Genomic DNA, 115,343 nt, shown 5'->3' with positions numbered 1-115,343 from the left:
CCCCCTCCGCGATCCTCGCCACCAGGATTCACGGCGAGTCGCCTTTCCAGGGGTACAGGGTCACGTGCTTCACCGACGAGGAGGAGGAGGGTGTCGGGCTCGCCTCCAGGGCACCGTGGCTGCTGGAGACCGAGTTGAAGGACAAGGTGGGCGTCGACTTCAGCCGCGGTCCGGCCTGGGAGCCGTACATGGTGGAGGACCGCAACCTCATCACCGGTCAGAACCCTCACTCGTCCGCGGTCCTGGCGGATCGGCTGCTTGAGCTCCTCAAGTGAGACGCGTTCCGCGAGCGGGACGTGGCCGGTCACTGGGGGTGGACCCACGGCCGGATGCTCGGCGGTCAGTCCACGGGCCCCGCTTCGTCAGCGTCCAGGAAGGCGCCTGGGCGGCCCTGGACAGGTGCCGGGCTCCGGACGGGGTGGTCCGAGGCCGGCGCGTGGTGCGGGAATCCGACGCGGAGAACCAGGGCGGCGAGCGCCGCGGCCAGGACGACCGCGGAGGCCAGGACCAGGGCCTGGTGGTAGCCGTGGCGCAGCAAGGGCGTGGCGACCAGCGGGCCGAGGATCTGACCGGCCGAGTACCCGGCGGTCAACAGAGCCACCGCGCGAGGGAACCGCAGGTGTGCGCCGGCCGCGAGAGCCAGCGTGCTCACGCCGATGAAGGTCGAGCCGAAGAGCACCGCGGAGATCAGTGCGGCCGCCACCCCGCCGACCAGCGCCGGCAAGGCGATACCCACGGCCTGCACGGCGAGCGCGGCAGACAGCAGGTCCGGGCGGGACCACCGGCGTCCCAGCCCGGCCCACATCGCGGAGGACGGGATGGCCGCCAGGCCCACCAGCACCCAGGCGCCGCCGCCGATCCAGCCGGGCGAGGTCTGCTCGATGGCCGCGACGAGGAACGTACCGGCGATGATGTAACCGATCCCCTCCAGTGTGTAGGAAGCGAACAGGGTGCCGAACCAGCGGTGGGTGCGCGGTCCGGACGCCCTCACCCGCGAGTGCGCCGCGGGGCCCGGCCGGGGCGCCGGCTCGGGCCGCAACCCCCAGGCGGCGAGGGTGAGCGCGGCGGCCAGGGCCGCGGCGGCCCACCACGCGGCCCGCCAGGTGCCGACCGTGCGCAGCACCAGCACGAGCAGGCCCGACAGGGCGATCCCGGCGCCGACTCCGCCGAACGCCCAGCCGGGCAAGTGGGCCGGGTGGTCACGCAGATGGCTGAGCAGTGAGCTGGCGGCGATGACGAAGACCAGTGCGCTGAGGACTCCCGCGCCCAGCCTGAGCAGCAGCCACAGGGTGGTGGACCGGGCCAGTGGCATCGCGGCCAGAGAGGCGATCAGCCCCAGGAGGCAGGCGCGCAGCACGGCCGCGGAACGCACCAGCCGCGGCAGCAGGGTTCCGGCGAGAGCCCCGGCCAGGTATCCCCCGTAGTTGGCGGTGGCCAGGTTCGCCCCTGCCGCGGCCGACAGTCCCGCCTGTGCGTGCATCAGCGGCAGGATCGGGGTGTAGACGAAGCGGCCCACGCCCATGCCGGCCGCCAGCGCGGCAGCGGCCCGCGCGATGTGGACCCAGGCTGTTCGGGTCGCGTCTCCCGCGGCGCGGGCCCTGTCTCGCGGCGGTGTCTCGGTCATGCGGTCTTCCTCGGGGCTGTTCGACGGATCGGTCGGGAACGGCGGAGGCCCGCGCCCCCTCGCCCTGGGGGGCTGTACGGCGGTCACGCGGTGCCGCCGGCCTCCTCTGGGCTGGTGAGCGGCGGCTCCGAAGCGGTGACCGGCCGTTCCCCTCCACGGGGACCGGTTCGGGCCGCGGGGGGCGAGCCGCCCGGCAGACGCGGGCGGCGGCGCCGAACGTGGGGCCGCCCGGCCGTCACGGGCCGGTGCTCCCCGGCGGCGCCGTCGGCCCGTCGGCCGGCAGTGCGGCGACCGGCCCCGGGCTCCTGGCCGGCGGCTTCCGGATGACGTGCCGTCCGATTCCCATGGCCCCAGACTGCGCCCGTCACATGGCCGGACTCCAGGACCGGCTTCCTCCCTGCTGGGAGCCTCAGCCTCCCAGGGGCCGCCCTCGAACGGCTCGTCAGCTCGTGCCGGTGTGGTCCCTGGACGGCGCGTGCGTACGGCAAGGGTCAGTACCGGGCGCCGACGGGGGCCGGGATGGCGTCGAGGCCGGCGAGGTCGGCCGCGGACAGCCGGACGTCCGCGCCGCCCGCGTTCTCGGCCGGGTACGTCGGGGTCTTGGCGCCCGGGATGGGAACGACGTGCTCGCCCTGGGCGACGAGCCAGGCCAGGCGATCTGCGCGGGGGTGGAGCCGACGCGGTCGGCGACTGCGCGGACCTCGGCGGCGACGGCGGGGTTGGCCCGCAGGTTGTCCTGCCGGAACCGGGGCAGACGCCGCCGCTGGTCGTTCTCCGGCAGTTCGTCGGAGGAGCTGAAGCGGCCGAGGAGGAAGCCGCGGCCCAGCGGCGAGTACGGCGGCAGGCCGACGCCTTGGGCCGCGCAGTAGGGCAGGACCTCGGCCTGGACGTCGCGGGTCCACCGGGAGAACTCGGACTGCACGGTGGTGACCGGGTGGACGGCCTGGCTTGATCTGCTCCACGCCCACCTCGGACAGGCCGACGTGCCGTGCCGTGCCCGCGGTGACCGTCTCCGCCAGGACGCCCCAGGTCTCCTAGACGGGCAGGTCCGGATCGACGCGGTGGAGCTGGTAGGTCGATGTGGTCGGCGCCCAGGCGGCGCAGGCCGCCGTCGATGGCGGCACGCACATGCTCGGGCCGGCCGTCGGGCCCGACCAGTGGGGCACCGCCGGGGCCGCCGGTGGGGTCGACGCACTCCATGCCGACGTTGGTGGCGATCAAAGGTCAAGGGGGCTTCATCCGGGAGTTGTCGTCTCACACGTGCGAGGCCACGCTTCCCAGTCCGCGTGGGCGCGGCGGTGACAGTGCCGTCGGCCCGGTGCCCGCGGCGGGCGGGCGGCCGGTAGGCCCTCGGAGGAGCCACGCGTGCGGTTCCGTTCGACCGGCCCGGCATCGGGCGCGCACCCGGGACGCCGGTGTCCACCGGCCGGGCCCGGCATTCCCGCCGTAGGCGGCCCATGCCTCCCGAGTCACCCCCTCGGTTGCGCGTCGGCCGGATGATCGCCTACTGCCGATACGGGTCGTCGGCGGGGAGCCAGGCGTCAGGGTCGTGGATGCCGAAGTCGCCGACGCCGTCCGTGAGGGCGTCGACGGTGTCCAGGACGGCCGTACGTGTCTCGCCGCGCCGCCAGACCAGGGACCAGGTCCAGTAGACCTTGGGCTCGACCACCGGGCACGCGACCAGTTCGGGTGGGAGGGGGGCCGTCTGGGACTTCGGCGAGTTGAGGATCGGCCGGCGCGATCGGCGCACGTGGTCGAAGAAGGCCGGCCCCGTGATGCCGCCGTCGCAGATGCGCACCGTGCGGGCGCCGGTGTCGCGGGCGAACTGCTCGGCGTAGGCGTTCCAGGTAGGCCATGCGGTGGCGTCGTCGTCCAGCAGGACGACGACGTCCCGGGCGCGGACCTCGGCCGCGTCCTTGCCGGCGGAGACCGCGTACAGGCGGTCGGCGCCGATGAGCCGGCAATCGAGCCCGCGCGCGTGCAGGTCGTCCCGGCGGACCCAGCACACCGCGAGGTCGAGGCTGCCGTCCGCGACCCGGGCGGCCTGGGTGTGCGAGGGCGCGACCCAGGCGTCGACGTGCACACGCGCCACGGCCGAGGTCCGCGCGGTGAGGTCCGCGGGCAGCCGGCTGACGTAGCCGATCCGGACCGGCTCCGAGCCGGCGATCCTCGCCGCGTGGTGGCGGAGGTCGTCGGCGCTGTCCAGGAGGGCGCGGGCGCGGGGGAGAAGCGCTGTTCCGGCCGGGGTGAGGGCGACCGAGCGGCGGTCCCGGTCGAACAGGCGCACCCCGAGGTCGCGTTCCAGGGCCTTGATCTGCTGGGACAAGGAAGGACCGGCGATCAGGAGCCTGCCTGCGGCCCGGCCGAAGTTCAGTTCTTCGGCGACCGTGACGAAGTACCGCAACTGGCGCAATTCCACCCGGGCCATGCTAGCGCGCTGAGAGGCTGAACCTACCAGAGCGGGCTCGGGACTCCGTCGGTGCGAACGGGGAGCCCGGATTGCTTGGACCTGCTTCCTCCCGGCTGGAAGGCGCGGCCTCCCACCGCGCGTGGCGGGCCTGACGCGGGGTTCCGTCACGGGGTCGTCGCAGGGCATCGGTGCCGCGCTGGCGGACGCCTGTCGCAAGCTGGGTCACGGGGTGGTGGCGACGTCCCGCGGGATCGCCGCGACGGAGGATCCGGGTGTCGTCACGACGAGTCTGGTCGACCATGCCGGTTCGGCGGTTCCCTCGGTGCCGGCCTCCCTGACCAAGGATGGTCTTCAGTCCGCCACCAAGGCGCCGGCGATCGAGTACGCCGACCGGGGCGTGCGCGGCAACGCCGTCGCGCTCGGCGTCATCAAGACCCCGATGCACCCCGAGTCGTCCCACGAGACGCTCGCGGGTCCGCACCCCCTCGGCCGGATGGGCGAGGTCGGCGACGTCGTCGACGCGGTCGTCCACCTGGAGAAAGCACCCTTCGTCACCGGGGAGATCCTCCACGTCGACGGCGGCCAGAGCGCCGGCCACTGGTCCGCGCGGTCCCCGGGCGCCGTACCGGACGCCCGGAGGCGACGTCGGACGCCGGGGGCCACACCGGCCCCCCGGGGGTGACGTCGGACGCCCGGGGCCACACCGGACCCCCGGGGCCGCCGCACCCCCCTTATAGACGACCGGTCGTACACTTGCGGCATGGGACGCACCAGTGACGCGAGGGAGAAGATCCTGGCCGCCGCGCAGCCGCTCATCGAGCTGCGTGGCTACTCGGCGCTGGGTGTGGCCGAGATCTGCAAGGCCGCCGGGGTGCCGAAAGGCAGTTTCTACTACTTCTTCGAGTCCAAGGAGGCTCTTGCCCTGGCCGTCCTCGACGAGCACTGGGAGGCCCAGCGCGGTGACTGGGCCCGTGTCCTGCGAGGCGGCGGTGCACCGCTGGCGCGGCTTCGCCGGCTGTTCGAGGAGACCGAGGCCGGTCTGCGCGCCGGGCAGCAGAGCTGCGGGACCGTCTCCGGGTGCATGTTCGGCAACCTCACCCTGGAGCTGAGCAACCAGACCGAACCCATCCGCGAACGCCTGCAACAGATCTTCGAGGCCCAGGTGGAGATGGTCGAGAAGGTCGTCGCCGAAGCCAGGGACCGCGGGGAGGCCACCGTCGGCGACGCCCGGGAGGCCGCCCGGTCGATCGTCGCCCAGCTTGAGGGCCAGGTGCTGTTCGCCAAGCTCTACAACGACACCCGGCACCTCGATGCCCTGTGGGAGAACTGCCTGTCACTGCTGTCCGCCCGCCGGACGGACACGGCGTCCGTCAGCTCCTGACGATGTGTGATCTGCGCATGCAAGGTGCGTGCTAGCCTGCCCGCGGTCACGATCGAACGCGTACGGGGGAGGCGGCGGTGGGCTCGGACGGCTACCAGGTCAGGGCGGGCATGACCGGGCAGGCCCAGCAACTCGACGACGCCGGAACGGACATGGACGGCATCGGCTCGGCCGTGAAGTCCCGCACGAGTTACTCGTACGGCGAGGTCGGCGGCGAGGACGCCGCGTCGGCGCTGAACGCGTTCGTCACGGCCTGGGAGGCGGAGGCCAAGACACTGGCGTCGGCGCTGCACGAACTCGGCGGCAAGGTGCAGTTGGCCAAGAAGACGTACCACGGCACCGACAGCCTGGTGAAGACGCACGCGGACGGCGTCCCCGCCGGCGGCACGAGCGGTCTCGCCGGCACATCGACGCGGGGCGGGCGCACCTCGGTCCTGTCGAGCTACTGAGGAACGGGCCGGTGTCGTTCTTCTCCTCTCCTCTCGACTCCCCTTCCCTGCGCCTCACTTGGCTCGCGGGGCTGTCCAAGAAGATGCTCGGCGCCGGGAGCAAGAACGAGCTCCTCGACCTGATCGACGACGCCCTCTCGGTGCCCGAACCGGGCGGCGACCCGGCCGTGCTGGAGGGCCTGGCAAGCCTCTACCGCGGCCAGGTCGACCATGTCGGCAGCGTCTTCGACCAGGTCGACCGGGTGGGCCGCAAGGGCCTTCCGGAGGTGTGGGTCGGCGACACGAGCGTCCTCGCCTCCGACGTCGTGAAGGCCGCCGGGCGGTCCGTGAACCGGATGAGCGAGGCGTTCCAGGGCTGCGCGACGGTGCTGCTGACGCTGGCCGACGCGATCGGCGCCGCGCAGCGCAAGGACGAGCAGGGGCGCGGACAGTTGCTGGAGCAGAAGAAGACGCTCGGCGGCAAGGACGGCTTCTTCGACGACCTGCACGAGAACGACGAGGAGGAGTGGGACCGCAAGAACGCCGCCCACTTCGGCTCCTTCGCGGTCGACCTGATGCACGCCGCCGTGGCCGACGCCCAGGAGGCCACCCGCGTCGCGGCCCGGGACCTGAACAAGTGGGCCGCCGAGGCACGGGCCGGGAAGATGGAGACCAGCGAACTCACCGCCGTCGACAAGGTGATGCTCGCTGACACCGGCGTCGCGGGCGCCGACGCCGAACTGAACGAGATCCTCACGGCCGGCGACCTGGAGCGCGCGTCGGCGCGCATGGACCTGCTGAGCCTCGACGACGAGACGGCCATGGAGCGGATGCTGGCGAAGTCGGACAGCCCGCAGGAGCGGGCCTACCTGATGAAGGCCCTGGCCGCCGGGCACAGCGTCGCCGAGATCGAGACGTTCCAGAACAAGATCCACGGCAAGGACCCGGCCTGGCTGCGCCGGCACCTCACTCCGGTGGTCACCGCCTCGGACAGCATGGACGACGAGGGCCTGGCGCCGGACGGCTCGAACAACAACAAGGACTACGTCACGTTCGACGGCCAGCGCTGGGTCCAGGGCGGCGACGGCTCCGAGGGCACCTGCGTCGCCTCGTCCACCGTCACGTCCCGCGCCATGGTCGACCCCCTCTACGCGCTCGACCTCACCGGCGGCCCCGACGGGCAACAGGACGACCCCGACGCCTTCAGGCAGCGCCTGGTGGCCGAACAGCACCGGCTGCACACCGCGGGCGACGGCGGCGAGAACTGGGGCGGCATGGGGCCCGAGGGGCAGGAACGGATCAACGACACCACCGTCGGCAGCGCCACCGGCACCGACTACGAACGGCAGGACCTGAACAGCGCCGCCGACCGCAGGGCGGTCCTCACCGAGGTCGAGAAGTCGGTGGCGCGGGGACGGCCGGTGCCGGTCGACGTCTCGGGCAAGGAGGGCGCCCACGCGATGACCATCATCGCCCAGGAGGGTGACATGCTTCAGGTGTACAACCCCTGGGGCTCCACCACCTGGGTCAGCGAGGACGACTTCATCAACGGCCACATGGGCAAGGCTTCCAACAGTGATCTCCCCAACGCGTACAGCGTCTATCTCCCGCGGTAGCAGGGGCGGTGCCGCGATCGCGGTGGCCGCGCTCCTCGCTCTCGCCACGGGCTGCGGCTCGGGCACCGGCGAACCGGCCGACGGCTCCACGAGCACCACGGGCCGTCCGACCAGCCACCCGGTGCAGGACACCAGCATCACCGCCCGGCCGGGTGAGCGCTTCACGCTCACCGTCGACCAGAACGCCTCCACCCGCGAGTACTGGTACCTGGTCGACCCCGCGCCCGACAGCTCGGTGCTGGCCAGCCGAGGCCGTCACTACGCGGCCGACTCCGGCGACGAGCCGGCGGCCGGCGCCGGCGGCCGGCTCACCTTCACCTTCGAGGCGAAGGGCAAGGGCACCACCCAATTCACGCTGCTGCACTGCACGTTCACCACCTGCCAGGGCAACACCTCCACCCGGCCCCCCGGGACGACCGGCCCCTCCGCCTCCCCGACCACCCCCTCCCAGACCCCCCGGCGCATCACCTACACCGTCACCGTCCACTGAGGGACGGGACACCCGAGGCCCCGCCATGAACGACGACGCCCCGTACCCGCCGGACCGCACGGACGACGAGCTGGCCCGGCTCGACATCACCGTCCTGGTGCGGTACGGCCTCACCGCCGAGCCCGGCACCCGGCGCACCGCCCTGTTCGGCGACGGCGCCGCGGCTGCGGCCGTCCTCCTCGACCGCCTCGGCACCGAGCCGCGCTCGGTCGCCTTCCTCGCCGACACCGTGCGCGCCGGCGGACTCGCCCGCGCCGCGGAGCTGCCCGAGCCCCTGCCCCGCCCGGAGGCGGCCGTCCTCGTACGGGAGTGGCTGCGGGCCGGCGCCGAACTCGCGGGCGGGATCGCCGCCGACGACACCGCGGCCACCTGGCTGCACGCCGTCGCGACCGTCATCGAAGCGAAGCGGCTGACCCGGGCGCGGGGCCGGAGTGCGTGATCAGGCCGACCCGTCCGCGTCCGCCGGTGGCCGTGCCGATCACGCCTCGGGAATGGTGATCCCGAGGCTGAGGGGGTCCCGCTCGTCGGGGTCCGGTCCGTGGCGTACACCGGTGTCCAGAGCGTCGATGCGGGTGATCTCCCCGGCCGACAGTTCGAAGTCGAACACGTCGAAGTTCTCGGCGATGCGCGCGGGGTTGGTGGATTTCGGGATCGCCGAGCGCCCCTGTTGCAGGTGCCAGCGGAGCATGACCTGCGCCGGCGTCTTCCCGTGCGAGTCGGCGATCTCGCGCAGTACGGGGTCCGCGAGCGTGCTCCTGCGGTGCTCGCCCCAGCCTGGGTAGAACGTGATGCCGCCGATCGGCGACCACGCCTGGGTGAGGATGCCGTGCTCGGCGTCGGCCTCCTGCACCTGGGGCTGGGTGAAGTAGGGGTGCAGCTCGACCTGGTTCACGGCGGGCACGACGTCGGTGCGTTCCAGCAGCGGGGCCAGGTGCCAGGGCATGAAGTTGCTGACTCCGACGGACCGGACCAGCCCGTCGGACAGGAGTTTCTCCAGCGCCCGATAGGCGGCGATGGTCGCGTCGAACACCTTCGGAGCCGGCTGGTGGAGGATCAGCAGGTCGATCTGCTCCACGCCCAGCTTCCCGGCGGCCTTGTCGAAGGCGTGCAGGGTCTGCTCGTACCCGTAGTCGCTCACCCAGACCTTGGTCTCGATGAACACCTCCGAGCGGTCCAGCCCGGAGCGGCGGATGGCCTCGCCCACCTCCCGTTCGTTTCCGTACGCGGCAGCGGTGTCGATGTGCCGGTAGCCGGTCCGCAACGCGGTCTCGACCGCTTCGGCGGTCTCCTCGGGGGGTGACTGGAAGACGCCGAAGCCGAGGGCCGGCATCTCGACGCCGTTGTTCAAGGCGAGAGGAGGAATGGTCATGGCGACCACCGTAGGAAGTCCCGGCCCCGCGAGGGAGAGGAAGCCAGTACCCCCCTCGCGGGGAATAGCCGGGACGCCGAGCCGGCAGGTGGGTCGCGACGGCAGTCGGCTGCGTTGCTCGCCGTGCGGTCAGCGGTGCTTGACGCCGGTCCGGGCGGCGGGAGCGAGGGTGGGTCCGGTGACGGGGGCGTCGCCGAGGGCCCGGTGGACGGTCGCCAGCAGGTCGTCGGACAGGGTGACGCGGTGATCGAGGGGATCCGCAAGGGCTGCGGGCCCTGCCGCTCGGTGACGGGCGGGACCTGCTGCACGGCAGGTGGCTGGGGCACCTGGTGCATCCGCTGATGGTGCAGGTGCCGATCGGCGGCTGGTTGTCGGCGGCGGTACTGGACCTGTACCCCGGCGCTCCCGTGGTCTCAGGGCATGGTGCTCTGGGCGAGGATCAGGTCGGTGACGGCGGGCAGGCCGCCTTCGGCCAGCGCGGCGCGCTGCCGGTCCGCGCCGGTGCCGCTTTGCAGGAGCCGGTGGACCAGGGCCGTCACCTGCCGGTTGTCGCCCGACGCGTCCAGCGCGGAAGCGGCGTGGCGCAGCAGCTCGTACAGCATCTCGCCGGCCCGGCGTTGCCGGCCACCGGGGTCGACCAGGGTGCTGCTCAGTCCGTGGCGGGCCGCGTGCCACATGCTCGCCTGTAGCAGTTCCTGGTCGCAGTCGAGCGCGGGAGCGCCGACGGCGGTCTCCGCCAGCGCGGTCTCCACGAGCGCCCGTACCAGGCCCGTGAGCATCACCGCGTCGTCCGCGCGCAGCTGCACGTCCAGGCACCGCACCTCGATGGTGGGGTACCGGGCTGAGAGCCGGGCCTGCCAGTACAGCTGACCGGTGTCCGAGATCAGACCGCTGTCCAGCAGCTGCTGCACGCGCCGGTCGTGGTCGGCGATGTCGGCGAAGTGCGGGGGCATGCCGCTGACCGGCCAGCGGCTGAAGATCACGGTGCGCCAGCTGGCGAAGCCGGTGTCGTGACCGTCCCACAGCGGGGAGTTCGCGGACAGGGCGGTGAGGGCCGGCAGCCACACCCGGATCCGGTTCAGGACCTGCACGCCCGTCTCCCGGCTGGGCACACCGACGTGCACGTGCATGCCGTTGACCAGCTGCTCCGCCACGAGCTGGGGCGCCTGGGTGAGCATGGCCCGGTACCGGGCCCGGTCGGTGACGGCCACGGGGTGGCCGTGGCGCAGCGGGGGTGTGGCGCAGGCGGCGATCCGGCAGCCGTGCTCCTCGGCGGCGGCCCCGAGGGCGTGCCGCAGCCGCAGCAGGTGCCCGCCGACCTCCTCCAGCGTGCCGCACACCGGCGTGGCCACCTCGACCTGCGCCTGCAACAGCTCGCACTGCACCTCCCGGTCGGCCACGAGGTGCCCCAGGCCCGCGGCTGCTCGCACCTTGTCCCCCAGAGGGACGGGCAGACCCGTGACCGGGTCGAGCAGCAGGTACTCCTCTTCGACACCGATCGTCGTCATCGATCGCCTTCTGTTCCGCCCGACGGTGCTGCCGGGCTGGCTCCCGATGCGCCTGGCCGGTGCATCGCACGGCGAGGACTCGTCGGAGGAGCCACTCGCGTTGCCCGAGTGCCGCACCCACGCCGCGGTAAACCCTCACCCGCCGCCGAGCATCACATGACCCACTGCCGACGCCGGCCTGTCGCAGCCCTGTCCGGAGGCCGGCCGGCTTGGCGGCTCCCGGATCTGTGGGCTCTGCGTGAGTCCTCGAACACCCGGCGACAGCTGATCGAACCCGCGAAACGATGTAACCTCCGGAGAACGCCCTTGACCTGCAATAAGCGGGCAGGGAGCAGACAAACCGGGAGTTTCCTCGTGCTTCGAACCATGTTCAAGTCCAAGATCTAGCATCTGGACGCTTGTGCAGGTCAGGGCCCTGTTGGCTCGCCTCGGGTCAGCAAACGGTCAGCATGTGTCGCAGTCGAGTCTCCGCTTGCTGACCGCCCACCCGCTGCGTAGAAGCGGGTGTCTGATCACTGACTTGCGCTCGGAACGTTCGACACGTGGCCCGGCAGCTTGCCCGCGGCGTGGAGTCCTCCTTCAAGGCTTGCGACTGCGCCAAGCCGACCCGTTGCCCGAACCCGTACACGACTCGGGGCAGGGCGATCTCGGGAGGCAGTGCGAAGATCGACATCTAACCAGGGATTCCTTGGCAGCACATATGGATTTGTGTACACTGTCAACGCACTCTCTTGATTGATAGGGCCATAGGATCCGTGTACGGTGACGCGCATGGCAGACCATCCCGCCCCGCCAGTCGGTGGACCGCTTGTCACCGGCTCCGAGATCGCCCGGCTCGCTGGCGTCACACGTGCCGCAGTCTCCAACTGGAGACGGCGGTACGAGGACTTTCCCGCGCCCGCAGGCGGCGGTGTGAACAGTCCGCTGTTCGACCTGGCTGCGGTGCAGGCGTGGCTGGACAAGCAGCGCAAGGGCCAGGATGTCTCGGAGGAGGTGCAGCTGTGGCAGGCCCTGCGAGCGGCCTACGGCGACGAGATGATCGGTGGGCTCGCCGATGTCGCCCAGGTGTTCGCCGGTGTCGAGGGCGAGGCCCCGGAAGCTCTGCCAACGGATGCCGTTCGACTGGCGCGGAAGCTCGGCGACAGTGGATCACCCGGTGACGTGGTGAGCGCGCTTACCGAGCGCTTCACCGACTCAGTGCGCCGGGCCGGGTCCGACCAGGTCACATCGCCGCGCATCGTCCATGCGGTGCGGCACTTCGCCGGCGAAGTGCCCGCTGATGCCACCCTCTTCGATCCGGCGTGCGGTATCGGAACGCTCCTGCTGACTGTGGGACCCGAGCTCGGGCCGACGCGGTGTGGTCAGGAGGCTGACGCCCGCAGTGCTCGATTCGCGCAGTTGCGAGCCGATCTCACGGGACGCACCGGCGTCGACATCCTCACCGGAGATTCCCTGCGCGACGACCACTGGCCGGACCTCAAGGCCGATCTCGTCGTCTGCGATCCGCCCGTCGGTGCCACCGACTGGGGACGCGAGGATCTGCTCCTGGACCCCCGGTGGGAGCTAGGCACACCCTCGCGTGCCGAAGGCGAACTCGCCTGGCTGCAACACGCCTACGCGCACACCGCGCCGGGTGGCCGCGTCCTCATGGTCATGCCCGCCTCGGTCGCCTACCGCAAGGCCGGCCGCCGTATCCGGGCCGAGCTCGTGCGGCGCGGCATCCTCTCGGAGATCATCGCCCTCCCACCGGGGAGCGCTGCGTCGCACGCGCTTCCCGTACACCTCTGGCATCTGCGCCGCCCGCAATCCCCGGATGATGCCGTCGCCAGGGTGCGCATGGTCGACCTGACGGCGAACGATCCGGACGGTCCGCTGGAGCCAGGGCCCGACCAGACGGCGGAAGTACCCTTGATCGAACTGCTCGACGACGCCGTGGATCTCACTCCCGGCCGTCACGTCGAGGAGTCTCATCGCGACTACGCGACCGAGTACCGGGCTCTTCGGCGGGAGTGGGCCGAGCAGGTGCGGCTGCTGGCCGACCTGCTGCCGACCTTGATGGAGGGCGTTGGCCCCAGCGCCTTGGAGGGGCCCTCCGTCAGTGTCGCCGACCTCGCGCGTGCCGGTCTGGTCGAGTACGGCGATCCAGAGCCGGTCTCGGTGAGCGATCAGCTCGATACCGACTATCTCCAGGGTTTTCTGCGCAGCGCGGCCAACACCCGTCGGTCCACAAGCGCCAGCGGCACTTACCGGCTCGACGGCAAGGGCGTCCGCATCCCGCAGATGGACATCGCCGAACAGCGTCGGTACGGGGCAGCATTCCGCGCACTGCAGGAGTTTGAGGAGCGCGCGCGGAAGGTGGCCGAACTCAGCAAGCAGGCGGCGGCGCTGGCACGGGACGGGCTCGGCAACGGGGCGCTCGCGCCAGCAGATTGACGGGCAGTCACATCATGGGCTGTACGTCACTTCGCCTGCGGAACGAATGGACTGGCCGATCCGCTCCATGACACTGCCAGCGCCTCTCGCGCCCGTGTGCAGGCCACGAACAGCAGACAGCGCTCCCGGAGCAGGTCCGAGTCGTGTTGTAGCGCGTCCACGTACGCCGGAGTCACTTCGCGGGCGAAGGGGAGTGCGCTCGCCGTCGCTCCGAGGACGGCGACGCAGCGGAACTCCAGTCCCTTCATGGCGTGCATGGTCGCCAGGCGTACGCCCTCCGTATCCGGCCCCGGATTGTCTCTGACCCGGACCACCGGCACCCCGGCCGCAGCAAGCTTGTCGTACGCCTTGTCGAGCAGCACGTTGAAGCGGGCGCACACGCCGATCTCCGACGGCCGGATGCCTTGCGCGATCCAGCCCTCGACGCGCTCGACGAGCGCCGCGATCTCCGCCTGCTCCGAGGCGTACCCGTTCACGTGTGGTCTGCGCCCGTGCAGGAGCGACCGGTAACCCGCGAGGGTGTCGCTGCCCTCGCCACCCAGGTCGTCGACCGACACCGGGGTGAGGACGCCCGTCGACCAGGCGAGGATCTCCTCCGTACTGCGGTAGTTGATGCGCAGCCGGTGCGTGCGCCCGGCCACCGAGATGCCGAGCGAACCCAGTGAGACCTTCGAGTCGTAGATCCGCTGGTGCGGGTCGCCGGTGATGAACAGGTCGTCGCTGCCGGGCGCCACCGCGCCGCGCAGGACGCGCCACTGGGCCGGGTGCAGGTCCTGTGCCTCGTCGATCACGACGTGGTCGTGTGTGGGGGCGGAAGCGGCCAGGAGCTCGGCCGCGCGGGCGCACACCTTGAGGTGGGTCGTGGTCTTCTGGTCGCGCAGCATGGACTCGAACAGCTCGACGGCAGGCCACAGTTGCTCCCGCCTGGTCGGCGAGAGCGCGCTGCCGCGACCGCGCCGGGAGGCCGCGCGGTAGTCGTCCAGAGTGCGCAGATCCTGGGCGAGGACGACGTGGCGGTACTCCTGGGTCAGGAACTGCTCCGTCCAGGGTAGGCCGAGCTTCTTGACTACCCGCTGCCACACCTGCCGCTCCTCCCGGTCACCGATCGGGGAGGGCGTCCGGCCGTCGAGACGAGTCACGATGCCGTGCGCGTAGGCGTTGACCGTGGTCACCTCGACGCGGGTGAGCAGCGACTCGTCGTCGTCCAGGAGCACGGCAAGGTTCTCCCGCAATGACCCGGCCAGCGCGTTGGTGAACGTGGTGAGCAGCACGCGGGTGTCCGGGGAGCGGGTGAGCAGGTGCTTGACCCGGTGCAGTGCCGCGACCGTCTTGCCGGTCCCCGGTCCGCCGGTGACCTGAACCGGGCCGCCGTAGGAAGTCCGGTAGGCGACACGCCGCTGGGAGGGGTGCAGGAACACCCGCCAGGCCGTGAACGGCTTCTCCAGGATGTCGGCGAGTTCCTCCGGGCCGGTGACCAGGGTGATGCGGCTCTTGGTGTTGGCGATGACGACGGCCAGGCTCTCGTCCGGGTCGGGTCCCGCGTCGACGGGCCGTCGGACGGCGACCACGTCTCGGTACACCTCTTCGGGGCTGAAGCCCTCGGCGAGGTACTGCAGTACCTCACACTGGTCCTCCGGCAGCAGTGTCTCGAAGGCCCGCAGCTGCGCCTTGTCGACGATGGTCCGCACGGCCCTGAGTACCTGGTCGTCGATGCCGAGTTCGCGCAGGACGGTGTCCGAGTACCTCGCGAAGAGCAGCGCGTCGGCGGCCGCGGCGGCCTTCTCCAGGGCCGGGGTCAGCTGCTCGATCGCCTCGACGTTGCGGACCTCCAGCGCCCGGGTCGCGGAGTTCGTGGACCGCGTGCAGTTCGGGCACGGTGAGCTGCTGGAACTTCTGCATCGCCTTGCGCACACCGGCTTTGACGGGCCGTTCCAGGACGTCGTAGCTCTCCCAGAAGCTGTTGGCGAACGCGAGCTGCGGCATGAGGCGCACTCCCCACCCTGAACGGACACTCCGCAGTCGATCATACGCGCGGGGTGCTCACCAGCCGGTCGGCCACTCTCGCCACTTCCGCGAGCAGCCCTGAGGGTTCCTGGTCGAGGTCGAGGGCGTGCTGGTGGATGACGATGCCCGCGTGCCGGACCACGTGGGCCGCGTGTGGGGCGTTGCCCTTGGCGTACACCAGGTGACCTTCGCGCAGGCCGAGGGCGGTGCAGTAGGCCAGCATCTGGTAGAGGTCGGCGTCCGGAAAGCCGTCCCGCTTCTCGGCCTTGTACTTGGCGTCCATGACGGCGCACGGGGCGCCGTGCGGCCCGTAGAGCACGAAGTCGGGCTTCATGCGGATCGCGGACGCCTCGTCGAGGTGATGAGGATCCTGGAGCCGCGCCGAGTGCCCGAGGCCACGGCACGCCTCGCGCAGTGCCACCGTCACGAAGTCCTCGAAGAGCTTGTTCATGTCGAACAGGAAGCCGTCGACGCGCAGTTCACCGGCCGCGTGCTCGACGGAGGCGTTGTCCAGAACGACCCGGGCGAGGAGCAGGGCGTGCTGGTAGCGCGAGTTGAGCCGGCTCGGCTGCCAGGCAGGCAGCGGCTGACCCCGCACGATCACCGTGACCTCGGCCAGGCGGGCACGTTGGTGGAGCAACCCGCGACGCACGTCGTGGGGTACGCCGGGCAGTCGCAGGAGGCGCTCGACGGCGGCGCGCAGCAGTCGGTTCTCCGCGATGTCGGTGGTGAACTCGTCGTACTCCACCTCCACCGGCAGCGTCGCGCCGAACCGACGCCGTATCTGCTCGGCTTCCCGGATGCGGCCCCGGACGACCAGGGACGTCTCCTCGGTCGTCCGATAGCCCTGGAGGAGCCCCTGCCGCAGGGCACGGTCGATCTGCCGCTCGACGGCATGGGCGAGGGCGGGCAGCAGATCGCGGTGCCCGGTGACATCGACGTCCCCGTCCCGCCAACCGCCCTTCGGGTCGAGGCCGTACCCGAGGAGGAAGAAGAGACGGGCGATGGGGACCTTGGGGGTGACGCGTACGGTGATCGGCTCGTCGTCCCCCGGCACCGCGACCGCCACCGCGCCGACCTTGCTGCCGGCCCGCAGGGACCAGCGCCCAGGGACATACGGATCAGGAGCCGCGTCCACGATGTCCCCGGCCGCCAGTGCCCGCCCGACCGCGTCCGGCAGGGCGACGCCTGAGGCTGCCGCGTGCTCGACGAGTTCGACGACACGGGTCACCTCGACGACTCCCGCAGGGCGGCGAGCCCGTACCGCTTCTCGACGTCTACGCCTTCCCCGTAGTGGTACTCCTCCAGCAGGGGCAGGATCTTGGTCCGCCACGTCCGTTCGAGGCCGCCCTCCCGATAGACGCCCCGCTTCATCAGATACGAGGGCCCGATGCGGAAGTCGGCGTCGTCGATACGGGAGTTGAGCGCTTCGAGCAGGTCGGCCAGCTCGGCGTCGTGTCCCTCGCGGGTGAGCCAGCGGCGCAGCAGTCCGCTGGTCGGCTCGGTGCGCGGGGACAGTTCGACGAAGGCGAAGCGGCGGCGCATCGCCGCGTCGACGAGGGCGATCGACCGGTCGGCGGTGTTCATGGTGCCGATCACGAAGAGGTTGGGCGGTAGCGCGAAGTCGTCGCCGGAGTACGTCAGCCGGACGGACTTGTTGCGGTACTCCAGCAGGAAGTACAACTCGCCGAAGACCTTGGCCAGGTTGGCGCGGTTGATTTCGTCGATGATCAGGAAGTGCGGGATGTGCCGGTTGCCCTCGCGGGAGGCCAGATCGGCGAGTTCGCGCAGCGGGCCGGCGGTGAGCCGGAAGGCGACCTCGCGGGTCTGCGGATCCTCCTGCGGCCGGAAGCCCTCGAAGAAGTCCTCGTACGCGTACGACGGATGGAACTGCACGAGCTTGACCTGCTCGGGCCCGCCACCGAGGAACTCGGCGAGCTTCAGGGCGAGATATGTCTTACCGGTCCCGGGCGGGCCGTACAGCACCAACTGCCGTTCGTCCCACAGCAGATCACGCACTTCACGCAACCAGTCCGTGTCGTGTACGAGGAGCTCCTCGGCCAACTCGTCCGTGGGCTCGGGCAGCTCCAGCTCACGCCGGGCGGTGAGCGCGGGGACCTCCACGCTCGGGTCCCGATCGGCGGCCTCGGCCTCCTCGATCAGGTCCTCGTCGCTTATCCCCAGGCCGTCGATGAGGTCCTTCACCGCGGTCAGGTCGACGACGTCATGCTGCGCGGAAAGCTTCTGCTGGAGTGCCTCGGGCAGGCCCTCGTACGCGTGCCCGTCGTCCGCCCAGTCCACCGGTCGGCGCAGATCCGACCGGCCGTCCTCGGAAGCGAGCTGCTCGGCGTCGCCCGTGATCTTGCCGACGTACAGCCGACCGCCCGAGATGGTGCACATGGTGTCGCCGGGCTTCATCCGGGAGAGGAACATGTGCAGTTCCTCGACCAGCTGCACCTTCTGGTTGTACGTCGCGGTGGAGGCGTAGTCCTCCTCGACGGCGGTGCGCAGCCGGTCCTTGCTGACGCCCTGCTCGACACCTTGCCGCAGGTGGCGTGCGCGTAGGGTCACCAACCCCTCGGGCAGCCACAGGCGCCGGACGAGGTCGAGGCCCGAGACATTGGAGCCGCGTACCAGCCAGGCCCGGTTGGGCCCCCACCACACCTGGTCGAGATAGTCGGAGAGCGGATGGCCGTCGTCCGTCTTCCACTCCAGCCAGCCGTTGGCACTGCGACCGACCAGGATCTCGGCGGCGGCCGACGGCGAGTTGCACTCGACGTCCCGCGTCGTCTCCAGCCAGCCGGGCCACTTGGCCGATTCGGTGAGGACCCCTTCGTCGATCAGCCGCTGCCTCAGCCGGTACGACGACGGCATGCGCACGGGGAACGACGGCACCACCTCGGACCGGCCGGGAGAACCGGCCAGGACGACGAACTTCTGACTCCCGTTCGTCCCCTTCTCGGTCAGCAGCCGTCCCCGGGCCTCGGGGCCGCCGTTGGGCAGCCGGAGCCGGAAATCCGGGTACTGGGGGCCGTCGTCGGCCATGGGTTCCCCCTTGCACAGCTGGTGTGATCTCGATTGCAGCGTACGGGCCGGCACTGACAGCCCCGCAGGAAAGCCCGGGAGATTTTCGGCTCAGCTGCCTGTGGCACGGAGGACCGTCAGGAGGCTGGTGACCTCCCTCAGCCGCCCGTGAATCTCCTCCGGACGTGGCGGCAGCTCGTACGTGCGGTAGTGGCATGCCGCGCTCAGCGCCGACCAGGTGGTGCGGCATCGACGGGCGGTGTCGTGGCCCGCGTACCACTCCAGGCACAGCATGCGGTGCTTGCCGACCCGCGTCATCGACGGAGTGACCCGCTGCCAGTAGGCGTCCAGGGCCTGGTCGAGCGCCATGCGGAGCAGGACCGCGGCGGCACGGGCGCGGAGGCCGGGAGGCAGGGTGGTTACGGTGCCGGGGGCGGGCAGGAGGAGGCGGGCGGCGGCGGTCACCAGGGTCTCCGGGGACGCGCTCATCGGGCGCCCCCGGTGCTCTGGGCCCCAGCACTGCTCCGGATCGCCGCCGCGAGCGCCTTGGTGCGGCGGACGAGATCCTTACGGTCGTCCACGGTCGGCAGGGGCGTGTGGGTACCCGAGTTGAAGGCCTCGATCAGCGCCCAGCCACCGGGACAGATCCGCTCGACGGCTGCACGGGCAGGCTGCTGCTCGTCGCCGAGCAGGGCGAGCGACACGTACGTCTTGGTGCGATCGAGGGACTCCACGCGCTCCTCCACGGCCCGAAGCCCGAGTCCCTTCTCGTCGCGGAGCCTGCGTCGAGCCGTCTCCAGGCAGGCGGCTTCCACCGCCACCCTGCACATGGCGGGGAGCACATGGTCGGCCACGTCCTGCGGCAGGCCGCGGTCCAGAGAGACGGCCCGCGCCTCCGCGAGAGCCTGCTCCACCGGGTCGGTGAGCGTCTCCACGCCCACCACGGAGTCCGTCTGGCGGCTCACGCGCAGGACGGTTGCCTTGATGCCGAGGTGGGCGATGGCCTGCTGGAGCCGGGTGTCATGGGTGAAGACGATCACCTGCCGGTCCTGGGCGTACGCGTCGAGCACCCGGGCCAGACCCTCGACCTTCTCGGGGTCCATGGACTGCACGGGGTCGTCGATGACGAGGAACCCGAACGGACTGTCCGCGTGTGTGGCACGAGGCAGGAAGAGCGAGAGCGCGAGCGAGTGCAGCTCGCCCTGGCTCATCACGCTGTAGGCGGGGGCTGACATGTCGTCCACGGAGACGTCGAGCTCGACCTTGCCACGACCGGGAGTGCCCGCGAGGGTGACGGATCCGAGCGTGACGCTGCTGTGCTCGCACAGCTTCTGCCACACCTCCTGCGACCGCTGGGCGAACGGCCGCAGGCGCTCGTCACGCAGCTCGTCGATGATCGGCCGCAGCCAGGCCCGCGCCTTGCGCGCGTGCTTGCGGCGCTCGCGCGCGGCCTCGGCCGCTTCCTCGGCACCGAGCCACTCCGCCAGCCGTACGGCGAACGGCTGCCAGGCGGCGTCATGCGCGGAGAGCCGCTGAACAGCTTCTTCCCGCACCTGCCGGCAGGCGTCGTCCAGGGTGGCCGCAGCACGCTCGACGCGGTCCGCCAGCTCGCGGGGGTGAGTGATACCCCGGCACTGGACCCACTCCTGCCACACCACCGTGAGCGGGGAGTTCTCGCCGCGCAGCCACACCGGAACCGGCTGCACGAGGTCGTGCACGGCCCGCACGGCCACCGCCACCTCCTGCCGGGCGGCCTCGGCGTCGGCCGCCTCTGTCTGGAGCCGCTCCACCTCCGTCCGCGCCTGCTCGGCCCACGCCCGGTCCAGCCGGTTCTCGGCGCCGCAGACCGGGCAGTCCGCGCTCCTCGAGCGCCGCTGGTGTTCGATCGCCGCCTCCAGCAGCCGGGCCAGGCGGCGCGCCTCCTCGGCACTGCCGTACCGGGCCTCCTCGGCAGCGGCGGCGGCCTCCCTCAGCCGGCCGACAGCCCCGCCGACCTCCGCCAGATCCGGCCCGGCGAGGCTCGCGTGCTGTCGCAGCCGGGCCAGCTCGGCCTCGGCGGCCGGGGTACGGCTCCCCAGCAGCGCACGCACCCGGCCGAGGTCGCGGTTGGCTCCCGACAGCGCCTGGGTGGCCTCGCGGGACCTGGGGTCGTCGAGCGTGCCCAGCGCGTCGAGGAGCTGCGCGGTGAGGGCGTCCGCGTGCTTGATCGCCTGCTCGCACTCGCTCGCCGTGTCCTTGACCCGGCCGTCGAACTCGGCGAGCAGTTCGAGCCCGAGGAGCTTGAAGAAGGCGTCGTGCAGGCCGCCGAGCGTGCCGTTGATCATCGACCCGAGTTCGCTGTACGGCAGGAACGGCCGGGCGAGGTCCAGCGCCTCGGCGTCGACGACCTCCTCCAGCTTCCGCTCCGAGCCGTCCGGTCCCTCGACCTTGGTGCGCGCCTCGTCGACCTTGAGCCCGTGCCAGGCCCGCCGCACGGTGAGTGCCTCGCCCCGCTCGCCGACAGCCAGTTCGACGCACACCTCGGGGGTGACGTCGGGACTGTGCAGGTTGCGCCAGCCCTTCTGCCAGTCGGTGGCGCGCCGTCCGTCCCATCGGGAGTTGCGTCCCGTCAGCGCGGTCTCGGCGGCCTCGGCGAAGCTCGACTTCCCGGAGCCGTTGGGACCCGCGACGACGACCAGCCCGGGCCCGGGCGGCAGTTCGAGCGTGGTCCGCGGACCGACACCGCGCCAGCCGGCCGCGGTGATCGACCGGAGCTGCACGGGTCCAGCGCGACCTCCACTGCTCGTGGCCGGTTCGTCGGGAACCAGCTCGCGCAGCAGCTCCTGCACCTGAGGCGCGAGGTCCGAGTGGCGCAGGCGATCGAGGAGGAGAGCGCGGAGGGAGGCAGGGGGCTGATCGGTCATGGTCGTTCCCGTTGTCGGGGCGTGGGAGAAGGGGCCACGCGGACTGGTGATGCGTCTTGTTGGCGCTCTCAGCATGGCGACACCTTGTTAGCACTGTCAACGCATATTCAAGATTCCCGATATTCGAAATTGTGTACGCGCTGGAGATGTCGGACCGGTCGACCAAGCCAGATAAGGTGACCGCATGCCGTCCGCGCACCTGCTGATCATCGGAGACCGCGCCGCACTGAGCTGGGTGGTCACCGAGCAGCGGATGGCGTTTCCCGCTGGCCGGGCCGAGGCGGCGCGAGCACTGGGGGAGGGTGACGAGGTCTTCGTCTACACCACGCGCGGTTGCTTCCGGAATCCGACGCGTGACCTCGGCCGGGTCATCGGACGGGCGACGATCGTGAGTCCCGTGCGCGTCTTGGACGAGCCGGTCGTCTTCAACGAGCGCTCCTACTCCGAGGGTTGCCGCCTGAAGGTGTCGGGTCTGGCCCCGTTTCGTGAGGGGCTGGTCCTGCGCGATCTGGTGCCGCGGCTGTCGGTCTTCCCTGACCCGGCGACCTGGAGTGTCCGCATGCGTCGAGCGTCGCTGACTCTTCCACCGGCTGACGCCGAAGTCGTGCGCACGGAGTTGGAACCGCTGTTGCGTTCGTACGGCGAAATGCGCGAGAGGTACCCCTGGGAACCGGCGGAGGCTTGAGTGTCACCACGCGCTTCGGTGTACCGGCCACGTTGAACGGCCAGGGGGTGGAACAAGGAGGTCGATCCTCACCGTCCTGTTCCGCCCCCACCCGGCTGTCCCGGGTCAGCGTCGGTCTGTGGCTCGCGGGTGCCCCGTACTTGCGAAGGTGATCCAGCAAGTCTCCCGGACGGTGTCGAGGAGGTACCAGATGCGGCCGCCGCCTGTCACCTCGATCTGCCACTGCTCGCAGGTCTGCCCGCGGTGGGTGCCATGCGCCAGGCCACCCTTGAGGCGGTGGTGCCGGGGTGTCTCGGTGGCCGGTCTGGGGGCGGTGCGCATGGTGATCCAGGCGCGGTAGGTGTTCTCGCGGGCCTGCTGGGCGAGGCTCTCCCAGCCCTTGGCCGAGGCGGCGTCGGCGAAGCGGACTTCCCAGTGGCCGTCCGGTGCCGGAGGTGCGGCGCGGTCGCCGCGGCCGGCGGTCATGTGACGTCCCGCGGGTCCGGTACCGGGCCGTAGTCCTCGCCGTGATCCCTGGTCAGTGCGGCCAGCAACTCGGGGTCGGAGTAGACCTCGGCGGTGTGCTGCCAGGCGATGAGCAGCTGGGCGACGGACGCGCTGTTGCCGAGCGAGTCGGCGGCGCGCATGGTGTCGACCAGTTCGACGGCGAAGGCGTGGAGATCGGGCTCGGGCAGAAAACGGACCCAGGGGAACGCGTCCGGCAGTATGTCGAGGAGCAGTTCCATGCTGCCAGGCTCCCGGCGAGCCATCGCGGCCAGCATCCGGGTGGCTGCCGACACCACGGTCTGGTCCTGCTCGGCCCGGGCGGCAGTAGTGAGGACCAGATCCTCGCCGTCTCTGCGGTGCAGGAGCAGTCTCGGCGATTCCTGGAGCCGGGCAAGCGTCTGCTTGTTCTTGTTCACCAGCTCGGAGAAGTTCACGGCTGCACTCTCGGCACTCATGACTTTGAAACTACTTCGAAACTCACCCTGGCGCCATCACCCAGGAGAGGGACGCGGAGCGGTGGGCCGATCGCCCTGCGCAGTCGGCGGACTGAACGTAGGCCCGGTTGCGGTCGTCGACAAGTTCTCTTCGGCCGATCGGTAACCAGGTGTGATCAGGCTCGTGCCCTTGCGTTGATCCGGCCGTCGATCTGGCGCGGTGCGAGTACGGTCTGGACCGCAGCCAACGCCCACCATCGAACCGGGAGCACGACCGTGACCGCACTGCACGCGCAGCCGCAGCCCGGTGAGCCGCTCATCCCCATGCCGCCCTGACCCCCGACGCCCTGCTGGCCGCCGTCGAAGAGCTCACGCCGAGCCGTATGCCGGCGTTTGTCGGTGATCTCGTCGACGCGACCACCAGCGCTCAGCGGGCCCAGTCCTTTGCTCCGCTGCGCATCTTCGTTCACACGTGGGGTGTGTTCATCGCGATCCAGCGCTACCCCTCACGAGCCGCTCGCCTGCGTCACCTGGAAGACGTGGTGAGCGGCGGGGTGGTGGATCCGGCGGATGCCATCGCCGAGATAAGGAAGATCCACCAGATGCGGAGGCCGAGGCCGGCCTGTGACCGACTGGAAGTGGGACGACAACCCGAGCGAGGAGTACCTGACTGCCGGGCTTCCCGTCGGTGTTGTCGAAGAGGTGGAACGCATCGCCACCGAACTCGCCGCGCTGGGCATGACGCCGAGACGGCTGGAAGCAGACCCGAGGACAAACCAGGTGGCTGAGGAATTTCCCGATCTTCGGCGGTCGCGGCTTCATCCAGTTCCTTGCCGTACCCCGGCACGAGTGCGTCTACGTCTGCAACATCGTTCTGGAACGGGTGAGGCGCTGCGGCGAACATCGTTGCCACTATCTGCCGCTCAGTGCGGCGACGGTCCGTACATCGATGCGGACTGCTCGGTAAGCCACGCGACTGCTCGTTGAGGGGGTGCGTGGGTGTCGATGCCGATGACGTGAAGGGTGCCGAGCCTGCCTTGCGAGCCGTCGACCCGGAGGACGCGATGAGCGTGGCCGCCCGGCTGGGGATGGACGATCACCGCATTGGGGGCGTCGGCGGGGGCGTAGCCGGCGCTGTAGGTGAGGAGTTGGTGGATGTCGGCGGCGCTGACACCGTGGCGGTCGTAGCGCTTGTACTTGGCGTCCACCGGCAGCAGTGTGCGGTGAGGCCGGTCAGGCGCCGGGAGGCTCAGGAGCAGGTCGGGGCGGAAGGTCGAGGCGTTGCCGAGGTCCCCGCGGACGGTGATGCCCCTCTCGCCGCGGCTGGGGACGGCATGTCCACCGCACGGGGCGGCGGCCTCGGCGCCGAGGCGTCGTACCACGGCTTCCCAGAGCGCGGGCATGGGCAGCAGGAGGCCGTCCGCCGTACTGCCCAGGTCGGTGAGCAGGTCGGTGACGCCTCCGCCGCTCAGCAGCAGGCGTGCCCAGGTGTGGGCGGGGCGATAGCGGGCGTTCAGGCGCGTGTACCTGATGCGGTCGAGGGCGCGCAGTGCCGCGTCCGGGGTGGCGGCCCGAGGGAACGCACCGGCGATCCCGTGCAGCTCGCGAGCCAACTCGGAACCGGAGGTGAGGGTGAGCGCGACTCTCAGGGCAGTCCCCAGGACGCGGTTGTCCCAGATGTCGGTCTCGCGGTCGAAGGTGCCTATGTGCAGCTGGTCGAGTTGTCCGTACCGACGGGTGGCCTGGGCCGCGAAGTCCAGCCGCCCCCGCAGGACCGGTTCCACGCTCTGGTGACGTACGTAGTCGCGGCGCAGTCCCTCGCGCACCAACTGTTCGCACTGCTCCAGCAAGGCCGCGGCCACGAGGTCGGCGTAGCCTTCCGGTCCGGTGGCCCAGCGTCGTGACATTGTCCGAACGGGCGTCGGCGCGTCCAGGGCGTAGGCGAGCCAACTCATGAGCCGGTCACCCGGTATGGCGAACTTGGGCTCGACGACGATGCGGACGCGGTCGAGGACCAGGACTCCGACGCTCGAGTCCGCCCGGAGCCGCCATCCGGAACGGTCGGGGCGCAGAGTGAGGTGACCCCCTGCCTGGAGGGCGTGCAGGCGACCGACATCCCGGGAGGTGAGCTGTTCGATGTCCAACGGAACGGACTGGTACTCGCCGAGGCGGACCTCGGTGCGCTCAGGCATCGGGGCCCGGCTCACCGCCGCTGAACTCGGCTGCCAGCGCGGCGGCGAGGTCCTGGGGTGACATGAGCGCGGTGCGGCCGGTGTCCGCGTCGACCAGGCTGCCGAGGACGCGGTGCAGCAGGTCGGCACGGCCGAGGCAGTAGTCCTCCAGCAGCGGGATCACCTCGTGGTGGAAGGCTGCGGCGAGGTCGTCCTCCGTGGCGATCGGCGCGCCGTCACGCAGCAGGTAGGCGTGTCCTATCTGGTGATCGGCGTCGAGATGCCGGGTGATGCGGGTGTTGAGGGATTCGAAGAACTCCGCCAGGTCCAGCGGGCCGATCGTGCCCGAGACGGCGTCCGGGTCGGGGCCGACGGAAACGAAGGCGAAGCGGCGGCGTACGGCAGCGTCGAGGTGGCTGATGCTCCGGTCGGCGGTGTTCATCGTGCCGATGATCCGGATGTTCGGCGGCACGGAGAAGCTCCGCCCGCTCACGGACAGGGCGAGGGGCAGGCCGCGCTTGTCGAGTTCGAGGAGCGTGATCAACTCGCCGAAGATCCGGGGCAGGTCACCGCGGTTGATCTCGTCGATGATCAGGAGGTACGTCTGCTCGGGGTGTGCCGAGGCCCGGTCGCACAGGGCGTGGAACACCCCGTCCGTGAGGGCGAGCGTGAGCCCGGGGCCCGTGGCGCTCAGGTTCGGTTTGAAGCCCTCGACGAAGTCCTCGTAGCCGTAGGAGGGGTGGAAGGTCACCAGATGGACGTGCTCGCCGCCCAGCATCTCGGCCTGGGCCGCGGAACGCTGGGCGGGGCCGGCGTTGATCACGTCCGCGCGGCCGGCCATGAAGAGGGCGGCACTGAGCGCGAGCCGGGTCTTGCCGGTACCGGGAGGCCCGTGGAGGATCACCTGGCCCTTGCGTTCCAGCGCGTCCAGTACGGCCCGGACGTCCTCGGGTGCCAGCTCGGCGGATGACGCGGCCGTCTGCGTAATGGAGTCAGCCGCCCGATGTGCGGTGAGCCTGGCGAAGAGCGTCGGGTCGACCTTGGCGAACGTGGACCGCCAGCCGTGCTGGGGTCCTGACAGCTTCTGCGCGTGGGAGACGTCCCAGTCGACCGGGACCACGTGCCGGTACTCCGGCCGTTCGGGGTCGAACCGATAGCCTCCGGTGACAGTGCCCGTGGCCAGGACCTTGTCCATCCCACGGTTGGCCACGACCCGGTCTCCGGCCTCAAGGTCCCGGAACGCGAGGAGCCTGCGCGCGGTGGTGAGGCTACGACCGCTGCCGCTGGGCCAGTTCGCGTCAAGGGCCTCTTTCAGCTCGGAGTCGGTCTGATACTCACCCAGGTCACGAAGTTCGTCCCACCCTACGCAGATGAACCCGCCGTCGCGGCACTCCTCCCACAAGCGGGCGCGCTCGCCGGGGGCGATCTTCCAAATCGTGCGCGTCTGGGGACGCGGGTCGAATTCCTGGTAGAGGAAGGTCATCACCTCGTTCCCGGTCCAGCCCGCGAACTCCGGTCGGGAACGGACGAGTTCGAGGAGTTGCCGGTTGCTGCGCCAGGTCGGTGAGTCGGCGCCCGACGTGCCGCCCAGCAGGGCGAGGAACTTCCGTAGGTGCCCCGCGGAGTAGACGGGGAGGAAGTGCTCGGGGAAGTAGGTGGCGAGAGTCTTGGTCACCAGCGCGGGCCCGAACCGAAGGATTTCGAGGTCGTCCACGGCCGCGAAGTCGCCCACGCCCGTGGCGGTCAATGCCCGGAGGAACTCGGCCCGAAGACGCTCCCACGCGTCCTGCGGCTCCATCCCGCGCAGGGGCGCCGCGAGCCGCCACTCACCGGAGTTGTGACGGTACATGATGTGCTTCGCGGCGCTGCCGCCCTTGATGCTGCCCAGGCACTGGGTGCCGAACTCCATGAGTCGGCAGTACGTCATCATCCCGGGACCGGACGGGTTCAGGCCCAGGGCGTAGCGCTCCAGGGGCAGCGTGGGCCAGTCCTCCAGGGGGAACTGGGCCAGCACCTGCTTGCGCTCCTGCTCCGCGCCGGCTTCGTCCTTGGCAGCGGTGCTCCGGTCGAACCGGGCTGCTGCTTCCCATATGTCCACGCCGTCGGTCATGGGGGTCATGATGCCGGAACGGTGAGGGTCGCAGGGGGTGCGGGGCGTTTCGGGCCTGCGTGGCCGCGTCCGCCGCAACGGCCGGCAGGAGCCCTGCCGCTGCGTGTCATGCTGTGGCGGTCTTTTGATGGGGAGGGTGACATGACCGAGAAGCCGCTGACGCACAAGCAGGCACTCGCCGCAGTGATCCAGGCGCTGGGTGGCACCTGGGACACGGAACGTGCCGTACTGGCCCTACGGGTCTCGGGGTACCGGCCGGCGAACGACGAAGCCGCGGGCAAGGAAGCCCGGCGCAACCTGCGCGAGCTTGCCGACGACGGTCTGATCGTGAGGCCGGACGCGGACGAGGCCGTCTACCGGCTGGCGTAAACGCCACCGCGGGGCTCCGACGCCGCCCGTCAGGAAGCAGCGGGCTCCTGGAAGCCGTTTGTCTCGATGTGGGCGATGGCTGACGGGTGACTGGTCAGCCACTCGCCGCACACCCGCCAGTGATGAACGCTGCCGTCGCGGAACTTGGTGCGCACCTCCTCGACGAGCTTCTTGTCACAGTCGCCGCTCGTGGCCATGGAACAGATGACCTTGTCGTGTTGCTCGAACGCCGGAATGTACGGGTGGACCGACAGGATCGGAGAGAGCATCTCCCGCGCTGCTGCATGAGGCATGGCACGGGAGAGTAGCAACGTGGCTTCGCCGGCCGCCTCCACGCCGTGTGATGCCCGGTCGGCGGTCATGACTCGTCCTCGTCTCCCAGCTCGTTGACGAGTGGTACGAGGAGTGGGTGGACGGAGAAGCCGGACGCGGGGCCGGGGCCCGCGTTGTATTCGGCCTTCAGGACCTGGACGGCCGACTCCGGGATCTTGCCCAGGCTTCGCAGCAGGCCGGTGATGCGGGTGACCGGCTTCGTGAAGCCTCTGAGGGAGCGGTCCTCGGGGTAGTGGCAGATGTCGTAGACGCTCTTGGCGTCCGCGACGCCGTCCTTCTCGGCGGCGTACTTGATGACGGCGACCCTGTCTTCGTAGTTCTCGTACGTCAACCGGTCGAAGAGTTCCTGGAGCGCGTCGGTCGTCCAGCCGCCGTAGGTTCCGTCGTCGGTCCCGATTCGTTCGACGCGTTCGATGTCCTCGACGGATCCCTCCCGGAGACCGAACTCCAGGATCGGCGCGGCGACCTCCAGGAACCGTTTCGGCGTAAGCATGAAGAGCCGCCCGCCACCCCGGGTCCTGAGCTCCTCGGTCAGTTCCGGCCGCGGGCCGCGGTTGAAGCCCTGCTCCTTGCGCCACCAGTCCTCCTTGACGTCCGCCGTCACGAACAGCACGTCGCACCGGCGGCGGCCGGCCTCCCGGAGGATCTGCTCCCACACGAGATAGTCGGCGGCGGCTCCCACACCGTCCTTCGTCTTGTCCATGTATCCCGGAGGCAGCCGCTTCTCGACGCGGCGCATGCCCTCCGCGATCGCCTTGTCGTGGTCCTGCGGACTCAGTGGAGCGCCGACCCGGCCGTCGAGCGCGGGCTCCAGGTCCGCGATGACCGGATCGGTGCTCGTGTCATGGGTGATGTTCTGCCACTCGCCCTCGCCGACCTTGACGATCGCCTCCTGCACGTCGTCGAAGACCTCGTTCAGCTGACTGCGCAGACGGTCGGTCTCCTCCTCCGGCAGGGCCACGCGATTGGCCCAGGTGCGCAGGGTGCGTTCCGCCTGGGCCGCGTGACCGGCCATGTCCTCGGCGGCCTGCGCACCGGACGACCGGGCGTCGCTGAGGGTGCTCTCACGGTTCCGCCAGAACTCCACGAGGACCTGGTGGGGCACCCACAACCGGTCTTCCACGGCGCCGAGCGCACGCAGCAGGTCGCCGCGCGCCTGCTCGGTGTAGCGGTAGAGGTTCAGCAGGACGTTGGCGTCGGGGGCGACCAGGCCGTGGGTCAGCACAGAGGTGAAGTCGTCGGTGGTCGGCGTCCGGAAGGCGCCGAAGTCGTCGAAGAGGCCTCGGTTGTCCACCCCGGCCGTCGTGTCCTCTGCCACTGCGCCCCCTTTGTTGCCGTACGCCGCATCCAAGGGGTAGGCATACCGGCCCGCCCCCTTGCGTTCGCCCTGCTGGAAACGTAGCGCGTCGACGGTGACGACGGGCAGTGAACGGGCAACTCACGCCGATCAGTTGGTCGGGAGGCTCCCCGTCAACTGGGCCGGTGACCCACCTTGGTCTGGCGCCAGTGCGAGTGCTGCTCCAGGAGTGGCCCCGGTCGGCCAGGAAGGATGCCGGCCCGGGGCTGTGACGCGTCTGTCAGGCGCGGGCCTGGACGATGAGCGTGCCGATGTGCCCGGCTTTCGGGGCATCCACCACCGTCGCCTCAGCGGACGTGAAACCAGCTCGGAGCAGGTGCCGCTCCCAAACTACGGGCTTGTAGCTGTATCGATACGTGAACATGGCCTTCCCCGCGAACCCACCCTTGTACATGCCCTGCGGCCCGTAGGCACCCGGAATGGCCGGCGGCTGGGAGAACACGAAGACGCCGCCCGGGACGAGGCGCTTGCGGACGAGGGGGAAGAGGCGGGACGGGTCGGTGAACCAGGCCGCTCCGAAGATGGAGTACACGGCGTCGTACCGGCCCTCGTCGGCGGCCAGCCAGTCGAGGATCTCTGCCCGCTCGATCCGCACCCCGAGTGGTGCCCACTTCGCGCTCGCGAGCGCCACCATGCGCGGCGACAAATCGACCCCGGTGACCTTGACGCCTTGTTGCGCGAGGTGGGCGAGGGCGCGGCCGGTGCCGCATCCGATCTCCAGCACGGTCTCAGGGCTGTCGAGGAGTTCGGGTCCGGGGCCGTGGCCGGCGTACTGGGTCCAGCAGAATGACGGCTCGGCGTCGTCCTTGAACGCGGATTCGGCGTAGGCGTCCCACAGTTCGGTCTCGGCGGCGATGTCGCGTGGGACGGGCACAGCGGTTCCTCGTGTCGTCGGCAGCGGGAGCCCCCGCCCTCGGGGAGCCGTGAGGACCGGGGCGCGTAGCGGGGCTCAATGGCTGTCGGGGACCTTGTCGTCGCGCGGTGAGCAGTCCGCGCCGTCGATGACCCACAGCTTCTTGTCGATCGCCCAGCCCTGGGAACGCGCCCGTCACGGGCGGGCTGGGGAGCACTCGTACAAGCCACTGGTAGGTCCGGCAACGGGGCTCACCTCGGCCCAAACGGTCTTGCCGCCCGGCGGATGCGGATCGGTGCCCCAGCGGTCGGCCAGGGCGCCGACCAGGAGTAGACCGCGGCCCGTCTCGCCGTCCGTCGCCGGGTCGGTGGGTGCGACGGGGAGTTGGCCGCCCTTGGCGTCGGTGATCGCGATGCGGAGGAGGCCGGTCGTGGTGTCGAGAGCGAGGGCGAGCCGGAAGTCGCGGCCCTGGACGCGGCCGTGCAGGGCCGCGCTGGCGGCGAGTTCGGCGACGATCTGCTCGGCTCGCTCGGTCACTTCTGGTGACAGGTCCCAGATGCGGAGCTGGTTGGTGGCGAGGAGGCGTGCGAGGCGGGCTCCTCGGTGGGTGGAGGACAGGAGCTGGACGAACGTGACCACGCTGCTGGCAGGTTGGGGGGTGCGCTCATGGGGCCAATGTGGCGGGCGTACGGGGGCGCGTTCCAGGAGTGGCGTCCGTACGGTGCGTCGGCGTACGGACACAATCTGTGGACGGTACGCGGGGTCCTCCGTCACGCTGGGTGCTGTCGGGTGTGGAGCGACGGACAGTGCGTGTCACGTGTATGAACGGGAGGTGGCCGCGAATGTGGGGCGGCATCGACATCATGGCCGAGGACTGCGGCGACGGGGAGGCGGCCGGCGGTGAGCCGGATCGTGAGCCCGACCCCTCGGACAGTCTGCGGAGCTGGGGAGCCGTCCAGCAGGCGCTGCGCGAGCATGCGGGGTACAGCAGGGCCGAGTTCGCGGACCTGGTGCGCTTCTCCAAGCACACCGTGGAGTCGGTGGAGCTGGGGCGGCGGATGCCCGACGAATCGTACGTGGTGCGGTCGGAGGAACTTCTCGGGAACACCGGGGCGTTGCGGAAGTCGTCGAGCTGGAAGACTTCATGGTCCGGCGGATGGAGCGGCAACGGATGCTGTTCGAGCGACCGACGACGCCGTTCAGCTTCATCGTCGAAGAGCACGTCTTCCGGCGGCGCTTCGGGGACAGGGAGCTGATGCGGGAGCTGTTCGACCATGTACTGGAGCTGAGCGCACCGCGCAATGTGACGCTGCAGACCGTGCCGTTGGAGGCTGGGTTGCATGCATGCCTGGATGGGCCGTTGCGGCTTCTCGAAACTCCGAAGGGCCAGAGGTTCGCGTACTCCGAAGGCCAGCAGAACGGGCGCCTGATCTCCGACCAGAAAGAGGTGAGCCTGCTGTACCAGCGCTATGACTCACTGCGCTCGCAGGCCCTGAACGCCAAGGACTCGCGGGGTCTGCTGGAGCGACTCCGAGGAGAACTATGAGCACGACGGAACTGGCGTGGTTCAAGTCCAGCTACAGCGGCAGCCAGGGTGACGACTGCGTCGAGGTCGCCGCCACCGCACAGGCCGTCTGCGTACGGGACTCCAAGGACGTGACACGCCCCCACTTCGCCGTCGGCCGGGATGGCTGGTCGCGGTTCGTGGAGTTTGCGGCAGGGGCCTGAGTACGTTCGTCCCGGCGGTCGCGTGATGACATCCACCGCCGGGACATAGGCCCGCCGCCGTCTCAGTCGCCCGGCCTGACAAGCTTCTCCGCCTCGTCGCGGAGGCCCCTGATTCCTTCCAGCGCTGTTTCACGCGCAGCGCTGATCTCCGCACCCTGCTTTGTGAGTCCGCTGAGCGACTGCTCCACCTCGGTGATCCACTCGCTGAGGTGCTGCTCACCGGTGTCATTGAGGTCGGTCCGCTGCCTGAGCGCCACGTCGGCGAAGTGATCCCGGAGCGCCTGTCGGCGTTTCTTGATCGCCTTCCACTTGCTCTGGTCCTGCGCGATGCTCTTCACGTCCATCAACGGGCCCATGACCGCCACAGCCCACTGCACCTTTCCGGCCGCACCGGCGACCTTCTTGGTTGCTTTGATCCTGCCCCACGGCTTGAACTTGTCGACGCCGTTGGTGATCTTCCCGCCGGCGTCGAGCACCTTCTGGCCCGCGCGGGTCTTGTTGAGCCAGTTCGCGATCTTGGCTGCCGCTTCCGGCTCTCCTGCGACCTTCTCGATCAACGCGTGCAGTTTCTTGGCGCCCACCTTCTCGGCCTTTTCGGCGGCTTCCCTGATGGCTCGTTCGTACGGTGACTGCGTGGGCGCGGCGAGTGTCGCCTCGGGGGCGTCGACTTCGTTGACCCAGGCCTCGGGCTCGGGCACGGCATCTCCGTACTCAGCGGCCAGCGCATCGAACGCCGCCCTCACCGATGAGGAGAACCTGACGTCGAAGTCGGTGCGGGCATCGATCAGTTCCCCGGTGACGGCAGTGGCGATGTCGACGGGGACGGTGCCGTTCTTCTCGGAGACGCCATCGGCGGCTCTGCCTCCCGCCGTTCTGACCCTGGAGGCGACGATCTCGCTCTCCCGCTCCAGGGTGTCCAACACCGCCGTCTTCGCCCGGGAGATCGACTTCTCGGCCTTCTTCGTGGTCCGCGCTGCGTCGAGCTCCCTTCCGTCCAGTTCCCACCGCTGTTCGGCGTCCTCCAGAACCCGGACGAGTTCGTGCGCCTGCGCCTTGGGCCGCATTCCCTCGACACCAGGTGCCGTGATTCTCCGCAACTCGGCGGTGAGGGCGTCGATGCCACTCTCCGCCACGAGCAACGCACGTTGCGCGTCAGTAAGTTCGGGTTCGTTGCCCGCGTCGACATAGTCGCGCGCGTCGGTCGGGATGACCGGGACACGATCGGCGAAGGGCCCGAGCCGTTTGCGGATCTCGTCGAGGATGACCTCGCGGTCGCTGTTCTCGGCGCTCATCTTGTTGACGACGACGACACTGCGGTCAGCGAACCCGTCGGCATCGAGCGCCTGCAAGATCGCCTCGGTCTCCGCCTCGCCCGGCAGCTCGCTCGTCGTCACGATCATCAGCGCGTCCGCGCCGCGCACTCCACGCCGGGCTGCCGCGGAGTGTTCGTCGTTGCCGGACAGTGTTCCGGGCAGGTCGACCAGCGTCACGCCGTTCCACGGATACGGCGTCGCCTCCTGCGTCTTGGGTGCCGCGTCGACGAGCTTTGCGACCTCGGCCGCCGGAAGCCGACGCAGTGCCGCGATGAGCATCGACTTCCCGGCGCTGTACGGCCCCAGGAGGGCGATCCGTAGCGGGCTTGTGTCCGCCTCGGGCAGACTCGCTGTCAGGCGTCGGGTACGAGGGTGAGCGTCGAGGATCTCCTTCGCCTGTGCACTCAGCGCGAGTACGCGGGCGTCCAGCCTCCCGTCAGTCATGCGCGGTCCTATCTCCATCTCCGCTTACAGAATCAGAGCAGATCTCGATCCGCTCGGTGAGGACGTCCACGATTCGCTCCTGCAAGCACGCCCGCACGTCCGCGACGCTGGACGCGTCGGTCCAGACGCGAAGTTCGACTCCTGGCGTTCGGCGTGCCGAGCGGACGGTCGCCGGGTCACCGCCCGCAAGGGCCAGGAGCCGGCGCACGAGTACGAGGTCGATCGCGTCAAGGGCGGAGCGCACGGCCGACCTCAGTCTGCGGAGCTGCTCGAACCGCTCCCGAGTGCGACCGATGTCTGCGGACTGAGCTTCGAACTGAGCATTGACTTGAGCCGTTGCGTCGTCGACGACACGAGCCACCTGCGCTTCGCGCCCGTCGAACAGCTCATCGAGCCTGGCCTCGGCTGCGGCCGTGGTCTCGCCGGTCCACTCGTCCCGCGCCTGTCGCAGGCGATCAACCTCGCCGCTCACTGCTTTCGCCGCTCCGGTCAGGGGCGTCAGTACGTAGTCCGCCACCACCACGGGAGGGGGAGCGAGCTTCTTGGGGATTCCCTTGGCGGCGACGGAGCCCAAGAGGGCTGTCACCGCCCCTTTGGCAGCAGCCGTGCTCACGCTGCTGGGCTTCACGTCAGGACGCGGCCGCACTTCCAACTGCTCGTCGTCCTGCGGCTCTGGACCGCGTGCCCGCGTGCGCAGAACCTTCCCCCGTTTCCGCGCCTCCTGATCGAGGTCGCTTTCGAGACTTGAGACAAGTGCCTCCAAATCCAGACCGGTGACGAAGTCGCTCCACCGCTGCGCGTGATCCGCGCCGCCCAGCTCCCGAACCACATTCGGCAACCGCTCTTTGGCACGGTGCCGCTCGGCTTCGAGCCGGTCGTGCGTGTTCCGGCCCGCGGTCTGGAAAGCTTCGAGCAACGCGTCCCGTTCATCCGGCGCCGAGCGTTCGAGTTCGCCAAGCGCGAGGTCGATCCGGGGAAGTTCCACGGTCAGCCGGTCGTGGATCGCGGCGAGCGGCGCCCGTACGCCTTCGGCCAGCCGGACGGCGCGAAGGGGAATCGCGCGCTCGGCCAGGAGCTGTTGGAGGGACCGCTCCAGCTCGGGCAGCCTGCTCGCCCGAAGGGCCTTGTCTCCCAGCTCGCGATCCTCCGTGGACAGCGCCTCGTGCGCGGCGCCGGAGTGGACCGCGAGGATGACGGGCGGCGCGACCCTGACCGTTCTGGCGACCTGTTCGATCCGGACGGCGTGCTCCGGCGTTGACTTGAACTCTCTGTTCGGGTGATTGGCGAAGAGCTCAAGACGGACAGGTGTGTTGACCAGCCCCTTCACATTGACGACAGCCAGCAGAGGTTTCCCCGACAGGAGAAGTCGCTGGAGTTCGGCGGACTCCTCGTCGCGCAGCGTGTCGGCGTAGTTCCAGATGACAGCGTCGGCGCTGTCGCACGCGTCTCGGGCATGCTGGGCGTCGAAGTCGTCGTCCTTCGCGGCGACGCCGGGTGTGTCGAGGTAGGTCACGGAGCCGACATCGAACGCGGAGGTCTTCCGCGTGGTGCGGTGTGCGCCTCGCCCGATCCCGGTTCGGTCCGCATCGCGCGTGAGGGCCTTGCGGAGCGTGGTCTTCCCGGACTTGGTTCTTCCGGCGATGGCCACGAGCAGTCTGCCACCCACCGCGGGCACGGTCCGTACGGCATCGTGCAGTTCGCGTTCGAGCGAGCAGATACGGCTGATGGACCGGACGAGATCCTCGCTCTCGATCGCGTACGGGGAGTACGACGTCCGCTGAAGGCCGGCTTCGGCCTTGGCCCGGAGGATGGACTGGACATTGCGGTAGGCCGAGCGACTCACGTCCACCGCCCCGGGCGGAAGCGCGAGCTCGCCGATCAGGGACTCCAGGGCCTCGCCCAGACCCGGTTCGGTTCGTCGCGCGTCCATCGCGGCGGCCACGCGGTCGAACGACTCGACGTTCTCCGTGTACCAGGACTCAAGAGCACGCAGCTTGTCGATGTCGGTCTGGGAGGCGACCGCCAGTAGCCCCGTCGCGAGCCGTGCGGCCGAACTCGTGGCCGGCGCGTCGAGGGAAGCGGTCGGGCTCACGAGGGCCGTCGAGAGCCCATGCTCGATCACTGCCCGCGCACGGTCGTCCGCGAGCATTTCCAGAGTGCCTCCCGAAACGACGCCCGTGTCGCGAGCCCCGATCGCCCAGAGCAGGGCATCACGCCGATCCGCTCTGAACTTGAACGGCACGTTCGGCCCGAGCCAGCGCCACCATTCCGGTTGCACGGACAAAACCGCCTCGTACGACTCATTCGCGGCGATGAAGTCCTGCACCTTCCCAAGCCGCGTCACCAGATCCTGGTTCCGTAGATCCCGCGCTGCGGAGACACTGTGTTTGAGCACGAGCTCACGTGCGCCTGACGCCTGCCGACTACGTCCGCGGCGACTCAAGTCGGTCACTGCGCGATCGACGTCGATCTCAAAGATCGAACGCCAGATCTCCTTGGGCCACCCCTGATCCGCACGACGACACTGCTCAAGGACTCCAGGCAGTGTCCGTTCCGCGAGCGCCACAGCCGCAAGGTCTGCCCTGAGCGCCTCCGTCGTCACGCCCTCGAGAGCCTGGAGATGAGAACGCAGTCCTTCGAGCCGCATCAACTCTCGGAGGGCTCTGGCCTCGCTCGGTGTCAGAGTCCGACCCCGAGCCGTTGCCAGACGGACCAGTTCCCCACCTTCGACGCACGACGCCACGGCTTCGGACACCCACCGGAGAGTGCTCCCGGACGGTGGCAGTCCGGCACACCCGTATGCTTGGGCAACCGCCTCCACGCCCTTGGCCAGCCGCTGGAGTGGTGCTGACCCGGCCGTGGCGTCGACGCCCAATGGTTCGAGCAGGAGGGCAAGCACCTCAGCTCTGAGACTCTCCGTGTCATTCAGTGCCGTGTCATTCACCACTACTCCTCGTGAGGGCGGTGGTATCTGAACTCGGGGAGGGGACCAGAGCTCGGGGGAATCAGGGCCCTCGACTGCGGAGGCACCTCCGCTCGTACGATCTGGTGGCGAGGCGGCACGCAGGTGCGCGGTGTGAAAACCCACATGCCTTTCGACAGGGTGACTCCGAGCACCCGTTCCTTGTCCCGCAGCCAGGGATATCTGTTCTGCAACTCGACATAGTTGTCGTTGGTGACGACGGTCCCGCCGGTATCCTCCGCGATCGCTGTGACAAGAGCGTCGCCCTTGCCCTCGGTTCCGGCCGGAGGCTGGATGAGGTCCCCTTTGCTGAGCGCAGAGTCCACTGCCGCGCGTTCTCCCTCCGCCACCTTGTGTCTGAACGTGGCGTCGACGACAACGTGGAGTACGGCGTCGGGATACCGCGAAGTCAGGGCGTCACGGGCGGACAGCAGTTGGGCGAAGGACGGCCGGTCGCCGCTGTCGTACACACCAGGTCGCCGCGGTGACCTGCCGATCCACGCCAGGTTGGAGCCGTCCACCACGAGCACTGCGGGTGCCGAACCCGTGGCTTGCTTCCGGGGCTGCGCCGCCAGCGGCCTGGTGACGGTGTTGCCCGCGAGCAGATCATCGAGTTCCTTGCGCACTGCCGGCGTCGGACCACCAGAACTGAAACTCTTGATCTCCTCATTCAGCACCTCTTCGCCGGTGCGTTCAAGGGTTGCCTTGACGTGCAGGAGCCCGTTCGTGTCGTACGTGTACTCCAGCAGGAAGCGGGAGTCCTCACGAGCCCGGGGGTCCCGATAGGTGAGTCGGAGGTCTGTCAGCTTTACGTTGTCGGGGTGATCCAGGGGCCGGTCCGGGTCACCCTCCCAGATCTCCACGGCGAGACTGCTGGCGTTGTCCAGGCGCGGCGTGTAGTTCTTGCGCTCCTTCCACGGCAGCGGCGAGTTGCGCGGAATGATCTGACTGAACTTCTTCTGTCCGGCGTCGTCCTTGACGACTGTGCCCAGGGCATGGCTCGTCGCCACCTGGATCACGCCGTCAACCTCCCCCGACAGCACAGCTGCCGCGATGGAAGCGCCGCGGGCAACCGCCGTCATGGGATCGCAGAGATCGACCTCGACGGGCTCCTGCTGCATGACCTCGGCGACCGCCGCCCGGACGCTCGGGATCTGGCTCGTACCGCCGATCATCAGCACCGCGTCCACGTCCAGAGGCGCCATGTGCAGGTCGGTGAGGCACTGCTGGATCGGCGCGAGAGCGCGGTCCACAAGGTCGGTGATGGCTTCCTCCAGCTCCTCCTGCCACACCTCGACGGTGTCACCGTCCGGAGTCCTGACCGTGACGGAGTCTTCGGAGGACAGGCGGATCTTGCTCCGCTCCACGTCCAGTCCGAACTGCCGCTCTTGCGCGGGCGTCCACAACGATCGCGCCGGAGCCCGTTCAAGGATGAGGTCACGCAGACGACGGTCGATCTCCAGACCGCCCAGCTCGGTCACACCCCGTGACGCAAGCTCCTCGAAGAACCCGTCCTGGTAGTCGAGCACGGTGACGTCGATCGTTCCGCCGCCCCAGTCGAAGACCAGGATGGTGGGGTCCTTCTTCAGCTCATCTAGGTCATTTCGTAGGTCGTGCGCGTACGAGATCGCGGCTGCCGTCGGCTCGTTGAGCAGCGCCAGGACATTGATGCCCGCGAACTGCGCGGCGGCGCGGGTGCGATAGCGCGCGGCTCCCGTGGCGTTCGCGGGGACGGTGATCACGGCCTGGTCGATGGCGGTGAGGTTGTGCTCCGCGCCCTTCCGCATGGCCTGGAAAACACCGGCGGCCACCGTCGTGGCCGCGAATCTGCGGTCCTGGATTCTGACGTACTCGTCGCTCTTGAGGAGTCGCTTGCAGGCCTCGGCCGCCTCTTCGGAGCGGAGCTTGGCCTCCCAGCCGAACAACGCTCCCCGGCGCAGCGAACTCATGCCCACCACCGACGGGAAGAGGTATTCGAAGCCTGGATGGCGCCAGTCGGCGTCGATGTGGTGGGCGTCCAGCAGTAGTACGTCAGCCTCATTGCCCAGCCACTGGGCCACCACGGAGTTGGTGGTCCCAAAGTCGATCCCGGTGGCGGTCACATGCCCTCCCCGTTCGTCGCCTCGTCCCCGGCAGAGTGGTTTCCTCCGTCTGACCCAGGCAGGCGACGCAGCTGTCCGGAGAGCACCAGCTTGCCGGTGGCCTGGTCGACGTAGGCCGGACGCAACACCTCGAACGCCTCACCGTCGCCTTCCACCACCACGAAGAGTTCACGTTCGCCGTCGGGCGCGTCCACGCACCGTACGCCTTGGTCCAGCAAGGCGGTACGGATGCCCTTCCGAAGCGAACTGGCACTCTGGTTGGGCGCGCCGGCGAGCAGGTCGATCTCGACCATCCGGGCCACGTACTCCTCCCGCGAGCGAAAGGCCTCCAGAACGGCCTGACGCAAGGCAGCCGTCACAGCGGCCTGAGTGGGGCGCTCCTCTTCCGGGAGAGTGGTCAGAAGGTCGGTCGCCCGCTCGGTGAAACGGGAGAGGAGCATGGGAGGGCTGAGCAGTTCCTCGGGGCGGTAGGTGCGCGGGGAGTCCTGGGGGACGTCGGCCGCCGCCCGCCGCTTCTCCCGACGATGTTTGAGGCCGTTGTTCCCCTTGGGGGTGACCCGCTTGGGGGCCGCCGTGGTCTTCCGCTGGCTGCGGGGCACCTTTTTCACTGTGTGTGCATCCTTGCGTTGCGATCGGGGCGCCGGGGCGCGTTGAGCAGGTGCGGCAGCAGATCCGCCACCGCCCGCTGCCGGACGAGCGCCAGACTGTCGGGGGAGCGAGGCGTCGTGCGCCTGGTCAGCGGGGCCAAAGGCGGGACCAGCGTGACGGGCACCTCGTCCGGAAGCTCGAACACGTCCAGGTCGAGAGGCAGCACGAAGAAGCCGGACCAGTCCTCGTCGCGCTCGGCGTCTCTGATGCGTTTCATCGCGCTGTTGAGCCGCGCGCTCATGTCCACGTCGTGCACATGCTCCCTGCGGAGGTCCCGGTACCGGCTCTCCCAGCTCGGCGCGCCGTGCGGCAGGCCGAGATCCAGGTAGGGGTTGGACGCCGCCGGTCTGTCGTTGCGGGGAACCGCCCGACGCTGCTCGACCATGCGGAGGTTGGACTCGGCCAGCTCATGCGATCCACTGATCCCCTTGAGGACGACGGCCGCCGCGTTCAGTTCCTCCCGGAGCAACAGTGTGTACGCATGGAAGTTGAGGGCCTCGGCTCGGTAGGCCGGCTCAGCGGTCTCGAACGACACCAGCTTGTCTATCTGGGACGACGCACGGGTGAGGTCGTTCAGGCACAGCAGGTCGTAGGCCTGACGCAGGGCCATGAGCGCATGCAGGGGCGAACGCGACGGGTTGACGGCTGCCTTGGGCTCCCACAGAGAGAAAATGAATCGCCACAACCCCCTGTCTTCCCAAAGGTCACGGTCCCAGTTGCCGACATCGGCCCCGTCCAGGAGCCGGCGCAGCCGGAGCACCAGATCGCGGGGCAGCATCCCTTCGAGCTCCTTCACCACCGAGGCGTCACCGTCGGCAACTCGCTCCAAGAGGTCGTAGACGTCGCCGACGGAGGGCAGGGGCTCGCCACCGGCGAGGAACGCGCGTCGCCGCTGCGGGGCCGTCCACTCCAGTGCAGCTGCCTGCTCGGTGGTTACCTGCTCGGGTACCAGCCGGGCTATGAGGTACGCGTGCTCCGTCTTCTCGGCCCGGTACTGCCAGGGCTGGTGCTCGGGGCCTACCACCCCGGCGTCGATGAGGTCGTCGAGGGCGCTCAGGGGTATCCAGGGAAGCACACGCGGCAGCATTCGAGGGGGAAAGGCGGCCGTACCATCCGTCGCGAACGCACTGAGAAGGGCGAAAGCACCGTAGGGGTCCTCGCTCCCAGAGACGGCGAGCGTGTCGTCGCCCTCTATCAGGGCGGCGAGCCGTTGCTCCCCGACCTCGGACAGCCACAGGAAGCCGCCTGCGTGGATCGCCGTGAGCGTCGCGGCGATTGTGGCTGGGTCTGCCCGTTCGAGGACGGTCCGCACAGCGGGCAGTAGCCGGTCGTCCGGTTCGTTGCGCAGGGCGTCGGCCAGGGCGTCATGCGTCGCGTCCTGTGCGAGGGGGGCGAGCTGTTGGAGCAGAGCGAGGGCCTGCAGTACCGCCTGTGCTCCGAACACTCCCACCTTCCGCCACCTGCGTACGGTGAACCCGTCGACCCCCGCATCCGCGCTCTGCGCCTCCCGGCGCTCTCTGAGCACCCTCAGCCGCTCCCGCTCCCGCGCGACCGCCTCGGCCCGCGCCCCCGACACCGGCCGCCCCGGCCCGCCGGCCGGCGGCGGACTCGTCACTCTCCGGCTCTTTCGTGGCGGGGGCCGTGGCCCGGGGGAGGGGTGAGCGTGGACGTGTAGGTCTCGCCGTCCACGAGGGGGTTCTCCATGGTGAGTCCGGCCGAGGCCATGCGGTCGTACTCGGCGAGGACCAGGCGCTTGGTGCGGTACTCGCCGTACTTGGCGATCTCGTTGTTCTTGAGGCCGCCGTTCTCAGTCTGGAAGGACTCCAGGATGTAGTCGGCGTCCTCTCGGTTCACTCCGTAGAGGTGGAGGAAGTACGCGTCAAGCTCGGCGCGGAGCTGGGCTCGGCGGTCCTCGTTCCAGGTGAAGGGGGCGCCGGTGTCGCCGAGGTCTTTGGCGAGGGGCTTCATGTCCCAGGAGGGATAGATAAGTTCGAGGATGCGGTGGGTGAGGAAACGAGTGTGGCGGGCCAGGTCGTCGGGGTGAGGAACGGGGAGCTGCTTCCAGGTCCTCAGACCGGCGTCGATGCCAGCAACTTTCTGGCGTGCTACATAGTCGAAGACCAGGGAACTTTGGGCTCCCACGAGTGCCGCGCAAAGTTCAGCGGAAACGCTTGGGAACATCAACGGGAACGTGTTGCCCACACCTACACGAGGGAGGAACGCAGGGATCGCCGTGCGCTCATCGGTGACGCGAGCCACTCGGCGCCAGCCCATCAACCAACCCCGGTTCCACGCCACGTCCTTGAGGCGCTGATCGACGCCGGCGGCCTCGGTGGGTCTGCCGTTCCGAGTGGTTGGGATGACGCCGGTGTCCTGGATCCATTGCCGCGGTTGCGCCACTTCGTCCGGGTCTTTCTTTGACTCCGGCGGCACACGCTCGTAGTCGTCATTGCCGAGCCCGTAATAGCTGTTCCAGCGGTGGTCGAAGAGGTGAGCCATCTTTGCGTCATAGAGTGGCAGCATGCGCTCGCGGCCTTGAACGAAGACGTTTCCGTCCAGAAGCCACCCTTCTGATTCCAACTCTGAGCGGTCACGGAAAAGGTCCGAGTCGTCCGTGAGGTTGATGAACTGCTTGAAGACCAGGTGCCACGGGTTGCCTTGCGCGCTCTGATCGTTCACCAATACCGGCACTCGGCGCTGAATGGCAGCGGTGAGGTCAGCGTCCCGACGGGTGCGGAACACCGGGAGCGTTCCGGTGTTCGGGTTGATGAGAAGGATCTCCTCCGGCGACAGCGCGAATACGGCCTTCCCGTCGGCGAGTTCATCTGGGTGCCCGAGGAAGAAAGCGAACTGCGCGGCTGGCTCGACCCGCCCGCGGCCCGTAAGGGATACGAGCGCGAACTGGTAGCTAGCATGCACGGCTGGGAACAGCTTCTCCCGCTTGCCATTCTCAAAGTCGTACAGATGCTTTACCGCACCTCGGCGCGACAGATCCTGGAACAGGAACTGTGCCCCCGCACCCGTGGCGATCTGGGTCGGCACCACCGTCCCGCACCGTCCCTCGGGCGCGGTGATGGACACGAATCGCTCGGTGAACAGCTGGTCGGTCTGAAGTGAGTTGACCCCCTTGACCGCAAGCCCCTTGCGAAGCTGCGGGTAGGCACCAGATGCCCCGAGGAAGTGGAATGAGGACTTCACTCGGCGCCGTGCAGCTTGGTAGCGCTCAGCCTCGACCGGATTCTCACGGCTCCACTCGATGATTTCCGCCCGGCGTTTGTGGCCCGACAATTTGGCCAGCGACGGCTCAACGATGCTGAAGTACTCCTGATCCTTGAAGTCGACCTTGTCCCACGGTGGATTCCCCAACACACAATCGAACCCCCCGGCCCACCCCGTAACCGGATCTACCCCCACCGTCGCCGACGAATCGTCAGGCACGTTGAAAACATCTGGAAACTCCAGATGCCAGTGGAAGAACCGGTACTCCCGGCTGAGCCGCACGATCTCCTGGTGGGTCTCCTGCAGCGCACCCTCGCTCTCCGCACTCTGAAGTGACAGAAAGACGCGTTGCGTCACCGGCGCGGGCGCGTCCTCCGTCTTTTCCCACATGAACGCGGCACACCACGCATCCGCGATGTGCAGGGCGTTGAGGTACGCGGGGGACTCCTGCCACGTCCGATACCGCTCGGCGAGCGCCCGGACCCGGCCCAGCTTCGCCGTGGGGTCGTCGTCCTTCTCCACGACGTCACGCAGCTCGGCCGCGAACGCGTCGTTGGTGACGCTCACCTGGTCGTCGAGGGCCGCGTCCAGCGTGTAGACGCCCTCGTGCTCCAGCTTGTTGCGCTTGAGCCAGTCGTTGGCCACCGACTTGTCGTCACCCTCGACGACCTTGAACGCCTGCTCCGGAATCCCGCCCCGAAGCAGCGCGGGCGTGGCTCCGATCAGCCCGTTGCCCAGCTTCACGTGGGCGTCCAGGAAGCCCAGAGCCTTCCCCGGCTCCAGCGCCTCCATCCAGAGCGACACCTTGGCCAGCTCGACAGCCATCGGGTTCAGGTCCACCCCGTACACGCAGCGGGCGATGACCTCGTGCAGCGCGTGCCGGACCTTCTCCGGCGGGGGCTCAGGTGTGCGCTCGCGAACCGCCGCCACCCGCTTGGCGATACGACGTGCGGCGGCCACCAGGAAGTGGCCGGAACCGCAGGCCGGGTCGCACACGGTCAGCGACAGCAGTTCGGAGACGATGTCTTCCCGGGCGTCGGACCGTCCCGCCTCCGCAACCGCCCGCTCACCGCGCCGCTGCGCCTCGTCGATGACCGGGTCGAGCGTGGAATCGAGCAGTACGTCGACCAGCGAACTCGGGGTGTAGTACGAGCCGGTCTTCTTGCGTTCGTTGCCCGCGCGGATCGCGAGCTCGAAGGTGCGGTCGGTCGCGCTGTACTCGGGGACGAGGGCGAGCAGCGACTCGTAGATGGCACCGAGTTCCTCAGCGTCGAGGGTGCGGTAGTCGACGGTCCGCCAGCGCTTGGCCTCGGTGTCGCGGACGACCGCGAGGTGCCGTATGGCGGCCATGAGGTGCTCGTTCGAGAGGGTGAGGCCACGCAGTGGCTCGTCGGCCTCCGTGGCGTCGAAGAGGCCGCCGAGTCCGGGGAGGCCCAGTTCCGGCCGGCCGGCCTCGTCGCCCAGGGCGGACAGGACCAGGCGGAGGGCCTCCCAGCGGTCCGCGTGCGAGGTGCCTCTGCGGCGGCGGGACTGTTCGCGCAGCCGGGCCGTCGAGAAGTACTTGGCGTAGCGGTCGCGGGCCTCCGGGGTCGCGGAGGGCGGGTGGAGAGCGTCGCGGTCCTCGGCGACGAAGACGAACAGCAGGCGGTAGACCAGGCGGAGCAGCGCCGCGTGGTAGGTGTGGCGGTCGAAGTTCTCGCGGAGGGCCGTGTTGGCGGGGTGCCGGAGGAAGCCCGTGCCCAGCTCCCTGATCGCGAGGCGTACGCCCTCCCCGATGTCGTCGAGGAAGCGGGCGCCCAGGCGCAGGGCGGCGTCGCGCCACACCTCCAGCCAGCACGTCCACTGGGTGCCGCCGTCACGGGCCTCGAACCGAGAGGCGTGCAGCAGCCGGTACATGATCACGAACTCGCTGAACAGCTCACCGTCGAAGATCGCTTCCAAGTCGAACTCGACGTACGAGGCCGTGGCCAGCGCGTTGGAGTCGCGCAGCAGCCGCAACTGGCGGCCGTTGGTGAGCAGAGCCCACAGGTGGGCGTCGGTGCGGTTGAGGGCCTCCTGGAGCAGGGACTGCGGGGCGGGGGAGCCGGCGCCCTGGTGCTTGTTGAGCGAGGTGTTCCAGGCGGTGACGTGGACGAGGGTGTCGTCGCGGCGGTGGCTGACAGGGAACGTCTTCGTGCCGTCGTCCGCCGCGATGCCCGTCGCGCCGACCGCGGTGAGGTGACCGAAGCCGAGCGCCTCGAATAGGGGCTCCACCCAGTTGGCCTGGGCGTAGCCGGTGCTGTCGGGGGGCACGGACGCCTCCGGGGCGGCCGGCAGTTTCTCGCGCAGCTCACGCCAGAGCGATTTGAGGTTGTCCCAGTGTCGCTCGGCCTCGTCGCGTACGGAACGGGAGCCGGGGATGCGGTAGTCAGCGGGGCCGAGGCCCTTGAGGTCCTTGGTGACCTTGCCCTCGGAGATCCGTACCAGCATGTCGGCCGGCAGCAGACCGCCCACCGTGTGGACGGCCGTGAACACCTGGTTGCGAGTGGTGGCGGACATCAGGCGGACACTCCAGCGGGAACGGAAGCGGGCACGGAAGCAGCGGCGGGCAGGTAGACGTAGGCGCCAAGGATGTCGGCCGGCTTCTGGGCCGTCACCGACAGACCCCGGACGATCTCCCCGGACGCGGCCCGCACCCGGCGGTGGGCCGCGTCCAGCTCGGCCGCCAGCTCATCGCCGTACGTCTCCAAGTGGTCGTTCACATCGGGAAGTTGGTCCAGGATTCGCGTCATTGTCCGCTCCCCGAAGTGCGGGTCCGTGTTGCCCGACGCCGTCGCGTCCAGCAGGCCCACCGCCCGCTCCGGCGGCAGCCACACCGCATTCCTCGGCGCCCCCTCGAAGGCCAGCAGCCGCGCGTCCTCCGCCACCAACTGCCGCTCTCCACTCCGCGACGGCAGCGTGAGGTGGAAGCGGTACCGCACCAGCAGCAACGTCGTCCTCGTGCTCACCGCATCTGTCGTGATCACACCGCACCGTCGCGCCGGGCGCGCACCCTCCGCCTGTGTGTCCAGCGCGGCGTTGAGGACATGCGATGCCAACGCACCCACCACCGGGTCTGTACGGACCAGGGCTGCCTCGCCCCGCGCCACCGCCGGATCGCTGCGGAACGGGATCTCCCGGTCCTTCTCGACGACCTCCGCGCCCACCACCGGCGCAAGCGCGTCCCGCAGGCCCGCCGGTGTGCCGCCCACCTGGGCCGTGAAGTCCCCGGACTCGCCGTCCGCGCCGCGCAGCACCGCGTTCAGGGCGCCCAGTGACTCCCGTACGAAGGTCCTGATCTCGCCCGCACCACCCAACGCCTCACGGATCGAGGCGACCTCCCGGGCCACCTCCTCCGGGTGGATCGAGCGCTGCGCGAAACGGGAACGGGACGCCCGCTCGCGCTCCGCCGCCGAGTTCCAGTCGCTGTCCAGCTTCTCGGTGCTCACCCTGAACGCGTCCGCGCTGAAGAGGGCGTCCTCGTTCTCCCGGCCGCGCATCAGCAGCCACTCCACGATGGCGTCGGTCACGCCCGTCGACAGTTCGTCCGGGACGGAGACCGAGATGCCGAGGTCCTTCTTGATCTGGCGGTGCTTCTTGATGAGCACCTCCAGGACCTTGCCGTCGATGCCGTTGTCGTCGCCGTAGAGCGTGATGACGCGGACCTCGTCGCGGCGCTGGCCGTAGCGGTCGACGCGGCCCTCGCGCTGGTCGTGGCGGGTGGGGTTCCAGGCGAGGTCGTAGTGGACGACCGCGTCGAAGTAGTGCTGGAGGTTGACGCCCTCCGACAGGCAGTCCGTCGCGATCAGGACCCGGCGGGCCGCCGCGTCCTCGCCGGCCTCCGTGGCCAACTCCTCGATCCGCTCGATGCGTTGCTGCGGGGACAGTTCACCCGTCACCGCCTTGACCACCGTCTTGGCGCCCAGCGGGCCGCGCTTCTTCGTCTCCGGGTCGTTCGCCAGATGCTCGGCCAGGTACTTCGCCGTCGGGATGTAGCGGCAGAAGACGATCGGGTTGTAGCCGTCCGCCAGCAGCGCCTTGAGGTGTTTGATCAGCGCCTTCAGCTTGAGGTCCTTCTCCGGGCCCTCCAACTGCGTGGCCAGCTTCGCGAGTTCGGCCAGCGGGGAGCCCGCCGTCGTCTCCGCGCCCGGCGCCACGTCCATGCCCTCCATGGCGTCGCTGTCCGCGGCGTCGCTGTTCAGCGGGGCGCCCAGCTTGTCGGCCTCCTCCGCCGAAGCCGCGATCGCCGCCGCCGAGCGCGTCGTCAGGGTCTGGGCCGCCGCCCTCGGCGACGACACCAGCGAACGCAGCAGCGCGATCGCCGACCACCAGGCGATACGGGCCTCCCGCTTGCCCTGGTCGCCGGCCTCCTCGACCCGCTCACTCGCGTACGCGATCGCGTCGTCCAGCAGGGCCCGGTACTCGGGGGACAGCTTGTACGTCTCGTCCTTGAAGAAGCGGTCCGAAGGGAAGGCTGTGCGCTCGGCGAGGGAGTCGTCCGCCAGGCCGTCCTCCTTCGTCAGGTACTGGCGTACGTCCGCCCGCTTGCGGGCCACGAAGTGCTGGGCGAGCAGCTTCCTGCCCGCCTCCGACTCCAGGTTCACGTGCGCCAGCTCCGGCTTGACCAGCCCGAGCAGGTTCCGGAACGCCGACTCCTTGCCGCTGTGCGGGGTCGCCGTGACCAGCAGCAGGTGCCGTTCCGCGTCTTCCGCCACCCGGCGCAGCAGCTCGTACCGCAGCTGGCTCTGTGCGCTCGTCGACGTGTCGTCGGCCGCCACGCAGGTGTGCGCCTCGTCGACGATCACCAGGTCGGGGCAGTGGCGTACGAAGTCGTCGCGGTGGCGCGGGGACTTGATGAAGTCCGTCGAGACGATGACGTTCGGGTACTTGTCGAAGAGGGACTGGCCGAGGTCCAGGCCGCGCTCCAGCCGTGACACGGTCGACGCCAGCACCAGCTCCGCGTCGATGCCGAACTTGCCGCGCAGCTCCTGCTGCCACTGTTCGGCCAGGGCCGGGGAGCAGAGCACCGCCAGGCCGCTCGCCTCGCCCTGCGCCAGCATCTCGCTCGCGACCAGGCCCGCCTCGATCGTCTTGCCGATACCGACGTCGTCCGAGATCAGCATGCGGACCGTCCTCTGGCGCAGGGCCATCAGCAGCGGTACGAGCTGGTACGCGCGCGGCTCCACCGCGATCCCGGCAAGGGAGCGGAACGGGCCCGCCCCGGAGCGGAAGCCGACCCGCAGCGCCGTACGCAACAGCCCTGCCGCCCGCTGGTCGCCGAGGTCGGTCGGCTCCGGCGGCGCGAAACGGGCCTCCTCCACCGGCTCGAACGGGAACACCGCCGCGATGTCGTCGTCCGAGCCGCCCAGTGGGCGCAGGACGAGCAGGTCGGGCTCGCTCTCGGGGAGTACCACCCACTCGCGGCCACGGGCCTTCACCAGGGATCCGGCGGAGAACGTGAATGCCATATCGATCGTCAAATCCTCTTCGTCCGGCCGGTGCGTCAGTTGGTCTTGGCGGGTGAGCCGAAGTAGCGGGAATGGGCGGCGGCGATGGCAGCCCAGTCGGCGCCGTGCGGGAAGCGGACGACGTCCCAGGTGGCGTCGAAGAGGCGCTCCTCCGCGTCGGCGTCACGCAGCGCGCTCTCCTCCGCGCCCGAGGGGCCGTCGACGAACACGGCGACGTTGGCGCCCGGCAGCCGGTACACGAAGTCCGGTGCCGCGTTCGCCTCCGTCAGGAAGACGTCCTTCTCGTCCGGGAGGCGCAGCCCGCACGCCTTCACCCAGCCCAGGAAGTCGCCCTGTGCGGCGAGTTCGGACGCCGATGCCTCGACCGGCGTGGGATCGGCTGGGGTTTCGGCCATGAGTCGCCGGAACTGCTCCGAGCGGGACTCGCCCCGCGCCTCACGGCTCGCCGCCGCCGACGCGAACCGCACCAGCAGGGCCGCCACCGTGTGCCGGTTGATCTGGGCGTGGTCGAGCTGGTTGCCGTACGTGAGGAGGCAGTCGTAGCAGCCGAGCGCGCAGGCGCGTCCCGGGCGGTGTGCCTCGCCGCCCTCGTCCTTGCCGTCCTCGGAGAAGTGGCAGATCTCCAGCGCGCGTCGGGCCGCCTTGGCGAGGGCGTCGTCCTCCGCCTGGAGGCGGCGCAGTACGCCGGCGCCGCCCTCCGCGGCCTCCATGAACAGGATGCGGCGCCTCGGGCCGTCGTCCGGCGGCAGCAGCTCGCTGGACAGTTCGGCGTCCTCCAGCTCGAACTCCGCCTCAATGCCCCGCTCCAGCGCGTACATGAGCGTGAGCGCGACCGGCTCGGGCAGCGCCTCGTCGAGGGTGACGACGAGGATGTTGCGGCGGTCCTCCACGAACGGGATGACCCGCTTCTTACGGCGCCGCTCGTTACCGTCCGCGTCCACGATCGGCAGCTCGCTGGAGTCGCCGGACGCCTCGGCCGCGTCCTTGTCGTTCATCCAGCGGCCGTCGGCCAGGTCCAGCCAGTAGCCCGGTGGCTCGTCCGTACGGGCGCGTACCCGGCCGGTGTTGGTGATGCGGACGGTCGCGGAGTCGCCGTACGCGATCTGAGCGAGCTGTCCCGCCGCGTCGGCGACCGTGGCGTTCAGGCGGCCCTTGCGGACGCCGTGGTCGTGGAAGCGGTACGACGTCTCCAGTCGGAAACCGGCCCGGCGCCGCTCCTCCTCGTCCGAGGAGATCCGCTCCCGGCGCGTGGTGTACACGGTGTGCAGGTGGAGGAGGCCGTACGTCGCCGCGCCCAGCGTCTCGTTGCAGAAACCGCAGCGGTCCTCGCGCTCCTTGGGCTCGTGGTGGTAGCCGCAGTTCGCGCAGCGGCGCGCCTCGCCCGTGGTCAGCTCGCCGGAGGAGTCCGGGGGCAGCTGGATGCGGGTCACCTGATAGCGGGCGCCCTCGTGGTAGATCAGCGAACCGGGGCCGAACTCGCGAATGGCGAGGAAGCGGGGGCGCTGGAGGTAGTCGCCGTCGCCGCGGCGGCGGCCGATCGTCGGGATGTACGCGGCCAGCGGCAGGCGGGGGAAGCTGTAGCCGGGCAGGAAGCCCTCGGAGGCCAGGTAGCGGTACGGGTTGAAGTCGGAGAGGACCGACTTGCTGTCGACGCTCTCGTTCATCAGCAGGTTGAGCTGCGTCTCGGCCTCGCGGCGGCGGGCGTTGGCCCGGTTGCGGTCGCCCTCGGTGAGGCTGTAGTCGAGGCGGCGCTTGTTCTGCACGTACTGGTCGTCGAGCGCGGCGCGGAACAGGCTGCGCCAGCGGTCGAAGGCGCGGTCGAAGCGTTCTGCGACGGTGCGGACCTTGTCGTCGATCCAGTCGTCGTGCCACCACGTGGTCTCGGTGAAGTCCCTGAACAGCGGGCCGAGGACCCGCAGGGCCGCGGCGACCGTGCGTCGCTGGGCGCCGTCGTCGTGGGCGGCGTCCCGGATGTCGGGCAGCAGGTGCAGGGCGGGGTTCGGGCGGTCGCCCGTGTCCGGGTACGACACGTCGAGCACCTCGGGCAGGGAGCGGCCCAGGCGCAGGCCTGCCTCGGCGATCCAGATGCCCTGGAGGTGGGAGAGGACCAGGTCCTCGTTGGCGAGGTCCAGGCGCGGCGGGGCGACCGCGCCCGCCACCATGCGCTCGGAGCGGCGGAAGTAGTACTGGTCGTGGCTGTTGCCGGTCGCGCAGTACGTCGTCACCAGGGCGGGCTGACCGCTGCGGCCCGCGCGGCCCGAACGCTGGGCGTAATTGGCGGGCGTCGGCGGCACGTTGCGCATCATCACCGCGTTGAGTGAGGAGATGTCGACGCCCAGCTCCATGGTGGGGGAGCAGTACAGCAGCTTCAACTCGGCCTTGCGGAAGGCCTCTTCACGTGCCTCCCGGTCCTCCGGGGACACCTGCGCGGTGTGCTCGCGGGCGTACAGGCCGGACAGGGCGTCGGCGGTCTCCCGGTACAGCTTGAGGAAGAACGTGTTGATGCGCGGGCCGTCGCCGCTCTGGTAGGTGCGGGTCAGCGGGTCGTGCGCGCCCGACTCGCCCTTGCCGGCGCGCCACACCAGCGACTGGGCGGCCACCCGGTACCCGGTCGTGGTGACGGACGACGTCCGGCGGAAGCGGCCGGCCCGCTGCGGCGCTGCTTCCACCTCCTTCACCAGGCCCGCCTTGGTCAGCACCTTCAGCAGCTCCGTGATGATCAGCTGGAGGTCGTCCTGGTCGAGGTCCCGGAAGGTGCGGTCGGTGCGCTTGAGGTACTTGCCGTATTTGCCGCGTGCAGACAGGAACAGACTCGCGCGGTCCATGCCCGGCCGGGACGGGTGCGGGTAGGCGGTGCCGACGCGGGGCTTGTCGGCGGCGGACAGGATCCACGGGTCCACGAGCCGTTCCTCGCTCGCCCGCTGCAGGGATTCGAAGGTGTCGTCGCGGAAGTACGACACGTCGATGGCCAGCGAGCGGCGCATCTCGTCCAGCAGCGCCCTCATCACCTCGGCCCGCAGTGCCGGGTCGGCGTCCCGCAGCGCCTGGTGGGTGCCCTCCCAGCGGTCCTGCTTGGCGGCGATCCAGTCCAGGTCCTCGTAGTCGATCTCCAGCAGGCCGGTCTGCTCCAGGTTGGGCATGGTGATACGCCAGCCGCGCTCCAGGTCGAGGTAGAGCCGGAAGGCGATCACGTCCCGCAGGGTGCGGGCCGCGTTGCGGGCCAGGGACGGGGGCAGGTCGGACTCGCCGGTGTAGTCGACGGGGGAGACGGCGAGCGCGTTGGTCACGGCGGAGGCCAGCTCCTCGTGGTGCAGGCCCTCCTCGCCGACGTCCTGGGCCGCCCGGTACAGGGCGCCGCGCAACTGGGTGATCTGCACGAAGTCGTTGAAGTGGCCCGCCTGGAGGGAGGCGTCCTGCCGGTTGTCGACGAACGTGAGGAGCTTGCGCGCCTCCTTGTCCAGCGCCTCCTCCGGCACCGACTTCAGCGAGCGCACGATCGACGCCGAGACCAGGGAGGTCGCCGACGAACGGCCCTCCTGGTCCAGCGTGGCCAGCTTGGCGAAGTCCCGGCCGCGCGTCTGCTCGTACGCCACACCACAGTGCAGACAGAAGAGGAAGGGAGAGGGGATGAACGCGGCCTTCAGCTCGCCGCCCTGGCTGCCCCGGCCTTCTCGGCCGAACGGGTCGACGGTGACGGACTTCGGGACGCGGTCGCGGTACGCGCGCTTGACGACCTCTTGGCCCTTGTCGTCCAACTCCAACCAGGACTCGGGCAGTCGGCGGTCGTCGACGGCGTACTGGACGTTGGACGGCCACTCACGCTCGTGGTCCACGTACAGATAGCCGTCCCCCTGCCTGCCGCCGGTCGCCGAGGTGTCGCGGCGGGCCTCGTAGCGCACCTCACCGTCCTTCTCGGAGCGCCACACCGTCAGGTATTCCTGGCCGCACTCCCGGCAGAAGGCCAGAGGCATCAGCAACTTGCCTCCGCTGCCCGGCTGTTCGAGCTGGTAGGAACGAGTGAGGTGGCGGACGGACTTGTTCTCCAGGGTGACGTAGACCGTGTCGCCCTTGGAGAGGAACTGGTGCAGGCGGAACGCGAACAGCGGCCGTTCGTTGCGCGGGTTGAGTGCCTGGGAGCCGGCTTCCAGGGTGGCGCGGATCGCCTCCGCGCACAGCTCCTCCGCGACGCCCGACGTCTCGTGCAACTCGCGCGCCGCGACCTCGATCTGCGTCGGCGGCCGGCGTACGAGGCGGCCCGTGGCGTCGTCCTCGACGAGGCCGAAGCGGTCCTCGATCCAGCGGGCCAGGGGGTCCTGCGCCAGGTCGTCGTAGGCGCGCGGGGCGGGTGAGGTGAGGCGTTCGGCGGGTACGGTGGCGGGCGCCTCGCCGGTCGCCCGGACCAGGGTCTCGCCGATGACGTGCTCGGGCCGGACCGTCGTACCGAACAGCGTGCTCGCCACACCGGCGACCACCTGCCGCTGGTCCTCCAGCGTGCCCTCCGTGGACATGGTGGCCGACGTGCCGATGCACTGGAGGTCCTCCGCCCGGCAGGCGTCGCGGACCCGGCGGATCAGCAGGGCGACGTCGGCGCCCTGACGGCCGCGGTAGGTGTGCAGTTCGTCGAAGACGAGGAACTCCAGGCCCCGCGCCATCTTGATGAGGCTCGCCCGGTCGGCCGGGCGGGTCAGCATCAGCTCCAGCATCACGTAGTTGGTGAGCAGGATGTCCGGCGGGTTGTCGCGGATCTCCTTGCGCTTCGCGTCGTCCTCCTGGCCCGTGTAGCGGGCGAAGGTGACCGGCTCACGGCCCGCGCCGTAGCCGTCGCGCAGGTACTTCTCCAGTTCGCGCAGCTGGCTGTTGGCGAGCGCGTTCATCGGATACACGATGATCACCCGCACTCGCTTAGCTGCGTTCGGGCCCTCCTCGTCGCGCTGGCGCAGCACCTTGTCCACGATCGGGACGATGTACGAGAGCGACTTGCCGGACCCGGTGCCGGTCGTCAGGACGTACGACGCCCCGGACGCGGCGGCGTCGATGGCGTCGCGCTGGTGCCGGTGCAGGAGCAGCGGCCGGCCGTCGCAGACGGTGCCGCCCTCGGTCTTCTTCGCCTGGAAGATACGGGCGCACTCGGGGTGCAGCACCTTCTGCTGGGCGAGCTCGACCACGGTGCCGCCGCCCTGGAAGAACGGGTTGAGCGAAAGCCAGGGGTTCGGCCACTGGGACTTGTCGTCGAGGTCCTTCTCGACGTACGCCTTGATGCGCTCGTCGCGGATGACGGTGCCGCCCTCCGTGAAGGAGCGGTAATCCCGGATCAGCGCCTGGTGGACGCCGAAGACATCCATGCCGGCGCCGGAACCGGTCACCAGGGCGGGCTGCTGCGGGGCGACGGGCGCCGGGGCCGGGGTGGCCTCGCGCAGGGGGAGCGTCGGGTCCTGCCCGCTCCAGGTGGGGACGAGGCTGGTGTCGTCCGACGGTACGGCGAGGGGGAGCAGGGCGTCCCGTACGGTCACGGCGTCTGCCGGGCGGTTCGCCGGGTCCTTGGCCAGCAGGCGGTCGACGAGGCGCGCGAGCTCGGCGGGGGTTTCGCCGCGGATCGCGCGGACGGGGCTGGGCTCCTGGTGGACGTGCCGCTCGGCGAGTTCGTACGCCGACTCGCTCGTGAACGGAGGGACGCCGACGAGCATCTCGTACAGCAGGCAGCCCAGGGCGTAGAGGTCGGCGGCCTGGGTCACCTGCTTGGCCTGGCACTGTTCCGGCGCCATGTAGCGGGCCGTGCCCACGCTGACGCCCGTGCTGGTCAGGCGGGTCTGGTCCGGGTCGTCGACGATGCTGCCCATGCCGAAGTCGAGCACCTTGACGGTGCCGCCCCGCGTGAGCATGACGTTGGCGGGCTTCAGGTCCCGGTGGACCACGCCCTTCGCGTGCGCGGCGGCGAGGCCGGCAGCGATCTGCGCGCCGATGGCAGCGACCCACGGGATCGGGAGCTGCGGCTCCTCCTCGATGAGGTCGCGCAGCGACTCGCCGTCCAGCAACTCCATCGCCAGGTAGGGCAGATCGTCGCGGTCCGCGGCGATGCCGCCCTCGATGAGCCGGGCGAGGTTGGGGTGGTGGTCCAGATGCCGCATGATCCCCACTTCGCGAGCGAAGCGCTCCACGGCCTTGGTGTCGCCGCCGGTGTCGATCCGGCCCCCGGTGCGGCGGCGCAGGATCGTCTTCACGGCGACGGTGCGCTCCGGTGAGCCCTCGGGAGCGCGCAGGTCCTCGGCTTGGTGGACCTCCCCCATGTTGCCCCTGCCGATGACGCGCCCGATACGGAATCTGCCGTCGACGAGCTCGTGGCTCACTGCCGCTCCTCTACCTACTGCTCGCGTTCTTGCGGTTCCGAACCGGAACGCGCCCCCTGATCTGCTGCCGCACAGTCCATGGTGTCAGAACGGATAGTGAGGCCGTTGTTACAGTACACGAAGATGACGTTATTTCATAGATATTCAATACGTTGACATCGTCAACGCATTACCTAGCCCACCGTGAAGTGGGCGGGGGTGGGTGGTGTGCAGGATCGAATCGTCGGCGAAGTGGCCGCGCCCGGCCTGAGGGTCGCTGTGGGGGAGCTGCTGTCCGGTTGAGGGCGTGCCGTTGTGAACAGCGTCGTGCCCGAGTCGGTCTTTGCGTAGAACGTGCAAACCCTGGGGCTCGGTCAGGTCGAGCGAGACCGACTGCGGCACGAGTTGGCGCGAGTTGGGCCTGCATGTCCAGGACGTGCGTGTACATGTACACGCACGTCGTCTACATGTAGACGCGGACTCTCCGGATGTGGAAAAGGTTGCACGGATTCGTTGGGAAAATGCGTTCCTCGGTGTCGACCTGGTGGAAGCGCCGCTGCTGCGCTACGCGAACGCCGACGGATACGTGCCCTCCAGAGCGGTTGACGGCGTCGCCCGGCTGGCATGACTCGGTGCACGACAGACGGCTGTGCTGAGGGCCTGGGCAAAGGCGCGCGACACCGATGGAGACGCTGCGACGGACGATCCCCGCACGGAGGAGATCTCGGCCCGGAGGCGACGGGGGAGCGCCGTCGGCCCCGGAGAAGCCGAGGGTCGATCGCCTGGCTGCAGGGCTTTCGCCGCCTGCGGATTCGGTGGGAACGACGCGACGACATCCACGAAGCCTTCCTCGGCCTCGCCACATGCCTGATCATCCACCGCCACGTCCAACGCCTTTGTTAGGACCTCTAACAGGCTCCCGGGCGCCTATACCGTCCACGCCGCAGAGCCGGCACAAGGTTGGGACAGGGTCGCCGAGCAACATGGCACCACGGGCGTTGCAGCCCGGGGCGCAAGGCCGTGATCCACTGCAAGCAATATCGGGGCGAGGCTGTAGCCTGCGGCGGCTCAGGGGCTGGTAGGTGGTGACGTGAGAGACCGTGGAGGGGCCGACGAGCTGGCCAACGGTTGGGGCGAGGCGCTGGCGTGGAGCACTGCTGATCATGAGGGCGGCGCTGCCAAGGCCTTGGTGGACGAAGACGTCCTGGCCCATTGGACGGCCGAGGACGGCGGAATCGAACACCCTGGCTGGGGGCACTGTCGTCGCCGAGGCACCGGGTCGACCCCTTACGGCCGTGGCCGTCCCGCGCTGGCGCAGCCTGCCTGATGATGCATCACGAAAGTCAGCAACGGGTCAGTGTGAGTCCTGAGACACCCGAGGACAGCTGACCAGACATGCGAATCGTTGTACGGTCCGGAGACCGCCCTTGACCTGCAAAAAGCAGGCAGGGAGCAGACGAATCGGGAGTTTCTTCGTGCTTCGTACCATGTTCAAGTCCAAGATCCACCGAGCCACCGTCACCCAGGCCGACCTGCACTACGTGGGATCGGTGACCATCGACGCCGATCTCCTCGACGCCGCCGACCTGCTGCCCGGGGAACTGGTGCACATCGTGGACGTCACCAACGGCGCCCGGCTGGAGACGTACGTCATCGAGGGTGAGCGCGGGTCCGGGGTCATCGGGATCAACGGGGCCGCGGCCCACCTCGTCCACCCCGGCGACCTTGTGATCATCATCAGTTACGCTCAGGTCACCGACGCGGAGGCACGCGCGCTGCGGCCCCGGGTCGTGCACGTCGACGCCGGCAACCGGATCGTGTCCCTCGGCGCCGACCCGTCCGAACCGGTGCCCGGCTCGGACCAGCAGCGCAGCCCGCAGGCCGTCGGGGCCTGACCGGCTGACCAGGACAGGAGCGTGCGTGCCCATGAGCGAGACCGAGATCCGCGACGACCGGGCGGCGGGCCGTCTGGAGGCCGTCGGCGACGGTGAAGTCGTCGGTCGCATCGAGTACTTCGTCCTGGAGGCGCCCGAGCGCGCCCTGGTCCCCGTCCACACGATTGTCGAGCCCGCCCACGAGGGCAAGGGCATCGCCGGATCGCTCGCCCGTGAGTTGTACGCCCTCGCCGAGCGCGAGGGCGTCCCGGTGGCCCCGCTCTGCCCGTACGTCGTGAAGTGGGCCGAACGCCACCCCGAGGCGGCCCCGCCGGCCGACCCCCGACTGCTGTCGGCCGCGAAGGACTGGCTGCGCGCCCACCCGGACCGCTTCTGATCGAGCGGCGGTCCACCCGGACCGGTTCGAGGGTGCCGTCGCTCCTCGGGCCCGGTTCGAGGGTGCGGTCGGTCGAGGGGGCGGTTCCGGATGTGAGGGCGCCCATCGGGCTGTCTCTCCGTAAGCATCCGCCCCCGGACGGCTCTCCGCGTGCACCCGCCCCTGGCCGTGTCCCCGTGTGCACTCGCCCCCCGGACGGCTCTCCGCGTGCACCCGCCCCTGGCCCCCTCTCCGCATGCACTCGCCCTGGACGGCTCTCCGCGTGCACCCGCCCCCGGCCATCTCCCCGTGTGCACTCGCCCTGGACGGCTCTCCGCGTGCCCCCACCCCCGGCCACCTCCCAGCGAGCACCCGCTCAACCCCCCGTCGGCCACCCGCCCGGACCCGTTCGGTGCTGCCGTCGGGTGAGTGGCCGGGCGGCTGTCGGGTAGGCGGGGGAGTAGTCCAGAGGCGACGTCCCGTGACTGCCCGGAGGACAGCATGACGAACCCGCACCCCGACCCGGTACCGCCGGGCCCGACACCGGGTCCGGGCCCGACCCCGCCGGATCCGTACCCGAGCCCGGTCCCGACACCGGAACCGGGCCCGCAGCCCACGCCACCCCCGCCGGGCCCCAACCCGAGCCCGCCCCCGCCCCACCCGGGCCCCCCGGAGCCGTCCCCGTCCCCCATCCCGCCGGGCCCGGAGCCCGTGCCGAACCCGGAGCCGGGGCCTCCGCTCACCTGAGACACGGCAGGGGCCGGGCGCCTGGGACAGGAGAGGCGCCGGGCTCCTCCGAGGGGCGCGGGGCGGTATCCGGATGCGGGTCAGCCGCGCCGCGTGGGCGCGGCCAGCCAGGCCCCGTCCGCACCCGCACCCGCACCCGCGCCCCGACCGAACTGAGCAAGACGGTCGAGGCGGCCGAGGCGACCGAGACGGAAGGCGACCGAGACCCTCTAGCCGGACCGCGCTACGCGGTCACCTCGCTCCGGTCCCCGCCCCACAGCGTGTGGAACGAGCCCTCCCGGTCCACCCGCCGGTACGTGTGGGCGCCGAAGAAGTCCCGCTGTCCCTGCGTCAGCGCCGCCGGCAGCCGCTCGGCCCGCAGCGCGTCGTAGTACGCCAGCGCCGCCGCGAATCCCGGCGTCGGCACCCCCTGGCGGGTCGCCGCGACCAGCACCTCCCGCCAGTCGTCCTGCGCCTCGGCGATCTCGCGGGCGAACGTCTCGTCCGACAGCAGGCTCGGCAGGTCGGCCCGGGCGTCGTAGGCGGCGCGGATGCGGTCCAGGAACGCGGCCCGGATGATGCAGCCGCCCCGCCAGATCGAGGCCACCGCGCCCAGGTCGATGTCCCAGCCGTACTCCTCGCTGCCCGCGGCGATCTCGTGGAAGCCCTGCGTGTACGACACGATCTTGGACGCGTACAGCGCCTGCTCCACCCGGTCGGCGAAGGCGGCGGCCTCCGACTCGCTCAGCGGGGACGGCTTCGGGCCGGCCAGGTCCCGCGACGCGGCCCGCAGCGGCGCGTGGCCGGACAGCGAACGGGCGAAGACGGCCTCGGCGATGCCGGACACCGGAACGCCCAGGTCCAGCGCGATCTGCACCGTCCAGCGGCCGGTGCCCTTCTGCTCGGCCTGGTCCATCACGACGTCCACGAACGGCTTGCCGGTGGCCGCGTCCACGTGGGACAGCACCTCGGCGGTGATCTCGATCAGGTACGAGTCCAGCCGGCCGGTGTTCCAGGTGCGGAAGATGTCCGCGATCTGCGCGGGCGCGTACCCGGCGACGTCGCGCAGCAGCTGGTACGCCTCGCCGATCAGCTGCATGTCGGCGTACTCGATGCCGTTGTGGACCATCTTCACGAAGTGCCCGGCACCGTCGGGGCCCACGTGCGTCACGCACGGCGCGCCGTCCTCCGCCTTCGCGGAGATCTTCTCCAGCATCGGACCCAGCGACCCGTACGACTCCTTCGAACCGCCCGGCATGATGCTCGGGCCGTGCAGCGCGCCCTCCTCGCCGCCGGAGATGCCCGTGCCGACGAAGTGGATGCCCCGCTCGCGCAGCTCCCGCTCCCGGCGCCGGGTGTCCGCGAAGTGCGCGTTGCCACCGTCGATGATCATGTCGCCGGGCTCCAGCAGCGGGGCGAACTCCTCGATCACCGCGTCCGTCGGCTGGCCCGCCTTGACCATGATGACCAGCCGGCGCGGACGCTCCAGGGCCGCCACGAACTCCTCGGCGGTCTCGGCCCCGACGAAGTCGCCCTCGTCCCCGAACTCCTCGACCAGCGCCTTCGTCCGCGACACCGTACGGTTGTGCACGGCGACCGTGTAGCCGTTGCGCGCGAAGTTCCGCGCGAGGTTGCGGCCCATGACCGCGAGGCCCGTGACACCGATCTGCGCTGAAGTGCTCATACCGCCTGCTCCCTGGTTGCCTCGTGTACTACGGCTCCGTCAGTACGGGTCCTTGCCCATCCTGACGTGCCGCTACGGCGAGCGCACATCCGACCCGCCACGCATGTGTACGCGGCGGAGCCGCCGTCCGCCTCACTGACCGGCCCGTTGGATCAAACGGGGGCCGTTCCCGGCCACTTGGGCCGCACGGGAGGCCGATTTCCTGTCTTGTCATGGCCTGTTCGGGGCGCTTACTTTTGCCGCTCCTGACGCATGGCGAGGGGATTTCGGACATGGCCGTACGCGGCCGGCACCGCCGGTACCAGCCGAACAGGATCAACCGCGCCTCACTCACCGTCACGGCGGGTGGCGCCGGCCTCGCGCTCCCGCTGGTCGCCGCCGGCACCGCGGACGCCGCCGACGCGGCCACCTGGAACAAGGTCGCCGCCTGCGAGTCCAGCGGCAACTGGAGCGTCAACACGGGCAACGGCTACTACGGCGGGCTCCAGTTCACCCAGTCCACCTGGGAGGCCTACGGCGGCGCCCGGTTCGCGCCGCGCGCCGACCTGGCCACCAGGGCGGAGCAGATCGCCGTCGCCGAGAAGGTACTCGACGGGCAGGGGCCGGGCGCCTGGCCGGTGTGCTCGGTGCGGGCCGCCCTGACCCGGGGCGGACCCGCCCCCGACGTGCACACCGAGACCAGCACCACGCGCCCCGCGAAGACCGGTTCCGCGCACTCCGGCTCCGTCAGGGACGTGCAGCCGCAGACCACCCCGCAGTCCCGGGCCGGCCGGGCCGAGATGTACACCGTGGTGCACGGCGACACCCTCTCCGGCATCGCCGGCGACCACCACGTGACGGGCGGCTGGCGCACGCTGTACGCGGGCAACCGCGCCACGATCGGCACCGATCCCGACCTGATCATTCCGGGGCAGCGGCTCAGCCTGAACGGCACCCCGACCCGCTCCGCACCCCCCAAGGCACCGAAGAAGAAGGCCCCTTCGGAGCATCCCACCACCCACCGCACGACGCCCCCGGCCCGGCACGCGCTCGTCGCCCCGGTGACCGCGTCCGTCGGCACCGGCTACCACGTGGCGGGCTCGCACTGGTCGAAGGGCTACCACACCGGCATCGACTTCCTCGTGCCGACCGGCACCTCCGTGAAGGCGGCGGCGGCCGGGCGCGTGGTGGCCGCGGGCTGGGGCGGCTCGTACGGCTACCAGGTCGTGATCCGGCACGCCGACGGCCGCTACACCCAGTACGCCCACCTGTCGGCCATCGCCGTGCGGGACGGCCAGAGCGTCACCGCGGGCCAGCGCATCGGCCGCTCCGGCGCCACCGGGAACGTCACGGGCCCGCATCTGCACTTCGAGGTGCGGACGGGGCCCGGATTCGGCTCGGACGTCGACCCGCTCGCCTACCTCCGGGCAGGCGGCGTCAGGATCTGACGCGGGCACGGGTGCCGGTCCAGCAGCGGCAGGGGCACGGTGACACCCGCGGGCAGCGGGGTGTACGACGCCGGGAGCACAGCGTCGCCGATCGGCCCGGCCCCGTCGGTGTCCGCCCCGCCGCTCCCGGCCGGCCCGGACGCCAGCAGCCCGGACACGACCGACTCGGCCGCCGCGGCGCGGACCGCCCGCTCGACCGGCCCGCCGTGACCGACCGGCTCGGCCGGCCCGGCGTGCAGGGTCGCCTCGATCGGCCCGGCGTGCAGGGTCGCCTCGATCGGCTTGGCGCGCACCACGGCCTCGGCCGTCCCGGCGCGGGCCGTCGGCCCGGCCACCCCGGCGCCGCTCTCCGCGCGCCCGCCCCGTTCCGCCCCCGCCCCCACGTCCTTGCGCTGGTGCGGCATGGCGAGACGCGCGTCCTCGGCGCCCCGCGCCGCCGGCTCGCCGGTTCGCGTCGGCTCCTCGGCGACCGGCACGGCCTGCGCGGAGGGCACCTCGGCCGACGACCGGACGGCCGGTGCCGGAACAGCGGACACCGGCTCGTCCCAGGCTGCTGCCGAGGCCGGCGCGGGCTCGTCCCAGGCCGTCGCCGAGGCCGGCGCCGGCTCGCCTGTCAGCCGTTCCGTCGTCAGCATGATCAGTCCGCCCGCCGCCACCACCCCGCAGCCCAGGGCGAGCACGGTGCCCGTGGTGCCGTAGCGGAACGTCTCGCCGAACATCAGGATGCCGACCGCGGCGGCCAGCACCGGATTGACCACCGTCAGCGTGGCCAGCGGGGCGGCGAGGCCGCCGCCCCGGTAGGAGGCCTGGGACAGCAGGACGCCGGCGACCGAGAACAGGACGATCACCGCGAGCGAGGGCAGGTCGCCCAGTGCGATGCCGTGGCTCCAGTCGACGGCCACGGTCTTGGTGAACACCGACGACATGCCGAACGCGATGCCGGAGGCGGTGGCGAGCAGCACGCTGCGCACGGCGGGATGCCGGTGCGCGGCCAGGCCCGCGAACATCAGCGCCACCACCGCCCCGCCGGTGACCAGCGCGACCGCCAGCCGCTGGGCCGGGGTGAGGGAGTGCGCGGAGGAGGAGCCGACCAGGGAGAGCAGACCGGCGAGGCCCACCGTGGCCATGAGGGCGCCGCGCCAGGCGGTCGCGCCGGCCCGGCGGCCGACGCACAGCGCCGCCATGGGCAGCGCGAAGACGATGGTCAGCGCGCCGAGCGGCTGGACCAGGCTGAGCGGACCGTAGGCCAGCGCCACGACGTGCAGCACGCCGCCGAGACCGTTGAGCGCCAGCGCGCCCCACCAGCCCGGCCGGCGCAGCGGCAGGTACCCGCTGTCGGGGGAGGACACCGCGACCTGCTCCTGCACGATCGCTCCGCCCGCGTAGGCCAGGGCGGAGACGACCGACAGGAGCACGGACAACGCCAGGGCGCTCATCGGTGTCTCCTCTGGGTGCGACGGGCGTCCTGGGCCCGGCGCGGCGTACGGTCGGCTTCCATGGCCAACACTCTGCCCGCCCGGGTGCTTCCCGTCGTCGTACCTGAGCACGCAATGCGTCCTACTGCCGATGGAGTACACCAGCGGTCTGATCATCCCCAGGACGGGTGAGGGCGGGCGGACACCCGCCCGATCACCCCCGCGCCGCGCCTGGTACGAGTGTCTGTCGTGGACCTGGACCCCGCTCTCTCCGCCCTGCGCGCCCTCGGCGGCTTCTTCCCCCTGCGCACCCTCCCGGCAGCCGCCGACGGCACCGGGGCACGACGGCTGCCGACCCTCGCGGAGGGCTACGCGGGGGCGGGCACGCAGACCGGCCGCGACCCCCTGGCGCTGCGCGTCGCCACCGTCGCGGACCGGCTCGGGACCGGCGAGCCAAGGGTCGCCGCCTCCCTCGCCCAGCAGGGGCTGGCCGCCCGGCTGTGGTCGGCGGCCCTCGGCTGTGCCGTCCTGTACGGCCGGCTGCCCGACCTGGACCCGCGCCTGCTGCGCTGGGACGCCCGCGCCGCCGTCCCCGACGATCTGTGGCTCGCCGAGCTGCGCCCGCTGCCCGGGGACGCGGCCACGCTCGCCGACACCGTGCTGCACGGCCACCTGGAGCCCCTGTCGGCGGTCCTGCGGGCGCGCTACGGCGTCGCGCCGGGCCTGCTGCGGGGCAATGCGGGCTCCGCGCTGGCCGCGACCGCCCGGGAACTGAGCCGCTGGGCGCGCGCCCACGGACGTACCGACGTCGCGGCCCGCGCCCGGGCGCTCACCGGTGAACTCTTCGCCCACCCCCTGCTGAGCGCCACCGGCACCCGCACCGGGACGGCGTTCCGGCGCCGCAGCTGCTGTCTGTACTACCGGGTGCCCGGCGGCGGGCTCTGCGGCGACTGCTGCCTCACCCGACCCCCGCGCTCGACCCCGCGCTCTTCCCCGGGCGCCGCATCTGGGTGACCATGAGGGGAACCTGCCACCGAGACCAGGGGGTTGTCGGGTGCGAGTGGGACTGCTGACCCGGGAGTACCCCCCGGATGTGTACGGCGGCGCCGGTGTCCATGTGGAGTTCCTCGCCCGCGAGTTGACCGCCCTGGTGGACCTGGAGGTGCACTGCTGGGGCGAGGGGCGCGGCGTCGGCGTCGTACGCCACCGGCCCTGGTCCGTCCTCGACGGCTCCAACGACGCGCTGCGCACCTTCTCCGTGGACCTCGCCATGGCCGCCGCCCTCGAAGGCCGCGAACTCGTCCACTCCCACACCTGGTACGCCAATCTCGCCGGCCATGTCGCCAAGCTGCTGTACGGCATCCCGCACGTGGTCACCGCGCACTCGCTGGAGCCGCTGCGCCCCTGGAAGGCCGAACAGCTCGGCGGCGGCTACGCGCTCTCGGGCTGGGCCGAGCGCACCGCGGTCGAGGCCGCCGACGCGGTGATCGCCGTCTCCGGCGCCATGCGCGACGACATCCTCGCCTGCTACCCGGCCCTCGACCCGGCCCGCGTCCACGTCGTCCACAACGGCATCGACACGCGCCTGTACCGGCCCGACCACGGCACCGACGCGCTCACCCGGCACGGCATCGACCCCGCCCGCCCGTACGTCCTGTTCGTCGGCCGGATCACCCGGCAGAAGGGCGTGCCCCATCTGCTGCGCGCGGTACGGGACATCGACCCCGGCACCCAGGTCGTGCTGTGCGCGGGCGCGCCCGACACCCCCGAGATCGAGCGGGAGTTCCAGGAGCTGTTCGAGGAGCTGCGCCGGGTGCGGGCGGGCGTGTTCTGGATCCCGCAGATGCTGCCGCGCACGGAGGTGATCCAACTCCTCACCCACGCGACGGTGTTCGCCTGCCCGTCGGTGTACGAGCCGCTGGGCATCGTCAACCTGGAGGCGATGGCCTGCGGCACACCGGTCGTCGCGTCCCGGGTGGGCGGCATCCCCGAGGTCGTGGACGACGGCCGTACCGGCCTCCTGGTCGACGTGGACGACGGCTTCGAGTCCGGGCTCGCCCGGGCGCTGGACGCCGTCCTCGGCGATCCGGACGCGGCCCGGCGGATGGGCGAGGCCGGACGGGTGCGCGCGGTGGGGGAGTTCGGCTGGGACGCGGTGGCCCGCCGCACGGCGGGGCTGTACGAGGAGATCGTCAAGCAGGCTTAGTCCGGTCTGCTCGGGGCAACCATGGTTCAACCACGGTGAGGGGAGCGGCCATGCGTCGTGGAGGGCCTTCCGTACTCGGGATCGTGCTGGCGGGCGGCGAGGGCAAACGCCTGATGCCGCTGACCGCGGACCGCGCCAAACCAGCCGTCACCTTCGGCGGCACCTACCGGCTCGTCGACTTCGTCCTGTCCAACCTCGTCAACGCCGACGTGCTGCGCATCTGTGTGCTGACCCAGTACAAGTCGCACTCGCTGGACCGGCACATCACCACCACCTGGCGGATGTCCAGCCTGCTCGGCAACTACGTCACCCCGGTCCCCGCCCAGCAGCGCCTCGGCCCGCGCTGGTACCTGGGCAGCGCCGACGCCATCCTCCAGTCGCTGAACCTGGTCCACGACGAACAGCCCGAGTACGTGGCAGTGTTCGGCGCCGACCACGTGTACCGCATGGACCCGCGGCAGATGCTCGCGCAGCACATCGAGGGCGGTGCGGGGGTGACGGTGGCCGGCATCCGGGTGCCGCGCGCGGAGTCCTCGTCCTTCGGGGTGATCACCCCGGGCTCCGATGGCCGTACCGTCGAGCGCTTCCTGGAGAAGCCCGCCGACCCCCCGGGCCTGCCGGACGACCCGGAGAGGGTCTTCGCCTCGATGGGCAACTACGTCTTCACCACCAAGGTCCTGATCGAGGCACTGCACCGGGACGCCGAGGACAGCCAGTCCGTGCACGACATGGGCGGTTCGATCCTGCCCCAGCTGACCGCGCGCGGCGCGGCGCAGCTCTACGACTTCAGCGACAACCACGTGCCCGGCGAGACCAGCCGCGACCAGGGCTACTGGCGGGACGTGGGCACCCTGGACGCCTACTACGAGGCTCACATGGACCTGATCGCCGAGCGCCCGGCGTTCAACCTCTACAACCGGCAGTGGCCCATCTACACGCACTCCTACCAGCTCTCCCCGGCCCGCTTCAACGCGGGCGGCATCGCGAGCGAGTCCATCATCAGCGCGGGCTGCCTGATCCGCGGCCAGGTCACCCGCTCGGTGCTCTCCCCGGGCGTGCGCGTCGACCCCGGGGCGGTTGTGCAGGGCTCGGTCCTGCACGACAACGTCCACATCGGCCGGGGCGCGGTGGTCCGCGGTGCCGTGCTGGACAAGAACGTCGAGGTGCCGCCCGGCGCGACGATCGGCGTCAACCCGGAGCGGGACACCGAGCTGTACACCGTGTCCAAGGGCGGGGTCATCGCGTTGGGGAAGGGGCAGCGGGTGCCCTGACGGACCGGGCGTCAGCGGCCCCCGGGGCGCGACGCGTTCGACATCACCCTCTCGGAATGCCCAGGTTTGCACCGTCGGCCGTCCAGGATGCAGGCAACGATGTCCAACCTGCGGAGGTCATCCGACATGAGAGGGACCCGGCGCACGCGGCTGTGCCTGGCCGGGGTGATGGCAGCGTCCGCGCTGATCGCCACCCCCGCCGCACGCGCCGCCGAGCGGACCGACGGCCGCCTCACCGACCTGGTCAACCCGTTCATCGGCAGCCAGAACGAGGGCAACACCTTCCCCGGCGCGGCCGTGCCCTTCGGCATGGTGCAGCTCTCCCCGGACACCGGGCACAGCACCGGGTACGACTACGCGCAGAACCGTATCCGCGGGTTCTCGCTGGTCCACCTCTCCGGCGTCGGCTGCCGGATCGGCGGCGACCTGCCCGTGCTGCCCACCACGGGCGACGTCACCCAGACGGACCACGCCCAGTACGCGGCGGCCTTCTCGCACGACGACGAGGAGGCGAGCCCCGGCTACTACCGGGTCGGCCTCGCCTCCGGCATCCGCGCCGAACTCACCGCGACCGCCCGCACCGGCGTCCAGCGCTACACCTTCCCGGCCACCCAGAAGGCCAACGTCCTGCTGAACGCGGCCCAGTCGCTGCACAAGGCGGTGAGCAGCGCGGTGCGGATCCTGGACGACCGCACCGTGCGCACCGAGATCACCGGCCACGGCTTCTGCCGGGACACCGGCCCCTACACGGTCTACACGATCACCCGCTTCAGCCGGCCCTTCACCGCCTTCGGCACCTGGGACGGCGGGACCGTCACCCCGGGCGCCCGCAGCGGATCCGGCGGCGCCTACGTCCGCTTCGACACCACCCGGGACCGCACGGTCGAGGCGACCACCGCCCTGTCGTACGTCGACTCGCGCGGCGCCGCCGGCAATCTGCGCGCCGAGGGCGGCCGGGCCTTCGACGCCGTACGCCACCGGGCCCGCGAGGAGTGGGAGCGCCGGCTCGCCGCCGTCCGGGTGCGCGGCGGCACGCCCACGCTGCGCCGGACCTTCTACTCCTCGCTGTACCGCTCCCAGCTCGCGCCCAACGTCGGCAGCGACGCCGACGGCCGCTACTTCGGCTGGGACCGCCGGATCCACCGCGCCCGCGGCTTCACCTACTACCAGAACTGGTCGCTGTGGGACACCTACCGCACCCAGGCCCAGCTGCTCGCGCTGCTCGCCCCGCGCGAGGCACGGGACATGGCCCGGTCGGTGGTCGCGGTCGACGAGGACGGGGGGTGGCTGCCCAAGTGGGGCTACGGGCCGGTCGAGACGAACATCATGAGCGGCGACCCGGTCACCCCGTTCCTGACCACCGCCTACCGGATGGGGCTCCTGAAGGGGTTCGAGGAGCGGGCCTACCGCGCGCTGAGGAAGAACGCCGACGGCGTGCCGCCCGCCGAGCACCCGGGCATCGGCCGGGAGGCCAACACCGAGTACATCGCCGAGGGGTTCGCGCCTTACGTCAAGGACCGGCCGTACGCCAAGATGGGCGACTCGGACTACCACCACGGCGCCTCCGTCACCCTGGAGTACGCGCTCGCCGACGCGATGCTCGCCCAGATGGCCCGCGGTCTCGGCCACGAGGACGACGCCGCCCGCTACGCCGCCCGCTCGCGCAACTACCGCAACGTCTTCGACCCGGGCACCGGCTTCTTCCGCGCCCGTGACGCCTCCGGCGCCTTCACCGGCTCCCCCGACCCGGCCCGCGGCACCGGCTTCCACGAGGGCACGGCCTGGCAGTACCAGTGGCTCGTCCCGCAGGACGTCCCGGGCATGGTCGACCTGATCGGCGGCACGCGCGCGGCCAACGCCCGGCTGGACGCCTTCTTCGCCTACGACCGGCTGCTCGCGGACCCGGAGGGGACCGCCCGCGAGGTGTGGGTGCACGGCGATCCGTACGCCTACTACAACGCCGCCGTCTACAACCCGATGAACGAGCCGGACCTCATCGCGCCCTACACCTACCTCTCCACCGGCCAGCCCTGGAAGACCACGGACGTGGTGCACGCGGCGCTCACCCTGTTCACCGACAGCCCCACCGGCATGACCGGCAACGACGACCTCGGCACGATGTCCGCCTGGAACGTCCTGTCCTCCATCGGCCTCTTCCCGGTCCAGCCCGGCTACGACACCTGGGGCCTGACCACCCCGGTCTTCGACCGCGTCGACCTCGCCCTGGACCGCCACTACTGGCCCGCCGGCCGGCTGACGGTGACCGCGCCCGGCACCTCGGCCGCCGACCGCTACGTCCAGGCCGTGCACACGGACGGCAGGCCGCACGGCCGGACCTATCTGACGACCGGCGCGCTGCGCTCCCTGCGCTCCCTCGCCTTCACGGTCGGCCCGCGCCCGTCGGAGTGGGGTACGTCACCCGAAGCGGCGCCGCCCGTCCTGAAATGACCTCAGCCGTCGCCTGCGTCCCGCCGCTCTCACCGGTGGCGGGACTTTACCTGGCCGTAACTGTGCGTAGCTTGATCGTACTTGACCGTAATCGCTCAGCAGGGATTGACTGCTGATCCACCCCTTGTCGACGCGTGAGGCAAGCCCTTGACTTCCGACCTGCTCGCTCCCCTCGACCTGGCCTTCTGGAACATGGAGTCCGACCGGCACCCGATGCACCTCGGGGCGCTCGGCGTCTTCTCCGCGCACTCGCCGACCGCCGGGGCCCACGCCGCCGACCTGCTCGCCGCCCGGGCCGCCGCCGTACCCGGCCTGCGCATGCGCATCCGGGACCTGTGGCAGCCGCTCGCCTTCGGCGGCGCCGCCCGCGAGACCGACCCGGACTTCGACCCCCTGAACCACGTACGGCTGCACGCCCCGACCGACGACTTCCACGCGGACGCCGGGCGGCTGATGGAGCGCCCGCTGGAACGCGGCCGGCCGCCGTGGGAGGCGCATGTGCTGCCCGGCGAGGACGGGGTGTCCTTCGCCGTGCTCTTCAAGTTCCACCACGCCCTCGCCGACGGGCTGCGCGCGCTGAAACTCGCCGCCGGCGTCCTGGACCCCGTCGACCTGCCCGAGCGCGCGCCCCGCGCGACCGAGCCGCCGCGCGGCCTGCTGTCCGACGTGCGCCGGCTGCCCGCGCGGATGCCCGGGCTGTTCCGGGACGCGCTGTCCGACGTGGGCCGGGCCCTGGACATCGGCGCCTCGCTCGCCCGGTCCACCCTCGGCATGCGGCCGTGCGCCGCGCTGACCTGCGCGCCCAGCGGCACCCGCCGCACCGCCGGGGTCGTCCTCGACATCGACGACGTGCACCGGGTGCGCAAGAACGCCGGCGGCACCGTGAACGACGTCCTCATCGCCGTCGTCGCCGGCGCGCTGCGCCGCTGGCTGGAGGAGCGGGGCGACGGCAGCGAGGACGCGGCGCCCCGCGCCCTGATCCCCGTCTCCCGGCGCCGTCCGCACTCCGCCCAGCCGCAGGGCAACCGGCTCTCCGGGTACCTGATACGGCTTCCGGTCGACGAGCCCGACCCGCTCGGCCGTCTGGAGACGGTGCGCACCGCGATGATCCGCAACAAGGACGCGGGTCCCAACCGGGGGGCCGGCGCGGTCGCGCTGCTCGCCGACCACGTGCCGGCGTTCGGGCACCGGCTGGGCGGGCCGCTGGTCGGCCAGGCGGCCCGGCTGTGGTTCGACATCCTGGTCACCAGCGTGCCGCTGCCCGGGTTCGGGCTCCGGCTCGGCGGCCACCAGCTGACCGAGGTGTACCCCCTGGCCCCGCTCGCGCCCGGCCAGGCGCTGGCGGTCGCGATCTCGACGTACCGCGGGCGCGTGCACTACGGGCTGGTCGCCGACGCGGTGGCCGTGCCGGACCTGGACCGGTTCGCCCACGCGGTGTCGGCGGAGGTGGAAACGCTGCTGACCGTCTGCGACGGCTGAGCACCGGGCACGGCACCGGCGCCGCTGGGCCCGGGGCACGGGTTCCCGCCGGCACCACCCGCGCGGCTTGCGCCACCGGGCGCGGGCGGGCCCCGCGGGGCGTGCGCCCCGCCGGCCGCCGCGGGTGCGGGGCCGTGCGGCCGGCCGGGTGCGGCACCCGCCCGTCCGGGCAGCGGTTTGGTGCGTCGGGCCGGGCTCCGTAAAATTCGCTGTTCGAAAGCGGGCGCGAGTCGGAGCGCTGCGCGGGTGATCAGGGAAGCGGCAGCGCGATGACGGTGACAGACGACGGCTCGGCGGCGATGGACGTGCCCACGGACGCCGCCATGGACGAGGCGGTCCACGGGCCCGGTATCGACCCGGAGCGGCTGGCCGTCTGCCTCAGCGTGCTGGAGGAACTGGACCGGATCGACGTCGACCACCCCGACGCCATCGCCGTGCGCCGTGCCACCTCGCACATCTACCGGACGGTGAAGCAGCGCCGCCGCCAGGAGCGCCGGGCCGCCAAGACCGCGCACGACCGCTCCGTCACCGAGGCCACCGCCACCGGCTCCGCCGAGCGCATCGACGACGAGACCGAGGGCATCCTGCCCTCCTCCAAGGTCGAGCCCGGCCGGATCGCGGGCATACTCCAGCGCCCGCGCTCCTGCTACATCTGCAAGCAGCGCTACGTAGAGGTCGACTACTTCTACCACCAGCTGTGCCAGAAGTGCGCCGCCGAGAACCGCGCCAAGCGGGACGCCCGCGCCGACCTCACCGGCAAGCGCGCCCTGCTCACCGGCGGCCGGGCCAAGATCGGCATGTACATCGCGCTGCGCCTGCTCCGTGACGGCGCCCACACCACCATCACCACGCGCTTCCCCAAGGACGCCATCCGCCGCTTCAAGGCGATGGAGGACTCGGCGGACTGGATCCACCGCCTGGAGGTCGTCGGCATCGACCTGCGCGACCCCGGCCAGGTCGTCGCGCTGGCCGATCAGGTCGCCGAGGCCGGCCCGCTGGACATCCTGATCAACAACGCCACGCAGACCGTGCGCCGCCTGCCCTCGGCCTACGCCGCCCTGGTCGAGGGCGAGAGCGCCCCGCTGCCCGCCGGGGAACTTCCCGCCCACCACGTCATCGGCGCGTTCAACTCCGGCGCGGTCGACGGCCTGGCCGCGCTGCCCGTCGGCACCAGCGGCCTCGACGCGCAGAAGGTCGCCGACCTCGCCCTGGTCGCGGGCAACGCCAGCGTCGCCCGGCACCTCGACGGCACCGCCATCGACGCGGGCGGCCTGCTCCCCGACGTCGTGGAGTCCAACACCTGGGTGCAGACGATCGAGCAGATCTCCCCGGTGGAACTGCTGGAGACCCAGCTGTGCAACTACACGGCGCCGTTCATCCTGATCAGCAAGCTCCGCCCGGCCATGGCCGAGGCCGCCCGGAAGGCGGCGAGCGGACGGGCGTACGTCGTGAACGTCTCGGCCATGGAGGGCGTCTTCAGCCGGGGCTACAAGGGCGCGGGCCACCCGAACACCAACGCCGCCAAGGCCGCCATGAACATGGTGACGCGGACCAGCGGCCACGAGATGTTCGAGACCGACCGCATCCTCATGACCTCGGTCGACACCGGCTGGATCACCGACGAGCGCCCCCACTACGACAAGCTGCGCCTCGCCGAGGCCGGCTTCCACGCACCGCTCGACCTGGTGGACGGCGCCGCGCGCGTCTACGACCCGGTCGTGCGCGGCGAGGCGGGCGAGGACCTGTACGGCGTCTTCCTGAAGGACTACGCGCCCGGCAAGTGGTAGACGACGGGCGCAGCCGCCGCGGGTGACACCCGGGCGTGAGCCACGGCGGCGGCGCGGCGCGCGAGCCACGGCCGCCGCCGTGTCCTCAGTCGACCGCGCCGAGCCGCGCGTGGCGGGCCGCCACCAGTTCCAGCACCGTGCGCCAGTCCTCCAGCACGCCCGCGTCGAGGCCGGACGTGCGGCCCTCCTCGTGGGCCTGGCGCAGCCGCAGCGCATCGTCGTCCGCCGGGTCCGCGTCCCCGCGGACCAGCCGGAACACCCGCTCCCCGAGCAGGGCGCGCACCGCCTCGGCCGCGCTGCGCGCCCGGGCCGCCTCGTCCCCCGGGCAGAGCACCGGCCCGATGCCCAGCACCAGCCCGGCCACCTGGAGTTCCTTGTCGGCGGGACGGCCGCGGCGCAGCAGCGCCGCGGTCCGCAGCGCGTGCTGGGGCCGGCCGGCGTGCAGCAGATCCATCAGCTCCTCGACACTGCGCAGCTCCATGCGTCAGCCCTTCCGCGAGACAGCCGTTGCCGCGTCAGCACACCATCACGAGCTTGCCGCCGGGCCAACAGCACTTGAAGAGGTGTTCGTCCCTGTAGGCCACACGGGTGATTCGCCGCGTCGTCCGAGTGAGCGGCTTGTTTCAAAAGACCCCATATTAGGGGGTATTGAGAAGCGGCAGGAAGCATATCCGTTACAGCTTGTTTGCACTCCCTATCGAGCGGACGCCCGCTCATTTGGTTAATCTGGAGCCGACGGACACCAGCACCGGGGTTCCACCCACACCCACCGTCCGTCCTGGGGCGAGCCGGCGGACAACGGCCTGCTCTGACAGAGGAACCGGCGCCACCGCGTCCGAACTGGCCTTCCATCCAGACCCGAGCGGGCGTCGAGCACCGGAGCGCAGACTGTCCGGTACGCCCCGAGGGTGACCCGACACATAAGGAGTGCGCGGTGACACCGGAGAAGACGAATCGCGAGCAGCGCCCCAAGGAACACACGGAGCGCCCGGGCCGCCGGCCCGGAGAACTCGGCAGCCTCGACGTGTGGGCCCGGTCCGCCCCGATCCGCCTCGCGGGTTACGAGGACGACCTCGCCGAGCCCCACATCCTGCCGAGCGTGGACTGACCCCGGGTCGGTCCCGTCGCGATCGCCGCCCGCGTGGGCGTGACAGACGCACGCCCACGCGGATCACAGGAACCGCGGCCCGAACACCGCCCGCCGATCCGGCCCGCCCCGCACCTCGGACACCAGCCGCCGGCCCGGCCACCGCGCATCACCTGCCGGGCGCCAGCCGCCGGTCCGGCACCGCGCATCACCTGCCGGGCGCCGGCCCCTCGCCCCACTCCGCCACCGGTGCCGTCCGCCGCCACGGGCTCAGCTCCTCCAACTCCCGCGCCAGTTCCAGCAGCACGGCCTCCGTACCCGGCCGACCCACCAGTTGTACGGCACAGGGGGCGCCCGAGGGCAGCCGGCCGGCCGGCACGGACATCGCCGGCCAGCCCGTCAGGTTCCACGGCGGGGTGAAGGGCGAATAGGCCGTGTTGGCCAGCACGTTGCGCAGCCAGCCGCGCTCGTGCCACGGCCCGGCCTGCGGGGAGCGGCGGGCGAGGGCCGGGGTGAGCAGCACGTCGTACTCGGTGAAGAACGGCGTCAGCCGGGCGCGCAGCCGCTCGCGCGCCACGCCGGTGCGGACCTGCCGGACGAACCGGCTGCCCACGGTCGCGTGCACCCGGGTCCGGCGGGCCAGCCGCGCCCGGTCCAGGCCCCGGGCGTCCACCGCCGTACCCGCCGTCCAGTGCTGGAGCGCGGTCACGCCGAGGGAGAGCGGGTACGGCGGCTCGGCCCGCCGCACCTGGTGCCCCGCCCGGGCCAGCGCCCCGGCCACCTGCCGGACCGCGGTCGTATACGGCCTGCTCACGCTCACCCCCGAGAGCGGACTGCGCAGGCCGACGGCGATCTTCCGGCGCGTCCCCGCCGGTGGCCGGACGAACTCCGTGTCCGCGAGGACCGCCAGCATCAGCCGCAGGTCCTCGACCGTCGTGGCCAGCGGGCCGTTCTCCGACATGCCGAACCAGTCGCCGTCACCGATCCCCGCCGGCACCACCCCGTGCCCCGGCTTCAGCGTGACCAGCCCGCAGTTCGCGGCCGGGATGCGCAGCGAGCCCATCCCGTCGTTGCCCAGCGCGAGCGGCACGAGCCCCGCGGCCACCGCCGCCGCGCTGCCCCCGGAGGAGCCGCCCGCCGTGCGGGAGGGGTCCCAGGGGTTGCGGGCGATGCCGTACGGGCCCTCCGTCGTGCCGAAGACACACAGCTCGGGCACGTTCGTCAGCCCGACGACGACCGCGCCGGCCGCCCGCAGCCGGGCCACCGTGACATGGTCCTCGGCGGCCGGGGCGTCCGGGGTGGCGGCGGAGCCGTTGCGGCACGACTCGCCGCGCACCGCGAGGTTGTCCTTCACCGCCACCGGCACGCCCGCGAGCGGCAGTCCGGTCAGATCGGCGCGGGACGCCAGCTCGTCGGCCTCGGCGAGCGCCGCCTCCGCCCGGACCTTCCGGAACGCCCCGATCCGGCCGTCGAGTCGCTCGATCCGCGCGAGGTGCCCGGCCACCACCTCCCTCGGCGTCACCCGCTTCTCGCGGACGGCGGCGGCGATCTCGGTGGCACTCCGGCCGGCCCAGCTGCTCACGGGCACTCCTCGTTACTCATGGGTACGGAAGGCGGGCAGGGAGAACTGTGCCCGCTCGCGGGGCCGCACGTCGAGAGGCCGTGCGCCGTCATTGACTTCCACCGAAGATCCCGACAACGATGTCACGGCGCAGTCGTCACAGCAGGTACGTCCCGTCCCTCATGGAGGCCTCCGCTCGTGAACCCCACCAGACGCACGGTCCTGATCGCCGCCGGCGCCGCCGCCCTGACCCCCGCGCTGCCCGTGCCGTCCGCGCAGGCGGCCCCGCGAGCCGCCGCCGCGACCCCGCCGTACGCCTCCTACTGGTACCCGGACTCGCTGCCCGCCGGCAGCCCCGGTCCCGGCATCACCTGGCGCAGCCTGAAGAGCTGGCGCGCCGCCGACGACCCCGACCTCGCGTTCAACGCCGCCTCCATACCGCTCGCCGCCCGCTTCACCCCGACCCCGGCCAACACCACCGCCCGCTCCGGACAAGCCCGCGTCCAGGCCCTCGTCTCCTTCGGACCCACCTCCGCCAACCCCTCCCAGGGCTCGGCCACCGCCGACTACTACGCCCTGACCCACTGGGCGTACATCGACGAGCTGGTGTTCTGGGGCGGTTCGGCCGGCGAGGGCCTGATCCTCGCGCCGAACGCCCCCATCGTGGACGCGGCCCACCGGCACGGCGTCCCCGTCCTCGGGAACATCTTCCTGCCCCCGGTGGCCTACGGCGGACAGCTCCAGTGGACCCGGGACCTGGTGCAGAAGGACGCCGCCGGTCACTACCCGCTCGCCGCGCAACTCGTCGCGGTCGCGGCGGCGTACGGCTTCGACGGCTGGTTCGTCAACGCCGAGACCAGCGGCGGCAACACCGCGCTGGGCACGGCCATGCTGGGCTTCCTCAAGGAGCTGAAGTCGCTCGCGGCGGCCCGGGGGCAGCGGGTGACCTGGTACGACGCGATGACCGTGAACGGCACGGTCAGCTGGCAGGGCGCCCTGAACAGCCAGAACCAGGCGTTCTTCCAGTCCGCCGACGACATGTTCGTGGACTTCCGGTGGAGCGCGGCCACGCTCGCCGCCTCGGGCACGCAGGCGGACCGACTGGGGCGCAGCCGCTACGAGTTGTGGGCGGGCGTCGACGTCGAGTCGAACGGGTCCGGTACGTCCGTGAACTGGGACGCGATCGTGCCGACCGGCAAGCCGCACGTCACCTCGATCGGCCTCTACCGGCCCGAGTGGACCCGCAACCACCTGCCCGCCGACCAGCGCGCTCCCGAGGACTTCCACGCGGCCGACGACCGGTTCTGGACCGGGCGGTCGCTGGACCCGTCGCGGCCCGACGGGAGCGATCCGTGGCGGGCGCCTGCGGTGTCCGTGGCGGACCGGTCGACGGTGACCTCGGTGCCGTTCGCGAGCGTGTTCAACACCGGGCACGGACTGCGGTGGTACGAGGAGGGGGCCGTCACCTCGGAGGCCCCCTGGAACCACCTCGGGCTCCAGGACCGGTTGCCGTCGCGGCGGTGGGCGGTCCGCACGGCGGGGGAGCGGCCGGCCGTGTCCTTCGACTTCGCCGACGCCTGGCGGGGCGGGAGCAGTGTGCTGGTCGCGGGTGAACTGGATCAACCGGCGGTGGTGGACCTGTACGCGACCCGGCTGCCGATCGGTGTGAACACCGTTGCCGAGCTGACCTTCCGCAGCGAGTCCGGGGATGTGGACGTCGAGCTGGCGGTGGCGACGGCCGAACCGAGCGCGCCGGGGGCGACACCGCCGTACACATATCTGGCTGTGAACCCGGTCAACAGCGGAATCCGGGTCCGGTCGGTCAACGGCTGGCAGACCGTGACCGTACCGCTCACAGGTCTTGCCGGCACCGTCCACGCGCTCGGCGTACGGCTCACTGCGACCGCGGGCCCGGTCCGCTGGCGGCTGGGCGGCCTGGCCGTACGCGACACCGTCACCGCACCCGCCGCCCCCTCCGGCGCCCGCGTCACCGCGGCGAACGGCGGCGACCTCCGCCTCGCCTGGACCGCCGCCCCTGGAGCCGTCCGCCACTACACCCTCCACCGCCTCCTCCCCGACGGCACCCGCCGCTTCCTCGGCGCCACCGGCCAGCTCGCCTACTTCGTCGCCGGCCAGCGGCCCGAACAAGGGGAGACGGCCGCACGGTTCGAACTGCGCGCGGTGGGGGAGCTGTACAACGCCTCGGCCGCGGTGACCGTGACCCACCCCTGGTAGGCACCCCAACCCGGAACCGCGGGGAGTGGCGTCGGGGTCGTCAGGACCCCGCCCGAGGCCACGACGCCACCAGCGGGGCCGTCAACGAACATCCCTGGCCGACGAGGCGGGCTGGCCGCCGAGCTGGGCCCGCAGCCACTCCTCCACCTCGCCCACGTGGGCCGCTGCCGCCGCCCGGGCCGCCTCCGGGTCGTGGGCGGCGAGGGCGCGGTGGATGGCGGCGTGTTCGCGGCGGGTACGGGCGAAGGCGCCCTCCTCCTGGTAGCCGCGCCAGACGCGGGCGCGGAAGGTGCGCGAGGACAGGCCGTCCAGGATGGCGGCCATGGTCTCGTTGCCGGCGGCGGACGCTATCTCGCGGTGGAAGGCGAGGTCGTGGGCGAGGATCTCCTCGGGGTCGTCGGTGGCGTTCATGGCCGCCAGGTGCTTCTCGACGGCGGCCAGTTGGCCGGCGGTGATACGCGCGGCGGCCAGCGCGGTCGCCGTCGACTCCAGGATCCGGCGCACCTCCAGGAGTTCCACCAGGCGCGGGCCCCGGGACAGGTCGGCGACCACCCCGAAGGTCTCCAGCAGGTCGCCGGCCTCCAGTGCGGTGACGTAGATGCCGGACCCGTGCCGTGCCTCCAGGACGCCCATGACCGTCAGGGCGCGGATCGCCTCCCGCATCGAGCTGCGCGAGATGCCCAGCTGAGCGGCGAGTTCCCGCTCGGTGGGCAGCCGCTGGCCCGGCTCCAGCCGGCCCTCGGCGATCATCGCCTTGACCGCCTCGATGGCGCGCTGGGTCACCGTGCCCTTCTGCGGGGCTGCCTCGTCCACGCCACTCCTCCAGTCACCGGGTGCGTCGCAGTCTAGCCAGCCGAGTGGTCCGACCACTATGCGGCGACAGCCGGAATTCTCGCTGCAAGAGGGTGTTCTACCGGTCGAGTGGTCTGATAAGTATGCGGTCGTCTGCTCGAACCCCCTCGACGAGGAGCCGCGAGATGCCCGCGAGCACAGTGACCAAACGCAGCAGGTCCCGGATCACCGGCGCGGCGGCCCTGGCCGTCGGCGCCTCGCTCGTGCTCGCCGCCTGCGGCAGCACCAAGGACACCGCGAGCGCGGGAAGCGGCGGCACCGGCAAGGTCGGCGTGATCCTGCCGCTGCTGACCTCGCCGTTCTGGCAGTCGTACAACGACTACGTGCCCAAGATGGCCAAGTCCGAGGGCGTCGAGGTGCTGAAGACGGTCAACTCCAACAGCGACCCCTCGCAGCAGATCACCGACATCGACAACGAACTCAACCAGGGCGTCAGGGGACTGGTCGTCGCCCCGCTGGACAGCGCCGCCATCCAGGCCGGTCTCGACCAGGCCGAACGCAAGGGCGTGCCGGTCGTCGCGGTGGACGTCGCTCCCGACAAGGGCAAGGTCGCCATGGTGGTGCGCGCCGACAACGTCGCCTACGGCAAGAAGGCCTGCGACTACCTCGGGCAGCACGTGGGCAGCGGCAAGGTCGTGCAGATCATGGGCGACCTGGCCTCGGTCAACGGCCGTGACCGATCCGAGGCGTTCCGGTCCTGCGTGAAGGAGAAGTACCCCAGGCTGAAGGTGCTGGAGATCCCCGCCAAGTGGGAGTCCGACACCGCCGCCGCCAAGCTCGACACCCTCCTCAACGCCAACCCCGACATCAAGGGCATCTACCTCCAGGCGGGCGGTGTCTACCTGGCCCCGACCCTCCAGACCCTGAAGTCGAAGAACATGCTCAAGGCGGCCGGGCAGCAGGGGCACATCGCGATCGTCTCCAACGACGGCATCCCGCAGGAGTACGAGGCCATCCGCAAGGGCCAGATCGACGCCACCGTCTCCCAGCCTGCCGACGCCTACGCCAAGTACGGCCTCTACTACATCAAGGCGGCGATGGAGGGGAAGAAGTTCAAGCCCGGCCCGACCGACCACGACTCCACGATCGTCAAGCTGCCCAGCGGCATCCTGGAGGACCAGCTGCCCGCCCCGCTGGTCACCAAGGACAACGTCGACGACCCCAAGCTGTGGGGCAACACGGTCCGATGAGCACCCCGCCCGTCGACATCACACCGCTGGTCGAAGCCGCGGACATCGTCAAGCGGTACGGTCCCACGGTCGCCCTCGCCGACGGCCGGCTCACCGTGCTGCCCGGCGAGTCCCACGCCCTCGTCGGCCGCAACGGCGCCGGCAAGTCCACCCTGGTGAACATCCTCACCGGGCTCCAGGCCCCGGACGCGGGCACCGTCCGCTTCGACGGCGAGAGCGCGCCCCCGCTCGCCGACCGGGACGCCTGGCGCCGCAAGGTCGCCTGCGTGTACCAGAAGCCCACCGTCGTACCGGAGCTGACGGTCGCGGAGAACCTCTTCCTCAACCGGCAGCCGCGGGCACGGGGGCTGATCAGCTGGCGCCGGCTGCGCACCGAGGCCGCTGACCTCCTCGCCACCTGGGACGTCCACGTCGACCCGGAGGCCCGTACCGCCGAACTCAAGGTCGAGGACCGCCAGATGGTGGAGATCGCCCGCGCGCTGAGCTTCGGTGCCCGGTTCATCGTGCTGGACGAACCCACCGCCCAGCTCGACAACCGGGAGATCGAGCGGCTGTTCAGCCGGATGCGGGCGCTCCAGGACTCCGGGGTGACCTTCCTGTTCATCTCGCACCACCTGCAAGAGGTCTACGAGGTCTGCCAGACGGTCACCGTGCTGCGGGACGCCCGCTGGATCACGACGGCCCCCGTCGCCGAGCTGCCCAGGCCGGCCCTGGTGGAGGCCATGGCGGGGGAGTCGATCGCCGAGCACGCGCGCTCGCGCGGCACGGTGACCGGCGCCGCCCCGGTCGTGCTCGACGTGCGCGGCCTGACCTCCACCGCGTACGACGGCATCGACCTCACCGTCCGCCGCGGTGAGGTCGTGGGACTCGCCGGGATCAGCGGCAGCGGCAAGACCGAGCTCGCCGAGACCCTCGCCGGACTGCACACCCCGACCGGCGGATCGGCCCTGCTCGAAGGGGAGCCGCTGCCGTTCGGAGACGTGCGGGCGGCCCTGGACGCGGGCGTCGGCTGTGTGCCCCGCGACCGGCACGAGCAGGGCCTCGTCCCCGGTATGACCGTCGGCGACAACACCACCCTGAGCGTCCTGGACCGGCTCGGCCGCTTCGGCTTCGTCGGCACCGACCGCAGAAGCGGCTTCGCCACCGAGCTGATCGACCGCCTCGACATCCACACCGAGGGCCCCGGACAGCCCGTCTCCGACCTGTCCGGCGGCAACGCGCAGAAGGTCGTCATGGCCCGCGCTCTGGCCTCCGACCCCCGTCTGCTCGTCCTGATCAACCCGACGGCGGGCGTCGACGTGAAGTCCAAGGAGTCCCTGCTGGCCCGCATGGACAGCGCCCGCGAGGACGGCACGGCCGTGCTCGTCGTCTCCGACGAACTCGACGACCTGCGCCGCTGCGACCGCGTCCTCGTCCTCTTCCACGGCCGCATCGTCGCCGAGCACCCGGCCGGCTGGCGCGACCACGAGCTGATCGCCTCCATCGAAGGAGTGGACCATGGCTGACACCAAGGCCCCGCCGCTCACCTCGCCCCGCCTGACCGACCAGCGGGCCGCCCGGGCCGTGCTGCTCCGCCGCGCCCGCGAACTGGCGCTGGTACCTGCCCTGTTGCTGCTCATGGTGCTGGGCGCGGTGGTCAACGACTCGTTCCTCACCGAACGGAACCTGATCTCGATCCTGGGCGCGTCGGCCGCCCTCGCCATGGTGGTGCTCGCCGAGTCGCTGGTGCTCATCACCGGCAAGTTCGACCTGTCCCTGGAGTCGGTCGTCGGCATCGCGCCCGCCCTCGGGGCGCTCCTCGTCCTGCCCTCGGCGCAGGCCGGCTGGGGCACCGGGTTCCCGGCGCCGGTCGCCCTGCTCGCGATCCTCGTCGCGGGCGCGGCCGTCGGCGCCTTCAACGGCGTCCTGGTCGTGAAGTTCAAGCTCAACGCGTTCATCGTGACCCTCGCGATGCTCATCGTGCTGCGCGGACTGCTGGTCGGCGCCACCAAGGGCAAGACCCTGTTCGGCATGCCCGACAGCTTCTCCTCGCTGGCCACCACCACCTTCCTCGACGTCCCGATGTCGGTGTGGCTGGCCGCCGTCGCCTTCGCCGTCACCGGAGGCGTGCTGAAGTACCACCGGGTCGGCCGCGCGCTGTACGCCATCGGCGGCAACGCGGAAGCCGCCCGCGCCGCGGGCATCCGCGTGGAGCGCGTGATGCTCGGGGTGTTCGTCGTCGCCGGTGTCCTCGCCTCCGTCGGCGGCATCATGCAGACCGGCTACGTCGGCGCGATCAGCGCCAACCAGGGCCAGAACATGATCTTCACCGTGTTCGCGGCGGCGGTGATCGGCGGCATCAGCCTGGACGGCGGCAAGGGCACCATGTTCGGCGCCCTGACCGGCGTCCTCCTCCTGGGCGTCGTGCAGAACCTGCTGACCCTCGCCCAGGTGCCGTCGTTCTGGATCCAGGCCATCTACGGCGGCATCATCCTCGTCGCCCTGATGATCGCCCGTGTCACCACGGGCCGCGCCCAGGACTGATGGACCGTCACCTTCCCCCGGCAGAAAGGACATCCGTGTCCGACGCTTCCGCCCGCGTCATCGCGGTCGACACCCACGACATCCGCTTCCCCACCTCGCGCGAGCTGGACGGCTCCGACGCGATGAACCCGGACCCCGACTACTCGGCGGCCTACGTCGTCCTGCGCACCGACGCCGCCGACGGCCTGGAGGGACACGGGTTCACCTTCACCATCGGGCGGGGCAACGACGTCCAGGTCGCCGCGATCGACGCGCTGCGGGGCCATGTGCTGGGCCGCGACGTCGAGGAGCTGTGCGCCGACCCCGGCTCGCTCTTCCGGGACCTGATCGGCGACAGCCAGCTGCGCTGGCTCGGCCCCGAGAAGGGCGTGATGCACATGGCGATCGGGGCCGTCGTCAACGCCGCCTGGGACCTCGCCGCCCGGCGGGCCGGCAAGCCCCTGTGGCGGCTGCTCGCCGACGCCGAACCCGAGTGGCTGGTCCGGCAGATCGACTTCCGGTACATCACCGACGCCCTCACCCCCGAGGAGGCCCTCGACCTGCTCAGGCGCGGCCGGGCGGGAGCCGAGGAGCGCCGGGCCCGGCTCCTGGAGCGCGGCTTCCCCGCCTACACCACCTCCCCGGGCTGGCTCGGCTACGACGACGACAAGCTCGGCCGGCTCGCCACCCAGGCCGTCGCCGACGGCTTCCGGCAGATCAAGCTGAAGGTGGGCGCCGACCTCGACGACGACATCCGCCGCTGCCGGGTGGCCCGCGCCGTCGTCGGACCGGAGATCCGCCTGGCGATCGACGCCAACCAGCGCTGGAACGTGGACGAGGCGATCCGCTGGACCAACGCCCTGGCGGAGTTCGGCCCGTACTGGATCGAGGAGCCCACCAGCCCCGACGACGTCCTCGGCCACGCCGCCATCCGCCGCGCGGTCGGCCCCGTGAAGGTCGCCACCGGCGAACACGTGCAGAACCGGATTGTCTTCAAGCAGATGCTCCAGGCCGGCGCCCTCGACATCGTGCAGATCGACGCGGCCCGCGTCGGCGGGGTCAACGAGAACCTCGCCATCCTGCTCCTCGCCGCCAAGTTCGGCGTCCCCGTCTGCCCGCACGCCGGCGGGGTCGGCCTGTGCGAACTCGTCCAGCACCTGTCGATGTTCGACTACCTGGCCGTCTCCGGGAGCACCGAGGACCGGGTCATCGAGTACGTCGACCACCTCCACGAGCACTTCGTCACCCCGGTCGTCATCCGCGACGGCCACTACACGGCACCCACCGCGCCCGGCTTCTCCGCCGCCCTGCGCCCGGAGTCCCTCGCGCGGTACACGTTCCCCGGCGGCACCTACTGGGCCGCCGACCCCGACACCCAGAAGGGACAGGCCGCATGAGCGACTTCGCGGGACTGAGGGCCCTGGTGACCGGCGGAGCGTCCGGCATCGGCCGCGCCACCGCCGACCTCCTCGCCGCCCGCGGCGCCCAGGTCGCGGTCCTCGACCTGGACCCGTCCGCGGTCGACAAGCCCCTCATCGGGCTGCGCGCCGACGTCACCGACGACGCCTCGGTGCGCACGGCCGTCCAGGACGCCGCCGAGGCGCTGGGCGGGCTGGACATCCTGGTGAACAACGCGGGCATCGGCGCCCAGGGCACCGTCGAGGACAACGACGACGCCGAGTGGCGGCACGTCTTCGACGTCAACGTCCTCGGCATGGTCCGCACCGCCCGCGCCTGCCTGCCGTACCTGCGCCGCACCGCCACCGCCCGTCCCGGCACCGCCGCGATCGTCAACACCTGCTCCATCGCGGCCACCGCCGGCCTGCCGCAGCGCGCCCTGTACAGCGCGACCAAGGGCGCCGTGTACTCCCTGACCCTCGCCATGGCCGCCGACCACGTCCGCGAGGGCATCCGCGTCAACTGCGTCAACCCCGGCACGGCGGACACCCCGTGGATCGGCCGGCTGCTGGACGCGGCCGGGGACCCGGCCGCCGAACGTGCCGCCCTGGAGGCCCGGCAGCCCACCGGACGACTGGTCTCCGCCGCCGAAGTAGCGGGCGCCATCGCCTACTTGGCGAGCCCCCTCTCCGGCGCCACCACCGGCACCGCCCTCGCCGTCGACGGCGGCATGCAGGGCCTCAGGCTGCGTCCGGCGGCGGACCGGTGACCCGCCTGGGCCGCGGCGGCGCCGAGGTCACCTCCCTGGGCCTCGGCGCCGCCGCCCTCGGCAACCTCTACACCCCGATCGGCGACGAGCAGGCGCAGGCGGCCGTGCGGGCGGCCTGGGAGCGCGGCATCCGCTACTTCGACACCGCCCCCCACTACGGCCTCGGCCTGTCCGAACGCCGCCTGGGCGCGGCCCTGCGGGAGTACGACCGCGCCGCCTACACGGTCTCCACCAAGGTCGGCCGCCGCCTGGAGCCGGCCGACGGCACCGGCGACGACCTGGCCAACGGCTTCGCCGTACCCGCCGCCCACCGCCGCGTCTGGGACTTCACCGCCGACGGCGTCCGCCGCACCCTGGAGGCGAGCCTGGAACGCCTCGGCCTCGACCGGGTCGACATCGTCTACCTCCACGACCCCGACGACCACGCCGAAGAGGCCTTCCGCGAGGGCTACCCGGCACTGGAGAAGCTCCGCGCCGAGGGCGTGGTGGGCGCCATCGGCGCGGGCATGAACCAGACGGAGATGCTGGCCCGGTTCGTCCGTGACACGGACGTCGACGTGGTGCTCTGCGCGGGCCGGTACACCCTCCTCGACCAGAGCGCGGCCACCGAACTGCTGCCCGAGGCCCTGCAAAGGGGCGTGTCCGTGGTCATCGGCGGCGCCTTCAACTCCGGCCTGCTGGCGGACCCGGCCCGCCACCCGACGTACGACTACGCCGAGGCGCCCCGGAAGTTGCTGGACCGGGCGCTGCGGATGCAGGCGGTCGCCGAGCGCCACGGCACCACCCTGCGCGCCGCCGCCCTGGCCTTCTGCTCCGCCCACCCGGCCGTGGCGAGCGTCCTGGCCGGCGCCCGCTCGGCGGCCGAAGTCCACGACTGCGCCGACCAGTTCGCGACACCGGTGCCGGACGCCTTCTGGCGGGAACTGCGCGCGACGGGCCTGCTGCCCCCGGAGGAACCGTCATGAGGGTCGCCCTGCACACCAAGGTCCGCGCGGACCGGATCGAGGAGTACGAGGCCGCCCACCGCGCGGTCCCGAAGGACCTCACCGACGCCATCCGCGCCGCGGGGGCCACCTCCTGGACCATCTGGCGGTCGGGGACCGACCTCTTCCACGTCCTGGAGTGCGCCGACTACACCCGTCTGCTCGCCGAGCTGGAACGGCTCCCGGTCAACGCGGCCTGGCAGACCCGGATGGCGGACCTGCTGGACGTGGCGCACGACTACTCCGCCGAGGGCGCGACCGCCACCCTGCCCGTCGTATGGGAGCTGCCATGACCGTCGACGCCCACCACCACGTCTGGGACCTGACCGTCCGCGACCAGGACTGGATCCGGGGCCCCGAACTCCAGCCGCTGCGCCGGAACTTCACCGTCGCCGACCTGGAACCCGAGGCACGCGCCGCCGGGGTCGACCGGACCGTCCTCGTCCAGACGATCACCGTGCCCGAGGAGACCCCCGAGTTCCTCGCCCTCGCCGCCGCCCACGACCTGATCGCCGGGGTCGTCGGCTGGACCGACCTCACCCGCCCCGGCGTCGCCGACGAACTGGCCCGGCTGCGCGCCCTCCCCGGCGGCTCCTACCTGAAGGGCATCCGGCACCAGGTGCAGGGCGAACCCGACCCCGAGTGGCTGCTGCGGCCCGACGTCCTGCGCGGCCTGGCCGCCGTGGCCGACGCCGGCCTGGTCTACGACCTGGTGGTCCAGCCCCACCAGCTCCCGGCCTGCGCGGCGGCGGCCCGTTCCCTGCCCCAGCTCACCTTCGTCCTCGACCACCTGGGCAAGCCGCCCATCGCCTCCGGGGACCGCGCGTCCTGGGCCGCCGCCCTGCGCGCCCTCGCCGCCCTCCCCAACACCGTCGCCAAACTCTCCGGCCTGGTCACCGAGGCCGGCCCGGACACCCGCAACCCCGCCGGTCTGCGCCCGTACGTCGACACCGCCCTGGACGCCTTCGGACCCGCCCGGCTGATGGCCGGCTCCGACTGGCCGGTGTGCACCCTGGCCATGAGCTACACCGACGTCCACGCGCTCACCCGGGAGGTGACGGCCGGGCTCGGCGAGGCGGAGCGCACGGCGCTGTTCGAGACCACCGCGACCCGCGTCTACGACCTCTGAACCGCGCCCGCGAGCCGGGTCGGCGGCAGGTACTCCCGCACGAACGTCCGCTCCCAGCACGCCCCCGTCTCCCGCAGCTCCGCCCAGGTCGTGTACCGGTACCGGAACAGCCGAGCCCGGACATAGCGCGGCGGGGTGTCCGGCGGGAACGGGGAGCGGCGCAGCAGCCGCAGCGTGTCCCGGTCGTTCTCCAGCAGGCGTTCCACCAGGCCGCCGAACCACTCCCCGGCGTAGGCCGGCGACAGCGCCGCGAACCACATCAGCCAGTCCAGGCGCAGGTGGTAGGGGGCGAACTGGCGCGGCCAGCGGCGGGGATCGCCGGGCTTGCCCTTGAAGGCGTACTCCCGCCAGTCCGAGTCCGGGTGCGGGGTGTCGTCCAGCGTGCCCTCGACCACCACCTCGTAGCGGACCCGGCTGACGCTGCCGAACGCACCGTAGGTGTTCACCAGGTGCAGCGGGTCGAAGGAGCGGTTCATCACCTGGCGGCGGGAGACCATGTTCACCACCGGGCGGTGGCTCAGGAAGAGCAGCAGCGCGCCGACCGCGAGCACCAGCACCTCGTACCACAGCGGTGCCGGGGGCACCGACGGCGCGGTCGCCGGCAGCCGGAGCGCGGACAGCGCCAGCACGATGGTGATCCAGTTCAGCCAGGAGAAGTTGCCGGAGAGCACCAGCCACAGCTGGGTGACGATCATCAGCGCGGCGGCGGCCGAGGCGACCGGCTGCGGGGTGAACAGCAGGACCGGTACGACGAGCTGGGTGACGTGGTTGGCGGCCACCTCCACCCGGTGCAGCGGCTTCGGCAGACGGTGGAAGAACCAGCTCAGCGGGCCCGGCATCGGCTGGGTCTCGTGGTGGTAGTCCAGACAGGTCAGCTGCCGCCAGCAGGCGTCGCCCCGCATCTTGATCAGCCCGGCGCCGAACTCCACCCGGAACAGGATCCAGCGCAGCAGGAACAGCACGACGACCGGCGGCGCCACCTCGCCGTTGCCGAGGAACGCGGCCAGGAAACCCGTCTCCAGCAGCAGCGACTCCCAGCCGAACGCGTACCACGTCTGGCCCACGTTGACGATCGACAGGTACAGCGCCCACGGCAGCAGCCACAGCAGGATCCCGGCCCACAGCGGCAGCAGCGAGTCGGCCCCGGCCAGCAGGGCCGCCGACACCGCGCAGCCCGTCCAGGCACAGGCCGCGAAGAAGCGGTCGGAGTAGTGCAGGTGGAACAGGCTCGGGGCGTGCCGGAACCGCACCCGGGCCAGGTGGCGGGGGATCGGCAGCATCCCGCGCTCGCCCAGCAGGGCTCGGAACTGGAGGGCCGCCGTCAGGAACGCGACCAGGTACACGGCGGCCAGAGCCCGCTGGAAGACCAGCCGGCTCAGCCAGTAGTCGGGTGCGGTGAACCAGTCCACGGCTGTGCGCGCCCTCCTGTGCGGCGAACCCGGCGCCGCTGTCGTCACGGCGTTCCCCGAGTTGCCAGCCAAACCTGAGCGATGCCAACAATAGGGCGTAATCACCCACAGTGATGCGGAGTGTGCGGTGCGGATACCCACCCGATCCATCGTCGCGGCCTTGGCGCTCTCGGTGGCGCTCCTCGCCGCGGGCTGCGCGGGCGCCGGTGTCAAGCAGACCAAGGCGGGCGAACTGGTCGTCCTGGAGGCCGCCACCGACCGGGGGCCCGACCCCTTCACCGAGCCCACGGACACCGGCACCCCCCGGCCGGAGTCCCCCCGGGGCACCGCCAGGGTCCCGCCCGGGGAGGTCGAGGCGCCCCTGCGCGCGGCCCGTACCGTGTCCGGCGCCACGCCCGGCCTGTACCGGGGCACCCCGCACGTCGCCGCCTGTGACGTCGAGCGACACATCGGCCGGCTGGTGGCGGACGGGGCCAGGGCCGACGCCTTCGCGCAGGCGGCCGGCGTCACCCGGTCGGCGCTCCCCGGCTATCTGCGCGGACTGACCCCGGTCGTCCTGGGTGGCGACACCCGCGTCACCAACCACGCCTACCGCGACGGCCGGGCGGCCCGCTACCAGGCCGTGCTCCAGGCCGGCACCGCGGTCCTCGTCGACGACCGGGGTCTGCCTAGGGTGCGCTGCGCCTGCGGCAACCCGCTCAAGCCGCCCGCGCCGACCCGCGGCGGTGCCGGGGCCCGCGGTACCCCCTGGGCCGGCTACCAGCCGAACCAGGTGATCGTGGTGGCCCCGGCGCCCCGGGCCGTCACCAGCATCACGATCATGGACGCCGCGACCCGCGCCTGGATCGAGCGCCGGGTCGGCCCCGACGTCCGCCGGGACCGGGTCGTGGCCCCGCCCGCGACCGCCGCCGCCAGCCCGGTCCCGTCCGGTCCGGCGGACGCCGGACCCTCGGTCACCGGGCGGCCCAGCCCGCGCGAGAGCGGCCCGGCCGCGTCGAAGTCCCCGGCGGGTACGCCGTCGTCCCCGTCCGGCTCCGCGCTGCCGGACGGCCGGGGCGATCACCCGGACGGTGCCAGCGGGCTCGCGGACCGGAACACCGGGACGACGGCGCAGGAGCCGCCGCCCGCCGAGGACGCCCCCGATCCCGACCCCGTTCCCGATCCGGCCCGCGATCTCTCCCTCGACCTCTCCGTGGACCCCTCGGACCCGGGTTCCTCCGATCCGGGCGCCGCCGATCCCGACGCCCTGGTTCCGAGGGCGCCCGATCCGGGTGCCGTCGATCCAGGCACCTTGGCTCCGGACGCCTCCGCTCCAGGCGACTCCGAGCCGACCCTCACCGCCCCGGACGCCTCCGCCGACACCGGCCCGTCCACCGCGCCCGAGATCCCCGGCCTCCCCGACGGCGGCGGCCTGATCCCGGACGCCCCGCCCGCCGCCCGGTCCGGCACAGTGCCCGGCACCGCCCCCGCCCGCCCCTCGGACGAGCCCGGCGGCTGAGCGCGCGCCCGGTGCCCGCCGGGCCCGTCGCCGATCAGGTCGAAGAATCGTCCGGTTCCTGGCAAGGCGGCCCCATGGCCGATCGGGGAGCGAGCGCCCTGTCACTCCCGGAGGACTGGCCCGCCCATTCGGCCCCGGTCCTCGCGCTCAACCGCATCGGCAGCTTCGACTGGGACCTGGACGCCGGCCCGTTCCCAGGGACGCCCAGGCCCTCGCGGTGTTCGACCTGCTGCCCGAGGAGACCGTCACCCGTGCGGGCCCTGGTCCCCGTGGATCGGCTCTCCGACGGCTGGGGCGTTCAGGCGCGGGGCGGCGGCAAGGCGGTGTGGTGCGCGTTCCGGGTGCCCCGGCCACCGCTCTGGACGTGACGGCGGGGGCGTTGTCGGTGCCGGATGGCACTCTGGACGTATGCCCGAACTGCCCGAGGTAGCAGCGCTGACGGACTTCCTCACCGAGCACCTGGTCGGACGGCGGGTGGTGCGGGTGCTGCCCGTGGCCATCAGCGTCCTGAAGACGTACGACCCCCCGGTCACGGCCGTCGAGGGGGCCGAGGTGACGGCCGTGCGCCGGCACGGCAAGTTCCTGGACGTCGAGACGGACGGCGGGCTGCACCTGGTGGCCCATCTGGCCCGCGCGGGCTGGCTCCAGTGGAAGGACCGGCTGCCGGACGGCCCGCCGAAGCCCGGGAAGGGCCCGCTGGCGCTGCGCGTGGCCCTGGAGACCGGCGAGGGCTTCGACCTGACCGAGGTCGGCACCCAGAAGCGCCTCGCCGTGTACGTCGTCCGCGACCCGGAAGAGGTGCCCGGCATCGCCCGCCTCGGCCCGGATCCGCTCGCCGGCGACTTCGACGAGGACCGCTTCGCCGCCCTGCTCCAGGGCGAACGGCGGCAGCTCAAGGGTGCCCTGCGCGACCAGTCGCTGATCGCGGGCGTCGGCAACGCCTACAGCGACGAGATCCTGCACGCCGCGAAAATGTCCCCGTTCAAGCTGGCCGCCTCCCTCACCCCGGAGGAGACCCACCGGCTGTACGAGGCGCTGCGCGACACGCTCACCGAGGCGGTCGAGCGCTCCCGGGGCGTGGCCGCCGGGCGGCTGAAGGCGGAGAAGAAGGGCGGCCTGCGCGTCCACGGCCGCACCGGCGAGGCGTGCCCGGTGTGCGGCGACACCATCCGCGAGGTCTCCTTCAGCGACTCCTCGCTCCAGTACTGCCCCACCTGCCAGACGGGCGGCAAGCCCCTGGCCGACCGCCGGCTGTCCCGCCTGCTGAAATGAGCCCGGGGTCCGGCTCCGGCTGTCGTGCCGGCGGGGTGAGGGGGCGCCGAGGAGCGCGGTCACGTCCCGGTGCGGTCACCGTGCCCGCACCGTGACCAGCCGTTTCCCGTCCGTCGTGCGGATCTCGAACCGGGCGATCTGCTCCGGGCGCATGGCGGTGGCGCCCATCGCGGTGGTGGGCCGGGTGCCGTCGCCCGCGTTGGTCCAGCCGGCGACGACCTGTTCCGTGCCGTCGCGGCCGACCGCGACCAGCCGGCAGGTGTGCGCTCCGGAGCCGTCCTTGACCTCCAGCCGCAGAGCGCTGCCGAAGTCCTCCTCCGCCGAGGTGACCCGCGCCCACACCCCGGTGTCCGGATCGGTCGCCGCGGCGACCTGTGCGGCCGGGGCCGTGTGGCCGGCGAACGCCACGATCCCGGGACCGGCCACGGCCAGCACCACGGAGGCGGCCAGGCCGTACAGCGTCCGGCGGCGCCGCGTGCGCCGCAGGCGCGCCGGCTCGCCGAGCAGCCGGTCCAGCAGCCGGGGACCGGGCTGTGCCATGGGGTGCACGAAGCGCGGCGTGGCCCGGCGGTACAGCATCAGCTGCCGGGTCGTGGCCCCGAACTCGGTCACGTGCGCCGCGCACCGAGGGCACTCCATGAGGTGGTCCTCGAAGCGGAAGGCCTCCGCCTCGTCCAGCACGCCGAGCGCGTACGCGCCGACGTCGCGATGCCTTTCCAGGGACCTCATGCCGAATCCTCGTGCCGAAGGGTGGGGGAAGGGTTACTCCTTGCTCCCACCCGTACGCAGCCGACCGCCGAATCACTCAAGCCACGCGCAGAATCGCGGACGAGGGATTCGGAGCGGCCCGGCCCGCGGATTGGTGTGAATTCCGGAAGGTTCAGAAGAGGTGGATCGCGAGGTGCCCGAGGGGCAGCCCGAGCCGCCAGGCCGGGGTCCACACCTTCGGCCCGTCGTCCTCCCCGTACACCGCCCCGCCGCCGGGCACCGCGTCCAGGTCCGGCGCGAGCAGTTCGGTCTCCTCCAGCCAGCGCCAGGCGTCCGCCGCCAGCGCCAGGTCGGGGCCGGGCGTCCCGGAGCCGGCCGCCCGCTCGGTCAGCTCGGCGAGGCGCTCGCGCACCCAGTCCTGCCACGGCTGGTCGTAGGCGGTCAGCGACAGCCAGTTCTCCAGTTGGGAGATCACCCGGATGCCGGACAGCTCCCCGTCGGTGTCGGACAGGAAGACGGTCAGCGCCAGCGCGTCCCGGCCGGCCCGGAACTCGAAGGACGTCGGTGGCATCAGATCGCCGGTGCGCAGCAGCTCGTCGGCGATGTACTCGGCGTACAACCAGGCCATCGGAACGGCCAGTTCACCGCCGTCGGCGCCGTCCGTGCTCTCGTGCCCTCTGTGCAGCATCCCTTCCTGCCTTCCTCCGGTGCGTGCGCGTCGCCCGGGCCCCGTCGGGGACCGCGGCCCCCGGTGCCCGCGAGAACGCGGATGAGGACAGCCCATGCCCGAACGGGGGCCGCAGCAAGGCGCTTTACCGAGGTTTGACCCGGCTCACGGTTTCACCGCAGGTCGGTCGCGTAACCCGGAAGGCCCCGGCGCAGGGCGCGCAACGCGTAGTACGCGCGGGATTTCACGGTACCGGGTGGAATCCCCAGGGTCTGCGCCGCTTCCGCCACACTGGCCCCGCGGAAATACACGAGTACCAGCACGTCACGGTGTTCCGGCGTGAGTGTCTTCACAGCCTCCCGGACGTCGAGCATCGCGGCGGCCCGTTCGGCGTGGTCCGCGGTCACCCGCGCGTTCTCGGGGACCTCGTCGCCGATCTCGGTCGGTCGCGCCCGCCGGGCCCGCCGGGCGTCGATCGCGAGCCGCCGGGCCACGGTGAGCAGCCAGGGCCGTACGGAGTCGTAGCCGTCGGCGTGCAGCGCCTCCGGATGCTGCCAGGCGCGCACCAGGGTCTCCTGGACGAGGTCCTCGGCGCGCTGCCGGTCTCCGTCGCAGAGCCTGAACAGCAGGGCGAACAGGGGTCCGCCGTGCTCGCGCTGGAGCGCGGCCAGCTCGTGCTCGGCGGTCGTCGTCCCGGGGGGGAGTGAGGTTCCGGCCGTCATGGCCGTATGGCAGCGCAGGGCGCGGCCGGCGGACAGGGGGCGGACCCGGTTGTGCGACGGACGGTCGAACGCGTCGGCGAACGGTCGGACGAGCGGTACGCCAGGACCCGGCGAGCCGTACGCCAGGACCCGGGCGGGCGGTACGCCAGGGCCCCGGACGGGCTAAGGACGGCTTCCGGGCTGTTTATCCGACTCGACAGATTCATACCCATATGCCCGTGACGGCTTCGTCTGTATATACGACAATCTTGGGGTGAGTTGATGATCGGACGCAGACAGCAGGTGGCCCTGGCCCTGACCGCCGTCCTCGCGGCCGGAGCCGCCTGCCAGAACCAGAACCGGGAGTCCGGCGCGGAGGGACGCTCCGCCCCCGCCGCCGCGGACGGCTTCACCCTCGTCGCCTCCGGAGACGTGCTGCCGCACACCTCCGTCATCGAGCGCGCCTCCTTCGACGCCGGCGGCAGCGGCCACGACTTCCGCCCGATGCTCGCCGGTGTCCAACCGGTCGTCGCCGGCGCGGATCTGGCGCTGTGTCACATGGAGACCGTCTACGGCGCCGACGGCGACTACGCCGGCTACCCCGACTTCAAGTCCCCGCCGCAGATCGCCCAGGCCCTCGCCGCCACCGGCTACGACGGCTGCTCCACCGCCTCCAACCACGCCCTGGACGACGGCGCCACCGGCATCCGGCGCACCCTCGACGCCATGGACCGGGCCGGCCTCCGGCACGCCGGGACCCACCGCACCGAGGCCGAGGCCCGCTCGGTCACGCTGCTGCGGGCGGGCTCGGCCAAGGTCGCCCACCTGTCGTACACCTTCGGCACCAACGGCAACGCGCTGCCGCCCGGACAGCCCTGGGCCGTCGACCTGATCGACGCCGACCGGATGATCGCCGACGCCCGCGCCGCCCGCCGGGCCGGCGCGGACGTGGTCGTGCTCTCCGTGCACTGGGGCACCGAATGGCAGGACGAGCCCGACCGGCAGCAGCTCACCCTCGCCCAGCGGCTCACCTCCTCGGCCACGGCCGGCCGCCCGGACATCGACCTGATCCTCGGCACCCACGCCCACGTCCCGCAGGCGTACGAGAAGGTCAACGGCACCTGGGTGGTCTACGGGATGGGCGACCAGATCGCCGGCGAGATGTACAACGGCGAGGGCGCCCAGGACCCGCGCGGCAACGAGTCCACCCTCGGCCGCTTCACCTTCGCCCCGCCCGCCCGGGCGGGAGAGCCCTGGCGGGTCACCAAGGCCGAGTTCGTCCCGCAGCTGTACGACCTCGACGCCGGCCGGGTCGTCGACCTCAACAAGGCCATCGCCGAGGGCGCCGAGCTGGAGGGGGTGCGGGACCGCATCAGGGACGTGGTGCTCAGCCGGGGCGCCGGGCAGGACGGCCTGGTCATGGCGGAGTGACTACGGGGCCGGCCGCTCCGCCAGCACCGAGCGGCGGTAGGAGTAGCCGAAGTAGATACCGCAGCCGATCACGAACCACACCGCGAACCGCACCCAGGTCTGCCACTGGAGGAACGTGATCAGCCAGATCGAGAAGACGACCCCCAGCGCGGGCACGACGGGCATCCCCGGCGTCCGGAAGGTGCGCGGCAGCTCCGGCTGCCGGTAGCGCAGCACGATCACCGCCGTGCACACCACCACGAACGCCAGCAGGATGCCGATGTTGGTCAGCTCGGCCGCCTCGCCGATCGGTACGAACCCGGCGATGACGGCCGAGGCCAGCCCCACGATCCAGGTCACCCGGGTCGGCACGTGCCGCGTCGGGTGCGTCTTCGCGAACCACCGGGGCAGCAGTCCGTCCCGGGACATCGAGAACCACACCCGGGTCACGCCCAGCATGAACGTGAACATGACCGTGAGGATGCCGATGATCGCCCCGACCGCGATCACGTCGGCCAGCGCGTCCAGCCCCACCGACTTGAACGCCGTGGAGAAGCCGCTCTCCTTGTCGATGTCCTTGTAGTTCTGCATGCCCGTCAGCACCAGACAGGCCGCCACGTACAGCACCATGGAGATCACCAGCGAGTAGATGATCGCCTTCGGCATGTGCCGCTGGGCGTCCTTCGACTCCTCGGCCGCCGTCGACATCGCGTCGTAGCCGAACACGGCGAAGAACACCGTCGCGGCGCCGGTGAACGCCCCGCTGATGCCGAACGGGAAGAACGGGTGGTAGTTGCGCGTGTCGATGTGGAAGACGCCCACCCCGATCACCAGCAGCACCACCAGCACCTTCAGCGCGACCACGAACGTCTCGAAACGGGCCGCGCTGCGGATGCCCTGGTTCAGCAGCCAGGCGATCAGCAGGCAGAGCAGGGCCGCGAACAGGTCGACCCGGTGCCCGGCCCCGGTGCCGGGCGCGCCCAGCATCCACTGCGGCAGGCCGGCGCCCATCTGCTCGACCAGGAAGCTGAAGTAGCCGGAGATGCCGATGGCCACCACGGCCACGATCGCGGTGTACTCCAGCAGCAGGTCCCAGCCGATGAACCAGCCCGCGAACTCGCCGAGCACCGCGTAACCGTAGGTGTAGGCCGACCCCGCCTTCGGGATCAGCCCCGCGAACTCGGCGTACGACAGCGCCGCGCACGCGCTCGCGACACCGGCGATCAGGAACGACACCAGCACCGCGGGCCCGGCCGTGCCGTTCGCCACCGTGCCGGCCAGCGTGAAGATGCCCGCGCCGATGATGCCGCCCACACCGATCGCGGTGAGCTGCCAGAGCCCCAGCGACCTGTCCAGCCGGGTGCCCTCGCCGACCTCCGTCTCCTCGATGTGCTCGATGGGTTTGCGGCGGAGAATCCCCTCACCCGCTCGGAGCCTGTCCATGGGCCTCACCTCTTCGCCTACGGCAAACGGCTGACGGCGGATCATGATGGCTCAGCGAGGAGCCCCAGGGAAGACGCCACGCACGGCCCGCGCGGTGCCCGGGCCCGGCCGGGGAGAGGGACGCGCCGGGTCTGCTCGCCGGCGAGGACGACGAGCCGGCGGCCGGCGACGGTACGGACGCCGCCCGGTCGCCGGGGCCGGATCGGGGCGCGCGGCGATCCTCACCCGTGCCGGTCGGGGACACCGGGCCGGCCGGGAGGCGTGGGCGCCCGGTGCGGCCTGCCCGCGCCCCTCGGCGGTCCGTGCGCCACGGGGGGCGGGCCGGGATCGCGCCGACCGCGGTGGGCGCGGGAGCTCACCCCCGCCGGCGCGTCCCCCTTCCCCGCCGCCCTACGGCACGACCGTGACCGGCCAGCGGCCCGTCTTCACCAGCCGGACCGCCACCGACCCGATGATCCGGTGGCCGGCCTGTTCCGAGGCGCCCACCACCACCGCGTCCGCCTTCAGCTCGTCCGCCGCCTTCACCAGCCCGTTGTAGGGGTCGCCGCGGAAGGTGTGGAACTCCCAGCGCACCTCGAACGTCCCCTTGAGCCGCTCGGCCGCGTCCCGGATCTGCGCGACCAGATCCTCGGCGATCTCGTCGGTGGTCTCCGCCACCGGCGCCCCGAGCGCCGCCCCGGCCGCGAGCACCGGCTGCACGTACACCACCGCCAGCAGCGCGCGCTGGCGCCGGGCCAGACCCGCCGCGTACGAGGCGGCGCGCATCGAGGAGTCGGAGCCGTCCACGCCGACCATGATGACCTTCGGTCCGTCCGTGCCCCGTTCGAACCGGTGCGCGTGCGAGTGCTGCTCGTGATGCTGTTCCGTCACGGCACGAGGCTATCGGAATCGACCGTTCCTGGTGAACGCCTGTTCACGGGGGCCCGCTCGACGGGCGCGGCCCGGCGGCCCTTCCTGGAGTCGGAACCATGACCGCCACCGCGCAGCCCGCCGCACGGAGGGACGCCACGCCGGCACACCCGCCCGCCGGCGGACACCTCAGCCGGGTCCCGCAGGGCTTCGCGACCCTCTTCGCCGCCCTCGCGCCTGCTGTGCGCCCTGCTGCTGCTCCTGCTCGTGCTCGCCCGCGGGGAGTTCTACGCCGTCTCCCGCCGCGGAGCCGTATGGCGGGCCCTCGCCGTGCTGCTGGCCGGGCTCGCCGCGGCGACACTCCTCGGCTGGGGCCTGGTGCTGCTCTTCCCCGGGACGCTCCCGGCCGGCCGGCACCTGGCCTGGGCCGCCGACCGGGTGCGCGGCGGGATGGTTCCGGGCAGCGCCTTCGACGGCCGCCCACCGCGCCAGGTGACCTTCCTGCTCGGCCTGTTCGGCGCCCTCGCCCTGCTGAACGCGGCGGCCACGCTGTTCCGCTCCCAGCGCCTGGAAGCCGCCCTGCACGGCGACGAGGAGGCCCACATCCGCGCCCTGCTCGCGGCGTACGGCCACCGGGACTCCCTCGGCTACTTCGCCACCCGGCGCGACAAGGCCGTCGTCTTCTCGCCCAGCGGCAAGGCGGCCGTCACCTACCGCGTCGAGGCCGGGGTGTGCCTGGCCTCCGGGGACCCCGTCGGCGACCCGGAGGCCTGGCCGCGCGCCATCGACGCCTGGCTGGACCTGGCCCGCCGGCACGCCTGGGCGCCCGCCGTCATGTGGCCTCCGAGGCCGGGGCCCGCGCCTGCGCCCGCCTCGGCGCCCTCCGGCTCGGCGACGAGGCGATCCTGCACGTCCCGGAATTCGATCTGGCCGGCCGCCGGATGCGCGTCACCCGGCAGGCCGTGCACCGGGTCCGCCGCACCGGAGCCGTCTGCCGCATCCGCCGCCACGCGCACCTCGGCGAACGCGAGATGGAGCAGATCGTCCGCAAGGCCGACGCCTGGCGGGACACCGAGACCGAACGCGGCTTCTCCATGGCCCTGGACCGGCTCGGCGACCCCGCCGACGGCGACTGCCTGCTCGTGGAGGCCCTCGGCGAGGACGGCCGGCTGCTCGCCCTGCTCTCCTTCGTGCCCTGGGGCCGCGACGGCGTCTCCCTGGACCTGATGCGCCGTGACCGGGCGGCACCCAACGGGGTCATGGAGTTCATGGTCGCCGAACTGTGCGCCGCCGCGCCGGAACTGGGCGTGCGGCGCGTCTCCCTGAACTTCGCCGTCTTCCGCTCGGCCTTCGAGGAGGGCGCCCGCATCGGTGCCGGACCGGTCCTGCGGCTGTGGCGCCGGCTGCTGCTGTTCCTCTCCCGCTGGTGGCAACTGGAAGCCCTGTACCGCTCCAACGCCAAGTACCTCCCCGAGTGGTACCCGCGCCCCGCGCTTCATCTGCTACGGCGACACCGCCTCCCTCGCCCGCATCGGCCTCGCCTCCGCCATCGCCGAAGGCTTCGTCTCCGTCCCCTCGCTGCGCAAACTCTGGAGAAAGGGGCACCCGGACAGCGGACGGCGGCCCGCCACCACGGCGGGCCCGCCGTCCGCGCCGGTGTCCGGCCCCGCCGGAGGGGACGGGGCCGGGCCCGCCGCACCCGGCCGCGGGTCCGCCGGACCAGGTCCGTGTCCGGTACCGCACCCTCGACCGGCTGCGGGCGACGGTGACGTCCGCGCCGGGGGTGCCGTCGGCGAGGGCGTGGGTCGGGGCGGGCACGCCCACGTGATAGGGGTCGGTGCCGGTGGGAACCCACCGTCCTCGTCACCTCCTGGCAGCTCACCGGCAAGTGCCTGCACCCCCTGCCCGACAAGCGGAGCGGCCTGACCGACCCCGAGGCCAAGGTCCGCCACCGCCACCTTGACCTGATCACCAGCCCCGACGCCCGTGCCGTCCTGCGCACCCGCTCCGCCGCCGTCCAGACCCTGCGCCAGGGGCTGCTGGACCGCGGCTACCTGGAGGTCGAGACCCCGGTGCTCCAGCAGGTCCACGGCGGAGCCCGCGCCCGCCCCTTCACCACCCACATCAACGCCTACGACCTCGACCTGTACCTGCGCATCGCCCCCGAGCTGTACCTGAAGCGGCTGTGCGTCGGCGGCGTGGAGAAGGTCTTCGAACTGGGCCGCACCTTCCGCAACGAAGGCGTCTCCCACCAGCACAACCCCGAGTTCACGATGCTGGAGGCCTACCAGGCGCACGCCGACTACGACGTGATGCCCGACCTCGCCCGCGAACTGGTCCAGGGCGCCGCGACCGCCGCCTTCGGCTCCCCGGTCGCCCGCAGGGACGGCGGGGAACACGACATCTCCGGGACCTGGTCCGTCAAGACGGTGTACGGGGCGCTCTGCGAGGTGTTCGGGGAGGAGATCGGCCCCGGCACCGTACTGCTGCGGCTGCACCGGCTGTGCGACCGCACCGGGGTGCCGTACACCGCGTACGACGGGCCCGGCGACATCGTGCTGGAGATGTACGAGCGGCTGGTCGAGCACCGGACCGGACCGCCCACCTTCCACAAGGACTTCCCGGCCGACGTCTCCCCGCTGACCCGGCGGCACCGCACCGACCCGCGGCTCGCCGAACGCTGGGACCTCGTCGCCTTCGGCACCGAACTCGGCACCGCCTACTCCGAGCTGACCGACCCCGTCGAGCAGCGCCGTCGGCTCACCGCGCAGTCGCTGCCGGCCGCCGCCGGCGACCCGGAGGCTATGGAACTGGACGAGGACTTCCCGGAGGCCCTCGCCTACGCCATGCCCCCGACCGGCGGCCTCGGCCTCGGCGTCGACCGGGTCGTCATGTTCCTCACCGGTCTGACGATCCGTGAGACGCTGCCCTGCCCGCTCGTGCGCCGCCGCTGAGACGCCCGACGCCCACTGCGCTGTCCGGGTGCATTACCGCCGCCGCACCGGTGCCGTTGTGGTGCGCCGGACTCCGTTGGGGCGACTGATGGGTCATGCAGAAGGATCAGTTGTTCACCCGGCGCCGGATGCTCCTCGCCGGCGTCGCCGCCCTGGGAGCCGCGGGCACCGCCGGAGTCGTCCTCGCGCAAGGCGGCGAGGAGACCGCCGGGACCGCCGCCGCCCCCGTCGCCGGCCCACAGGCCCGCCAAGCGCTCAAGCCCTCCGCCTTCCGGCTCCAGCCGCTCACCGGAGACGGACCGCCACGCGCCGCGCCCCGCAGGCTGAAGGTGCGCAAGGAACCCATCATGCGGGTGTCCACGAGCGGTCGGCACATGGTGCTGACCTTCGACGACGGCCCCAACCCGGCGTACACCCCGCACATCCTGGACACCCTCGCCAAGCACGACGTACGGGCGATGTTCTTCGTCTGCGGCGAGTGCGTCGTGCAGAACAAGGAACTGCTGGCCCGGATGGCCGACGAGGGCCACGTGGTCGGCAACCACACCTGGACGCATCCGCTGCTGACCGAGCTGAACCGCCGTGAGATCCGCTCCGAGATGGAGAGCACCAGCGACGCCATCGAGGACGCCTACGGCGAGCGCCCGCAGTGGTTCCGCGCCCCCTACGGCGCCTGGAACCGCGCCGCGTTCCAGCTGGGCGCGGAGATGGGCATGGAACCGATGGCCTGGACCGTGGACACCACCGACTGGATGGAGCCCGGCACCCGCACCATCATCGACCGGGTCGAGGGCGGCGCCGCCCCCGGAGTCGTGGTGCTCTCCCACGACGCCGGGGGCGACCGCTCGCAGACCGTCCGCGCGCTCCGCGAGTGGCTTCCCTATCTGATCGACTCCGGATACCGCCTCACCGTGCCGCGCCGGCGCGCGTGACGGCTTCCGGCCGTACCGGCGCCTCCTCCGCCCGCCGGGCCGCGGTGGTTCACACGACCGTGGCCAGGCGGGCGAAGACCACGACGTTCCCGTCGTAGCCGTTCTGCTTCGAGAAGCCGCCGCCGCAGGTGATGACCCGCAGTTCCGGCGCCCCCTTCGAGCCGTACACCCGGTCGCCCGGGAAGTTGTTCTTCTCGAAGACCTCGACCCCGTAGATCTCGAAGACGGCGGTCTTCCCGTCCTGGCGCAGGACCTCGACCTGGTTCCCCTTCTTCAGCGCCCCGAGGCCGTAGAACACGGCGGGGCCCTGCTTGTTGTCGACGTGTCCGACGATGACCGCGGTGCCCTTCTCCCCCGGGGACACGGCGCCGGTGAACCAGCCGGCCAGGCCCGGGTTCTCCGGCGGCGGCGCGGCGACCCAGCCGTCCGCGTCCAGCCCGACCTGCACGACGGGCGCGTCCACCTGGATCGCCGGGATCCGGACCCGCTGCACGGGGGAGAACGGCAGGGAGGCGGGCGCCGCCGGGAAGGTGCCCGAGATGGCGCGGTTGTCCGGGGCCGCCGCTGTGGCGGGCTGGGGCGGGCCGACGTCGAACTCGCCCGAACCGTTGCGCATGAGCGCCAGGCCGGTCAGCAGGACGAGCGCTATCACGCCCCAGGGGGCGCGCTTCCTCCGCCGCTCCTCCTCTTCGGCAAGCTGGGCCAGCTTGGACGCAGACATTTCGTCACCCCTCTCGACGCGGGCCTCGCCACGTCCCTCGCGCATGGGAAAACGCTAAGTCCCGCGCGTGCGGCGGGCGACGGGTCGAACGGCGAACGGGTGGCCTCGCACCCGGTCGGTGCGCCATCCGAGTTGCCGTTTCCAGGAAATTTCTGACGGTCCGTGACCTGCGGCAATATCCGATTGTGTGGTTGTCGGTCGGCGTGTCGGCTCACCAGGACGGACCATTCTCGACATGCGGGCGTGTTCTGCGCGTCTGAGGGTCTACCCGGGAGGTGTTTTCTCGCCGATCCACCGGGGACGGGACCCGGGGGCCTCCCGCGGAGGATCACATGCGCAACCAACGCGCCCTGGCGGCGGCGTGCACCGCGGTCGCCGTGCTCGGGCTCGCCGCCCCTGACGCCGTCGCGGACGGCATGGGCAACGGGGGCGGACCGAGCAGCACCGACAACAACGCCACGGTCGTCGTGCCCGGTACCGGCAACATCGGCACCTTCAGCGGGAACGGGGTCTTCCCCGGGAACGGCGTCTTCCCCGGGAACGGCGTCTTCCCCGGGAACGGGAACTTCAACGGGAACGGCCACTTCAACGGGAACGGCAACGGCAACTTCAACGGGAACGGGAACAACCACGGGAACGGGAACTTCAACGGGAACAACCACGGCAACGGGAACAACAACCACGGCAACGACAACGGCCGTGGGGGCGAGGGCAACGGCCGTGGGGGCGAGGGCAACCGCCGTGGCGATGAAGGCAACGGCCGTGGGGGTGAAGGCAACGGCCGGGGCGGCGAAGGCAACCGACGCGGAGACGACTTCGGCCGCGGGGACGATTTCGGAAGAGAAGGGTTCGGGCGCGGCGACGACTTCGCCAACTCGCGCGACATCTTCGTCACGCCCGACATCGTCTCGGCCGGGGGCCGCCTCACCATCATCGTGAACGGCTGCCGGCGCGGTACGGCGAGTTCCGACGCCTTCGGCACCATCGACCTGGAACAGGTCCACGACGACACCGCGCGGGGTGTCGCCATCGTCGACCGCGACGCCGGCCGCGGCCGGTACGACGTCACCGTCCGCTGCGACGGCCGCACCCTGACCCGCCGCGGTGCCTTCAGCGTCGTCGGCGGTGTGAACGGCGGCTTCGGCGGCAGCAGGATCAGCGGCGCGACGCCCACCGACATGGCCATCGGCGGCGGCCTGGTGGGCGCGGCCGTGCTCGGCAGTGGTGCCTTCTGGATGCGCCGCCGGCACGAGAAGCGCGCCTGAGTCCCCGGTGCGCCGCCGAGGCCACCGGATCCGTCCCCGTCCCCGAGCACACGCACGTCGGCAGGCCTTCGCCCCGGTTCCTCGCGGAAGCGGGGGCGAAGGCCTGCCGTGGCTGCCGTCCCGGTCCGGCGGCGGACGCCGCTCTGCCGGGGCGGCCGGGATCAGCCGGTGATGCCCGGGAACAGGCTCTGGAACGGTTCCGCCGTCACGGCGATGCCCCGGCTGTAGGGCGCGTCGAAGTCCCAGATGAGGAACAGCATGAAGGCGATGGTCGCGGAGAACAGCCCGGCCAGGACCAGTTCGCGCCCGGTGCGCCGGATCTGGAGCGCGAACACCATGCCGACGGTGATCAGCGCGCCGGTGAGCAGCCCCCACCACACGACCGGCGGCATGGTGGCCCCCGTGGAGTCGGCGCGCGCGTTGCGCGCCTGGTCGGCGGTGGCCATCTGGTCCAGCAGCGGCTGGTAGGCCTGCGCCTCGAAGTCGTTCTTCGGCCGGTAGTCGGTGACGGCCTCCCGGACCTTGTGCAGCAGTTCGGTGCCGCGGTCCGTGACCCGCTCGTCGTCCGCCATCGTCCGCCACTCGGTGTGGACGACGTAACCGACGTAGGCGTCGACGTCCGCGCGGATCGCGTCCCGGACGTCCGGCGGGTAGACCCGGACCCGCTCCGAGATCTCGTGCAGCGCCTGGGCCTCGGTCTGCACGTGGTCCTGGGCGGCGTTGCGCGCCTCCCACACGCCCGCGATGGCCAGGCCCAGGACGATGGCGTAGATGACGCCGATCCACATCGTCATGTACTCGATGACGTCCGGGGTCTCGTTGGGGTCCTCGTCCTCGGCGGCTGCCCGGTGCCGTAGCAGCGTGATGACGACCACCACGGCGCAGGCCGCCAGCATCGCGAGGACGAGAACAAGCCAATCCGACAACTGGTGCCTCCAGGGGATGAGGTGGCCGGCGCGTCAGCGCGGGCGCAGCGCCGCCACGGCGACGATCGCGGGGACGGTGATGAGCAGGACGTAGGTGACGGGCGAGGTGTGACCGCGCGTGGGGCGGCTGATGGCGTGGGGGTGGTACGCCGGGTAGCTCACCGGGGTCACGGAGGGCCGTGGGGTGGGCCTGGGCGTCGGCTTCGGCGCGGGTCTCGGCGGCGCCGGCGGCGTGGGGGTGGGGGTCGGCCGGGGTGCCGGGAGCGCCGGAGCGGGCCGGGCGGGCGGTCGCGGCGTGGGGGCCGGTCTCGGCGGCGGTTCCGGCGTCGGCCGGGGTGGCGGTTCCGGCGTCGGAGTCGGCGTCGGCTCGGGCGGAGGCGGCGGCTTCGGCGGCGGGGTCGGTGTCGGAGTGGGAGTCGGAGTGGGTGTCGGCGTCGGCGGACACGGTGGCGGGGGCGGCGGCTTGGGACAGGGCGGGTCGGGCCAGGGCGGGTCGGGCCAGTGGTGGCCGCCGGCATGGGCCACCGCCACCGTGCCGTCCGGGCCCGTGGAGGCGTACGCGCAGGCGTCGGCCGACGCGCTGCCGGCCGGCCAGCCCACCAGGGCCCAGGTCAGCGCCAACAGGGCCAACACCCGTGTGGTGGGCGCGCATCGGGTCACTTCGGGTCCAGGCACGACCGAGATCATGAGGCGCGGAAGGCCGCCGTACCCCGCAGTGGGCCGAGATTGCTCCGAAAGAGGGAGATGGGGTGATCAGAGGTTTGACGAGCGGAAGAGTCCATTATCGCCGGGTGTGTCCCCCCTGTCGTTCCCGCCCTGGCCCCGGCGCCGCGCGGTGGCCGGAAAGAATTTCCGGCCGCCGTTGAACACCGGGGCCCCTCCGGTGCGTACCCATGGCCGTGCGGCGGCACATCAGGGCGCTGCAACATCCAGGCGATAATGGGGAGTTGACGATGAAGACCTCCTGGCGGACCGCCTCACTGGTGGCGACAGCCGCTTCGGTGCTGGCGCTCACGACGGCGTGCGGTCAGGACAATGCCACCACTCCCGCGTCGGCGGCCCAGAACGTCGGGGCCACGGCCGCGGCCGGCGACTACGGCAACCCGGGCGGCGGCACCGCGCCGGGCGCCGGCAACGGATACGGCGCCGACGGCAACCAGAGTTCCGGCTCCCCGGCCCCGGTCACCCCCGCGGGCAAGCTCTCCGTGGCCAGTAACCCCCAGCTGGGCAACGTACTCACCGACGGCGTGGGCCTCACCCTCTACCGGTTCGACAAGGACACCGCCAACCCGCCCAAGTCCAACTGCGACGGCGACTGCGCCACCACCTGGCCGCCGGTTCCCGCCGACGACGCCACCGCCGGCGCCGGCATCGACAAGGCGCTGCTCGGCGAGGTCACCCGCGCCGACGGCTCCAAGCAGCTCACCATCGGCGGCTGGCCCGCCTACCGTTACGCCAAGGACGTCAACGCCGGTGACGTCAACGGCCAGGGCGTGGGCGGCAAGTGGTTCGCGCTCGCCCCCACCGGCAAGAAGGCCAAGCTGTCCGATCTGCCCGGCCTGTCCGTCCGCAAGGACGCCGAACTGGGTGACATCGTCGTCGACAAGAACGGCATGACGGTCTACCGCTTCATGAAGGACCAGGCCTGGCCGAAGTCCGTCTCGAACTGCACCGGCGCCTGCCTGGAGAAGTGGCCGGCGGTCGGCCCGGTCAACGCGGACGACACCGAGGGCGTCAAGAAGAAGGGCCTGATGCCGTTCACCCGCCCCGACGGGGTGAAGCAGATGACCGTCAACTGCTGGCCGATCTACACCTTCTCCGGGGACAAGGCCCCGGGCGACACCAACGGTCAGGGCGTGGGCGGCACGTGGTACGCCGTCTCGCCCGACGGAAAGCCGGTCGGCGCGCCGGGCGACTGATCACCTCCCCAGGTCGATCGCCCCGCCCGCCCCGGCGCGCGGCCGAAGATCCGCCCTCTCCGCACCGCACGGAGGGGGCGGATCGTTGTGTGCGCCGAGCGCGCGAGCCGCCCGTACAGCCGTCACACAGCGGGGTCATACGGGCACTTGCCGCAGGCAGTGACCGGGAACGGATGGTCAATTTCCGGTTGGGGTCGCTCCAGTGGCGGGCGATCAGTAGCCTCAGCTCGAACACCGGATCGCCTGCACCCGTCCACGCCTTGGAGAGATACATGGAGCGTCCCGCCTGGGCCCCACGGAGCATCGACATCTCGGTGCCCAGCGTCTCGCGGATCTACGACTACTACCTGGGCGGTTCGCACAACTTCGAGGTCGACCGGGAAGCGGCCCGCAAGGCGATGGAGTTCATGCCGGGCCTGCCGAAGATCATGCAGGCCAACCGGGCGTTCATGCGCCGGGCCGTGCGGTTCGCGGCGGGGGAGGGCATCACCCAGTTCCTCGACATCGGCTCCGGCATCCCCACCTTCGGAAACGTCCACGAGGTGGCGCAGGCGGCCGTACCGGGCGCGCGGGTGGTCTACGTCGACCACGACCCGGTGGCCGTCGCGCACAGCCAGGCGGTCCTGGCGGGCGACGACGACGTCGACGTGGTCGCGGCGGACCTGCGCAAGCCCCAGGACATCCTCTCCAGCCCCCCAGTGCACCGCCTGATCGACCTGAATCGGCCAGTGGCGCTCCTCCTCGTTGCCATACTGCACTTCGTGGAAGACGCGGACGACCCGTACAGTGCGGTGGCCGAGCTGCGCGAGGCGCTCGCGCCCGGCAGCCTGCTGATCCTCACCCATGCCTCGTACGAGGGAATCCCGCTGCCCGCCGAGCGGGCCCGGGGTGCGGTGGACGTGTACAAGGACATTCGCAACCCGCTGATCATGCGCTCGCGCGACGAGATCGCGCGGTTTTTCGAGGGGTACGACATGGTGGAACCCGGACTGGTGCTGATGCCGCGCTGGCGCCCGGACTCGGCGCCGGAGGACGAGGATCCGTATGCCTTCTCCGGATTCGCCGGCGTGGGGCGTACGGCGTGAGCGCGGAGCCGGACGGGCCGGAGGGCAGACTGCGCCGGCTGACGACGATCTGGAGCCGGGCGCTCTTCCCGGTGACCTCCACGTCGCTGACCCGCACCGAGTTCGAGGAACAACTCCTGCCGCTCGCCCGGCGGCTGAGCGAACTGCTGCGGGCCCGCAGCTTCGACGCGGACGCGGCGAAGGCCGTCGGCGCCGCCCTGGTCGGGGCGCACTGCACCGACCCCGAGGCACTGGCCCGCACCCTCGACTGCGTCGACGCCTACCTGGTCCTGTACTGCGGCGAGGACGGCCCGCAGGACGAACTGCGCATCCGTTCCTCCCGGTTGCAGCACGCCATGGCCGCCGGCTACGCCCAGGCGCTGCGCGAGCGCACCCTCGCCGAGCAGGAGGCCATCGCCCAGGCCGCGTTGCGGGCCCAGGGCGTGGTGGCCCAGGCGCTGCACGCGAGCGAGGCCCGCTTCCGCGCGGTCTTCGAGGGCGCCGCGATAGGAATCGGCATCGCCGACCTCGACGGCAACGTCCTCCAGGTCAACAAGGCGCTGCTGCGCATGTTCGGCCTCTCCGAGCAGACCCTGCGCGGCCGGCGCGTGCAGGACTGGGTCCACCCCGAGGACGCCCCGCAGACCTGGCGGCTGTACGACGAACTCGTGCGCGGCGACCGCGAGCACTACCACGTCGAGAAGGCCTTCAACCGCCCCGACGGGACGGTCCTGTGGACCAACCTGACCGTGTCCCTGCTGCGCGACGCCGACGGTGACCCGCAGTACCAGCTCGCCCTCATGGAGGACACCACCGAGCGTCGGTTGCTCAACCTCCGGCTGCGTTACGAGGCCACGCACGACGCCCTCACCGGCCTGCCCAACCGCTCCCTGTTCTTCGAGCGGCTGGAGAAGGCCCTCAGTGCGGGCGAGGGCCAGCGCTTCGGGCTGTGCTACCTGGACCTGGACGGCTTCAAGACCGTCAACGACAGCCTCGGCCACGCGGCCGGCGACCGGCTGCTGGTGGAGGTCGCCGACCGGCTCCAGTCCTGCGCGACCGCGCCCGGCGAGATGGTCGCCCGGCTCGGCGGCGACGAGTTCGTGGCCCTGACCACCGGCCCCGGCACCGAACGGAAGGTGGACGAACTCGCCGAGCGCATCATGAACGCGCTGGTCACCCCGATCAGCATCGACGGCCGTGACCTCATGGTGCGCGGCAGCCTCGGCATCGTGGAGGGCCCGGCCGGGGAGCGCACCGCGGCCGAGGTGCTGCGCAGCGCCGACATCACCATGTACCGGGCCAAGTCGGCGGGCGGCAACCGCTCCGAACTCGCCGACCCCGAGGCCGACGCCCGCGCCATCACCCGGCACGGTCTGACCACGGCCCTGCCGACCGCGCTGGAGCGCGGCGAGTTCTTCATCGAGTACCAGCCCCTGGTCCACCTCGGCGACGGCAGCGTGCGCGGCGCCGAGGCCCTGGTGCGCTGGCTGCACCCGCAGCACGGCGTCCTCGGCCCCGACCGGTTCATCCCCCTTGCCGAGCACACCGGCCTGATCGTGCCGCTCGGCCGCTGGGTCCTGGAGGAGTCGATCCGCCAGGCCCGCGCCTGGCGGGAACTCCACGGCGGGCAGCAGGCGGCCGGCCCGCTGCGGATCAACGTCAACCTGTCCCCGTGCCAGCTCAGCCACCCCGGCCTGGTGCAGGACACGGTCGACATCCTCGAACGGACGGGCGTCACCCCGGACGCCCTGTGCCTGGAGGTCACCGAGTCCGCGCTCATCGGCGCCGACGACGACCTGCTCAAGCCCCTGCGCCGGCTCGCGGAGATGGGCGTCGACATCGCCCTGGACGACTTCGGCACCGGCTACTCCAACCTCGCCAACCTGCGCCGCCTGCCGGTGAGCATCCTCAAGCTGGACCGCTCCTTCACCCAGGGCATGCAGCAGTTCCCCGCCGACCCCGTCGACCTGAAGATCGTGGAGGGCATCGTCTCGCTCGCCCACAGCCTCGACCTGGCGGTCACGGTCGAGGGCGTGGAGACCGGCGCCCAGGCCGAGCAGTTGCGGATACTGGGCTGCGACACGGCCCAGGGCTGGTACTACGCCCGCCCGGGCCCGCCGGAGAGACTCCACGACCTGGCCCTGGTGGACGCGACGGGCTGACCGGCCGCAGCCGCGCCGTCGTCCCCCTCCCGGACGGCCGCGGCGACGGCGGTGGCCGCCCGGACGAGTGCCGCGGTGGCCGTGGAACGGGACTGCTGCGGCCAGGCGACCGCCAGCAGCGACGGCGGTGCGTCCGGGACGGGCCGGTAGACGGCGCCCGGACGCGGATAGCGGTCGGCGACGGACGCCGGCAGCAGCGCGACCAGCTCGCCCAGGGCGACACGGGTGAGCAACTGGGCCAGATCGCGGCCCTCGTTCCGCAGGTCCTCCAGGAACCGGTGCACATCCCCGGGGCGCAGCCCGAGGTCGGCGAGGAGGACGTGGTCGCGGGCGGCGAGCGGGTGGGCCGCGCCGAGCACCGCGACCCGCGGCTCGGCGACCAGGGTCTCGCTGTCCAGGCCGGTGCGGTCGAAGGGCTCGTGGATCAGCGCGGCGTCGGCCTCGCCGCGCCGCAGCAGCCGCGGCTGTTCCAGCCAGCCGCACAGCCGGACCGTCACCGGGACGGCGGCGGGGTCGGTGGCGTAGCGCTCCAGGACCGGCTCCAGCAGTCCCGCGTCGCCGTCGGCCTTGACCGCCAGCACCAGCTTCCGGTCCGGGTCCGCCGCGCGCCGGGCCCGCCGCCCGGCGGCCTCCAGGGCGTCCAGCGCGAACCGCGCCTGGGCGAGGAGCACGTCGCCTGCGCGGGTCAGGGCCACGCTGTGGGTGGTCCGTTCGAAGAGGGTGACCCCGAGCTCCGCCTCCAGGCGGCGGATCGCCCGGGACAGCGGCGGGGCGGAGATGCCCAGCCGTTCGGCCGCGCGCGCGAAGTTGAGTTCCTCGGCGACGGCGACGAAGTAGCGCAGCGGGCGGGACTCCACGGCTTCGCCCTCCCTTCGGCAGTGCCTTCGGCCCGGCAGCGCCCCGAGCTCGGTATTGCCCTGAGGGTAACAACCCGGAGCGAAGTGGTTCTTCAGTTGCCGGGCGCCGGGCGGCAGGCTCGATCACGCCCCCCTCCCGTGCTTCCAGGAGCCTTCCATGATCCTTGTCACCACCCCGACCGGCCAGATCGGCAGCCGGGTCCTCGACTCCCTCCTCGACGCCGGGGACGCGGCGGGAGAAGTCCGCGTGATCGTGCGCGATCCCGAGCGACTGTCCCCGCGCGTGCGGGCCCGCGTCGAGGCCGTCACCGGCTCGCACGCCGACCCCGACGTCACGGCCAAGGCGTGCGCGGGCGTCGACCGGGTGTTCTGGCTGGTTCCGCCGACACCCACCGCCGACAGTGTCGACGGCCACTTCGGCGCCTTCACCCGGCCCCTGGTCGACGCGATCCGCGCCGGGGGCGTCGAGCGGGTCGTCGCCGTCTCCACCCTGGGCCGCGGTGTCGCCCGGAACGCCGGGCAGATCTCGGCCTCGCTGGCCATGGACGACGAGATCCGGGCCACCGGTGTCCACCACCGGGCGCTGTGCCCGCCGTACCTCATGGAGAACCTGCTCCACCAGGCCGCGGCGATCCGGGACAGCGGTGTGATCGCCATGGCGACGTACGGCGACCGGGTGCTGCGCACCTGCGCCACCCGCGACCTCGGCAGCGCAGCGGCACGGCTGCTGCTCGACGGCTCCTGGACCGGCCAGGAGGACGTCCCCATGGTCGGCCCCGACACGCTGACGCCCGAGGGCATGGCACGCGTCGTCTCCGAGGTGCTGGACCTGCCGGTCCGCTTCCGGCGGATCAGCGGGGCGGAGTACCAGGCGTCGATGCGGAAGCACGGCGCGAGCGAGAACTGGGCCCGCGCCCTGGCCGACCTCGCCGCCGCGACCGCCGAGCAGGGCTTCTACGGCAGCGCGGCGCCCACCACGCCCGAGACCGCGCCCACGTCCTTCCGCCGCTGGTGCGAGGAGGTACTCAAGCCGGCCGTACTGACCTGACGGCCACCGCCTGAGGTTCCGCCGGCGCCGCTGTCTTCCGCGGGTGCCTTCGGCGGCACCGCGTCGGTCGTCAGCAGGCTCCGGCCGTGCCGCCTACCGCTCCAGCAGCATCCGTTGCAGTTCCCGGGCCGCTCGCGGCGGAGCCACGTCGCTGCGGTGGGCGAGTGCGATGGTGCGGTGCAGGCCGGGGCGGGCCAGGGGGGTGACCCGCAGGCCCCGGCCCGCCCGGGCGGCCACCATCCGGGGGACGACGGCCACGCCGAGCCCCGCCCGGACGAAGCCCAGCACCGCGTCCATCTCGCCGCCCTCCACCGCGAAGTCCGGCTCGAACCCGGCGGAGCGGCACGCGGCGACGGTCAGTTCCCGCAGGTCGTACCCGTGCCGGAACATCACCAGCCGTTCCCCCTCCAGGTCGGCGATCTCCACGGCCCGTCCGCCCCGGCCGGGTTCCGGCGCCTCCGGCGAGGACACCACCACCAGGTCCTCGCGCAGCAGCTCGACGGTCGTCAGCGCGGGCGCCGGCGTCGGCAGCGGCAGCACGATCAACGCTAGATCGAGCGCGCCGCGCGCCAGTTGCCGTACCAGGTCGTGGGAGCCGCCCTCCTCGATCAGGAGCTGGATACCGGGATACCGGTCGTGGAAGGCCCGCAGCACGTCCGGCAGCAGTCCCGTGCACAGGCTCGGCGTCGCCCCCAGCCGTACCCGTCCCCGCCGCAGCTGCACCAGTTCCTGCACCTCGTGCCGGGCGGTGTCGGCGTCGGCCAGGATGCGCCGGGCCAGCGGCAGCAGCGCCTCGCCCGCGTCGGTGAGCGTGATGTTGCCCCGGGCGCGCAGGAAGAGGTCCGCGCCCAGTTCCCGCTCCAGCGCCTTGATCTGCTGGGACAGCGAGGGCTGGGCGACATGGACCAACTCGGCGGCCCGGGTGAAGTGCCGGGTCTCGGCGACGGCCACGAAGTACTGGAGCTGCTGGAACTGCACACCCCCAGAATAGCCCCGGCCTATGGAAACGAGCTGGACCATGTCTTGGACCGATCGGGTCCTTCGCCCCTAGCGTGCTGTTCCATGGCTCTGGCAACGCGGACGGACCGACGGACGTCCATGGCGCGCACGATGTGGGACTCCTCCGTCGGCAAGAAGACGGTGATGGCCGTCAGCGGCGTGATCATGCTGCTGTACCTGGTCGCGCACATGATCGGCAATCTGAAGATCTACTTCGGCGCGGGCGAGTTCAACCACTACGCACACTGGCTGCGCACCGTGGGCGAGCCCTTCATGCACTACGAGTGGACGCTCTGGCTCATCCGGATCGTCCTCGTGGTCGCCGTGGTGGCCCACGCCACCTCCGCCTACCAGCTCAGCCGGCGCGACATCAAGGCACGGCCCAGCAAGTACGTGCACAAGAAGCCGCGGGCGAGCTACGCGACCCGCACCATGCGCTGGGGCGGCGTCATCCTCGGCCTGTTCATCGTCTGGCACCTCCTCGACCTGACCACCGGCACCGTGCACTCCGGCGGCTTCCAGGAGGGCCACCCGTACCAGAACGTCGTGGACACCTTCTCCACCTGGTACGGCAACGTGATCTACATCGTCGCGATGCTCGCGCTCGGCCTGCACATCCGGCACGGCTTCTGGAGCGCCGCCCAGACCCTCGGCGTCGGCAGCCGCACCCGCGACCGCGCCCTGAAGACCCTCGCGAACGTCCTCGCGCTGCTGCTCACGGCCGGCTTCATCGCCGTACCCGTGGGCGTCATGACCGGAGTGGTGAGCTGACATGACTACCTACGCCGACTACGCGACCGGCGCGCCGGTCACCGACACCAAGGCCCCCGCCGGGCCCGTCCACGAACGCTGGGACAAGCGCCGCTTCGAGGCGAAGCTGGTCAACCCCGCCAACCGGCGCAAGCACACGGTCATCGTGGTCGGCACCGGCCTGGCCGGCGGCTCCGCCGGCGCCACGCTGGCCGAACAGGGGTACCACGTCGTCCAGTTCTGCTACCAGGACTCTCCGCGCCGCGCCCACTCCATCGCCGCGCAGGGCGGTATCAACGCGGCGAAGAACTACCGCAACGACGGCGACTCCGTCCACCGGCTCTTCTACGACACCGTCAAGGGCGGCGACTTCCGGGCCCGCGAGTCCAACGTGCACCGGCTCGCGCAGATCTCCGTGGAGATCATCGACCAGTGCGTGGCCCAGGGCGTGCCGTTCGCCCGCGAGTACGGCGGCCTGCTCGACACCCGCTCCTTCGGCGGTGTCCAGGTCTCGCGCACCTTCTACGCCCGCGGCCAGACGGGCCAGCAACTGCTGCTCGGCGCCTACCAGGCGCTGTCCCGGCAGATCGCGGCCGGGAACGTGGAGATGCACCCGCGCACCGAGATGCTCGACCTGATCGTCGTCGACGGACGGGCACGCGGGATCGTGGCGCGCGATCTCGTCACCGGCAGGATCGACACGTACTTCGCGGACGCCGTCGTCCTCGCCTCCGGCGGCTACGGCAACGTCTTCTACCTGTCGACCAACGCCATGAACTCCAACGCGACCGCCGTCTGGCGGGCGCACCGGCGCGGCGCGTACTTCGCCAACCCCTGCTTCACCCAGATCCACCCGACCTGCATCCCGCGCACCGGCGACCACCAGTCCAAGCTGACGCTGATGAGCGAGTCGCTGCGCAACGACGGCCGGATCTGGGTGCCCAAGGCCCAGGGCGACACCCGGCCGCCGAACGAGATCCCCGAGGACGAGCGCGACTACTACCTGGAGCGCATCTACCCCTCCTTCGGCAACCTCGTGCCCCGCGACATCGCCTCCCGCGCCGCGAAGAACGTCTGCGACGAGGGCAGGGGAGTGGGCCCCGGCGGGCAGGGGGTGTACCTTGACTTCGCCGATGCCATCCGGCGGATGGGGCGCAAGGCCGTCGAGGCCAAGTACGGCAACCTCTTCGACATGTACCAGCGGATCACCGACGAGGATCCGTACGAGGTGCCGATGCGGATCTACCCGGCCGTGCACTACACGATGGGCGGCCTGTGGGTCGACTACGACCTCCAGACCACGATCCCCGGCCTGTTCGCGATCGGCGAGGCCAACTTCTCCGACCACGGCGCCAACCGGCTCGGCGCCTCGGCGCTGATGCAGGGCCTGGCCGACGGCTACTTCGTGCTGCCGGCCACCATCAACGACTACCTGGCCCGCAACCCGCACCAGGAACCGGTCACCGAAGGCCACCCCGTCGTCCAGGAGGTGCTGGCCGAGACCGAGGACCGGATCAACCTGCTGCTGGCCGTGGACGGCGACCGCACCCCGGACTCCTTCCACCGCGAACTCGGCGAGCTGATGTGGGAGTTCTGCGGCATGGCCCGCTCCGACGCGGGGCTGCGCAAGGCGCTGGAGCGCATCCCGCAGATCCGCGAGGAGTTCTGGCGCCGGATCAAGGTGCCCGGCACCGGCGAGGAGTTCAACCAGTCGCTGGAGAAGGCCAACCGGATCGTCGACTACCTGGAGCTCGCCGAGCTGATGTGCCTCGACGCGCTGCACCGCACCGAGTCCTGCGGCGGCCACTTCCGCGAGGAGTCCCAGACCCCGGACGGCGAGGCCGCCCGCAAGGACGACACGTTCTCGTACGTCGCCGCCTGGGAGTTCACCGGCACCGGCGAGGCGCCCGTCCTGCACAAGGAAGACCTGGTCTTCGAGTACGTCCATCCCACCCAGCGGAGCTACGCATGAAGCTCACCCTGCGCGTCTGGCGGCAGAAGAACGCCGACGCCGAAGGAGCGATGTCCACCTACGAGGTGGACGACATCTCGCCCGACATGTCCTTCCTGGAGATGCTGGACGTCCTCAACGAACAGCTCATCCTCTCCGGGGAGGAGCCGGTCGCCTTCGACCACGACTGCCGCGAGGGCATCTGCGGCGCGTGCTCGCTCGTCATCAACGGCGACGCGCACGGACCGGAGCGCACCACCACCTGCCAGCTGCACATGCGGTCCTTCCAGGACGGCGACACGATCGACATCGAGCCGTGGCGGGCGTCCGCGTTCCCAGTGATCAAGGACCTGGTCGTGGACCGGTCGGCGTTCGACCGGATCATCCAGGCCGGCGGCTACATCACCGCGCCGACCGGCTCCGCGCCCGAGGCCCACGCCACGCCGGTGCCGAAGGCCGACGCCGACTTCGCGTTCGAGCACGCCGAGTGCATCGGGTGCGGGGCGTGTGTCGCCGCGTGTCCCAACGGGGCGGCGATGCTGTTCACCTCCGCCAAGGTCAACCATCTGAACGTACTGCCCCAGGGCGCGCCCGAGCGGGAGACGCGGGTGCTGGACATGGTGGCGCAGATGGACGCGGAGGGGTTCGGCGGCTGCACGCTGGCCGGTGAGTGCGCGACCGCCTGTCCCAAGGGCATCCCGCTGGTCTCGATCACCAGCATGAACAAGGAGTGGCTGCGGGCCACCCGGAAGGCCGGCAAGAGGTAGCACACAAGAGCGTTCGCCGACCGGTGGACGGGCGGGGCCGGGAATGGTGCTCCCCGGCCCCGTCTGGCTCTCCCGGTCCCGGTAGTCTCCGCGCATGATCTTCGCCGAACAAGGGGAGGGAGCGGTTCCGCGACGCCGCAGCCGGTTTCGAGGCCGCGGTCCGCGAGCGGGACACCGACCGGCCGCAACGGTACTTCCAGGACCTGCACCGGTTCCTCGGTGACGCGGCCGACCAGGAGTTCCTCCAGGCCGGGCCACGGCTCGCCGGGCGACCGGCGGCGGAGAGCTCCCCGACCCGGAGGCCGGGGAACCGGCCCCGGACCTCTTCGACCGGGCCGGGGAGGACGCGGCCGTGGCCTGGCTCACCCCGCACCAGTGGGAGACGGCCTCCGCGGCCATGCTCAACCACGCCGCCGTCCGCACCGCCCTCGACGCCGTACGAGCGGAGCTGGCCCGCCGGCCGGCTCTTCCCGCACATGACGGGCGACCTGGTCCTGGAGCGGGTGCTCGGCGAGGAGGAGGCCGGACGCCTGCTCGCCGGGTGCGTGAGCAAGGACGCGTGAGCCAGGACACGAGGACATGAACGGCACGCGCGGCCGGGAACGCCCGGCCCCGCCGGACCCCGGCGTTCACCACCCCCACATCCCCTCTCCCGGCACCGGTCACGCGCACGCCAACCGGCCTCGGAAGAACAGGAGCGGCGGGCCGTACGCCCCGGGCCCGCCTCCTCTGTCGCCGACCCGGCCCGTGCCCAGGAGAGAGCCATGACCGGCGTTTCCACCCTCGACCGTCCCCCGCAGCCCGCGGCCCCCACCCGCTACACCGTCACCCTCGCCCGCGACGAGGCCGACGTGCGTGCCGCCCAGCGGCTGCGGCACGACGTCTTCGCCGGGGAGATGGGGGCCCTGCTGGCCACCGCCGAGCCGGGACACGACATCGACGCCTTCGACGCCTACTGCGACCACCTGCTCGTGCGCGAGGAGGTGACCGGGCAGGTCGTCGGCACCTACCGGCTGCTGCCGCCGGAGCGGGCCGCGGTCGCCGGCCGGCTCTACTCCGAGGGCGAGTTCGACCTGGCCGCGCTGGACGCGATCCGGCCCGGTCTGGTCGAGGTCGGCCGCTCCTGCGTCCACCCCGACCACCGCGACGGCACCGTCATCGGCCTGATCTGGGCCGGCATCGCCCGCTACATGACCGACCGGGGCCACGAGTGGCTGGCGGGCTGCTGCTCGGTGCCCCTCGCCGACGGCGGCGCCCTCGCCACCGGCACCTGGGAGCGGGTCCGGAACAAGCACCTGGCGCCCAAGGAGTTCCGGGTCCGGCCGCTGCTGCCGTGGACCCCGAACGCCGAGGCCCCCGCCGCCCGCACCGAACTCCCCGCCCTGCTGCGCGGCTACCTCCGGCTGGGCGCCTGGGTGTGCGGCGAGCCCGCGCACGACCCCGACTTCGGGGTCGCCGACCTGTACGTCCTGCTGTCGATGCGCCGGGTCGACCCGCGCTACCTGCGGCACTTCCTCTCCCTCGTCCCGGCCTGATGAGTGTCTGGCTGCCCACCGCGCCCTGCACCCCGGGCGCCTGCCTGGAGCCGGTCCGGGCCGCCGCGGCCGTACCCCGCGCCGTGCTGCGGCTGACCGCGGTCGCCGTCCTGCTGCTGGCCGGGATCGTACTGTGCCCGCTCGGCGGGAGGATCCCCGCCGAGTGGGTCGGACGGTGGTGCCGGATGATCGTGCGGGCCATCGGGGTCCGGGTCCGGATCACCGGCGCCGCCCCGCCGGCCGGCGGGCTGCTGCTGGTCGCCAACCACGTCTCGTGGCTGGACGTCCCGCTGCTCACCGCCGTACGCCCGGCCCGGATGCTCGCCAAGACCGAGGTCCGGCGGTGGCCCCTGGCGGGCGCGCTGGCCGCGCGCGGCGGGACCCTGTTCATCGAGCGGGACCGGCTGCGCGCCCTGCCCGGCACGGTCACCGAGATCGCCGGCGCCCTGCGTGCGGGCGCGGCCGTGACCGCGTTCCCCGAGGGCAGCACCTGGTGCGGGCGCGCCCACGGCCGTTTCCGCCGGGCCGTCTTCCAGGCCGCGCTCGACGCGGGCGTACCCGTCCAGCCGGTCGGCCTGCGCTACCGGTGGCAGGACGGCGGGCCCGGCACGACGGCGGCCTTCGTCGGCGAGGACACCCTGCTGGCCTCCCTGTGGCGGGTGGCCCGGGCCCGCGGCCTGGTCGCCGAGGTGGAGGTCCGGCCGGTGATCCCGCCCGGCACCCACCCCGACCGCCGTGCCCTCGCCCACGCGGCCCAGCCGGCCGCACCCGAGCCGGCCTGGACCCACGCGGCGCTGGTCGCGAGCGCGCTGGAGGGCCCGCACGACCCCTTGGGCCCGGCTGCGCCCAGCCCGGTGCGGGGTACCCGGTCCGTCAGCACGAACGGGTAGCGAGCCCGGCATGATCCAAACGAGAGGCCCTAAG

Annotated in this window: 86 protein-coding genes and 5 pseudogenes (1 of these 91 running past the window's edge); 48 read left to right on the top strand and 43 right to left on the bottom strand. The window is 71.5% G+C overall.

Going from position 1 to position 115,343, the window contains the following annotated elements; translation table 11 throughout:
- Positions 1-275, top strand: partial view of a type 1 glutamine amidotransferase domain-containing protein gene (locus AQJ11_RS39700; protein ID WP_208616734.1) — the 3' end only. The gene continues 421 nt to the left of window position 1, outside the view; 275 of the gene's 696 nt are visible here — the last part of the coding sequence; the start codon falls outside the window, past its left edge; it ends in the stop codon at positions 273-275.
- Positions 276-340: 65 nt separating this feature from the next.
- On the opposite strand, the gene AQJ11_RS39695 is transcribed toward AQJ11_RS39700, so the two are convergent.
- The 3 genes from AQJ11_RS39695 to AQJ11_RS39685 all read right to left on the bottom strand — a co-directional run bounded on the left by AQJ11_RS39695 (position 341) and on the right by AQJ11_RS39685 (position 4,052).
- Positions 341-1,522: a YbfB/YjiJ family MFS transporter gene (locus AQJ11_RS39695; protein ID WP_059266641.1), complete on the bottom strand. Its 1,182-nt coding sequence runs from the start codon at positions 1,520-1,522 to the stop codon at positions 341-343.
- A gap of 544 nt (positions 1,523-2,066) precedes the next feature.
- Complete coding sequence (locus tag AQJ11_RS52930; RefSeq protein ID WP_425265021.1) at positions 2,067-3,017, bottom strand: aldo/keto reductase; 951 nt, start codon at positions 3,015-3,017, stop codon at positions 2,067-2,069.
- A gap of 111 nt (positions 3,018-3,128) precedes the next feature.
- Positions 3,129-4,052 (bottom strand): LysR family transcriptional regulator, encoded by a 924-nt coding sequence (locus AQJ11_RS39685; RefSeq protein ID WP_059266618.1) that lies wholly within the window; start codon positions 4,050-4,052, stop codon positions 3,129-3,131.
- Between the two features lie 121 nt (positions 4,053-4,173).
- Between AQJ11_RS39685 and AQJ11_RS39680 the strand changes: the two are divergent.
- The 6 genes and pseudogenes from AQJ11_RS39680 to AQJ11_RS39655 all read left to right on the top strand — a co-directional run.
- A pseudogene (locus AQJ11_RS39680) lies at positions 4,174-4,632 on the top strand (SDR family oxidoreductase); the annotation flags it as partial.
- A gap of 162 nt (positions 4,633-4,794) precedes the next feature.
- Entirely contained in the window at positions 4,795-5,415 is a 621-nt protein-coding gene (locus AQJ11_RS39675) for a TetR/AcrR family transcriptional regulator (protein ID WP_059266617.1), read from the top strand.
- 77 nt (positions 5,416-5,492) lie between these two features.
- On the top strand, positions 5,493-5,864 hold the full coding sequence (locus tag AQJ11_RS39670; protein WP_014676346.1) for a hypothetical protein: 372 nt from the start codon (positions 5,493-5,495) through the stop codon (positions 5,862-5,864).
- A gap of 11 nt (positions 5,865-5,875) precedes the next feature.
- On the top strand, positions 5,876-7,459 hold the full coding sequence (locus AQJ11_RS39665) for a hypothetical protein (protein ID WP_059266616.1): 1,584 nt from the start codon (positions 5,876-5,878) through the stop codon (positions 7,457-7,459).
- A 22-nt stretch (positions 7,460-7,481) separates the two neighbouring features.
- On the top strand, positions 7,482-7,949 hold the full coding sequence (locus AQJ11_RS39660; RefSeq protein WP_059266615.1) for a protease inhibitor I42 family protein: 468 nt from the start codon (positions 7,482-7,484) through the stop codon (positions 7,947-7,949).
- A 25-nt stretch (positions 7,950-7,974) separates the two neighbouring features.
- The gene (locus AQJ11_RS39655) at positions 7,975-8,388 is read left to right on the top strand and encodes a hypothetical protein (RefSeq protein ID WP_014676349.1); all 414 of its coding nucleotides are present in this window, start codon (positions 7,975-7,977) and stop codon (positions 8,386-8,388) included.
- A gap of 39 nt (positions 8,389-8,427) precedes the next feature.
- On the opposite strand, the gene AQJ11_RS39650 is transcribed toward AQJ11_RS39655, so the two are convergent.
- Together AQJ11_RS39650 and AQJ11_RS39645 are read right to left on the bottom strand one after the other, a co-directional pair.
- Positions 8,428-9,318, bottom strand: coding sequence for an aldo/keto reductase (locus AQJ11_RS39650; RefSeq protein WP_208616733.1), 891 nt, complete (start codon positions 9,316-9,318; stop codon positions 8,428-8,430).
- Between the two features lie 413 nt (positions 9,319-9,731).
- On the bottom strand, positions 9,732-10,826 hold the full coding sequence (locus AQJ11_RS39645; protein WP_058082927.1) for a carboxylate-amine ligase: 1,095 nt from the start codon (positions 10,824-10,826) through the stop codon (positions 9,732-9,734).
- A gap of 771 nt (positions 10,827-11,597) precedes the next feature.
- Between AQJ11_RS39645 and AQJ11_RS39640 the strand changes: the two genes are divergently transcribed.
- Positions 11,598-13,259 (top strand): N-6 DNA methylase, encoded by a 1,662-nt coding sequence (locus AQJ11_RS39640; protein ID WP_059266640.1) that lies wholly within the window; start codon positions 11,598-11,600, stop codon positions 13,257-13,259.
- A gap of 26 nt (positions 13,260-13,285) precedes the next feature.
- On the opposite strand, the pseudogene AQJ11_RS39635 reads toward AQJ11_RS39640, so the two are convergent.
- The 5 genes and pseudogenes from AQJ11_RS39635 to AQJ11_RS39615 form a co-directional block, all read right to left on the bottom strand.
- Positions 13,286-15,242 (bottom strand): annotated as a pseudogene (locus AQJ11_RS39635) (UvrD-helicase domain-containing protein).
- A 40-nt stretch (positions 15,243-15,282) separates the two neighbouring features.
- Complete coding sequence (locus AQJ11_RS39630; RefSeq protein WP_059266613.1) at positions 15,283-16,494, bottom strand: McrC family protein; 1,212 nt, start codon at positions 16,492-16,494, stop codon at positions 15,283-15,285.
- A complete protein-coding gene (locus tag AQJ11_RS39625; protein WP_059266612.1) occupies positions 16,491-18,308 on the bottom strand; it encodes a DUF4357 domain-containing protein in 1,818 nt (605 codons plus the stop codon). The genes AQJ11_RS39630 and AQJ11_RS39625 overlap by 4 nt, the downstream gene beginning before the upstream one ends.
- A gap of 90 nt (positions 18,309-18,398) precedes the next feature.
- Positions 18,399-18,776 (bottom strand): hypothetical protein, encoded by a 378-nt coding sequence (locus AQJ11_RS39620; protein WP_059266611.1) that lies wholly within the window; start codon positions 18,774-18,776, stop codon positions 18,399-18,401.
- Complete coding sequence (locus AQJ11_RS39615) at positions 18,773-21,190, bottom strand: AAA family ATPase (RefSeq protein WP_059266610.1); 2,418 nt, start codon at positions 21,188-21,190, stop codon at positions 18,773-18,775. Before AQJ11_RS39615 ends, AQJ11_RS39620 begins: the two co-directional genes overlap by 4 nt.
- A 184-nt stretch (positions 21,191-21,374) precedes the next feature.
- Here AQJ11_RS39615 and AQJ11_RS39610 point away from each other — a divergent pair, with 184 nt between their 5' ends.
- A complete protein-coding gene (locus tag AQJ11_RS39610; protein WP_059266609.1) occupies positions 21,375-21,875 on the top strand; it encodes a hypothetical protein in 501 nt (166 codons plus the stop codon).
- Between the two features lie 105 nt (positions 21,876-21,980).
- Here AQJ11_RS39610 and AQJ11_RS39605 read toward each other — a convergent pair whose 3' ends face one another.
- From AQJ11_RS39605 to AQJ11_RS39590, 5 genes are all read right to left on the bottom strand, one after another.
- The gene (locus tag AQJ11_RS39605; RefSeq protein WP_059266608.1) at positions 21,981-22,340 is read right to left on the bottom strand and encodes a hypothetical protein; all 360 of its coding nucleotides are present in this window, start codon (positions 22,338-22,340) and stop codon (positions 21,981-21,983) included.
- Positions 22,337-22,816, bottom strand: a complete 480-nt coding sequence (locus tag AQJ11_RS39600) for a hypothetical protein (RefSeq protein ID WP_059266607.1) — start codon at positions 22,814-22,816, stop codon at positions 22,337-22,339. Before AQJ11_RS39600 ends, AQJ11_RS39605 begins: the two co-directional genes overlap by 4 nt.
- A 155-nt stretch (positions 22,817-22,971) precedes the next feature.
- Complete coding sequence (locus AQJ11_RS50575; RefSeq protein ID WP_159061789.1) at positions 22,972-23,265, bottom strand: hypothetical protein; 294 nt, start codon at positions 23,263-23,265, stop codon at positions 22,972-22,974.
- Positions 23,266-23,718: 453 nt separating this feature from the next.
- A complete protein-coding gene (locus AQJ11_RS39595) occupies positions 23,719-24,987 on the bottom strand; it encodes an McrC family protein (RefSeq protein ID WP_059266639.1) in 1,269 nt (422 codons plus the stop codon).
- Positions 24,980-27,076 carry an AAA family ATPase gene (locus tag AQJ11_RS39590; RefSeq protein ID WP_059266606.1) on the bottom strand — a complete coding sequence of 699 codons (2,097 nt, stop codon included), beginning with the start codon at positions 27,074-27,076 and terminating at the stop codon, positions 24,980-24,982. Before AQJ11_RS39590 ends, AQJ11_RS39595 begins: the two co-directional genes overlap by 8 nt.
- Positions 27,077-27,217: 141 nt before the next feature.
- Between AQJ11_RS39590 and AQJ11_RS39585 the strand changes: the two genes are divergently transcribed.
- Positions 27,218-27,445: a hypothetical protein gene (locus AQJ11_RS39585; RefSeq protein WP_208616732.1), complete on the top strand. Its 228-nt coding sequence runs from the start codon at positions 27,218-27,220 to the stop codon at positions 27,443-27,445.
- Between the two features lie 29 nt (positions 27,446-27,474).
- Here the strand turns inward: AQJ11_RS39585 and AQJ11_RS39580 are convergent, their stop codons facing one another.
- From AQJ11_RS39580 to AQJ11_RS39565, 4 genes are all read right to left on the bottom strand, one after another.
- Positions 27,475-27,807 carry a hypothetical protein gene (locus AQJ11_RS39580; RefSeq protein WP_059266604.1) on the bottom strand — a complete coding sequence of 111 codons (333 nt, stop codon included), beginning with the start codon at positions 27,805-27,807 and terminating at the stop codon, positions 27,475-27,477.
- A complete protein-coding gene (locus tag AQJ11_RS39575) occupies positions 27,804-29,096 on the bottom strand; it encodes a PIN-like domain-containing protein (protein WP_159061788.1) in 1,293 nt (430 codons plus the stop codon). Before AQJ11_RS39575 ends, AQJ11_RS39580 begins: the two co-directional genes overlap by 4 nt.
- Positions 29,097-29,355: 259 nt before the next feature.
- On the bottom strand, positions 29,356-30,009 hold the full coding sequence (locus AQJ11_RS39570; RefSeq protein WP_059266602.1) for a class I SAM-dependent methyltransferase: 654 nt from the start codon (positions 30,007-30,009) through the stop codon (positions 29,356-29,358).
- A gap of 174 nt (positions 30,010-30,183) precedes the next feature.
- Positions 30,184-30,627 (bottom strand): ATP-binding protein, encoded by a 444-nt coding sequence (locus tag AQJ11_RS39565; RefSeq protein ID WP_059266601.1) that lies wholly within the window; start codon positions 30,625-30,627, stop codon positions 30,184-30,186.
- A gap of 224 nt (positions 30,628-30,851) precedes the next feature.
- Between AQJ11_RS39565 and AQJ11_RS39560 the strand changes: the two are divergent.
- Both AQJ11_RS39560 and AQJ11_RS39555 read left to right on the top strand, forming a co-directional pair.
- Positions 30,852-31,534, top strand: a pseudogene (locus AQJ11_RS39560) (helix-turn-helix domain-containing protein).
- Positions 31,531-31,716, top strand: coding sequence for a DUF397 domain-containing protein (locus AQJ11_RS39555; protein ID WP_059266600.1), 186 nt, complete (start codon positions 31,531-31,533; stop codon positions 31,714-31,716). Before AQJ11_RS39560 ends, AQJ11_RS39555 begins: the two are co-directional and overlap by 4 nt.
- Before the next feature lie 62 nt (positions 31,717-31,778).
- Here the strand turns inward: AQJ11_RS39555 and AQJ11_RS39550 are convergent, their stop codons facing one another.
- The 8 genes from AQJ11_RS39550 to AQJ11_RS39515 form a co-directional block, all read right to left on the bottom strand.
- Positions 31,779-33,473, bottom strand: a complete 1,695-nt coding sequence (locus AQJ11_RS39550; RefSeq protein ID WP_159061787.1) for a GTPase domain-containing protein — start codon at positions 33,471-33,473, stop codon at positions 31,779-31,781.
- Positions 33,466-36,417 (bottom strand): GTPase, encoded by a 2,952-nt coding sequence (locus AQJ11_RS39545; protein WP_159061786.1) that lies wholly within the window; start codon positions 36,415-36,417, stop codon positions 33,466-33,468. The genes AQJ11_RS39550 and AQJ11_RS39545 overlap by 8 nt, the downstream gene beginning before the upstream one ends.
- Before the next feature lie 2 nt (positions 36,418-36,419).
- Positions 36,420-38,537: an Hsp70 family protein gene (locus AQJ11_RS39540; RefSeq protein ID WP_059266597.1), complete on the bottom strand. Its 2,118-nt coding sequence runs from the start codon at positions 38,535-38,537 to the stop codon at positions 36,420-36,422.
- Positions 38,534-39,145 carry a hypothetical protein gene (locus AQJ11_RS39535; RefSeq protein WP_059266596.1) on the bottom strand — a complete coding sequence of 204 codons (612 nt, stop codon included), beginning with the start codon at positions 39,143-39,145 and terminating at the stop codon, positions 38,534-38,536. The genes AQJ11_RS39540 and AQJ11_RS39535 overlap by 4 nt, the downstream gene beginning before the upstream one ends.
- Positions 39,142-40,629, bottom strand: coding sequence for a hypothetical protein (locus tag AQJ11_RS39530; RefSeq protein WP_159061785.1), 1,488 nt, complete (start codon positions 40,627-40,629; stop codon positions 39,142-39,144). Before AQJ11_RS39530 ends, AQJ11_RS39535 begins: the two co-directional genes overlap by 4 nt.
- Positions 40,630-40,796: 167 nt before the next feature.
- Positions 40,797-44,897 (bottom strand): Eco57I restriction-modification methylase domain-containing protein, encoded by a 4,101-nt coding sequence (locus tag AQJ11_RS39525; RefSeq protein WP_425265020.1) that lies wholly within the window; start codon positions 44,895-44,897, stop codon positions 40,797-40,799.
- Positions 44,898-44,941: 44 nt separating this feature from the next.
- A complete protein-coding gene (locus AQJ11_RS39520; RefSeq protein ID WP_059266593.1) occupies positions 44,942-47,890 on the bottom strand; it encodes a helicase-related protein in 2,949 nt (982 codons plus the stop codon).
- A 35-nt stretch (positions 47,891-47,925) separates the two neighbouring features.
- Positions 47,926-54,234 carry a protein kinase domain-containing protein gene (locus AQJ11_RS39515; protein ID WP_059266592.1) on the bottom strand — a complete coding sequence of 2,103 codons (6,309 nt, stop codon included), beginning with the start codon at positions 54,232-54,234 and terminating at the stop codon, positions 47,926-47,928.
- 469 nt (positions 54,235-54,703) lie between these two features.
- Between AQJ11_RS39515 and AQJ11_RS49510 the strand changes: the two genes are divergently transcribed.
- From AQJ11_RS49510 to AQJ11_RS39505, 4 genes and pseudogenes are all read left to right on the top strand, one after another.
- Complete coding sequence (locus tag AQJ11_RS49510; RefSeq protein WP_159061784.1) at positions 54,704-54,841, top strand: hypothetical protein; 138 nt, start codon at positions 54,704-54,706, stop codon at positions 54,839-54,841.
- Positions 54,842-54,987: 146 nt separating this feature from the next.
- A pseudogene (locus tag AQJ11_RS47435) lies at positions 54,988-55,116 on the top strand (IS5/IS1182 family transposase); the annotation flags it as partial.
- A 572-nt stretch (positions 55,117-55,688) separates the two neighbouring features.
- On the top strand, positions 55,689-56,108 hold the full coding sequence (gene panD, locus AQJ11_RS39510; RefSeq protein ID WP_014676382.1) for an aspartate 1-decarboxylase: 420 nt from the start codon (positions 55,689-55,691) through the stop codon (positions 56,106-56,108).
- 31 nt (positions 56,109-56,139) lie between these two features.
- On the top strand, positions 56,140-56,484 hold the full coding sequence (locus tag AQJ11_RS39505) for a GNAT family N-acetyltransferase (protein ID WP_058083042.1): 345 nt from the start codon (positions 56,140-56,142) through the stop codon (positions 56,482-56,484).
- 949 nt (positions 56,485-57,433) lie between these two features.
- On the opposite strand, the gene gndA is transcribed toward AQJ11_RS39505, so the two are convergent.
- The gene (gndA, locus tag AQJ11_RS39500; protein ID WP_014676384.1) at positions 57,434-58,873 is read right to left on the bottom strand and encodes an NADP-dependent phosphogluconate dehydrogenase; all 1,440 of its coding nucleotides are present in this window, start codon (positions 58,871-58,873) and stop codon (positions 57,434-57,436) included.
- A gap of 272 nt (positions 58,874-59,145) precedes the next feature.
- Between gndA and AQJ11_RS39495 the strand changes: the two genes are divergently transcribed.
- Complete coding sequence (locus AQJ11_RS39495; protein WP_059266591.1) at positions 59,146-60,300, top strand: transglycosylase family protein; 1,155 nt, start codon at positions 59,146-59,148, stop codon at positions 60,298-60,300.
- On the opposite strand, the gene AQJ11_RS39490 is transcribed toward AQJ11_RS39495, so the two are convergent.
- Positions 60,270-61,736: a DMT family transporter gene (locus AQJ11_RS39490; RefSeq protein ID WP_059266590.1), complete on the bottom strand. Its 1,467-nt coding sequence runs from the start codon at positions 61,734-61,736 to the stop codon at positions 60,270-60,272. The genes AQJ11_RS39495 and AQJ11_RS39490 overlap by 31 nt on opposite strands.
- Positions 61,737-61,964: 228 nt before the next feature.
- Between AQJ11_RS39490 and AQJ11_RS39485 the strand changes: the two genes are divergently transcribed.
- The 6 genes from AQJ11_RS39485 to AQJ11_RS39460 all read left to right on the top strand — a co-directional run bounded on the left by AQJ11_RS39485 (position 61,965) and on the right by AQJ11_RS39460 (position 70,906).
- Complete coding sequence (locus AQJ11_RS39485) at positions 61,965-62,729, top strand: (2Fe-2S)-binding protein (RefSeq protein WP_059266589.1); 765 nt, start codon at positions 61,965-61,967, stop codon at positions 62,727-62,729.
- A gap of 40 nt (positions 62,730-62,769) precedes the next feature.
- A complete protein-coding gene (gene glgA / locus AQJ11_RS39480; protein WP_079082632.1) occupies positions 62,770-63,921 on the top strand; it encodes a glycogen synthase in 1,152 nt (383 codons plus the stop codon).
- Between the two features lie 50 nt (positions 63,922-63,971).
- Positions 63,972-65,192: a glucose-1-phosphate adenylyltransferase gene (gene glgC, locus AQJ11_RS39475; RefSeq protein ID WP_014676390.1), complete on the top strand. Its 1,221-nt coding sequence runs from the start codon at positions 63,972-63,974 to the stop codon at positions 65,190-65,192.
- Between the two features lie 126 nt (positions 65,193-65,318).
- Positions 65,319-67,640 carry a GH92 family glycosyl hydrolase gene (locus AQJ11_RS39470; RefSeq protein ID WP_059266588.1) on the top strand — a complete coding sequence of 774 codons (2,322 nt, stop codon included), beginning with the start codon at positions 65,319-65,321 and terminating at the stop codon, positions 67,638-67,640.
- Between the two features lie 147 nt (positions 67,641-67,787).
- Entirely contained in the window at positions 67,788-69,119 is a 1,332-nt protein-coding gene (locus tag AQJ11_RS39465; protein ID WP_041665577.1) for a wax ester/triacylglycerol synthase family O-acyltransferase, read from the top strand.
- Between the two features lie 269 nt (positions 69,120-69,388).
- Entirely contained in the window at positions 69,389-70,906 is a 1,518-nt protein-coding gene (locus tag AQJ11_RS39460) for an SDR family NAD(P)-dependent oxidoreductase (protein WP_014676394.1), read from the top strand.
- An 85-nt stretch (positions 70,907-70,991) separates the two neighbouring features.
- On the opposite strand, the gene AQJ11_RS39455 is transcribed toward AQJ11_RS39460, so the two are convergent.
- On the bottom strand, positions 70,992-71,387 hold the full coding sequence (locus tag AQJ11_RS39455) for a hypothetical protein (RefSeq protein WP_059266587.1): 396 nt from the start codon (positions 71,385-71,387) through the stop codon (positions 70,992-70,994).
- A 453-nt stretch (positions 71,388-71,840) separates the two neighbouring features.
- Here AQJ11_RS39455 and AQJ11_RS48765 point away from each other — a divergent pair, with 453 nt between their 5' ends.
- Complete coding sequence (locus AQJ11_RS48765; RefSeq protein ID WP_014676396.1) at positions 71,841-72,014, top strand: hypothetical protein; 174 nt, start codon at positions 71,841-71,843, stop codon at positions 72,012-72,014.
- Positions 72,015-72,201: 187 nt separating this feature from the next.
- Here the strand turns inward: AQJ11_RS48765 and AQJ11_RS39450 are convergent, their stop codons facing one another.
- Positions 72,202-73,575 (bottom strand): amidase, encoded by a 1,374-nt coding sequence (locus AQJ11_RS39450; protein ID WP_059266586.1) that lies wholly within the window; start codon positions 73,573-73,575, stop codon positions 72,202-72,204.
- Between the two features lie 177 nt (positions 73,576-73,752).
- On the opposite strand from AQJ11_RS39450, the gene AQJ11_RS39445 reads away from it, so the two are divergent.
- The gene (locus AQJ11_RS39445; RefSeq protein ID WP_059266585.1) at positions 73,753-75,789 is read left to right on the top strand and encodes an endo-beta-N-acetylglucosaminidase; all 2,037 of its coding nucleotides are present in this window, start codon (positions 73,753-73,755) and stop codon (positions 75,787-75,789) included.
- A gap of 81 nt (positions 75,790-75,870) precedes the next feature.
- Here the strand turns inward: AQJ11_RS39445 and AQJ11_RS39440 are convergent, their stop codons facing one another.
- The gene (locus AQJ11_RS39440) at positions 75,871-76,602 is read right to left on the bottom strand and encodes a FadR/GntR family transcriptional regulator (RefSeq protein ID WP_059266584.1); all 732 of its coding nucleotides are present in this window, start codon (positions 76,600-76,602) and stop codon (positions 75,871-75,873) included.
- A gap of 164 nt (positions 76,603-76,766) precedes the next feature.
- On the opposite strand from AQJ11_RS39440, the gene AQJ11_RS39435 reads away from it, so the two are divergent.
- The 8 genes from AQJ11_RS39435 to AQJ11_RS39400 are packed head-to-tail and all read left to right on the top strand — an operon-like array spanning position 76,767 to position 84,612.
- Positions 76,767-77,831: a sugar ABC transporter substrate-binding protein gene (locus AQJ11_RS39435; RefSeq protein WP_014676400.1), complete on the top strand. Its 1,065-nt coding sequence runs from the start codon at positions 76,767-76,769 to the stop codon at positions 77,829-77,831.
- Entirely contained in the window at positions 77,828-79,336 is a 1,509-nt protein-coding gene (locus tag AQJ11_RS39430) for a sugar ABC transporter ATP-binding protein (RefSeq protein WP_014676401.1), read from the top strand. Before AQJ11_RS39435 ends, AQJ11_RS39430 begins: the two co-directional genes overlap by 4 nt.
- Positions 79,329-80,354, top strand: coding sequence for an ABC transporter permease (locus AQJ11_RS39425; RefSeq protein WP_059266583.1), 1,026 nt, complete (start codon positions 79,329-79,331; stop codon positions 80,352-80,354). Before AQJ11_RS39430 ends, AQJ11_RS39425 begins: the two co-directional genes overlap by 8 nt.
- On the top strand, positions 80,354-81,730 hold the full coding sequence (locus AQJ11_RS39420) for an L-fuconate dehydratase (RefSeq protein WP_398781314.1): 1,377 nt from the start codon (positions 80,354-80,356) through the stop codon (positions 81,728-81,730). Before AQJ11_RS39425 ends, AQJ11_RS39420 begins: the two co-directional genes overlap by 1 nt.
- Positions 81,727-82,500 (top strand): SDR family NAD(P)-dependent oxidoreductase, encoded by a 774-nt coding sequence (locus tag AQJ11_RS39415; RefSeq protein ID WP_014676404.1) that lies wholly within the window; start codon positions 81,727-81,729, stop codon positions 82,498-82,500. Before AQJ11_RS39420 ends, AQJ11_RS39415 begins: the two co-directional genes overlap by 4 nt.
- Positions 82,497-83,465 (top strand): aldo/keto reductase, encoded by a 969-nt coding sequence (locus AQJ11_RS39410; RefSeq protein ID WP_059266581.1) that lies wholly within the window; start codon positions 82,497-82,499, stop codon positions 83,463-83,465. Before AQJ11_RS39415 ends, AQJ11_RS39410 begins: the two co-directional genes overlap by 4 nt.
- On the top strand, positions 83,462-83,776 hold the full coding sequence (locus AQJ11_RS39405; protein WP_014676406.1) for an L-rhamnose mutarotase: 315 nt from the start codon (positions 83,462-83,464) through the stop codon (positions 83,774-83,776). Before AQJ11_RS39410 ends, AQJ11_RS39405 begins: the two co-directional genes overlap by 4 nt.
- Positions 83,773-84,612, top strand: a complete 840-nt coding sequence (locus AQJ11_RS39400; protein WP_059266580.1) for an amidohydrolase family protein — start codon at positions 83,773-83,775, stop codon at positions 84,610-84,612. Before AQJ11_RS39405 ends, AQJ11_RS39400 begins: the two co-directional genes overlap by 4 nt.
- Here AQJ11_RS39400 and AQJ11_RS39395 read toward each other — a convergent pair.
- The gene (locus tag AQJ11_RS39395) at positions 84,600-86,021 is read right to left on the bottom strand and encodes a lipase maturation factor family protein (protein WP_059266579.1); all 1,422 of its coding nucleotides are present in this window, start codon (positions 86,019-86,021) and stop codon (positions 84,600-84,602) included. The two genes, AQJ11_RS39400 and AQJ11_RS39395, sit on opposite strands and share 13 nt — an antisense overlap.
- Before the next feature lie 127 nt (positions 86,022-86,148).
- On the opposite strand from AQJ11_RS39395, the gene AQJ11_RS39390 reads away from it, so the two are divergent.
- Positions 86,149-87,519 carry a DUF6777 domain-containing protein gene (locus AQJ11_RS39390; RefSeq protein ID WP_059266578.1) on the top strand — a complete coding sequence of 457 codons (1,371 nt, stop codon included), beginning with the start codon at positions 86,149-86,151 and terminating at the stop codon, positions 87,517-87,519.
- A gap of 408 nt (positions 87,520-87,927) precedes the next feature.
- The gene (locus AQJ11_RS39385) at positions 87,928-88,791 is read left to right on the top strand and encodes an Fpg/Nei family DNA glycosylase (protein WP_059266577.1); all 864 of its coding nucleotides are present in this window, start codon (positions 87,928-87,930) and stop codon (positions 88,789-88,791) included.
- Between the two features lie 75 nt (positions 88,792-88,866).
- Here AQJ11_RS39385 and AQJ11_RS39380 read toward each other — a convergent pair whose 3' ends face one another.
- The 3 genes from AQJ11_RS39380 to AQJ11_RS39370 all read right to left on the bottom strand — a co-directional run bounded on the left by AQJ11_RS39380 (position 88,867) and on the right by AQJ11_RS39370 (position 90,888).
- On the bottom strand, positions 88,867-89,520 hold the full coding sequence (locus AQJ11_RS39380; RefSeq protein ID WP_014676412.1) for a zf-HC2 domain-containing protein: 654 nt from the start codon (positions 89,518-89,520) through the stop codon (positions 88,867-88,869).
- Between the two features lie 151 nt (positions 89,521-89,671).
- Positions 89,672-90,187, bottom strand: coding sequence for a hypothetical protein (locus AQJ11_RS39375; protein ID WP_014676413.1), 516 nt, complete (start codon positions 90,185-90,187; stop codon positions 89,672-89,674).
- Positions 90,188-90,339: 152 nt separating this feature from the next.
- Positions 90,340-90,888: a sigma-70 family RNA polymerase sigma factor gene (locus AQJ11_RS39370; protein ID WP_059266576.1), complete on the bottom strand. Its 549-nt coding sequence runs from the start codon at positions 90,886-90,888 to the stop codon at positions 90,340-90,342.
- A gap of 261 nt (positions 90,889-91,149) precedes the next feature.
- Here AQJ11_RS39370 and AQJ11_RS39365 point away from each other — a divergent pair, with 261 nt between their 5' ends.
- Positions 91,150-92,298 carry a CapA family protein gene (locus tag AQJ11_RS39365; RefSeq protein ID WP_059266575.1) on the top strand — a complete coding sequence of 383 codons (1,149 nt, stop codon included), beginning with the start codon at positions 91,150-91,152 and terminating at the stop codon, positions 92,296-92,298.
- Here AQJ11_RS39365 and AQJ11_RS39360 read toward each other — a convergent pair whose 3' ends face one another.
- Positions 92,299-93,720, bottom strand: coding sequence for an amino acid permease (locus AQJ11_RS39360; RefSeq protein WP_014676416.1), 1,422 nt, complete (start codon positions 93,718-93,720; stop codon positions 92,299-92,301).
- A 390-nt stretch (positions 93,721-94,110) separates the two neighbouring features.
- Complete coding sequence (locus tag AQJ11_RS39355) at positions 94,111-94,515, bottom strand: universal stress protein (protein WP_189894095.1); 405 nt, start codon at positions 94,513-94,515, stop codon at positions 94,111-94,113.
- Positions 94,516-94,791: 276 nt separating this feature from the next.
- Here AQJ11_RS39355 and AQJ11_RS50570 point away from each other — a divergent pair.
- A pseudogene (locus tag AQJ11_RS50570) lies at positions 94,792-97,523 on the top strand (phosphatidylglycerol lysyltransferase domain-containing protein); the annotation flags it as partial.
- 95 nt (positions 97,524-97,618) lie between these two features.
- Positions 97,619-98,455, top strand: a complete 837-nt coding sequence (locus AQJ11_RS39340; protein ID WP_014676420.1) for a polysaccharide deacetylase family protein — start codon at positions 97,619-97,621, stop codon at positions 98,453-98,455.
- 49 nt (positions 98,456-98,504) lie between these two features.
- On the opposite strand, the gene AQJ11_RS39335 is transcribed toward AQJ11_RS39340, so the two are convergent.
- A complete protein-coding gene (locus AQJ11_RS39335) occupies positions 98,505-99,176 on the bottom strand; it encodes a class F sortase (protein ID WP_041665578.1) in 672 nt (223 codons plus the stop codon).
- A 332-nt stretch (positions 99,177-99,508) separates the two neighbouring features.
- On the opposite strand from AQJ11_RS39335, the gene AQJ11_RS39330 reads away from it, so the two are divergent.
- On the top strand, positions 99,509-100,441 hold the full coding sequence (locus tag AQJ11_RS39330) for a hypothetical protein (protein WP_059266573.1): 933 nt from the start codon (positions 99,509-99,511) through the stop codon (positions 100,439-100,441).
- 161 nt (positions 100,442-100,602) lie between these two features.
- On the opposite strand, the gene AQJ11_RS39325 is transcribed toward AQJ11_RS39330, so the two are convergent.
- Both AQJ11_RS39325 and AQJ11_RS52280 read right to left on the bottom strand, forming a co-directional pair.
- Positions 100,603-101,367, bottom strand: coding sequence for a bestrophin-like domain (locus tag AQJ11_RS39325; RefSeq protein ID WP_079082630.1), 765 nt, complete (start codon positions 101,365-101,367; stop codon positions 100,603-100,605).
- 33 nt (positions 101,368-101,400) lie between these two features.
- Entirely contained in the window at positions 101,401-101,529 is a 129-nt protein-coding gene (locus AQJ11_RS52280; protein ID WP_257726943.1) for a hypothetical protein, read from the bottom strand.
- A 791-nt stretch (positions 101,530-102,320) separates the two neighbouring features.
- Between AQJ11_RS52280 and AQJ11_RS39320 the strand changes: the two genes are divergently transcribed.
- From AQJ11_RS39320 to AQJ11_RS39310, 3 genes are all read left to right on the top strand, one after another.
- The gene (locus AQJ11_RS39320; RefSeq protein WP_167360901.1) at positions 102,321-103,286 is read left to right on the top strand and encodes an SCO0930 family lipoprotein; all 966 of its coding nucleotides are present in this window, start codon (positions 102,321-102,323) and stop codon (positions 103,284-103,286) included.
- Positions 103,287-103,558: 272 nt separating this feature from the next.
- A complete protein-coding gene (locus AQJ11_RS39315) occupies positions 103,559-104,371 on the top strand; it encodes an SAM-dependent methyltransferase (RefSeq protein ID WP_059266571.1) in 813 nt (270 codons plus the stop codon).
- Positions 104,368-106,512, top strand: a complete 2,145-nt coding sequence (locus AQJ11_RS39310; protein ID WP_059266570.1) for a putative bifunctional diguanylate cyclase/phosphodiesterase — start codon at positions 104,368-104,370, stop codon at positions 106,510-106,512. The genes AQJ11_RS39315 and AQJ11_RS39310 overlap by 4 nt, the downstream gene beginning before the upstream one ends.
- On the opposite strand, the gene AQJ11_RS39305 is transcribed toward AQJ11_RS39310, so the two are convergent.
- Positions 106,449-107,369 (bottom strand): LysR family transcriptional regulator, encoded by a 921-nt coding sequence (locus tag AQJ11_RS39305; protein ID WP_041665580.1) that lies wholly within the window; start codon positions 107,367-107,369, stop codon positions 106,449-106,451. The two genes, AQJ11_RS39310 and AQJ11_RS39305, sit on opposite strands and share 64 nt — an antisense overlap.
- Before the next feature lie 157 nt (positions 107,370-107,526).
- Between AQJ11_RS39305 and AQJ11_RS39300 the strand changes: the two genes are divergently transcribed.
- Positions 107,527-108,417: an NAD(P)H-binding protein gene (locus tag AQJ11_RS39300; protein ID WP_059266569.1), complete on the top strand. Its 891-nt coding sequence runs from the start codon at positions 107,527-107,529 to the stop codon at positions 108,415-108,417.
- Between the two features lie 93 nt (positions 108,418-108,510).
- Here the strand turns inward: AQJ11_RS39300 and AQJ11_RS39295 are convergent, their stop codons facing one another.
- Complete coding sequence (locus AQJ11_RS39295; protein WP_014676429.1) at positions 108,511-109,395, bottom strand: LysR family transcriptional regulator; 885 nt, start codon at positions 109,393-109,395, stop codon at positions 108,511-108,513.
- A gap of 120 nt (positions 109,396-109,515) precedes the next feature.
- Here AQJ11_RS39295 and AQJ11_RS39290 point away from each other — a divergent pair, with 120 nt between their 5' ends.
- The 5 genes from AQJ11_RS39290 (at position 109,516) to AQJ11_RS39270 (ending at position 115,309) form a co-directional block, all read left to right on the top strand.
- A complete protein-coding gene (locus AQJ11_RS39290; RefSeq protein WP_014676430.1) occupies positions 109,516-110,187 on the top strand; it encodes a succinate dehydrogenase in 672 nt (223 codons plus the stop codon).
- A 1-nt stretch (position 110,188) separates the two neighbouring features.
- Positions 110,189-112,138, top strand: a complete 1,950-nt coding sequence (locus AQJ11_RS39285; protein ID WP_059266568.1) for a fumarate reductase/succinate dehydrogenase flavoprotein subunit — start codon at positions 110,189-110,191, stop codon at positions 112,136-112,138.
- Complete coding sequence (locus AQJ11_RS39280) at positions 112,135-112,884, top strand: succinate dehydrogenase/fumarate reductase iron-sulfur subunit (protein ID WP_014676432.1); 750 nt, start codon at positions 112,135-112,137, stop codon at positions 112,882-112,884. The genes AQJ11_RS39285 and AQJ11_RS39280 overlap by 4 nt, the downstream gene beginning before the upstream one ends.
- 764 nt (positions 112,885-113,648) lie before the next feature.
- Positions 113,649-114,419: a GNAT family N-acetyltransferase gene (locus AQJ11_RS39275; protein WP_059266567.1), complete on the top strand. Its 771-nt coding sequence runs from the start codon at positions 113,649-113,651 to the stop codon at positions 114,417-114,419.
- A complete protein-coding gene (locus AQJ11_RS39270; protein WP_059266566.1) occupies positions 114,419-115,309 on the top strand; it encodes a lysophospholipid acyltransferase family protein in 891 nt (296 codons plus the stop codon). The genes AQJ11_RS39275 and AQJ11_RS39270 overlap by 1 nt, the downstream gene beginning before the upstream one ends.
- Positions 115,310-115,343 lie beyond the last annotated feature (34 nt).

Source organism: Streptomyces corchorusii (genome assembly GCF_001514055.1).
Lineage (GTDB): Bacteria > Actinomycetota > Actinomycetes > Streptomycetales > Streptomycetaceae > Streptomyces > Streptomyces olivaceoviridis.
This window is presented reverse-complemented; position numbering and strand designations above follow the sequence as displayed.

Coding starts and splice junctions, on each gene's coding strand:
- AQJ11_RS39695 (WP_059266641.1), bottom strand. CDS start 1,522: ATGGGCGTGGGCCGCTTCGTCTACACCCCGATCCTGCCGCTGATGCAC.
- AQJ11_RS52930 (WP_425265021.1), bottom strand. CDS start 3,017: ATGCCGGGCCGGTCGAACGGAACCGCACGCGTGGCTCCTCCGAGGGCC.
- AQJ11_RS39685 (WP_059266618.1), bottom strand. CDS start 4,052: ATGGCCCGGGTGGAATTGCGCCAGTTGCGGTACTTCGTCACGGTCGCC.
- AQJ11_RS39675 (WP_059266617.1), top strand. CDS start 4,795: ATGGGACGCACCAGTGACGCGAGGGAGAAGATCCTGGCCGCCGCGCAG.
- AQJ11_RS39655 (WP_014676349.1), top strand. CDS start 7,975: ATGAACGACGACGCCCCGTACCCGCCGGACCGCACGGACGACGAGCTG.
- AQJ11_RS39650 (WP_208616733.1), bottom strand. CDS start 9,318: ATGACCATTCCTCCTCTCGCCTTGAACAACGGCGTCGAGATGCCGGCC.
- AQJ11_RS39645 (WP_058082927.1), bottom strand. CDS start 10,826: ATGACGACGATCGGTGTCGAAGAGGAGTACCTGCTGCTCGACCCGGTC.
- AQJ11_RS39640 (WP_059266640.1), top strand. CDS start 11,598: ATGGCAGACCATCCCGCCCCGCCAGTCGGTGGACCGCTTGTCACCGGC.
- AQJ11_RS39625 (WP_059266612.1), bottom strand. CDS start 18,308: ATGGCCGACGACGGCCCCCAGTACCCGGATTTCCGGCTCCGGCTGCCC.
- AQJ11_RS39620 (WP_059266611.1), bottom strand. CDS start 18,776: ATGAGCGCGTCCCCGGAGACCCTGGTGACCGCCGCCGCCCGCCTCCTC.
- AQJ11_RS39615 (WP_059266610.1), bottom strand. CDS start 21,190: ATGACCGATCAGCCCCCTGCCTCCCTCCGCGCTCTCCTCCTCGATCGC.
- AQJ11_RS39610 (WP_059266609.1), top strand. CDS start 21,375: ATGCCGTCCGCGCACCTGCTGATCATCGGAGACCGCGCCGCACTGAGC.
- AQJ11_RS39605 (WP_059266608.1), bottom strand. CDS start 22,340: ATGACCGCCGGCCGCGGCGACCGCGCCGCACCTCCGGCACCGGACGGC.
- AQJ11_RS39600 (WP_059266607.1), bottom strand. CDS start 22,816: ATGAGTGCCGAGAGTGCAGCCGTGAACTTCTCCGAGCTGGTGAACAAG.
- AQJ11_RS39595 (WP_059266639.1), bottom strand. CDS start 24,987: ATGCCTGAGCGCACCGAGGTCCGCCTCGGCGAGTACCAGTCCGTTCCG.
- AQJ11_RS39590 (WP_059266606.1), bottom strand. CDS start 27,076: ATGACCGACGGCGTGGACATATGGGAAGCAGCAGCCCGGTTCGACCGG.
- AQJ11_RS39585 (WP_208616732.1), top strand. CDS start 27,218: ATGACCGAGAAGCCGCTGACGCACAAGCAGGCACTCGCCGCAGTGATC.
- AQJ11_RS39580 (WP_059266604.1), bottom strand. CDS start 27,807: ATGACCGCCGACCGGGCATCACACGGCGTGGAGGCGGCCGGCGAAGCC.
- AQJ11_RS39555 (WP_059266600.1), top strand. CDS start 31,531: ATGAGCACGACGGAACTGGCGTGGTTCAAGTCCAGCTACAGCGGCAGC.
- AQJ11_RS39550 (WP_159061787.1), bottom strand. CDS start 33,473: ATGACTGACGGGAGGCTGGACGCCCGCGTACTCGCGCTGAGTGCACAG.
- AQJ11_RS39520 (WP_059266593.1), bottom strand. CDS start 47,890: ATGGCATTCACGTTCTCCGCCGGATCCCTGGTGAAGGCCCGTGGCCGC.
- AQJ11_RS39505 (WP_058083042.1), top strand. CDS start 56,140: ATGAGCGAGACCGAGATCCGCGACGACCGGGCGGCGGGCCGTCTGGAG.
- gndA (WP_014676384.1), bottom strand. CDS start 58,873: ATGAGCACTTCAGCGCAGATCGGTGTCACGGGCCTCGCGGTCATGGGC.
- AQJ11_RS39495 (WP_059266591.1), top strand. CDS start 59,146: ATGGCCGTACGCGGCCGGCACCGCCGGTACCAGCCGAACAGGATCAAC.
- AQJ11_RS39490 (WP_059266590.1), bottom strand. CDS start 61,736: ATGAGCGCCCTGGCGTTGTCCGTGCTCCTGTCGGTCGTCTCCGCCCTG.
- glgC (WP_014676390.1), top strand. CDS start 63,972: ATGCGTCGTGGAGGGCCTTCCGTACTCGGGATCGTGCTGGCGGGCGGC.
- AQJ11_RS39470 (WP_059266588.1), top strand. CDS start 65,319: ATGAGAGGGACCCGGCGCACGCGGCTGTGCCTGGCCGGGGTGATGGCA.
- AQJ11_RS39460 (WP_014676394.1), top strand. CDS start 69,389: ATGACGGTGACAGACGACGGCTCGGCGGCGATGGACGTGCCCACGGAC.
- AQJ11_RS39455 (WP_059266587.1), bottom strand. CDS start 71,387: ATGGAGCTGCGCAGTGTCGAGGAGCTGATGGATCTGCTGCACGCCGGC.
- AQJ11_RS39435 (WP_014676400.1), top strand. CDS start 76,767: ATGCCCGCGAGCACAGTGACCAAACGCAGCAGGTCCCGGATCACCGGC.
- AQJ11_RS39430 (WP_014676401.1), top strand. CDS start 77,828: ATGAGCACCCCGCCCGTCGACATCACACCGCTGGTCGAAGCCGCGGAC.
- AQJ11_RS39425 (WP_059266583.1), top strand. CDS start 79,329: ATGGCTGACACCAAGGCCCCGCCGCTCACCTCGCCCCGCCTGACCGAC.
- AQJ11_RS39420 (WP_398781314.1), top strand. CDS start 80,354: ATGGACCGTCACCTTCCCCCGGCAGAAAGGACATCCGTGTCCGACGCT.
- AQJ11_RS39415 (WP_014676404.1), top strand. CDS start 81,727: ATGAGCGACTTCGCGGGACTGAGGGCCCTGGTGACCGGCGGAGCGTCC.
- AQJ11_RS39405 (WP_014676406.1), top strand. CDS start 83,462: ATGAGGGTCGCCCTGCACACCAAGGTCCGCGCGGACCGGATCGAGGAG.
- AQJ11_RS39400 (WP_059266580.1), top strand. CDS start 83,773: ATGACCGTCGACGCCCACCACCACGTCTGGGACCTGACCGTCCGCGAC.
- AQJ11_RS39385 (WP_059266577.1), top strand. CDS start 87,928: ATGCCCGAACTGCCCGAGGTAGCAGCGCTGACGGACTTCCTCACCGAG.
- AQJ11_RS39380 (WP_014676412.1), bottom strand. CDS start 89,520: ATGAGGTCCCTGGAAAGGCATCGCGACGTCGGCGCGTACGCGCTCGGC.
- AQJ11_RS39375 (WP_014676413.1), bottom strand. CDS start 90,187: ATGCTGCACAGAGGGCACGAGAGCACGGACGGCGCCGACGGCGGTGAA.
- AQJ11_RS39370 (WP_059266576.1), bottom strand. CDS start 90,888: ATGACGGCCGGAACCTCACTCCCCCCCGGGACGACGACCGCCGAGCAC.
- AQJ11_RS39365 (WP_059266575.1), top strand. CDS start 91,150: ATGATCGGACGCAGACAGCAGGTGGCCCTGGCCCTGACCGCCGTCCTC.
- AQJ11_RS39360 (WP_014676416.1), bottom strand. CDS start 93,720: ATGGACAGGCTCCGAGCGGGTGAGGGGATTCTCCGCCGCAAACCCATC.
- AQJ11_RS39355 (WP_189894095.1), bottom strand. CDS start 94,515: ATGGTCGGCGTGGACGGCTCCGACTCCTCGATGCGCGCCGCCTCGTAC.
- AQJ11_RS39340 (WP_014676420.1), top strand. CDS start 97,619: ATGCAGAAGGATCAGTTGTTCACCCGGCGCCGGATGCTCCTCGCCGGC.
- AQJ11_RS39335 (WP_041665578.1), bottom strand. CDS start 99,176: ATGTCTGCGTCCAAGCTGGCCCAGCTTGCCGAAGAGGAGGAGCGGCGG.
- AQJ11_RS39330 (WP_059266573.1), top strand. CDS start 99,509: ATGCGCAACCAACGCGCCCTGGCGGCGGCGTGCACCGCGGTCGCCGTG.
- AQJ11_RS39320 (WP_167360901.1), top strand. CDS start 102,321: ATGAAGACCTCCTGGCGGACCGCCTCACTGGTGGCGACAGCCGCTTCG.
- AQJ11_RS39315 (WP_059266571.1), top strand. CDS start 103,559: ATGGAGCGTCCCGCCTGGGCCCCACGGAGCATCGACATCTCGGTGCCC.
- AQJ11_RS39300 (WP_059266569.1), top strand. CDS start 107,527: ATGATCCTTGTCACCACCCCGACCGGCCAGATCGGCAGCCGGGTCCTC.
- AQJ11_RS39290 (WP_014676430.1), top strand. CDS start 109,516: ATGGCGCGCACGATGTGGGACTCCTCCGTCGGCAAGAAGACGGTGATG.
- AQJ11_RS39285 (WP_059266568.1), top strand. CDS start 110,189: ATGACTACCTACGCCGACTACGCGACCGGCGCGCCGGTCACCGACACC.
- AQJ11_RS39280 (WP_014676432.1), top strand. CDS start 112,135: ATGAAGCTCACCCTGCGCGTCTGGCGGCAGAAGAACGCCGACGCCGAA.
- AQJ11_RS39275 (WP_059266567.1), top strand. CDS start 113,649: ATGACCGGCGTTTCCACCCTCGACCGTCCCCCGCAGCCCGCGGCCCCC.
- AQJ11_RS39270 (WP_059266566.1), top strand. CDS start 114,419: ATGAGTGTCTGGCTGCCCACCGCGCCCTGCACCCCGGGCGCCTGCCTG.